This window comes from Algoriphagus aquatilis (genome assembly GCF_042657405.1).
In the GTDB taxonomy this organism is placed as follows: domain Bacteria; phylum Bacteroidota; class Bacteroidia; order Cytophagales; family Cyclobacteriaceae; genus Algoriphagus; species Algoriphagus aquatilis.
Genome location: NZ_JBHSKS010000015.1, coordinates 1 through 81,407, shown reverse-complemented (window position 1 = coordinate 81,407; position 81,407 = coordinate 1). Strand labels below are relative to the sequence as shown.

At 43.5% G+C, this 81,407-nt stretch carries 74 protein-coding genes and 1 other RNA gene; 40 read left to right on the top strand and 35 right to left on the bottom strand.

Annotation, left to right across the window (positions count from 1 at the left end):
- The first annotated feature begins 228 nt into the window (after positions 1-228).
- Positions 229-1,830 carry a DUF7133 domain-containing protein gene (locus ACFPIK_RS15845; protein ID WP_377917009.1) on the top strand — a complete coding sequence of 534 codons (1,602 nt, stop codon included), beginning with the start codon at positions 229-231 and terminating at the stop codon, positions 1,828-1,830.
- Between the two features lie 210 nt (positions 1,831-2,040).
- On the opposite strand, the gene ACFPIK_RS15840 is transcribed toward ACFPIK_RS15845, so the two are convergent.
- Together ACFPIK_RS15840 and ACFPIK_RS15835 are read right to left on the bottom strand one after the other, a co-directional pair.
- A complete protein-coding gene (locus ACFPIK_RS15840) occupies positions 2,041-2,763 on the bottom strand; it encodes a nitroreductase family protein (protein ID WP_377917007.1) in 723 nt (240 codons plus the stop codon).
- Between the two features lie 105 nt (positions 2,764-2,868).
- The gene (locus ACFPIK_RS15835; protein WP_377917005.1) at positions 2,869-6,675 is read right to left on the bottom strand and encodes a PAS domain S-box protein; all 3,807 of its coding nucleotides are present in this window, start codon (positions 6,673-6,675) and stop codon (positions 2,869-2,871) included.
- A gap of 284 nt (positions 6,676-6,959) precedes the next feature.
- Between ACFPIK_RS15835 and ACFPIK_RS15830 the strand changes: the two genes are divergently transcribed.
- The 6 genes from ACFPIK_RS15830 to ACFPIK_RS15805 all read left to right on the top strand — a co-directional run bounded on the left by ACFPIK_RS15830 (position 6,960) and on the right by ACFPIK_RS15805 (position 14,338).
- Positions 6,960-8,051 carry a hypothetical protein gene (locus tag ACFPIK_RS15830; RefSeq protein ID WP_377917003.1) on the top strand — a complete coding sequence of 364 codons (1,092 nt, stop codon included), beginning with the start codon at positions 6,960-6,962 and terminating at the stop codon, positions 8,049-8,051.
- Between the two features lie 12 nt (positions 8,052-8,063).
- Positions 8,064-8,495 (top strand): hypothetical protein, encoded by a 432-nt coding sequence (locus ACFPIK_RS15825; protein ID WP_377917001.1) that lies wholly within the window; start codon positions 8,064-8,066, stop codon positions 8,493-8,495.
- Between the two features lie 6 nt (positions 8,496-8,501).
- Complete coding sequence (locus ACFPIK_RS15820) at positions 8,502-11,627, top strand: PAS domain S-box protein (RefSeq protein ID WP_377916999.1); 3,126 nt, start codon at positions 8,502-8,504, stop codon at positions 11,625-11,627.
- The gene (locus ACFPIK_RS15815; RefSeq protein WP_377916997.1) at positions 11,624-12,016 is read left to right on the top strand and encodes a response regulator; all 393 of its coding nucleotides are present in this window, start codon (positions 11,624-11,626) and stop codon (positions 12,014-12,016) included. Before ACFPIK_RS15820 ends, ACFPIK_RS15815 begins: the two co-directional genes overlap by 4 nt.
- 142 nt (positions 12,017-12,158) lie before the next feature.
- Entirely contained in the window at positions 12,159-13,646 is a 1,488-nt protein-coding gene (locus ACFPIK_RS15810; protein ID WP_377916995.1) for a DUF5687 family protein, read from the top strand.
- The gene (locus tag ACFPIK_RS15805) at positions 13,643-14,338 is read left to right on the top strand and encodes an ABC transporter ATP-binding protein (RefSeq protein ID WP_377916993.1); all 696 of its coding nucleotides are present in this window, start codon (positions 13,643-13,645) and stop codon (positions 14,336-14,338) included. The genes ACFPIK_RS15810 and ACFPIK_RS15805 overlap by 4 nt, the downstream gene beginning before the upstream one ends.
- An 83-nt stretch (positions 14,339-14,421) precedes the next feature.
- Here the strand turns inward: ACFPIK_RS15805 and ssrA are convergent.
- Positions 14,422-14,823, bottom strand: a transfer-messenger RNA (tmRNA) gene (gene ssrA / locus ACFPIK_RS15800).
- A gap of 282 nt (positions 14,824-15,105) precedes the next feature.
- On the opposite strand from ssrA, the gene ACFPIK_RS15795 reads away from it, so the two are divergent.
- Both ACFPIK_RS15795 and ACFPIK_RS15790 read left to right on the top strand, forming a co-directional pair.
- On the top strand, positions 15,106-16,251 hold the full coding sequence (locus tag ACFPIK_RS15795) for a DNA polymerase III subunit gamma/tau (RefSeq protein ID WP_377916991.1): 1,146 nt from the start codon (positions 15,106-15,108) through the stop codon (positions 16,249-16,251).
- A 35-nt stretch (positions 16,252-16,286) separates the two neighbouring features.
- On the top strand, positions 16,287-16,841 hold the full coding sequence (locus tag ACFPIK_RS15790; RefSeq protein ID WP_377916989.1) for a hypothetical protein: 555 nt from the start codon (positions 16,287-16,289) through the stop codon (positions 16,839-16,841).
- Here ACFPIK_RS15790 and ACFPIK_RS15785 read toward each other — a convergent pair.
- From ACFPIK_RS15785 to ACFPIK_RS15770, 4 genes are all read right to left on the bottom strand, one after another.
- On the bottom strand, positions 16,838-17,830 hold the full coding sequence (locus ACFPIK_RS15785; protein ID WP_377916987.1) for a DUF3078 domain-containing protein: 993 nt from the start codon (positions 17,828-17,830) through the stop codon (positions 16,838-16,840). The two genes, ACFPIK_RS15790 and ACFPIK_RS15785, sit on opposite strands and share 4 nt — an antisense overlap.
- 19 nt (positions 17,831-17,849) lie before the next feature.
- Positions 17,850-19,424: a lytic transglycosylase domain-containing protein gene (locus ACFPIK_RS15780; RefSeq protein ID WP_377916985.1), complete on the bottom strand. Its 1,575-nt coding sequence runs from the start codon at positions 19,422-19,424 to the stop codon at positions 17,850-17,852.
- A 61-nt stretch (positions 19,425-19,485) separates the two neighbouring features.
- A complete protein-coding gene (locus ACFPIK_RS15775; RefSeq protein ID WP_377916983.1) occupies positions 19,486-20,130 on the bottom strand; it encodes an O-methyltransferase in 645 nt (214 codons plus the stop codon).
- Between the two features lies 1 nt (position 20,131).
- Positions 20,132-21,361, bottom strand: a complete 1,230-nt coding sequence (locus tag ACFPIK_RS15770; RefSeq protein WP_377917011.1) for a M16 family metallopeptidase — start codon at positions 21,359-21,361, stop codon at positions 20,132-20,134.
- Positions 21,362-21,472: 111 nt separating this feature from the next.
- On the opposite strand from ACFPIK_RS15770, the gene ACFPIK_RS15765 reads away from it, so the two are divergent.
- On the top strand, positions 21,473-22,762 hold the full coding sequence (locus tag ACFPIK_RS15765; RefSeq protein WP_377916981.1) for an aminopeptidase P family protein: 1,290 nt from the start codon (positions 21,473-21,475) through the stop codon (positions 22,760-22,762).
- A gap of 152 nt (positions 22,763-22,914) precedes the next feature.
- On the opposite strand, the gene tsf is transcribed toward ACFPIK_RS15765, so the two are convergent.
- The 6 genes from tsf to ACFPIK_RS15735 form a co-directional block, all read right to left on the bottom strand.
- Entirely contained in the window at positions 22,915-23,745 is an 831-nt protein-coding gene (gene tsf, locus ACFPIK_RS15760; protein ID WP_287936260.1) for a translation elongation factor Ts, read from the bottom strand.
- A gap of 196 nt (positions 23,746-23,941) precedes the next feature.
- Entirely contained in the window at positions 23,942-24,703 is a 762-nt protein-coding gene (rpsB, locus tag ACFPIK_RS15755) for a 30S ribosomal protein S2 (protein ID WP_377916979.1), read from the bottom strand.
- A 38-nt stretch (positions 24,704-24,741) separates the two neighbouring features.
- A complete protein-coding gene (gene rpsI, locus ACFPIK_RS15750; protein WP_187176960.1) occupies positions 24,742-25,128 on the bottom strand; it encodes a 30S ribosomal protein S9 in 387 nt (128 codons plus the stop codon).
- Positions 25,129-25,138: 10 nt separating this feature from the next.
- On the bottom strand, positions 25,139-25,582 hold the full coding sequence (rplM, locus tag ACFPIK_RS15745) for a 50S ribosomal protein L13 (RefSeq protein WP_111393130.1): 444 nt from the start codon (positions 25,580-25,582) through the stop codon (positions 25,139-25,141).
- A 263-nt stretch (positions 25,583-25,845) separates the two neighbouring features.
- Positions 25,846-26,556 carry an RluA family pseudouridine synthase gene (locus ACFPIK_RS15740; protein WP_377916976.1) on the bottom strand — a complete coding sequence of 237 codons (711 nt, stop codon included), beginning with the start codon at positions 26,554-26,556 and terminating at the stop codon, positions 25,846-25,848.
- An 89-nt stretch (positions 26,557-26,645) separates the two neighbouring features.
- Entirely contained in the window at positions 26,646-27,785 is a 1,140-nt protein-coding gene (locus tag ACFPIK_RS15735; RefSeq protein ID WP_377916974.1) for a 6-bladed beta-propeller, read from the bottom strand.
- 320 nt (positions 27,786-28,105) lie between these two features.
- Here ACFPIK_RS15735 and ACFPIK_RS15730 point away from each other — a divergent pair, with 320 nt between their 5' ends.
- The gene (locus tag ACFPIK_RS15730) at positions 28,106-28,903 is read left to right on the top strand and encodes a HipA family kinase (RefSeq protein ID WP_377916972.1); all 798 of its coding nucleotides are present in this window, start codon (positions 28,106-28,108) and stop codon (positions 28,901-28,903) included.
- Positions 28,881-29,264, top strand: coding sequence for a DUF3037 domain-containing protein (locus ACFPIK_RS15725; protein WP_377916971.1), 384 nt, complete (start codon positions 28,881-28,883; stop codon positions 29,262-29,264). The genes ACFPIK_RS15730 and ACFPIK_RS15725 overlap by 23 nt, the downstream gene beginning before the upstream one ends.
- 211 nt (positions 29,265-29,475) lie before the next feature.
- Here the strand turns inward: ACFPIK_RS15725 and ACFPIK_RS15720 are convergent, their stop codons facing one another.
- The 3 genes from ACFPIK_RS15720 to ACFPIK_RS15710 form a co-directional block, all read right to left on the bottom strand.
- Positions 29,476-30,558 (bottom strand): sensor histidine kinase, encoded by a 1,083-nt coding sequence (locus tag ACFPIK_RS15720; protein WP_377916969.1) that lies wholly within the window; start codon positions 30,556-30,558, stop codon positions 29,476-29,478.
- Positions 30,559-30,560: 2 nt separating this feature from the next.
- The gene (locus tag ACFPIK_RS15715) at positions 30,561-31,250 is read right to left on the bottom strand and encodes a response regulator transcription factor (protein ID WP_377916967.1); all 690 of its coding nucleotides are present in this window, start codon (positions 31,248-31,250) and stop codon (positions 30,561-30,563) included.
- A 151-nt stretch (positions 31,251-31,401) separates the two neighbouring features.
- The gene (locus ACFPIK_RS15710) at positions 31,402-32,214 is read right to left on the bottom strand and encodes a DUF3108 domain-containing protein (RefSeq protein ID WP_377916965.1); all 813 of its coding nucleotides are present in this window, start codon (positions 32,212-32,214) and stop codon (positions 31,402-31,404) included.
- Positions 32,215-32,369: 155 nt separating this feature from the next.
- Between ACFPIK_RS15710 and recA the strand changes: the two genes are divergently transcribed.
- Positions 32,370-33,398 (top strand): recombinase RecA, encoded by a 1,029-nt coding sequence (gene recA / locus ACFPIK_RS15705; RefSeq protein WP_377916963.1) that lies wholly within the window; start codon positions 32,370-32,372, stop codon positions 33,396-33,398.
- A gap of 61 nt (positions 33,399-33,459) precedes the next feature.
- Here the strand turns inward: recA and ACFPIK_RS15700 are convergent, their stop codons facing one another.
- On the bottom strand, positions 33,460-34,707 hold the full coding sequence (locus tag ACFPIK_RS15700) for an ABC transporter permease (protein ID WP_377916961.1): 1,248 nt from the start codon (positions 34,705-34,707) through the stop codon (positions 33,460-33,462).
- Between the two features lie 132 nt (positions 34,708-34,839).
- On the opposite strand from ACFPIK_RS15700, the gene queA reads away from it, so the two are divergent.
- The 5 genes from queA (at position 34,840) to ACFPIK_RS15675 (ending at position 39,457) form a co-directional block, all read left to right on the top strand.
- Positions 34,840-35,889 carry a tRNA preQ1(34) S-adenosylmethionine ribosyltransferase-isomerase QueA gene (queA, locus tag ACFPIK_RS15695; protein WP_377916959.1) on the top strand — a complete coding sequence of 350 codons (1,050 nt, stop codon included), beginning with the start codon at positions 34,840-34,842 and terminating at the stop codon, positions 35,887-35,889.
- Positions 35,890-35,993: 104 nt separating this feature from the next.
- Complete coding sequence (locus tag ACFPIK_RS15690; RefSeq protein ID WP_377916957.1) at positions 35,994-36,674, top strand: 2-C-methyl-D-erythritol 4-phosphate cytidylyltransferase; 681 nt, start codon at positions 35,994-35,996, stop codon at positions 36,672-36,674.
- A 135-nt stretch (positions 36,675-36,809) separates the two neighbouring features.
- Positions 36,810-37,649, top strand: a complete 840-nt coding sequence (locus ACFPIK_RS15685; protein WP_377916955.1) for a LiaF transmembrane domain-containing protein — start codon at positions 36,810-36,812, stop codon at positions 37,647-37,649.
- 33 nt (positions 37,650-37,682) lie between these two features.
- On the top strand, positions 37,683-38,723 hold the full coding sequence (locus ACFPIK_RS15680; protein WP_377916953.1) for a sensor histidine kinase: 1,041 nt from the start codon (positions 37,683-37,685) through the stop codon (positions 38,721-38,723).
- On the top strand, positions 38,720-39,457 hold the full coding sequence (locus ACFPIK_RS15675) for a LytR/AlgR family response regulator transcription factor (protein ID WP_377916951.1): 738 nt from the start codon (positions 38,720-38,722) through the stop codon (positions 39,455-39,457). Before ACFPIK_RS15680 ends, ACFPIK_RS15675 begins: the two co-directional genes overlap by 4 nt.
- A 63-nt stretch (positions 39,458-39,520) precedes the next feature.
- Here ACFPIK_RS15675 and ACFPIK_RS15670 read toward each other — a convergent pair whose 3' ends face one another.
- Positions 39,521-39,742 (bottom strand): DUF2795 domain-containing protein, encoded by a 222-nt coding sequence (locus ACFPIK_RS15670; protein WP_026952747.1) that lies wholly within the window; start codon positions 39,740-39,742, stop codon positions 39,521-39,523.
- Between the two features lie 75 nt (positions 39,743-39,817).
- The gene (locus ACFPIK_RS15665) at positions 39,818-41,068 is read right to left on the bottom strand and encodes a DUF349 domain-containing protein (RefSeq protein WP_377916949.1); all 1,251 of its coding nucleotides are present in this window, start codon (positions 41,066-41,068) and stop codon (positions 39,818-39,820) included.
- 132 nt (positions 41,069-41,200) lie between these two features.
- Between ACFPIK_RS15665 and ettA the strand changes: the two genes are divergently transcribed.
- Together ettA and ACFPIK_RS15655 are read left to right on the top strand one after the other, a co-directional pair.
- Entirely contained in the window at positions 41,201-42,880 is a 1,680-nt protein-coding gene (gene ettA, locus ACFPIK_RS15660) for an energy-dependent translational throttle protein EttA (protein WP_377916947.1), read from the top strand.
- 217 nt (positions 42,881-43,097) lie between these two features.
- Positions 43,098-43,295, top strand: coding sequence for a hypothetical protein (locus ACFPIK_RS15655; protein WP_377916945.1), 198 nt, complete (start codon positions 43,098-43,100; stop codon positions 43,293-43,295).
- 277 nt (positions 43,296-43,572) lie between these two features.
- Here the strand turns inward: ACFPIK_RS15655 and ACFPIK_RS15650 are convergent, their stop codons facing one another.
- Positions 43,573-44,643: a metallophosphoesterase gene (locus ACFPIK_RS15650; protein WP_377916943.1), complete on the bottom strand. Its 1,071-nt coding sequence runs from the start codon at positions 44,641-44,643 to the stop codon at positions 43,573-43,575.
- Positions 44,644-45,037: 394 nt separating this feature from the next.
- Here ACFPIK_RS15650 and ACFPIK_RS15645 point away from each other — a divergent pair, with 394 nt between their 5' ends.
- Complete coding sequence (locus tag ACFPIK_RS15645) at positions 45,038-46,348, top strand: pyridoxal phosphate-dependent aminotransferase (RefSeq protein WP_377916941.1); 1,311 nt, start codon at positions 45,038-45,040, stop codon at positions 46,346-46,348.
- Between the two features lie 71 nt (positions 46,349-46,419).
- Here the strand turns inward: ACFPIK_RS15645 and ACFPIK_RS15640 are convergent, their stop codons facing one another.
- Both ACFPIK_RS15640 and ACFPIK_RS15635 read right to left on the bottom strand, forming a co-directional pair.
- Positions 46,420-46,770, bottom strand: a complete 351-nt coding sequence (locus ACFPIK_RS15640) for a four helix bundle protein (RefSeq protein ID WP_377916939.1) — start codon at positions 46,768-46,770, stop codon at positions 46,420-46,422.
- Positions 46,771-46,922: 152 nt separating this feature from the next.
- Entirely contained in the window at positions 46,923-47,861 is a 939-nt protein-coding gene (locus ACFPIK_RS15635; RefSeq protein WP_377916937.1) for a zinc dependent phospholipase C family protein, read from the bottom strand.
- A 205-nt stretch (positions 47,862-48,066) separates the two neighbouring features.
- On the opposite strand from ACFPIK_RS15635, the gene rpsT reads away from it, so the two are divergent.
- The 9 genes from rpsT to ACFPIK_RS15590 all read left to right on the top strand — a co-directional run bounded on the left by rpsT (position 48,067) and on the right by ACFPIK_RS15590 (position 56,373).
- Complete coding sequence (gene rpsT / locus ACFPIK_RS15630; protein WP_111393113.1) at positions 48,067-48,321, top strand: 30S ribosomal protein S20; 255 nt, start codon at positions 48,067-48,069, stop codon at positions 48,319-48,321.
- A gap of 94 nt (positions 48,322-48,415) precedes the next feature.
- On the top strand, positions 48,416-49,111 hold the full coding sequence (gene radC, locus ACFPIK_RS15625) for a RadC family protein (RefSeq protein WP_377916935.1): 696 nt from the start codon (positions 48,416-48,418) through the stop codon (positions 49,109-49,111).
- A gap of 77 nt (positions 49,112-49,188) precedes the next feature.
- Positions 49,189-49,806: a DUF1684 domain-containing protein gene (locus ACFPIK_RS15620; protein ID WP_377916933.1), complete on the top strand. Its 618-nt coding sequence runs from the start codon at positions 49,189-49,191 to the stop codon at positions 49,804-49,806.
- 100 nt (positions 49,807-49,906) lie between these two features.
- On the top strand, positions 49,907-52,321 hold the full coding sequence (pheT, locus tag ACFPIK_RS15615) for a phenylalanine--tRNA ligase subunit beta (RefSeq protein WP_377916931.1): 2,415 nt from the start codon (positions 49,907-49,909) through the stop codon (positions 52,319-52,321).
- Positions 52,322-52,324: 3 nt separating this feature from the next.
- A complete protein-coding gene (locus ACFPIK_RS15610; protein WP_377916929.1) occupies positions 52,325-52,609 on the top strand; it encodes a hypothetical protein in 285 nt (94 codons plus the stop codon).
- A gap of 1 nt (position 52,610) precedes the next feature.
- The gene (locus ACFPIK_RS15605; protein WP_377916927.1) at positions 52,611-52,895 is read left to right on the top strand and encodes a cell division protein ZapA; all 285 of its coding nucleotides are present in this window, start codon (positions 52,611-52,613) and stop codon (positions 52,893-52,895) included.
- A 63-nt stretch (positions 52,896-52,958) separates the two neighbouring features.
- Complete coding sequence (gene rny / locus ACFPIK_RS15600) at positions 52,959-54,524, top strand: ribonuclease Y (protein ID WP_377916925.1); 1,566 nt, start codon at positions 52,959-52,961, stop codon at positions 54,522-54,524.
- Positions 54,525-54,547: 23 nt separating this feature from the next.
- A complete protein-coding gene (locus ACFPIK_RS15595; RefSeq protein ID WP_377916923.1) occupies positions 54,548-55,333 on the top strand; it encodes a zinc-dependent peptidase in 786 nt (261 codons plus the stop codon).
- Between the two features lie 2 nt (positions 55,334-55,335).
- Complete coding sequence (locus ACFPIK_RS15590; RefSeq protein WP_377916921.1) at positions 55,336-56,373, top strand: Gfo/Idh/MocA family protein; 1,038 nt, start codon at positions 55,336-55,338, stop codon at positions 56,371-56,373.
- 140 nt (positions 56,374-56,513) lie between these two features.
- Here the strand turns inward: ACFPIK_RS15590 and ACFPIK_RS15585 are convergent, their stop codons facing one another.
- On the bottom strand, positions 56,514-58,151 hold the full coding sequence (locus tag ACFPIK_RS15585) for an ABC-F family ATP-binding cassette domain-containing protein (RefSeq protein WP_377916919.1): 1,638 nt from the start codon (positions 58,149-58,151) through the stop codon (positions 56,514-56,516).
- 205 nt (positions 58,152-58,356) lie between these two features.
- On the opposite strand from ACFPIK_RS15585, the gene gndA reads away from it, so the two are divergent.
- The 3 genes from gndA (at position 58,357) to ACFPIK_RS15570 (ending at position 63,088) form a co-directional block, all read left to right on the top strand.
- Positions 58,357-60,252, top strand: coding sequence for an NADP-dependent phosphogluconate dehydrogenase (gene gndA / locus ACFPIK_RS15580; RefSeq protein ID WP_377916917.1), 1,896 nt, complete (start codon positions 58,357-58,359; stop codon positions 60,250-60,252).
- 235 nt (positions 60,253-60,487) lie between these two features.
- Positions 60,488-61,855 carry an amidohydrolase family protein gene (locus ACFPIK_RS15575; RefSeq protein ID WP_377916915.1) on the top strand — a complete coding sequence of 456 codons (1,368 nt, stop codon included), beginning with the start codon at positions 60,488-60,490 and terminating at the stop codon, positions 61,853-61,855.
- 96 nt (positions 61,856-61,951) lie between these two features.
- On the top strand, positions 61,952-63,088 hold the full coding sequence (locus tag ACFPIK_RS15570) for an aldose epimerase family protein (RefSeq protein WP_377916913.1): 1,137 nt from the start codon (positions 61,952-61,954) through the stop codon (positions 63,086-63,088).
- Positions 63,089-63,155: 67 nt separating this feature from the next.
- Here the strand turns inward: ACFPIK_RS15570 and ACFPIK_RS15565 are convergent, their stop codons facing one another.
- The 12 genes from ACFPIK_RS15565 to ACFPIK_RS15510 all read right to left on the bottom strand — a co-directional run bounded on the left by ACFPIK_RS15565 (position 63,156) and on the right by ACFPIK_RS15510 (position 73,937).
- Positions 63,156-64,295: a sterol desaturase family protein gene (locus ACFPIK_RS15565; protein WP_377916911.1), complete on the bottom strand. Its 1,140-nt coding sequence runs from the start codon at positions 64,293-64,295 to the stop codon at positions 63,156-63,158.
- 190 nt (positions 64,296-64,485) lie between these two features.
- Positions 64,486-66,000, bottom strand: coding sequence for a glycoside hydrolase family 3 protein (locus ACFPIK_RS15560; RefSeq protein ID WP_377916909.1), 1,515 nt, complete (start codon positions 65,998-66,000; stop codon positions 64,486-64,488).
- 116 nt (positions 66,001-66,116) lie between these two features.
- Positions 66,117-67,379: an MFS transporter gene (locus ACFPIK_RS15555; RefSeq protein ID WP_377916907.1), complete on the bottom strand. Its 1,263-nt coding sequence runs from the start codon at positions 67,377-67,379 to the stop codon at positions 66,117-66,119.
- Positions 67,376-67,855 (bottom strand): GNAT family N-acetyltransferase, encoded by a 480-nt coding sequence (locus ACFPIK_RS15550; protein ID WP_377916905.1) that lies wholly within the window; start codon positions 67,853-67,855, stop codon positions 67,376-67,378. Before ACFPIK_RS15550 ends, ACFPIK_RS15555 begins: the two co-directional genes overlap by 4 nt.
- Positions 67,852-69,492, bottom strand: coding sequence for a glycoside hydrolase family 10-like protein (locus tag ACFPIK_RS15545; RefSeq protein WP_377916903.1), 1,641 nt, complete (start codon positions 69,490-69,492; stop codon positions 67,852-67,854). The genes ACFPIK_RS15550 and ACFPIK_RS15545 overlap by 4 nt, the downstream gene beginning before the upstream one ends.
- A 130-nt stretch (positions 69,493-69,622) precedes the next feature.
- Positions 69,623-70,291: an N-acetylmuramoyl-L-alanine amidase gene (locus tag ACFPIK_RS15540; protein ID WP_377916901.1), complete on the bottom strand. Its 669-nt coding sequence runs from the start codon at positions 70,289-70,291 to the stop codon at positions 69,623-69,625.
- Between the two features lie 76 nt (positions 70,292-70,367).
- Positions 70,368-70,826: a nucleotidyltransferase gene (locus ACFPIK_RS15535; RefSeq protein WP_377916899.1), complete on the bottom strand. Its 459-nt coding sequence runs from the start codon at positions 70,824-70,826 to the stop codon at positions 70,368-70,370.
- A complete protein-coding gene (locus ACFPIK_RS15530) occupies positions 70,826-71,041 on the bottom strand; it encodes a hypothetical protein (RefSeq protein WP_377916897.1) in 216 nt (71 codons plus the stop codon). Before ACFPIK_RS15530 ends, ACFPIK_RS15535 begins: the two co-directional genes overlap by 1 nt.
- A gap of 13 nt (positions 71,042-71,054) precedes the next feature.
- On the bottom strand, positions 71,055-71,405 hold the full coding sequence (locus ACFPIK_RS15525) for a DUF5615 family PIN-like protein (protein WP_377916895.1): 351 nt from the start codon (positions 71,403-71,405) through the stop codon (positions 71,055-71,057).
- Positions 71,405-71,644, bottom strand: coding sequence for a DUF433 domain-containing protein (locus ACFPIK_RS15520; protein ID WP_377916893.1), 240 nt, complete (start codon positions 71,642-71,644; stop codon positions 71,405-71,407). The genes ACFPIK_RS15525 and ACFPIK_RS15520 overlap by 1 nt, the downstream gene beginning before the upstream one ends.
- 118 nt (positions 71,645-71,762) lie before the next feature.
- Positions 71,763-72,836 carry an Ldh family oxidoreductase gene (locus ACFPIK_RS15515; protein WP_377916891.1) on the bottom strand — a complete coding sequence of 358 codons (1,074 nt, stop codon included), beginning with the start codon at positions 72,834-72,836 and terminating at the stop codon, positions 71,763-71,765.
- A gap of 159 nt (positions 72,837-72,995) precedes the next feature.
- Positions 72,996-73,937 carry a Ppx/GppA phosphatase family protein gene (locus ACFPIK_RS15510; RefSeq protein ID WP_377916889.1) on the bottom strand — a complete coding sequence of 314 codons (942 nt, stop codon included), beginning with the start codon at positions 73,935-73,937 and terminating at the stop codon, positions 72,996-72,998.
- Between the two features lie 196 nt (positions 73,938-74,133).
- On the opposite strand from ACFPIK_RS15510, the gene ACFPIK_RS15505 reads away from it, so the two are divergent.
- The 7 genes from ACFPIK_RS15505 to ACFPIK_RS15475 all read left to right on the top strand — a co-directional run bounded on the left by ACFPIK_RS15505 (position 74,134) and on the right by ACFPIK_RS15475 (position 80,946).
- Complete coding sequence (locus tag ACFPIK_RS15505; RefSeq protein WP_377916887.1) at positions 74,134-75,717, top strand: acyl-CoA carboxylase subunit beta; 1,584 nt, start codon at positions 74,134-74,136, stop codon at positions 75,715-75,717.
- 57 nt (positions 75,718-75,774) lie between these two features.
- Entirely contained in the window at positions 75,775-76,083 is a 309-nt protein-coding gene (locus ACFPIK_RS15500; protein WP_377916885.1) for a four helix bundle protein, read from the top strand.
- 119 nt (positions 76,084-76,202) lie between these two features.
- Positions 76,203-77,279, top strand: a complete 1,077-nt coding sequence (locus tag ACFPIK_RS15495; protein ID WP_377916883.1) for a M42 family metallopeptidase — start codon at positions 76,203-76,205, stop codon at positions 77,277-77,279.
- Positions 77,280-77,358: 79 nt separating this feature from the next.
- Entirely contained in the window at positions 77,359-78,117 is a 759-nt protein-coding gene (locus ACFPIK_RS15490) for an ABC transporter substrate-binding protein (RefSeq protein WP_377916881.1), read from the top strand.
- Between the two features lie 114 nt (positions 78,118-78,231).
- Positions 78,232-79,584: a Gfo/Idh/MocA family protein gene (locus tag ACFPIK_RS15485; protein WP_377916879.1), complete on the top strand. Its 1,353-nt coding sequence runs from the start codon at positions 78,232-78,234 to the stop codon at positions 79,582-79,584.
- 4 nt (positions 79,585-79,588) lie between these two features.
- Positions 79,589-80,353 (top strand): 3-keto-disaccharide hydrolase, encoded by a 765-nt coding sequence (locus ACFPIK_RS15480; RefSeq protein WP_377916877.1) that lies wholly within the window; start codon positions 79,589-79,591, stop codon positions 80,351-80,353.
- On the top strand, positions 80,350-80,946 hold the full coding sequence (locus tag ACFPIK_RS15475) for a 3-keto-disaccharide hydrolase (protein ID WP_377916875.1): 597 nt from the start codon (positions 80,350-80,352) through the stop codon (positions 80,944-80,946). The genes ACFPIK_RS15480 and ACFPIK_RS15475 overlap by 4 nt, the downstream gene beginning before the upstream one ends.
- Positions 80,947-81,407: the final 461 nt, after the last annotated feature.

The window sequence follows — 81,407 nt, the reverse complement described above, 5'->3', positions numbered from 1 at the left end:
GCAACCATGAACGCTCAGACAAAATGGAACGGAACCATCTTCGCATGGCCATCAATTAGAAAAGACCTAATCGCTTACTTTGAAGATCGATTTAACCAAACTGACACAGTTTAGTGAACACTCCCCTTTACTATGCCTGCCAATCCTGTCTAACCATCAAACCAACAGCTAGATAGGTGAATTTTCAATTGATTTTTTTAAATTCATCAAACCACTTTTCCTTTTTCTATGCGACTTGCTCCTTTCTATTCTACGAGAAGCCTGTTTCTTCTTTTCACGATTGCTGTTCACAGCTTTTCTTGCCAATCTCCGGTAACAGATCCATACGCTGCTTTTGAGGATACCACAGCTGTTGTATATGGTCCCTATCGCGTGATCAGATTACCTATTAACAAAGGAGTAACTATCCTAAACCCGGTGCAGATCTCTCTTGGCCCGGGTGATTTGCTTTTTGCGGCCAATCAAAGTGGTGAAATCTATACGCTTAAGGACTCTGATGGGGATGGGGTAGAGGATGAGGCAAAGCTTTATGCTGACCTAAACCCGCTGGGACTTTTCTCACCTGTAGGTTTTACCCACAGAGGTGACACCGTCTATGTCGGTACTCGTACTGAAATCAGGGCTTTTCTTGACCGTGATCGGGACGGTAAGGCGGATTCTTCTTGGACGTTTTTTGATCAAATCCCGGTGAGTGATCATCCTTATGAGTGGACCAGTGCCCTGAATGTAGGGCCAGACGGTTGGATTTATTGTGTCCTGACGACCGACTCATGGAACCCAGGAGCCTCACCTGACCCAAAAGGAATGAGAGGTTCTATTTTGAAAATAGCCCCGGATGGTACTCGATGGGAACAGGTGGCCACTGGGATTCGGTCGATTCATGGGATGGCTTTTAATGAATCAGGTGATTTGTTTTTTGCAGACAATAAGGGAGGAGGCAACCCGACGGAAGAGCTCAATCTCCTGCAAGTCGGTAAATTTTATGGACATAATGCCAAAAAATATACAGGCACTTATGATTCGATAATCGATCCTGTTTATTCTCTAGAAACGGAAATTGCTCCAGGTGGCGTAGTTTTTAATTCTACTGCCAATTCTTTTGGGGGTACAGCAGGGAATCTTTTTGTGGCTTTTTACGGTCCAGGTGAGCGGTGGACTAGAGGAGGAATTGGTCGTGTAGAAATTACCAAAGGGCAAGCGGGCTATTCATTTAAAGAATATCCCGTGGCAGATATTCCCAAGCTGTCCGATTTGGCTTTTGGTCCAGATGGTTCACTTTATGTGGCTCATCACGGAGTATCAGATTACTGGTATAATTCGATTGAGAAAAAGACTGGAGGTTTTTTCAAACTCGTTTATGATCCTTCTTTAGAAGGAAAAAATCCCAGCCAAAGGACCCTTGTCGAACAGACTTTTTCGGAAGCCTCTCTCGAAAATGGCAAGCAACTTTTTGCGATTCGAGCCTGCTCTGCCTGCCATGCGGTGGATGGAGTGACGGACTTGATTGGTCCAAACCTGAAAGGAATCGGAAAAGAGTTTTCTAAAGAAGAATTGGTCGAAGAAATCTCCAAACCTTCCGAACGTATCGAACCTAGCATGATTGCTACCCGTGTCACCAAAAAAGACGGAAAGGTACTCTTAGGCCGGGTAGTTTATACGGATGAAACCAGTATTACCCTTATGCTAGTAGGTAATCACCAAGTTAATATCCCCAAAAGTGATATTTTAAAATCGGAAGAAGAGCTCAAATCACTGATGTATGAAAATCTCTTGGTAGGACTCGCTCAAGAGGAATTGGACAACTTGCTGAATTATCTGATCAGTCTTTAACCTGGATTATGCATTAGAATTCGTAGCGAGAACTCAAAATGCAAGAAAATCAGGCACTTTGGAGATCGAGGCGTAGCACCGCTACGGTGAGATCGAAAAGTGAAGTAAAACGACTGATTTTGAGGCATTTTGAGGTCATAGTAGATTTTCTAATGCATATTTCAGGTTTAAAATCCCCAAGATCTGAACAAGAAAATCTATTGGTTAATACTACTTACTCAAAATCAATTCGGAAGAATCCACCCGAAAACGCTCTCCGTAGATCCCTTCAGGAAGGCCTTTGCCACATCCAATGATCATGCAGATTTCTGCAGAAGGATCAAGATTTAGTAGCTTTTTGACTCGGTTGGAATCAAATCCTTCCATGGGACATGTATCATAGCCGGAGGCTTTCATCGCCAGCATAAAGGTCATTGAGGCAAGGGCTGCACTTTTATGTACAGAAATCCTGACCTCAGTTTCTCCGACCTCTCTGACCATAGGCCGCTTTAGGCCCACACTGAAAGCGATCAATTTTTTGAGCAAAGACCATCCTGGATACTTTCCATAAAGTTTTGGGATCAGCTTGCCGTAGTATCCGAGTGCTTGCTTGAGTTTTTTATCGGGTTTACCCTTATACGTAGAGGCAATGTATTCGTAGTTTGCTTTGGCACGGGACTTCCAAAGGTCTCTCCGAGTCACAACCACCACCAGCTCTCGTGCAGTGGTAGCTGCTTTTTGTCCCATGCAGAGATGTGCCAGTTTGTTTTTATTTGGAGAGCTTTCCGGTACTCTGACAAACTGATAAAGCTGAAGGTTTGAACTGTTGGGAGAAAGAATAGCAGCTTCTAAACATCGCTGAACCACATTCCCATCAAATGGCTCTTTTTGATCAAAAATCCTGACTGATCTACGCTGATTTACAGCATCGAAAAAGTTCAACTCTTCGCTCATGGCACTTTATTTTAGGATAACTTATGGTAGTATGTAAGGATCCATTCTAAGAAAGGAATGGATTTTCCGAAGTTTTAGGAGATAGAGATGACAGACAAAGTAATGTTAATCCAATAGGTGCTTGGCACTGTTGGATTTTTCACTGATATCCAAAATTACTTTGTCAAGTTCATTTGCCGCGTTGAGGATAGCACCAAGCACAAAATCGAAGGTATATTCATCTTCTTCGTCTTTACTATCCTGAAGTAGTTGCACCAGTCCCATGATTTTGGCCAAAGGGGCTCTTACGATATGCGACTGAATCCAGGCAATTTCACGAAGGGTCTCGTTTTGTTTGACTACCGCATTGTAGAAGTTATTTCGATCGGTGACGTCTTGGATGATTTCATGGACAAGCTCCCGGTTATCTACCCTAATTTTACTACAGAATACTTCTACACTTCTCAATTCGCCGGATTTCAATTTATGATTGAAGAGGAATTTACCTTTTCCAGACCCCAATACTTGATGGGTGGCAGTTTCCATTTCTTCAGGATTGGATACAAAGGTATAATTGACGTCCAGGAGATTTTTTGATTTGAGATCATTGATCTCATAGCCGTAATATTCCGATGCCGAAGGATTGGCATCTACGATGCTTCCCGTATGAGGATCTATCAGAAGCATGGGAGTTACGTTTTCTTGGAATATCTGACTAAATCTCAATTCACTTTCCTGAAGGGCAAGCTGGCTGCGTTTTCGCTCCGTGATATCTGTGACAAAAGCGGAAAGGTAATCTTCCCCTTCGTAGTGGAATAGTTGCAACAGCACTTCGCAAGGGTAGGTGGTGCCGTCTTTTCTTAAGCAATTGAGTTCGAGAAATGCGGAAACCAACTTTTTGGAGGTGATTCCTCCTATTTTTTCCAATAGGTATTCTTGATCTTTTTCTTGAATAAGCTCAAGAATAGAGAGATCCGTTAACTCTTTTTTGGTGTATCCGGTATTCTTTTGTCCGGCTTGATTAGACTGCTGTATGGTCAGAGATTTGGCTGAAATCAGGTAGATTTCGTTGGTAGCACTTTCAAAGAGGTTTAGGTACAGTTTTGAAGATTCTTCCAAGGCGACTTTTTCAGTTACATCTTTACTAAAGCCGGAGATTCCTTCTACTTTACCATTTACAATGATTGGGTATAGGACCACATCCAGGTGATAGGTTTTTTCGGGGGATTGTACCTGATCCAAAAATTGTAGAGGCTCTCCCGAATTAAGTACTTTATGATACCGCTTGATCCATTTTTCTCGTTCTTGAGCGATCGTGATTGACTTGATGATGTTGATGCCTTTCATCAATTCTACACCGAAAGCCTGGAAAAATTCATTAAAGAACGTCTGATTGGTGAATAGAATATTCAAGTCTTTGTCCAGAGACCAGATGCTTTCGTTGACACTTTCCAAGATGCCCTGAAGGTTAGCTTCCCGCTCCTGGACCATCATGGATGCTTCTTTTACCGCAGTGATATCGGTAGAAATTCCACACATACCGATGATTTCGCCACTGTTATTGCGATATGGAAATTTTACGGAAAGGAAATATTGGGTATTTGTAATTCCAAGAGTGGTTTCGTGCTGTTCCAGTTTCTCTTCACTGAAGGACGATTTTCCCTCGATGAGGACTTTTTTATCGTCCTCTAGGTATTTGGTAGAAAAGTCACCTATGGCAAACTCTTCTAGTCTCTTCCCAAGCACTTCTTCCCGGCTGTGACCTGTGACCATTTCCCAGCGGCGATTGACCATGATGTACCGGTAATTGATATCCTTGACAAAAATCGCCGAGTGACTGTTTTCCACAATTGCTTCGAGCAGCTTGAGGTTTCTTTCCAAGGTTTGCTCTGCCTCAATCCGCTCTGTAATGTCATGCCAGAAACCGATGATGAAACTCTGTCCCTCTTCCAACATGACCACTTCACCCATGTCTTCCACCCAACGAATTTCTCTGTTGCGTGTATTGATGCGGTAAGTCACCTGAAAAGTCCCATGGCCCTGAATGGCCTGGTTTACTTGCTCACTGACTCTCGAAATATCACCAGGATGGATAAGATCGAAAATTTGAATCCGTTTGGAAAGGAAATCCTCTCCTGTGTAGCCGGTTATTTTTTCCACCTTATCTGTCATGTGGATGGTGGTCAGGCTTTCATCAAGCTTGCAGGAATAGACAGCCCCAGGGAGATTTTCGATCAGAGATCGGTAGCGCTTTTCAGCTTTCATCACCGCAGTGAGATAGTTTTTCTGTTCGGTGATGTCTTTGAGCGTACTGAATACCCTAAATGGCTTCTGCTCACCGGGTTGAAATTCCGGTAGGGCATCCACACTGATCCAGACTCTGTCTTTTTGAGTGGGTCTGAAAATGGAAATAACACGGTCAGTGATCGGAGTTCCGCTTTCCAGGCATTCTTTGGCTGGCAGATTAAATTCACGCAGCGCTGTTCCGCTATCTGAGAAGGCTTTCCAGTCAGGATTCAGTACCTCCCATCCGGAGACTTCTTCATCCTTTAAGCCCATCAACTGAAGTGCGGCATGATTGGCTTTTAGTACTCGTCCATCCACATCCTGATATAAAAGCCCTACGGGTGAGGTTTCAAAAAGCTTTTGATTTTCCCGTTCGCTTTCGATCAGCAGGTTTTCTGTCTTTTGGCGGAGCAGGGTGTTTGAGATAATCTCTGAGGCCATTTGGACAGGAACCAATTCCGATTCTGAAAAACTCTTTTTGGTTTTAACCTTACCAAAACCTACTACTCCATAAAATTCTGTCCCCTCCATAATGGGTAATAAAACCAGGGACTGGATTTTCAACAGGTTGAGAATGTTTTTGAGTGGATTGGCATTGTCCAACTGGTCGATGTCCTCGTATTCGAGGATTCCATCTGATTTGAGCACTTCCCATACGTGAGAAAGCAATCCAATGGGAAGCACACTGAGCTTATCTTTGAAGGAAGGGAGATTTTCTCCAAGCCAAGTGTAATCGGTATGCGCCAATCCTGCCTCCCGATCAAACCGAAGTGCGAAAGCACGATCTGAATTACTCAGTTTTGCTGCAGTACCTAGTGCCTCTTCGACGGCTACAGTGAGTTTTTCGGAAGGAATATTGATAAACTTGATCGCAAGCTGACCTAGAATTTCACGATACTTTTCCCATTCGGCATGGATTCTAGCAGATTCTTCTTTTTCTCTGACGTCTATGAAAAATGCGCAATGGCAAGGGCGATTATTCCATTCGACCTGCACCACGGTCATTTCCACGGGAATCCTGTTTTTCCGTTTGGTAAGCACATGAACACCCGAGATCATATTTTTCTTGACCGGATTGATTCTCGAAAATACTTTGGATACAAATTCAAGATCCTCTTTCGGGTAAAGATTCATGGTAGTCAAATTCCCCATTTCTTCCGAACGGTATTCCATCCATTCCTGGATTACCCGATTGGAATAGACGACTTTGCTGGAGTGGGCATCCACCACTACAATTCCTCCAGGGAGTTCGTCAAGCAGTTCCTTAAATCTAGATTCCTTTTTTTCTGCCGAAGGTGCATATCGGAAGACTTCCTTTTCCAATAGGACAGTAATCCCATCGTGATGGGGGAAAATCTTATGGGTGATCAGCGAAGAAAAGTCCTCCTGATAGTGTGAATTGGAATAGCTGGAGGAGATGAAGCTGAGGTTTTTATACAAAAATTCAATTTTGACACGCTCAAACTCAGGAATCAGCTCAAAAAACACCCTACCCAAAGCAGTCTCTGGAGATTTGCCTAATACTCCAAAAATGGCCGAATTGCAATAAACTACCCGATAGCTTCTGTCTAGTTTGATTACTGCTATAGGCAGTTCTTCTAGTATAGAGGATGGAAGCGATCTAGGATCATTGATGAGACTTGACATAAAAGGGGATAACCTTTCTTATAGGAAATTTGGCAAATTTAAGCTGATCAAATTTGCTATAATATTTTCAATAATCAGATTAAATGATAATTGTTTTCGGGTGGCTCAAGTAATCTGAATTATTGCAAAATAAATACAATAAAATGTCAATAATTTACTGAAATTATGACTTTGATAAATTTTGGACATCTTTGTCTGTTTATTGTAATAAACTGAAAATCAATTTAATAAAATTCAATACAGTTTATTCTTAACGATAATACAGGTGAAAATTAAATGTAAAAATGAGTAATAAAAGACATTTCTTGATTTGTATTGCTCTGTGGGGATGGCTCATAGTATTATCTATTTATGAAGCTCAGGCTCAAGTCCGCCAGACACAGTTTAATGGCTTTGGTCATTTAGAATTTTATTGGGATAAAGATGAGGAAGGAAGGCATGCCTCCTTTGCTATGGGTGAACATGACTTTTTTGTCAATTCATCTTTATCTGATAAAATAACATTTATAGGAGAGTATGTGATCAGATTTAATGGCAAGTCAGCGACCAATTATCTTCCAAGTATAGAGCGCTCTCTAGTCAAGTTTAATTATGTAAACAACCACTCTATCATCGCTGGGAAGGTGCATACACCGGTCAACTATTGGAATGATGTCTATCATCACGGCAGGGTGTTTTTCCCGGTGATTGACCGGCCGATGTCATTTTCCTATTTCGTGCCACTTCATACGTTGGGCTTACAGTTTCAGGGTCAAAATCTGGGAAGGCTTAATTTTGGCTATGACTTTATGGTGGGAAATGGAATCAGTTCCACGGATGTCTACCATGATTCAGTGGTGCCATCTTTGACAGGATCGGTTCATATCAGACCAAAAGAAGGCATGCGAATTGGCCTTTCCTACTATTGGGATGATCTTCACGACAATGTCCCTGGAGTTCATTCAGGACACAACACATCCATTGTCATCCCTGATGCTCAAAAATTCCAAGGACCGGTTAAGTTTCGATTAGCAAGTTTTTCCTTTGCGAGCTTTAGGGACAAGTTTGAATTTCTGAATGAAACAGGCTTCAATACCTCTATCACGGACAGCACAGGCACTGCAAGAAATTTCTCTCAATACGTTTATGCAGGTCTTAATGTGACTGAAAAAAGCACCCCATACTTTGTCTTCGATTACATAGATGTGGCAGACAATGATATCCATGTGTATCCTTTGGAGAAGTTGAAGGTGGCTTTGGGCTACAGGTATTCTTTTAATTATCTGCTGAACTTGAAGGTACAGCTGGAGAAGACCTGGGAGTTTGAGCATTTTGGGCATGAACATAAGGCTTCTTATGGGCCATTTTTGCGGGTTCAGTTAGCGTATGGTTTTTAATTGGGAAGAGCAATGAGAACTATAGGCTTACTAGTTATTCTCTTAGCCTGGAGCTGGGAGGGACTTGCTCAGCAGACTGATTTGGGTCAGCTGGAGTTTGCAGCGAATGTAAAGGGGGTAAAATCCCTCACTTCCAAAGAAGTAGTACAAATATTTCGGAATGGTCGAAGTCTTTGGGCAAGTGGAGAAAAAGTGATCATCGTCTTGCCATCCAACAAGTCGGACATGGCTGAATCAGTGGCTAAAAACCTTTACGGAGGCAGTATCACAGCGATGCAGAAGTTTTGGCTTGCCTTGGTGTTTCAGGGACGTGCCAATCCTCCGGTGTTTCTGCAATCTGCTGAGGAGATTATGGTTTACATTTCTAAAAACCCCGGTGCAATCGGCGTAATTCCAAAAGATACCGCTATGATTCCCGAATCCATTCAACTTACGATCAGGTAATAGGGCATGAAATCACTTTTTAAAAGTCTCTCTTTTCGGATATGGCTGCCCTTTGCTGCCTCTATTTCCATTCTTTTAGTGTCCCTGCTGATTCTTTATCCGAATCGTCAAGAGGATCTTTTTAGGAAAAACTTTCAGTCAGAGCTTAATCAATTGGCTAGAACTACTGCCTTGGGGGTCGAGGTAGCTTTGGATAACAGTGACTTTGAAAACCTTGGCCAAATTGTAGAATTGGTGACCAATAGTGCCAATCTGGAGTTTGTTGCGATTACGGAGCTTGATTCTTTGGGAAAGGAGCGGGTATTCGTCAGCAATCCCCAAAACTATGATCCAGTGAAAATCCTAAACCTTGACTCTGCCAATTTGCTGGTTCAATCACAAGATTTTTCTTCTGAGTTGGCCCAAGGAAGAGTGATATTAGCCATTACAAGGGAGGCAATTGATAATGCGATTTTTGAAATCAACTATCCGATTTATGTCTTTTTGGGCATTTTGATGATTTTGTCATTGGGGCTTTTTTATGGGTTGGCAAGGAGAATATCTGCCCCTATTTCTTATCTGACCGAAGTGTCCAATCAAATGAAGACGGGCAACTACGAATTGGATATCAACTTAGTGTCTCAAGTCAATGAGATTTCAGACCTGAATTATTCTCTGATACAGCTGAAGGAATTCCTACTCAAAGCAAAGATTCAAAACGAAAAATTCAATCAGCAGCTTGAGGAACAGATCCTGATTCGGACTGAAGACCTTGAACGAACTAAAAACAGACTTTTTGAAGCACAGCGGGTTGCAATCTTGGGAAACTTTGAAGTGGACTTATTGACCGGGGCTTGGAGTAATTCCCCGATCATTGATCAGATTTTTGAAATTCCAGATGACTTTGCCAAGGATATTAATTCTTGGCAAAACCTCCTCTCTCCCGAAAATGCTCAGGTCGTGGTGGACGAATTTTACAAGTGCAAAGTGTTCAACCGATCGTTTAAGACTGACCTCAAAATCACTTCCTATCGGGATCGAAGCCTGGAAAAATGGATCTCTATTAGTGGTGCCCCGGTCAAAGCGGCTACGGGTGACATACGGTTTATACGCGGGACCATTCAGGATATCTCAGATCGAAAGGCATTTGAAAAGGAAATCGAAAAGCTGTCGTTGGTAGCGAAGCGAACCTCCAACTGTGTGGTGATCACAGATCCTGAGTTGAGAATTACCTGGGTGAATGATTCATTTCTAAGACTCACTGGTTATTCATGGGAGGAAATCATTGGTCAGACTCCTAAGATGTTCCAATTTGAAAAGACAGACCGGCATACCGCCAGATACATAAGAGAACAGGTCATGTCGGGTAAGAGTGTCAATGCAGAGATCCTAAATCGGGGGAAACATGGCCGTGAGTATTGGTTGCAGCTAAATATCGTTCCACTTAGAGAAGACTCTGGGGAGATCACTGGCTATATGGCCGTAGAAGTGGATATCACTGAATTGAAAAAAACAGAGGAACAAATTCAAAAGCAAGTGGACTTGCAGAATATCCTCATCGATATTTCAGCTACTTACATCAATTTGAATATTGATGATCTGGAGTCTACTATACACATTTCGTTGGAAAAACTTGGCAAGTTTGTGGATGCGGACCGTGCTTATATTTTTGATTATAACTTAAAAGAGCAAACCGCTTCCAATACCTATGAGTGGTGCGCTTCGGGTATCCTGCCTGAACTGGAAAACCTGCAAAATCTCCCCATGGAGGTGATTCCGGACTGGGTAAATACCCATTTGGAAAATATGCCCATGGTCATTCCGGATGTACAGCAATTACCAATAGGGGAAGAAGGGGAGATGAACTTGAGGGCAATTCTGGAACCACAGGGAATAAAAAGCCTAATCACCATTCCATTTTTCGAAGGAGATGTATTAAGTGGTTTTGTTGGATTTGATAGCGTACACCAAGAGCGCTCCTATGCCCAAGAGGAAATCAAACTCCTCACCCTATTTGGGCAGATGTTGGTCAACGTCAAGCAAAAGCAAAAGGCCCAAAGGCAGTTGGCTATCCAGGAGGAAAAATACCGAAACATCATTGCCAATATGAACCTCGGATTCCTTGAGGTAGATGTGGATGATGTGATCCTGAATGCCAATCCGAGCTTTATAGAAATGTCCGGATTCTCATTGGAAGAATTGGTTGGGAAAAGAGGAATGGATTTGTTTTTTGATGACGATTTGGCAAGAAAAGTTATCCAGCAGAAAAATATCCTCAGGAAGACCGGTCAGTCTGATGTCTATGAAGTAGAAGTGATCGATAAGTACGGAAATCGCCGTTGGTGGCTGATCAGTGGAGGACCTAATTACAACGACGCCGGGGAATTGATCGGTTCGGTAGGGATTCACTTGGATATCACAGATCAGAAAAAGCTCCAAAATGAGCAGCGCCATCTCTTAGGTCTTACTCAAAATCAAAACGAGCGTCTTCGAAACTTTGCCCACATTGTGTCGCACAACCTCCGCTCTCATGCTGCCAACTTGCTCGGCATGATCACCTATATGGAAGTAGAGGATCCGAGTTTTTCAGGCAATCCGTTGTTCCAGAATTTCAAAAATGTCATTGACAACTTGATGGAATCCGTGCAAAACCTTTCAGAGGTAGCAGATATTCAAATCAACGATTCTACGCTGATGGAATCCATCAATCTGGTAGAAGTCGTAAATTCATCAATTCTCAATGTTTCAGCCTTGGCCAGATCTTCCGAAGTTGCAATTCTGTTTGATCAGGAAAAGTCTAAAAGCTTGGTTTTTGGTAATTTATCTTACTTGGAAAGTATCACGCTCAATCTGCTGACTAATGCGATCAAATACAGTGATCCCAAAAAGGAGAAAAAGGTGGAAATCAGAATCAAAAAAACGACCGAATGGACCATTATAGAAGTAGAAGATAATGGCCTGGGCATCGATCTGAAGAGACAGGGAAGGAAGATGTTTGGCATGTACAAAACCTTTCATGATCATCCGGATTCCAGAGGAATCGGCCTCTTCATTACCAAAAATCAGATTGAGGCTATTGGTGGTAAAATTGAGGTGGAAAGCGAAGAGGGAGTAGGTACGACATTTAAAGTTTATTTAAAAAGTAATTCATGAACCGCAACAAAACGATCTGTATCATAGAGGATGATCAAAACTACCTCATGCTCACCAAAAAAATGATTGAGTTCACCTCGCTCTTTAAAGAGATTTTGACTTATAGAAACGGAAAGCAGGCATTTGAGGGGTTGATGGATTGGAAGAGCAAAAACAATTCGTTACCGGATATTATTCTCTTGGATATCAATATGCCGATTTGGGACGCATGGGATTTTTTGGATGAGTTTTGCAAAGAAGTGCAAGGGTGGGAAGGATTGATCTACATCATTACCAGCTCGATCGATAAAGTAGACGAAGCAAAGGCGGCAGAATACTCATTGGTCAAAGGATACCTCAAAAAACCAGTGAGCTTCGAAAAGATCATCGAAATTTTCAATCTCAATTGAGCAGACCAAGAAGCTAGAGGAGTACCCAGTCAATTCTGCCTTCCTGTATTTTTTTCTTCATTCAGCCTTTTTTTCATTGGTAAGATGAGAAGAGAGCGGCATGTTTGGATATCTTTGAAATCCACCATTACGCCAGACAGGTATGTTTTTTACGTTACTCAGACTGCAATTTCTTAAGAGCTTCCGCTCGACCAGTTTTGCCAAAAGTGCTTTGGCCACTGGTTTTATGATTTTCATTGCGCTGTTGCTATTGAGCTATGTGTTTTTTGCAGGGCTCTTTCTCGGCAGAATCATTGAACTCATAGCTGAAGGCCGAGACCCCATTGAATTCTTAAATGCAGGATTGATCTTCTTTTTCCTGTTTGAATTCATGTACCGGTACTTTATCCAGAAGCTACCTGTAGTGGAGCTTGAGAGTCTCCTCCATCTTCCGATAGGCAAAAGACGCATCATCCAGATGCTGATGCTCCGATCGTTTATTTCACCACTCAATGTGATCGCACTTTTGCTTTTCCTTCCCTTTGGAGCACAGGTAATTGCGGAGAAGGTGGGTACGCTCGGGTTTATTTCTTGGTTGGGGACATTGCTGTTATTCAGCTGGTCCATTCACTGGTTCATGCTGTGGTTTAAGCAGCGCTTTGAGGACACTTGGATTGGTCTTGCAGTAGTGATGGGCACCTTATTGTTGGGAGGAGGATCTACCTATATGGGTTGGTTTAATGTAGGTGAAATTTTAGAGCCGATTTTTGCTTTGGCCATGAACACGGTCATTCCTGTGCTGGTGATGCTCGTCGTATGTATAGGCATTTATCTTTTGGCTGTGAATTACTATGTGAAAAATGCCTATCTGGAGGATCTCAGTGAGGAGGAAGATATCCGATTTGTCAATCAGAGTGTGGGATTCTTTTCCCGATTTGGAGTAGCCGGAGAGCTCGCTAACCTAGAATGGAAGCTGATCATCCGACACAAAAAAAGCCGTACCTATCTGATGCTATCTGCATTCTTTCTCCTGTATGGCTTGTTCTTCTATACCAATCCTCAATACCAAAGTGAGGAGGGGTTGAGCCCGATCTTCATTTTCGTAGGTGTATTTATCACCGGGATTTTTATGATTCAATATGGACAGCAGTTTTTAAGTTGGAACTCGGGGAATTTTGATTTCTTTTTAAGCCGAAAGACCGGAGTGGAATCTTTGGTTCGTGGCAAATACCTGCTCTTCATGAGCATCTCCATGGTGTGTTTTCTAGCATCGGTGCCCTACGTGTATTTCGGTATTGACATTTTACTGATTCACTTGGCTACCTTCCTTTTCAATGTGGGGATTATGGTACATGTGATTATCTATTTTGCGCTATGGAAGCCTAAACCGATGGACCTTAACAAAGGCGCCATGTTTAATTATGAAGGAGTAGGAGCCGCTCAGTTTTTGGTGATAATTCCGCTCATGGGTGGTCCGTATTTGATTTATCTTCCTTTTTCTCTTTTGATCAGTGATTATGCTGGCTTGTTGGCCTTGGGCATTACTGGCCTGATTGGTTTGATTGCCTTTAAGCCGCTTTCCCAACTAAATATCAACCGAGTACTTTCTAACCGTTACGAAATTTCATCTTCCTTCCGTCAAGAACTATGATTCAGATATCTCAACTCAAGAAACAATACAAGGACGCCGTCGTGTTGGATGTGCCCTCTCTGGAAATTGCAAAAGGCGAATGCTTTGGTCTCGTAGGAAATAATGGTGCCGGCAAGACAACTCTTTTTAGAATTATTCTTGATCTGGTAAGAGCGACTCAAGGCCAAGTCACCATCGAGGGGGAAGATGTAAGTAAATCCGAAAGCTGGAAATCTACCGTAGGTGCTTACCTAGACGAGCACATGCTCTTGGCTTACCTGACTCCGGATGAGTATTTTGAAACACTCCGAAAAATCTACGGCATGTCTGAGGCAGATCTCAAAAGTCATTTGGAGAAATTTACAGAACTGTTCAATGAGGAAGTGCTGGGCAAAAAGAAATACATCCGCGACCTGTCTAAAGGTAATTTAAAGAAAGTCGGTATTGCTGCGGCGATGATGGGACATCCTCAGGTAGTAATGCTGGATGAGCCTTTCGAAAACCTCGACCCAAGTTCCCAAATCCGATTGAAAAAGTTGATCCTCCGTGAGACAGAGCAGGCCAAAATTACCTTTCTGATCTCCAGCCACGACCTGAACCACGTGACTGAAATCTGTAACCGAATCGTTCTCCTCGAAAAAGGGAAGGTCATCCGTGACCTCCGTGAAAAGTCAGAAATGATGAGTGAATTGGAGGCCTATTTTACGGGGTGATTAATGATCAATTAGTAAGAGCCAATTCTTAATTTTCAAAATAGCACCAAAAAAGCCTCCCCGATCACTCAGGGAGGCTTTTTTGGTGGAGCTGGTGGGATTCGAACCCACGTCCAGATAAGGAAGCACCGTACCGTCTACATGCTTAGTCACCTGTTGGGTTTTCGACCACGCTATGCTGGGTGACACACCTGAGCGGGGCTTATCGATTGGTCTTAAGCTTGCTTAATCGCATCACAAGCAGCAGTCCGGTCAAGTCGACACCTCGGATCCACCCCGATCAGACGGAGGGTGGGGAGATGTGGCCGGGGAATCACTCTCGTGACTCAACCCTTTAAGCGATCTGTCCTAGATAGGAAAGATTAGGCAGCCATGGCGTAAGAAGTTTCGCCATTTATCGTTCGTATGAATGGTTTAAGGCCGTACATACTCCAGCCTGCATGCGAGCCCGATGATTACACCTACTGTCAAAACCGGTCAGCCCCATTTTGTTGGGATGACAAAAGTAGGGGGAAATTCGTTCATTTTCGATTTACGATTTTGGCTTTATCAACATTTAACTGATCTGTAATCACTTTTTCCTGAGCCACCTTTTCCTTCGGGATCTTTCTTTTTTCCAAATTCAACTTTGACAACCCGACAACAGGACAACTCAACAACCTGATCTCCCTTTTCAATTTCCCTTAATCCCAATTCATTAGCGAAAATCTTTCCCAAAGCCCCAAATTCACCCTTCCTGAATATCCACTTTTTTATATCTTGCAGCGATGGAAAATTTCGTCGTTTCGGCAAGGAAATACAGACCGGCAGACTTCAAAAGTGTCGTGGGGCAGCAGCATATCACCACCACACTTCAGAATGCGATCAAAAACAATCACCTCGCTCAGGCATTCCTTTTTTGTGGACCACGTGGAGTAGGTAAGACTACCTGCGCCCGTATTCTAGCCAAGACGATCAACTGTGAAAGTATCACCAAGGACTTCGAAGCCTGTGGAAAATGCGAATCCTGCGTTTCTTTCCAAAACAACGCTTCCTTCAATGTCTACGAGCTCGATGCTGCTTCCAACAACTCGGTAGACGATATCCGAAATCTGGTAGATCAAGTCCGATACGCTCCTCAAAAAGGTCAATATAAGGTCTACATCATCGATGAAGTTCACATGCTTTCGACAGCGGCCTTCAACGCTTTTTTGAAGACGCTGGAAGAGCCGCCTAAGTATGCCATCTTTATCCTGGCGACTACGGAAAAGCATAAAATCATCCCTACGATCCTCTCTCGATGTCAGATTTTTGACTTCAACCGAATTCAAATCAAACATATCTCCGAGCATCTCAAATACATTGCTGAGAAGGAGAGCGTGGATTATGAGGAAGAAGCATTGAGATTGATTGCTACCAAAGCAGATGGAGCATTACGTGATGCCTTGTCGATTTTCGACTTGATTGTGACGTATTCTGCAGGTAAAAAGGTCACCTATCAGGAGACCATCTCCAATCTGAATATCCTCGATTACGACTACTATTTCAAAGTCGTGGATGCGCTTTTGGCAGAGAATATATCAGCCACCCTATTGATCTTTGACGAAATCCTCAAGAAGGGTTTTGATGGTCATAATTTTATAGTTGGACTTAGCGAGCATTTCCGAGATTTATTGGTGGTCAAAGATGAGGCTACGGTAGAGTTGCTTCAGGTTTCAGAATCTGCCAAAGACCGCTATTTGCAACAGACTAGTCAGGCCTCAGTTTCATTTTTGCTTTCTGCTCTCAATCTGGCTAATCAGTGTGATATCCATTACAAGACAAGTAAAAACCAGCGTTTGCATGTCGAGTTGGCACTGATGAAAATGTCCAAGCTCCCGCAGGCTTTCCGCTTGGCAGCTCTTGCTAGCCTAGAGGCAAAAAAAAAAGTCTGAGTGAGGAGCCTGTTCAGGTTGCCTTACCATCCGAAGTGGTTGCTGCGCCTGATCTGACTAAGGCAACTGAAGCCGCAAAAACTCCTCTAAAATCTACCATTGCCATTCCAACCAGTCTTTTTCAGACTAAAAAACTGGTAGAGGAAAAATTGAAAGCTCCGGAGGTCACTATACCCGAGGGAAAAAAGGAGGAACCGGCCAACCTTCCCGTTCAGGAAACGGTAGTTTTAACTCAGGAAATGCTTGATCAGGTAATTCATTTGGTAAAGGACCATTATCGGCAAGCCAACAAGAATTTTGAGCTTACAATTTTAGATCATCCGATCAAGGTGATCAATGGGGAGGTTTTTTTGCAGGTAATGGGTTCTGTGCAAGAGGAAATTGCCAATAAAATGCGTCCCGATCTTCTTGGATTGATCCGTAACCTGACTGGAGCAACACAACTTTTTGTCTCTCTAGAGCACAAAGAAGAGATTCAGGATGATCGTCCTAAACTCTACACCAATACGGATAAATTACGCTACCTCAGAGATAAGCACCCAGCTTTGGCCGAATTTCAGCGAAAATTTGGCTTGGATGTAGATTTTTAAAAATCGAGAGAGATACCAAAATTGACCAGATTTTGCAGCTGAATGGCGCGTTTGGTACTGCCATCATCCTGTTTGATCAATACTTTCTCATCATAGATCAACACGGTTTCGATGCGGGTAGAAATGTATTTATTTACTTTCATACGCACCAAGGAATTAAAATTGACCACCATATTTCCAAATCGCTCATAGTTGGAAAACAGGTTGAGATCCGATTTCCAGGTGACATTTTCCATAAGCATAAAATCCACTAGCCCAACAGCCAGAGACATACCTGCCTCAGCTCTCACATTTTCTCCTGGAATAACGCCAAATGCTCCCGCGCGGCTTAAGGAATCATCCAAGACCATGGTGAATCGACCGGAGAAAGGGGAAAGAATAACAGAGATTCGGCTTTTATCTGGGTAGGTATTTCTGTAATTGAGACCCGTTGAAGATTGGAGGTAACCCGGGCTCAGCAAATCTGAAATTCTGGTTTGAATTTCAGATTCAGATCCTGCCGGTCTTGAATATTTGAATCCCGGAAGAAGTTGGGTTCTGGCATCAAGTTGGGTCGTGAGATAGAGTTTTTCTGAGAGTTGACGGCCATAATTACTCACGAAAATGAAATTATCATTCGTCTTTCGTGTTTTGAAATCGCGCTCATTTTGCCGGTTAAATCCAAGATTGATCGTGAGTTGGGTGTCCCACACCTTGGAGTCTTTTTTATAATTGGCAAAAAGTGTGGCTCCTGTGTTCAATGCAAACGATCCTGCACCGCCGGCAGCCCAATTGCTCAGGGTCACTTGCTGGATATTGAGGTTGTAATTGCCTCCAGTTTTCCAGAAAATTTCTTTTTTAGGCTCTTCAATAAGGATGGAATCACCCAACATCAACAGGGTGTCACCATTAATCAAGACCGTGTCGGGAATGATCTTCCTGTCCTGCGCGAGGGCAGAAAGACTAAGGAGAGTAAGGAAGAAGCCAAAAATCAGGGTAAACCGATGCATAAATATACGAGCGCGCTGATTACTGTTTTAAAATAACCAACTTCTGACCAATGGTAATGATATTTTGACTTCCTATGTTGTTCCATCGCTTCAGTTCATCTACGGTTATCCCATATTTTCTGGAGATAGCAAATAGCGTCTCACCCTGACTGACCGTATGGTAAATAGTGCTGGGTTGGGTTGGTTGAACTTTGGGCTCTTCTTTCACAGGTATCACCACAGGCTCGGAAATGACTGGTTTGACCGTGGGTTCTGGAGCTGCTAATTGGACTACGGGAATTTCTTCACCTCGTTTCCTTGGTTCACGGAGGTTTAGCACCATTCCGGGTTTCAGTTCAGAATCCTTTCTGATTCTGTTTTTGGATTTAAGTGATGCGAGTCGGATTCCATATTTTTGAGAAATGCTCCATAAGTCCTCACCGGGTTGGACTACGTGTGTTTCTACATCGGCACTGGATTTTTTCTTTTCGGTGTAATAGTACTTACCGGTTTCTACCTTTTCTCCTTCGGGGAAGTCATTCACTTTGATGAATTTTTTCTCCTTCATTCCGATCTCATCCGCAAATTTGCTGGGTGACATGGAATTGGAAGCTTGCACGCCACTCAGGTCATTCACAGTGATCTGATTTGGTTGGCTCGCTTTGGTAGTATTACCCGAGATTCTTGGATAGGAATTTGCCTGCTTGTATGCGGGAGAAGCCTTGGTGTTGGTTGCTTGGGTAGGTCTTGTTTGACTTGGCTTCTCTTCTGTTTTTTGGACAGCGGGTTCAATAGGGAGATTTCCTTCCTTAATGTAAAAAAGCGTAAAAGTGCCAGCAGGAACTTTACCATGATGTGCCCACTTGTTGTATTCGATCAAATGCGCTTCACTGACACCAAACCTTTTGGCTAAGGTCGCCATGGATACTGGGCCTTGGATCTGCACTTCAGCCAATCTTTGTGGGGATGAGGCAAAGACTCCAATTTGAGTTTGATAAGCTACTTTGTGAGCGAGGAATTTCTTGAAATACCAATGAGTGTTTCTGTCTACTTCAATTGTCTTTTTACCGGTGAGTTGGTTGCCGAAATAGGCTTTAGCTCCTCCTAATCCCATCTGGTAGGAAACTAATGCCGCCATCCAATTATCCAGGACATTATTGTGTTTTTTTAAATAAAGTGCAGCCCCTTGAGTCGAAGTGATGATGTTTTTTCGCTCATCCACCTGATTATCTACTCTCAGTCCTACCTCTTCGGCTGTTCCTTGTTTGAATTGCCAAAAGCCCACAGCATTGGAAGTGGAAACCGCATCGGAGATCAACCCGCTTTCTTGAATGACTAGGTATTTTAAATCATCCGGAACTCCCTGTTTGCGAAGTTCTCTTTCCACAATGGGCATAAATAGATTTACCCGATCCTGCTTGACTTTGAAATAGGTGGGATTTCGGTAAAGGGCGTCTACATCAAGTTGAATTTCCCGTTGGGCTTGAGGATTGATTCGGACGGTGAGGTCTGCAAATTCAAGCTGGCTGGGAACTTGGGGGATTTGAGCCTCAGCCCAAAGAGCCACAAAAAGGAAGGACAAAAAGAACAGGAAGGAAATAAGTCGGGATTTCATCGAAAGTTGCTTTCGTTTTACTCAGCCCACGAAAAGCAAAAATGATTCCCTTTTTCTAAAATCAGAGTTTTCTGGCCATTAAAACTCCATCCCTGATAGGTAAAAGTATATTTTCTACTCTTGGATCTTCTTGGACAAGTCGGTTAAAGTCCAAAATTTTCCGGGTGTCTTTGTCGATTTTTTGACCTTCTTCGAGAAGGATTTTGCCAGACCAAAGTACATTATCTGCCAGAATGATTCCTCCCGGTCTTACTTTATCTATTACTAATTCAAAATAATCTATGTAGTAAAACTTATCCGCGTCAATAAATACAATATCAAAAGGTCCATCCAGAGTGGGAATGATTTCCCTTGCATTTCCCAATCGGTAATCGATTTGATTAGCCAGTCCGCTTTCTTCGAAAAAACCTCTGACCATGGTTTCCAGTTCGTCGTTGATGTCCAATGTGGTCAGTTTGCCTCCGGGTTTGAGTCCTCTTGCCAGGCAGATTCCTGAATATCCTGTGTAGGTCCCGATCTCCAAAATCGATTCGGCATCCATCATTTTTGCAAAAAACTCCAGCATTTTTCCCTGTAGGTGTCCGGAGATCATTCTCGGCATCAAGACTTTGGCTTGGGTCTCGCGCGTAATTTTCTTCAAAAGAGCATCTTCACCGCTGGTATGCGCTTCGCAATAGGCCAATAAAGCCGGATCGATAAATTCCATGTCAATTTGGGGTGTAGATCAGGTAGCTCAGTTGATCGGGATGAAAGATGTCTTGAGCAATTTCTAAGAGTTCTTCAGCCGTAGTCGTCCTGATTTGCTCAAAGATACTATCCAATGAGTCGATTTTATTGTGATCGATCAAGCTTTTCCCATAGACGAGCATTAAGGCAGCATAATTTTCCTCTGCCATGGCCATCTGTCCAATGGCTTGCTCTTTGGCAGAATGCAGCTGATTGCTGCCCAATTTTTTGCTTCTGAGTTTTTCCATCTCCCGCTGCACGATGGCCTGAGATTTTTTTAGGGTCTTTTCTTCTGTGCCAAAATAAATTCCAAAGAACCCGGTGTCTGAAAACGGTTGATAGCTCGACTCGATGCTGTATACATACCCGTAATTTTCCCTTAACGAAAGGTTGAGGTGGCTGTTCATGCTTGGGCCACCAAGGATATTATTCAGTAGGTAAAGTTTGAACCGGTTGGGGTCGTGCAAGGAATAAGCGGGTCTACCCATGGCACAAAGCGATTGGGTGACATCTCGCTGGACCGTTTTGAATTTGGGTTGGTAGTCATGAAAACCACTTCTTACATAAAGCGTCCGCTTACTTGGAATTTCGCGTAGTGGGCCCTCGATGATTTTTAGAGCTTTTTCGAAGGAAATATTCCCCACTACAGAAAATATGAGTTGAGAAGTGTCCAGTCGGGTAGAAATAAAATCAAAGAAATCCTGCTGCTGGAATCTTCCCACCGTTTCCTCTGTACCCAAAATATTTCTGCCCAGGGCGTGATGTTCAAAGACCAAGGCATCTAAATCGTCCTGGATGGAATCATCCGGAGAATCCCGATACATGGCCATTTCCTCTAGAATGACCTGTCGCTCTTTTTCGATTTGCTTTTCAGGGAAAGTGGAATTGAAGGTGATGTCGTAGAGGAGTTCGGCTGCTTTGGGATAATGATCTTTTAGCACAGATGCATAAAAGCAGACTTTCTCTTTGGTGGTGTAGGCATTGAGTTCTCCTCCCAAAGATTCCAATCTATTGATGATGTGAAAGGTTTTTCGCTTGTGAGTTCCTTTGAAAGCCATGTGTTCCCAAAAATGGGCCAAACCTTCCTGCTCCTTGTCCTCGTCACGGCTACCGATATTTAATATGAATCCGCAATGCACGAGTCGGGTATAAGTGACTTCCTGATGTACGATTCGGATTCCGTTGGGTAGCTCTTTAATATTTAAATGCATGCTGCGCTGTTCCTTTTTGGAAAGTACAAATTTAAGTTGAAACCCTCTATCCCGGAATTTGATTCCTAGGAATGGCATGATTTATTAACTTGCCCGGATATTAATCTTATCATGAAATACCAAGCCTTACCCAAAGAACTATATATCCGCAATCGAGCCAAACTGGCGGCTAAGCTCGCCAAGAACTCTGTGGCCATCTTTAATGCCAACGATATCCTGCCGACGAATGCGGACGGGACGATGAAGTTTCGCCAAAACAACGATCTTTTTTACCTCACTGGAATCGATCAGGAAGAGACCATTTTGTTGATCGCGCCGGATTGTCCGAATCCTGCCTGGAGAGAAGTGCTTTTCCTTAGAGAAACCAACGAGCATATTGCCGTGTGGGAAGGCCACAAATACACCAAAGAAGAAGCAAAGGCAGCTTCAGGGATTGAAAATATTCAGTGGCTTTCGGCTTTCGAGAATATTTTCAGTTGGGTGGCCAATCTCTCAGAAAAGATCTATTTGAATACCAATGAGCACTTGAGAGCTGGAATAATCGTAGAGACTCGCGATGCAAGATTTATCAAAAGCTGCAAAGAGCGCTACCCGCTTCATAGGTACGAACGTCTAGCGCCAATTATGCATGAGTTGCGAGGGGTGAAAGAACAGGAAGAAATCAATCAGATGCAAATTGCCTGCGACATTACCGAAAAGGGGTTTCGTCGAATCCTTTCTTTCGTAAAGCCTGGAGTAACCGAATTCGAAATCGAAGCTGAGTTCATTCATGAATTTATCCGTAACCGAAGTAAGGGATTTGCCTACGAACCCATCATTGCCTCCGGTGCCTCTGCTTGTGTGTTGCATTATATAGAAAACAACAAAGCCTGTAAGGACGGGGAATTACTTTTGCTTGACGTAGGAGCAGAATACGGCAATTACAATGCAGACATGACCCGGACCATTCCGGTAAATGGAAGATTTACAGCGAGACAGCGCGCGGTCTATGATGCTGTTTTGAGAGTGCATCGGGAAGCCGCTTCTATCTTGAGACCGGGTATCAATATCCAAGACTATCACAAAGAAGTGGGCCTGATTATGCAGTCGGAACTATTGGGTCTTGGATTGATCGATCAAACCGATATCAAAAATCAGGATCCTAATTGGCCTGCTTTTAAAAAGTATTTCATGCACGGCACCTCCCACCATTTGGGATTGGATGTACATGATGTGGGCACCATGCACTATCCAATTACTACAGGAATGGTCTTCACCGTGGAGCCTGGGATTTATATTCCTGCGGAGGGGATAGGGGTCCGATTGGAAAACAATATTGTGATAGAGGAAAATGGCTATTTCGACTTGATGCGAAATATTCCGATCGAGGCCGAGGAGATTGAGAGCTTGATGAATTCCTAAATGAGAAAAGAAGGTCTAGGGTAAACAGGTCTTGGGGCAAGTGAAATATGCATTCCAAAGTTCCAGACTTTGGAAAAGTACCTGAGCTATAAAAACGAAAAACCCTCTCGGAGCGATCCGAGAGGGTTTTTTATGAATAGTGCATCGGAAAATTAACCGATAGAAATTCTCTTAAATGCGTTTACAGTCAAGCCTTTGCTTACGTTGTTCAGGTATTGTGCAATAGACAAGGAGTTGTCTTTCACAAACTGCTGGCTCAACAAGGTGCTTTCTTTGTAGAACTTCTGAAGCTTGCCCATAGCTATTTTTTCAAGCATTTCTTCTGGCTTACCTTCAGCTCTTGCCTGCTCCTTACCGATTTCGATTTCACGCTCGATCATAGAAGCATCTACACCATCTTTGTCCACAGCAACTGGGTTCATCGCTGCAATTTGCATTGCTACGTCTTTTCCTGCCTCTTCTACGTCAGCACCGGAAGTGTTCACCATTCCTACCAATACACCCAATTTACCATTGGAGTGGATGTAGGTAACTACCTTCTCAGCGTTGATGACTTCATAGTGAGAGATTTCGATTTTCTCACCGATTTTACCAGTCATTTCGATGATTTTCTCAGCTACAGTAATGTTGTCGAAAGGCAAAGCAAGGATCTGCTCCGTAGCAGTACATCCGTTGTTTACAGCCAAATCGATCAAAGTATTTGCGAAAGCACCAAACTCTTCGTTTTTAGCCACGAAGTCAGTCTCGCAAGTTAATGATAGAAGGATGCCTTTTGCTCCGCCATCCGCTACGCGGGTTACCACCACGCCTTCTTTGGTTTCGCGGTCAGCTCTGGAAGCAGATACTTTTTGACCTTTTTTTCTGAGGATGTCCACTGCTTTTTCGAAGTCGCCTTCCGCTTCTGTCAAAGCTTTTTTGCAGTCCATCATACCGGCACCGGTCATTTGTCTCAGTTTGTTTACGTCTTGTGCAGTAATTGCCATTGTGTGATCAGTTTATTTATCAACAGATTATAGAATTCATTTTGGTGTGTCGGAGGCCAAAATTAGAAGTAAAAAAGTCCTCGCAACGTGATGTTTTTGTTAACTGAAGCAGGTAGGCTCAAGTCAGGCAAAAACAAAAAATTGAACATCGACCTAAGCCAGATGTTCAATTTTGTGTATTCAAATCGATTGTGGATTATTCTTGTGTTTCAGCGTCCACAGCTCTTTTTGCTTCTTCCTCTTCAGAAAGTTTAGCATCGTCCTTGTCTCTCTTACGCTCAGAAAGACCTTCTTCGATAGCTGCGCCGAATGCTTTTACCAATAGAGACACTGACTTGAATGCGTCATCGTTTGCTGGGATTGGGAAATCCACCTCATTTGGGTTAGAGTTGGTATCTACCAAAGCAAACACTGGAATGCCCAATTTCTGAGCTTCTGCGATCGCGATGTGTTCTCTCTTGATGTCCACTACGAAAAGAGCGGCAGGAAGTCTGCTTAGGTCGGAGATACCGCCCAATACGCTTTCCATTTTGTCTTTCTGACGGCTTACCATCAGACGCTCTTTCTTAGCCAAGTTCTTGTAAGCGTCCTCTTTCATCAGTTTTTCAAGACCTGACATTTTCTTGAGGGACTTACGGATCGTAGCGAAGTTGGTCAACATACCACCCAACCATCTTTCGGTCACGTAAGGCATGTTCAGACGCTGAGCTTCTGCAGCTACTAGATCTTTGGCTTGTTTTTTCGTAGCGACAAACATTACTTTTTTGCCGGAACGTACGATTTGCTTGATTGCGTTGGATGCTTCGTCGAGGCAAGCAAGCGTTTTGTTGAGGTCGATAATATGGATACCGTTCTTCTCCATAAAGATATATGGAGCCATTCTTGGATCCCACTTTCTCGTCAAGTGTCCGAAGTGAACACCAGCATCCAGTAAGTCTTTGTATTCGATTTTTGACATGAATGAAATTGTTTTCTATTGAATGAAGATCGTTCCGATTAACGCTTAGAGAACTGGAATCTTCTTCTTGCTTTTCTACGTCCTGGCTTCTTACGCTCGACCATTCTAGGGTCACGGGTAAGGAAACCTTCTTTTTTCAAAGGACCTCTGTGCTCAGCATCGAATTCGCATAGCGCTCTGGAGATTGCCATACGAGCTGCTTCAGCCTGTCCTTTGATACCACCACCGTCTACATTGATGTTGACGTCGTAGTTACCTTCTACACCTACTAGGGCAAGAGGTTGCTTTACGACAATCTGATGTAGGTCAAATGGGAAGTACACTTCAATTGCCTTGTTGTTTACGGTGATTTTACCATTTCCCGGAGTCATGTAGATACGGGCTACGGAGGTCTTTCTTCTACCGATTGTGTTGATCATTTCCATGATTTAGCGATTAAAGGGTGATGGCTTTTGGCTGCTGTGCGGCATGTGGATGCTCAGATCCTTCATACACGTACAGGTTACCGTACAACTTGCTTCCCAATCTGTTTTTAGGCAACATGCCTCTTACAGCCTTCTCAATCAAAATGGTTGAAGACTTCTGCTTCAACAATTTGGGAGTTGAGATTCGCTGTCCACCTGGGTAACCGGTGTGGCGCACATATACTTTTGCGTCCCACTTGTCTCCCGTCAGTCTTACCTTGTCAGCGTTGATTACGATCACATTGTCGCCGCAATCTACGTTAGGAGTGAAGCTAGGCTTCGTCTTTCCTCTCAGGATTTTCGCAACCTCACTCGCCAAGCGTCCAAGAATAGCAGACTGGGCATCCACAATCACCCATTGCTTTTCTACGGTGGAGCTGTTGGCTGAGATGGTTTTATAGCTCAGAGTATCCACTTTGTAACTGTTTAATTTTTAGCTTATTAATTAATTATCGACCCCAAAAAGGGACACAAAGATAGAAGCATTTATTTTTCTATGCAAACTATTTACAATCCTAAGCGCTAATTTTCATGTGGTTATAATTGTTTTATTGGTCACATGGAATCTCGCAAGGCTGTGCGTCTCTCATTTTGAGTCTTTTTGCGCTGCTCGATTTCATAGGCTTAGGTGTTTGTCTCCAATGAAGATTTGGTTTTGCAGGGCTTAATCCGGCTTGATCAGGCGTTTTTTTCCAATTGCTGTACCAAAACCTGGAAATCTTTTGGATAGGGTGCGTTGACTGAAATGTCTTTGCCATCCAAACCCGCAAACCGAATCGAATAAGCATGCAGGGAAACCCGCTGCATGATTGGAAGCTCTTCGGTGTCTTTTTTGAGATTGAAGCGGCGCTTGAGTGAAGAAAGGTATAAGGGATTGCCTCCATATAAAGTGTCTCCACAAATCGGAGACTTGAGGTAAGCCAAATGAACCCGAATCTGATGCAGGCGACCGGTGATGGGCTTGCACTCAACTAAGGTATGCGCATAATAGGTCTTCAAGGTGTTGAAGATGGTCTGCGCGGGCTTTCCCTCTTTACTTACTTTGGCGATTCCTTTATTGTTTGCCAAAAGGTTACGGTCTACCAGCTCTTCGCTGAATTCCTTAATTCCTTCCACTACGGCATGGTAGACTTTCTCCACCTCTCTGTTTTCAAACTGAATGGCCAAGTGCCTGTAGGCCTCTGGATGCTTGGCAATCACCAGACATCCTGAGGTTTCCTTGTCCAGTCGGTGACACAGCTGGGCATCTGCTGTGTGCGCCTTGGCAAGGTCAAGGATGTTTTGCGCCTCGTGCCTGTCGTCTAAGCTCGAAAGGTAAGGTGGCTTGTTGATCACCAGGTAATCCTCGTTTTCAAACAGTATAAGGTTCTGAAAATCTACTTTCTTCATGGATCTCCTGCCTCTTCAAAGAGGGTGCAAAAGTAGTATAAAATGCTGCTTCAAAAAATTTAAAGGAAGATATCGATTCAATTCAGCAATTAGTCATTGTCCAACTCCTTCAATTTATACTTCGCAATAAAATACAGATTATCAGTGATGTTTTCTGGGAAATTATATTTTGATGGGTTTTCAAGAATATAAGGTGGAAGTTCTTCGATTCGGTGTACACTGTAGAGCGTTTTCTCCTTCAGTGCCCTAAGCTGCAAATATGACATTACGCCATCCAAGTCATTTTCAAAATTCCCAATACTCCAGGTGTCCTGTTTTTTCAGATTTGAAATGAAGAAAAAGGTATTTCCGTCCTGAAGTATTCTACCGCCCAGATACTCCCCGTCATATAATAACTGATTTTGATTTAGGGCTTTATTCCCAAGGTCATTGAGGGCGTCTATTTCACTGTCATAGCCTTCAAAGTGCCTATTGTCTAATTTATACTCGCCAAGATCGACGAGAATTTTTCTTGTAGTCCTTAACTCCCTGTCAAGGATGTAGATAGTATCGTTAAAATAATGTGAGAACGCAATTTCGCCTGAAATCCCGGTTTGGAATACATCTCTTTCCATCATGTAAGGCGTTTTTGTTTCTTTATTAAAAGTGTGATGTAGAATTCTTTTTGAATTTTTTACCTCGGGATTTTCAAGAAATAGAATGCCGTTTTCATAGCCTGATCCAATGAACTCTTGTGCTGAGACTTGAGGCAAGTAAAACAAGATTTGATTGTCATCTATTGAAATGAATTTGTAATAAAGTGTCTCTGTTCTAGATTCTTTCACAAAGTTTCCTTCCAAATCATAGTAAATAATTTTACCCACCATGGAAAGAATAATCAGCTTTTTGATAGGATCGTAGCTGAAATCATTGATGTGAGTAAACTCACCGGGACCTTCACCAAAGTGGTTGATAGATCCTTTTACATTTCCATTTAGGTCATATATAATTATTCCAGGTTTGATGGAAATATCGCCGGCAATTATTAAGTCTTCTGCTAGTATGATTTTATCAATGTTGCCCAAGAAATAGGAAGGAATATCATGGAGCGTGGTGTAATCAATTTCTTCTACGACAGCGCTGATTTTTAGGATTGGCTTTTCGATAGGGATTACTACACGGTCCAAAGGAGATTCATTCGGTGATGTACACCCGATTAGAATCAAAAAACAAAGAGATGATCTAAACATTTGAGGAATAGGGCAAATTTCCGAACAAGGGATTTGGTCGGCAATGATGCAATAAGAGTTCCCTGAATACCTGCATTTTTCTACAATCGCTCGGCAACCAGACTGATATCGCCCATAAAAGTTAGGTTATTTGTAGATTTGAGCACAAAAATGACTTGGAATAAATCCAAAACTGAGAAGTATAATTTTTAGTAAAGTGAATTTTTCATATTGGTCGTTAAAAAAAACATACTAATAATCAATTAGATAGCGTAATTTTTTTCGTGAAAATCTTTCTGTCAAGAAAAATATCTAGAATTAGCCATCCTTTCATATCGCAAATGACTGAAATCTCGAATAACCTTCGTTCTGTCAATGTCACCCGATACGTGATGCCCTTAAGAGAAGGCGGTTCCTTGCCGGCATTGGCTGAGGCGGATGATGGCTTTAATTATGTGCTCAAATTCCGAGGTGCAGGCCAACGGGAAAAAGCGCTGATCGCGGAACTGATCGGAGGAGAGTTAGCTCGAAGATTGGGCTTTAAAGTGCCGGAGATCGTGTTTGCCGAGCTCGATGCCGCTTTTGGCAATTCAGAGGGAGATGAGGAGATTCAGGATTTGCTCAAAGGTTCTCAGGGGCAAAATCTCGCGCTGCATTTTTTGTCCAAAGCAATGACCTTTGATCCTGGGGCAAGTCAGGTGGATGAAGAATTGGCATCGAAGATTGTCTGGTTTGACAGCTGGATTACCAATGTGGACAGGACGTTCCGAAATACGAATTTGCTTATTTGGAATCGTGAGCTGTGGCTGATCGACCACGGGGCTTCTTTTCTTTTTCATCATACTTGGGAAAATTGGGAAAGTCAGGCACTCAGCCCATTTGCCATGATTAAGGATCATGTACTGTTGCCTAAGGCAAGCCTTTTAGCGAAGGTGGATCAGGAAATGAAGTCATTGATCACGATGTCCATGATTCAGGAAGTTGTCTCAGAGGTTCCCGATGAGTGGCTTCTGGCATCGCGAGATGTGGAGACCGCCGATGAAGCGCGGGCTGTGTATGTAGACTTTTTGGCCAAGAGGCTGGAAAATTCTCAGGTATTCTTAAACCAGGCGGAAGATGCAAGGAAGGCACTTGTTTGAATATGCGGTGATTCGGCTGGTTCCTCGGGTAGAGCGTGAGGAATTTGTCAATGTGGGTGTGGTGATTTGCTGTAAGCGGCAAAATTTCATCGCCTGCAAAATCCATCTTCCAAAGGAGAAATTATTGGCTTTGGATCCACTATCAGATTTTTCTGTTTTTGAATGCTACCTTGAATCCTTTGAAAAAATCTGCCAAGGCGATCCCAACGGGAATCCTATAGGCAAGCAGGATGCGGCTTCCAGATTTCGATGGCTGACTGCAATGAGGAGCTCAATGCTTCAGACCTCCCGTCCGCACTCGGGATTTACGGAGGATTTACAGGAGACTTTGGAAAAGCTTTTTGAGGAATATGTTTCCTAAGGGTCTCATTACTTAGAGGTTAGTATGTATGCTGCTTTTCCGAAAGCAGGACTAAGCATGTCTCGCAAAGTCGCGGAAGACGCCAAGGTTTTGGTTTCCTGTAAGCTGTCACCCAGCTTTTCCGAAAGCAGGATTTTCCCTCAAATCCATTAATTATAAGATAATTAGGTCCAGCTTCAGGTGAAACAGGACAGCTAGAGCTTGTCAAAAATCAGGCTTTGGCCTCTGTAGGTTCTTTTTCCTGAACTTTCTTTTCTTTTTCGAGAGGGAGTTGGAAGCTGAAAATGGACCCCTTTCCTACGGTAGAACTCACGGAGATTTTGCTTTTGTGGCCTTCCAGAATATGTTTGACAATCGCGAGTCCAAGTCCAGTTCCGCCTTTTTCTTTAGACCTGCTTTTTTCCACCCGATAGAATCTCTCAAAAATCCGCTTTAAATCTTCAGGGGGAATACCGAGCCCATTGTCTTTGACATCTACCTGAATCTGGTTTTTACTGGTTTTTATACCCACGATGACTTCTCCGCCGTTGTGGTTGTATTTGACTGCGTTGAAAATCAGATTTTGACAGACACGGTATATTTTTTGTCTATCAGCTATTGTGGAATAGGTTTTCGAATGCTCCACATCCAGTTTGATCCTCACTTCACGTTTGGATGCTTTGTGTTCCAATTCCTCAATTACTTCCTGAATAAGATCCTTTAGGTCAAATTCGGTAAAAGTAAACTTGATTACCCCACTTTCCATTTGATTGAGCGTGAGCAGATCTTGGACGAGGTGGTCTAGCGAATCCAGACTTTTTGCTGCTTTCTTCAAAAACTTCATCCGCACCTGCTTGTCGTCAATTGCCCCATCGAGTAGGGTATGGATGTACCCCTGTGTGGCAAAAATGGGAGTCTTCAGCTCGTGCGAGATATCTGCGATGAATTCTCTTCGAAATTCTGCATTTTTCTGGAGTGTTTCAATTTCTCTTTGCCTTGCAAGGGCATAAGAATTAATGACGGAGTTGATTTTTCGAAGGGGAGAAAGAGAAGAAGACCGGATTGATTTGTCCTGAATTTCAGAAAGGTCCTTCTTTTGAATTTTGTCTAGGAGATTATAAATGTTGCCGATCTCGCGGTAGACCAAGAATTCCAAGGTGATATTGATCAGCAGGTAAGAAATGGAAAAAGCCAAAATCAGGGCTCCCCAAAGGACGGTCATGGATGTGGAAGGGATCAAAGACAAAAATGCCATTACCAAACTGGCGATGGCAATGGCAAGTATGAAAGATATCCCTCTGGAACCTGTCAGCATTGTTATCCTAAGTCGAACTTGTATCCTACTCCCTTGACCGTAGTGATGTAGTCTTCCCCGATTTTTTCTCGGACTTTTCGGATGTGTACATCCACGGTGCGGGCGAGTACAAATACATCAGATCCCCAAATATTGTGGAGAAGTTCATCACGGCTGAAAACCATATTAGGGTTTTTGGCCAGGAAATACAACAGTTCGAATTCTTTTTTGGGTAGGGTGATGGTCTTGCCGGATTTGTCGATGGTATAGCTGCCCCGATCGATGACTAAATCACGGATTTTGATCTGGGCCTGTTCCTGTTCTTTTTTGGATTCCCTGCGGAAAAGTGCGGCAATTCTGCTCATCAGTGCCCGAGGTTTGATGGGCTTGGTGATGTAGTCATCTGCCCCTACGTCGAATGCAGCTACCTCGGAATATTCTTCCATGCGTGCAGTGAGGAAGATAATAAAGGCATGCTTCAGTTCGGGAATCTGGCGAATTTGCAGGCAAGTCTCGACACCGTCCTGATTGGGCATCATGATGTCGAGTAGGATTACATCCGGCTGAAACTTCGTGGCAGTTTTTACTGCTTTGATCCCGTCCTCAGCTGTAGCGACTTCGTAGCCTTCTTTCTGGAGATTGTATTTGAGGATTTCGACGATGTCTGGCTCGTCATCTACCACCAAAACCTTAATTTTTTGTTTGTCTGCCATGAAAGGATTTCTTAATAGTCAGGTTAAAATTAAGGAATATTCAAAGACTAGAACCAAACAATCATTGGTCGTAGTGTAGATTTTCAAGACCAAAAGGTAGAAAAGTTTGAATTTTACTCCTCTTGTTAATTTTATGTTAACTCAATATGAATCAATTGTTTCTCAATCCATTAGCGGATGCAATATCGATATTCAATGATCCGATAAATAGATTCGCCTTGATTTTGACAGGGATTTTGTTCTGATCCTTAGTGACCCAGACTTTCACAGGAAAATCTCCCCGGAATAGTTTGTTTTTGGGAAGCTGAGGAGAGAAGACGTAGGTTTCCTTTGTGCCTAGACTTGTTTCCAGCTTTTCAGTTCCCTCGAATATTAATTTTAGGTTATATATTTCTTTGTCAAAAAATCCGGTGATCAAAATTTGTTGTCCTTTTCTCAAGTTGGTCAAATCCATCGCACGCAAGAGGTAAAATCCGCTGACGAGATCCTGCACTTGATCGGGTAGTTTGTATTCTTTCACTTCTTTCAGAGCTTTGTTTTCTCTATCGTAGAGTTCCACTTTAGCTTTTTTGTTAATTTGATCAAAATAGACCTTCTCATTCTTTCGATATTTTCCTTCCTCGATATATCTGTAGGACAAACTAGGTAGTAGGGAATTAGTATCTAGATGCGTGCCCCAATTGTCATTTACTCTTCCAAACAAAGTTGCTGCACCTTTGGTATTTCCAAAAGCGTCAATTTTGTAGTGGGCTTTGTTTCCTTCCAAAACTGCTTTTCTATCCACTTTCAATTTGGCTTCTGCCAGATCTAGCCAGCCATAAGTCACTTCAAAGCGCAATTCCTCACCAAAAGTGAATGCGGTATTTTTGGCAGTGGATTGACCTTTCGCCCAAGTGGCCGAAAGGCCAATCACCAAGATAATTTTAAGGAAGAGATTCACTGGATATCTGACAATACGTGACAAAACCTGGATGCTTTGTGGATAAATACGCGAAAAAAGAGTGTAAGGATGATTAAAAGTACGAATTTGGTGTCCGAAAACAATAGATGCTACCGCCTTGGTTATGCCTCCGTGTTTGCTTAACTTGAACAATTTAAATTTCATTTTATAAACTTCTTATGAGTAATAACGCAGAAAAGCTCAAAGCTTTACAGCTCACCATCGACAAGCTTGAAAAAACATACGGTAAAGGAACCGTCATGAAGCTAAGTGACAATAAAATTCAGGATGTTCCGGCTATTTCCACAGGTTCTTTAGGACTTGACATGGCATTGGGAGTAGGGGGAATACCAAGAGGAAGGGTCATTGAAATCTACGGACCTGAATCTTCAGGTAAAACAACCTTGACCATGCACTGTATCGCCGAGGCTCAGAAGGCAGGTGGTCTGGCAGCATTTATCGATGCGGAGCATGCATTTGATAAAAATTACGCTGAAAAACTAGGTATCGATACTGAAAACCTATTGATTTCTCAGCCTGACAATGGTGAACAGGCCTTGGAAATTGCGGAACATCTGATCCGGTCTGGCGCCATTGACATCATCGTCATTGACTCGGTGGCAGCTTTGGTTCCGAAAGGAGAATTAGAAGGCGAAATGGGAGAGAGCAAGATGGGGCTCCAGGCAAGATTGATGTCTCAGGCATTAAGAAAGCTCACCGGTGCAATTAATAAGACAGGATGTGCCTGTATTTTTATCAATCAGCTCCGTGACAAAATCGGCGTGATGTTTGGAAATCCTGAAACCACGACGGGTGGTAATGCCTTGAAATTTTATGCATCGGTTCGTTTAGATATCCGTCGAGTAGGCCAGATCAAGGAAGGTGCAGACAATGTGCTTGGTAATAGAACTCGAGTGAAGGTGGTAAAAAACAAAGTAGCGCCTCCTTTCAAAGTAGTTGAATTTGACATCATGTACGGCCAGGGAATCTCCAAAGTAGGTGAAGTGATTGACTTGGGTGTAGAGTTGGAAATCATCAAGAAAGCTGGTTCTTGGTTCTCTTACAATGGAGAAAAATTGGGACAAGGACGCGACGCGGTCAAGAATTTACTTTTGGATAATCCTGAATTGATGGAAGAATTGGAAGGAAAAATTAAGGCCGCCTCTGGCCTTCTTCCTACCGAACCAACCGTAGATTTGGAAGATTAATAAGATAAAGTAAAACAAAAAAGGAGGCAATCGCCTCCTTTTTTGTTTTATTGGGGTTGAATTAAGCAGTTCGGATTGCTTCTACAGGGTCCATTCTTGCAGCCAAGGTGGCAGGTACTATTCCTGCTACCACACCAATAATAGAAGAAACACCCAATCCCAGGATGATATTTTCAAAGGAGAGAATCAAGTCCAGACTTCCCAGCTGCACAAAGCTGAGAAGGTAAACTAATATAATTCCTGTGCCTCCTCCAATCAAACTCAGGCAGACTGCCTCAAAAAGGAATTGGAATAAGATAAAGTAGTTTTTGGCACCTAATGATTTTTGAATACCGATGATATTGGTACGTTCACGCACCGATACAAACATAATGTTGGCAATTCCAAAACCTCCGACCAAGATCGAAAATCCTCCAATTACCCATCCTGCCACAGAAATCACATCAAAGATTGAACCGATCGCGTTCTGGATAAATTCAGTTTTATTCAATGCGAAATTGTCCTCTTGAGTAGGTTTTAATCCTCTTTTTGCCCGCATCAAGCCTGTCATTTCATTTTCTAGGGCTACCAAACCAATGTCTGTATCGCGACCTTTGGCAGCAATGGTAGGTTCAAGTCCATTTTTTCCTGTGTAGTACATTTTGCTAAATGCCCCAAAAGGGATCAGGCAGGCTTCATCTTTGGAAGGAAGTTCCAGAAAGCCTTCACCTTCTTCTTCAAAAATCCCAATAACCGTAAACTTCATTCCCTTGATTTTTACTTCTTTGCCGAGTGCCGGCTGATTGGGAAAAAGGGTCGTGGCTATTTTTTTTCCGATGATGATCAGGTTTCTGGCAGCATTGATTTCGGATTCCGAAAAATATCTGCCTTCCTCCAAAGCGACTTCAAAAACATCCTGATAGGTGTAAGCAATTCCAGTCAAAGCTGAGCCTTCAAATGAATTGCTGCCTGCTTGAATGGTAGCATTTGAGGAGGCAGAAATAGTCACTCCATCCGCGTTTTTGAGCCTCTCTTCCAGAAATTTGTATTCTGCAAAGGTGCCTGGAGGTCGTTGAAAATATTTCCACCATGGATAATCCTGCGGTCCATTGGCAAATGGAAACCGATCTACCCGCATTACATTGGTTCCAAGGAAAGCAAAGGAAGATTTTATTTTTCCTTCTAAGGAATCCACGAGGGTAAACACTGCAATGATGGCGAAAATACCCACGGTAACCCCCAAAAGGGATAAGATGGTGCGGGTGAGATTTGATTTGAGGGCGGTGACGGCAAACCTGAAACTTTCCCAAGTGAGTTGGAAAAACAGCATACGATCAATAGTTGGTTAAAACAATTTGTCAAGTTAGCTGAAATTGGGCATTATTGTTATTAACTTTGCATTTTTTAAAGCAAATCAAAATCACCGAGTTAGAATATCGAGTCAGACTCCTAAAGATTATCTATGAAATTATCAGATTTCAAATTTGACGTTCCCAAAAAACTTATCGCCCTCTATCCAACAGACAATCGAGATGAATCCAGATTGATGGTCGTTCACCGGAAAACAGGTGAAATTGAGCATCGGACATTCAAGGATATCCTTGAATATTTCGGTGAAGGGGACGTATTTGTAACAAACGACACCAAAGTATTTCCTGCTCGTCTTTATGGCAACAAGGAAAAAACCGGAGCTAAAATAGAGGTCTTCCTATTGAGAGAATTGAATCCCGACTTGCGTCTTTGGGATGTGCTCGTAGATCCTGCAAGAAAAATCAGAGTTGGAAACAAGCTGTACTTTGGTGACAGTGATCTGGTGGCTGAGGTTATTGACAATACTACCTCCAGAGGCCGTACGATTCGATTCCTTTTTGACGGAAATCAGGAAGAATTCGAAAAAACCATTGATACCTTAGGTGAAACACCTCTTTTGAAAGAAATCATCGAAAGAAAGATTGAACCGGAAGACCGTGAGCGATATCAGACCGTTTTTGCTAAAAACGTGGGTGCCGTAGCTGCACCTACTGCAGGTCTACACTTTACTCCACAGCTACTCAAGAGACTGGAGCTGAAAGGTGTCGAAGTAACTCCCATAACGCTTCACGTAGGTTTGGGTACGTTCCGTCAAGTGGATGTTGAGGATCTGACCAAACACAAGATGGATTCGGAGAATTATTTTATTCCTGAAAAAACTGTAGACCTGGTCAATGAGGCATTGGACAATAAAAAAAGAGTAGTAGCGGTGGGAACTACCTCTCTGAAGACAGTCGAATCTTCGGTAACTGCAGGCGGAAGGCTAAAGGCCAGCAGCGGATGGACGGATAAATTTATTATTCCTCCTTATGACTTTAAAATTGCCAACTCTCTGATCACTAACTTTCATCTCCCTGAGTCTACTTTGCTGATGACGGCTGCAGCTTTTGGAGGTTACGATTTGATTATGAAAGCGTACAAAGAGGCCGTAAAAGAAAAGTACCGCTTCTTCTCCTATGGCGACGCCATGTTGATATTGTAATTGAAATGCCCCGAAAGGGGCTTTTTTTATGATGTTTTCTTTTTCGGATCCATAAATTATTGGCCGTTTCGACCATCAGGTTACTTTTGCAGTAAATCAAAGACATGGATAAAGTTGCAATTTTGGTCGCAGGAGGACGGGGAACCCGAATGGGGACTTCCATTTCCAAGCAGTACATTCCCATTGGTGGCAAACCTGTCTTGATGCATACTTTGGAAGCTTTTTACCATGCTGACTCTCAAATCCGGTTGATCCTTGTCTTGCCCAAAGATGATTTTGAATTTTGGAAGGATCTCTGCTTTCAATATGATTTTACGCTTGCTCATCAAGTGGTATCGGGAGGAGCTACACGATTTCAATCCGTGAAAAATGGGCTGGATGCTATCTCGACTTCCTCAGGATTGGTGGCAATTCATGATGCAGTCAGGCCTTTTGTGAGTGGGGGTGTGATTAAGGAAAGTTTTGAAAAGGCTGAAAAATCCGGAAGTGCCATCGCTGTTGTTCCTTTAAAGGATTCGCTCCGAGAAGTAAGTATTCATGATGGTTGGAGTCAGTTTAGAGAAAGGCACAAATACCGACTGGTGCAGACCCCGCAGACTTTCCAACTGGATAAAATAAAAAAGGCATTTGAGACTCCCGAGCGAGGGGAATTTACCGATGATGCCACCGTATATGAATTTCAAGGATGGCAGGTCACTCTGATTGACGGCAATATGGAAAACATCAAATTGACCACACCAGAGGACTTGGAGTACGCAGAGTTTCTGCTTTCCAGAAAAAAGTGAATCGGTAAAAAATCAGCTTGCATTTTCACCGACTGTTTAGCCGCCTTAACCGACTTTTCAAACACCTTGGCCTAAGAGGGATTCCAGACCAGATCACAGCAGTATATTTTTGGTCATCATTTAATTCTTACAGCTATGAACAACTACACCAAACCTCGAAATGACGGAAGTATCGCTTTCGGATTTATTATTCTCGGTATAGGAGTGATCCTATTGCTTCGCAAAATCGGATTTTTCATCCCCGATTGGATTCTTACCTGGCCGATGATCCTAATTGTAATTGGTACCTTTTCGATCATCAAGCATGAGTTCAAGAGTTTCTTTGGTTTTGTCATTCTTTTCATAGGAGCTTATTTCCTCTTAAAAAGAGAGTTTGACCTGGATTTTGGATTGGGACAATATGTATGGCCACTGGGCTTGATCATCTTGGGGATTTACCTGATCACTCAGAAGACTCGAGAAAACAAAGTGCTCGAAGATATCCGTCGCAATTGGGAGTCTGAGCGAAAAAGCAAGACTTCCTTTTCGAGTACTTCTACCGTAGAAGAGGCCAAAGTAGTAGACGAAACTGGATCAACTGGCAGTTTCCAATCCAGTACTGAATCTGGATTTACCCGAACCACGGGGACTTCCTTTGCTGATCGATTAAATATCGATGCAATCTTCAGTGGGGTCAATCGAAAGTTGATGTCCAAAAACTTCCAGGGAGGAAAAGTGACTGCTGCATTCGGTGGAGCAGACTTGGATTTGACCCAAGTGGATTTCAATGGTGTAGTGACTATCCAAGTAGATATCATTTTTGGTGGTGTCAAGATGATGGTGCCTCCACATTGGGATATCCGTACTGAGGTGACCAACATTGCAGCTGGATTGGAAGACAAGCGATTCTTCCGAGAAGGAGGGGTTGATCCCAACAAAGTGGTGGTATTGAAAGGCACCATTTTGTTTGGAGGCTTGGAAATCAAATCCTTTTGACGAGATTAAACCAACTATTTTACCACCATCACCTTGTTTTTAAACGCATTTTCAAATCCAAGACTTGGAAAATGGATCATCCCCGGAGCCGGCATCATCTGGCTCTTGGGATGTTTCTTTTTACTGACCAATGAGGGATTATCGACAGAAGTCGCCTTTACGGATTCGTTCTTTTTTGCATTATTCTTTTTGGGCGGGGTGGCTGTATTGGATCGTGTTTTCAGCCTTTATTCACCCAAGGAAAAAAATCTTTTGTTGGTCTTTTTGGTTCCTGTCGCACTAAGTGGACTTTCAGTATATGGACACCGATTTTTGCTTTCGTGGTGGTATCTCGAAGATGACATATATCTGGAGCTTCTTGAAAAGTCAGTTTACTTGCGCTGGATGGTACTGGGACTGGCGGAGCAATTGATTGGGGTTTTGGCCTTGGTGGTGTCCAAGCTTGAAAGGCAGGAAGAACTGCGCAACCGTGAATCACAAATGCTCGAACTCTCCAAAGAAGCAGAGTTGGCTCAACTTCGACAGCAGCTTCAGCCTCATTTTCTGTTTAACAGTCTCAATTCGATCAACGCCTTGGTCGTGTCACAACCTCACAAAGCAAGAGAAATGGTCCTTCTTCTTTCGGATTTTCTGCGAGGTACAATCCGAAAGGATGTGCAGACTTGGGTTACGCTCGAGGAGGAAGTCAACTATCTAAAGATGTATCTGGATATTGAGAGAGTGAGATTTGGGCATCGGTTGAAGGTGGAATTTTCAATGGAAAAAGAGGTTGAGCATGCCAAATTACCTCCGTTATTGATTCAGCCCTTGGTCGAAAACGCCATCAAACACGGCCTATATGGCGTCACAGGGGAGGTCAAGATCGAGATGAAATGTAAAAAGGAAGGCAACTATCTTGTGTTAGGGATCCAAAATCCTTTTGACCCTGATTATGTCGGGGCCGAGGGAACAGGTTTTGGCCTAAGTTCGGTAGAGCGTAGGTTATACCTTCTTTTTGGGCGTAAGGATTTACTCCACAAGAGTGCCCACGAAGGCCTATTCACTATTCAATTACAAATCCCTCAGTTTGTATGATCAGGACAATAATTATCGATGATGAGCCTCTAGCCGCAGGTATCGTTCAAGAATACTTGGGGACATTTTCTCAGTTTCAGATCTTGGAAATTTGTCATGATGGATTTCAAGGGCTCAAAGCGATTCAGCAACATAAGCCCGATCTAATTTTTTTGGATGTGCAAATGCCGAAAATTACCGGGTTTGAGTTGTTGGAACTTTTGGAAGAACCTCCAGCGGTGATTTTTACCACGGCCTTTGATCAATATGCGCTCAAAGCTTTTGACGCCAAAGCAATGGATTATTTACTTAAGCCTTTTTCACCGGCAAGGTTTAAGCAGGCGGTTGAACGGTTTTTGATTCAATTTTCCCAAAAGGAATCCTCCCTTCTTGAAGATGAAGCTGGAAATAGATTATTGGCTGAGAAAAGTAATCGATTGGTGGTCCGGGTGAAAAATGATATAAAGATCATTCCCGTCACTGAGGTGAGTTATTTCGAAGCAGAGGATGATTACATAAGTATTCATACAGCTGATGGAAAGTTTTTGAAAAAAATGACCATGAAGCAACTCGAGGAAAGTATGGATCCTGGAAAGTTTGCCAGAGTCCACAGGTCTTTTATGATCAATCTGAATGAAATTGCTGGTATAGAACCATATGAGCGAGATTCCTACTTAGTCAAGCTTAGAAGAGGAGAAAAAATTCCTGTCAGTAAAACAGGATACACACGGCTGAGACAAGTTTTGGGAATGTAAAAGGAAGGGTAGGTTTACTGTCTATAAAAAGAAAAAAGCCCTGGAAATTCAGGGCTTCTCATTTTAGTATTCGTCCTCGTTAAAGAAGAAATCATCTTTGGTCGGATAATCAGGCCAAATCTCTTCGATAGTTTCATAGGGCTCTCCGTCGTCTTCGAGTTCTTGGAGGTTTTCCACTACTTCCAGTGGTGCGCCGGAGCGGATGGCGTAGTCGATAAGCTCATCCTTGGTCGCTGGCCAGGGAGCGTCCTCTAGGTAGGATGCTAGTTCAAGTGTCCAGTACATAGTGTTTATTTTAAAAGGTGTTCCGGATTTTTTAAGGTTGCAAGAATAGTGATTTTTTCAATAAGTAGTTTCTACTCAATATCGAGGAGAAAGTTGCTTCAAAATATAGTTTTTTACGTCCACTTTGCGCTTCAGGCTGGATAACTTTTTTTTCATCATCATCTCAAAGTCCGGAGTCTCTACTCGGAAGTTATCCGAATTGTTTTGCATGGTCTCCAACTCACTCTGATCTCTATGAAGTAAGTCCTTGAGAATGGATGATTTAATCTGATTTTGCTCCTGCGGGTTTTTCTGGTCAAAGTCTTCGTATTTTCCATGAGCCAGTTTTTCCAGGAAGGCCTTTTCGAAAATGATATCCATGAAAAACTGATAAGATCTAGCCGGTAAGTTGGCTTCTTTCGGTTTTCTCATGGGAAGCTTTTTCCAATCTTCTTGGATAGCCTTCGCACGCGTGGTGATGGAATAGCTGCTTGGCTGATGAGCCATTTTTTTCAGCTCTTCTACCATTCCCTCAATTTTGCGGAGCACTTCCCTTGGATGCATTTGCGGTCCTGGATTGAGACCTCGCTTGTATCTGGAAAAGATCCTATTATTCAATTTGGAAAATTCATCCCAAAGTGGCTGACGTTTTTCGGCAGGTACTTTGCCGGCCTCTTTCCATTCTCTTTGGATCCGTTTGCTGATCTCGAAGGCCATTTTGGCATCTGGTAAGTCGTGTGCTTCTCTCGCCTGTATGACTAATGCCTCATAGACCTTGATGTTTTCCTCAGCCTGAAGGGCGAGGCCTTCAAAGAAATGTCTTCGATTTTCAAAAAAGGTTTGTATAGCCTCTTTGAATTGCTGTTCGATTTCTTCGTTAATCTCTTTTTCTACAGGTCCAGTTTTGATCCATCTGAGCTTCAATTCTTTGAATTTCTCTGCGGTTTCTTTCCAGTCCGTATCGTTCTTTAGGGATTCTGCTTCGAGGATCAGTCCTTTTTTGACCTCCAGGTTTTTGGAGCGATTGGCCTGAATTATTTCATTAAGGATAATTTCCTGCTGGTTCAGTTCCTCAATTAAAGGTTCGAAATCACCCAAAGCATCACTTTCAAAAAGTGAGTCTCTTAGGTGGATGAGTTTCATGAGGAAAGAACCCTTATTCTGGTTTTCCTCAATGTCTGATTTCAGTTTGGCTACCTTCTCTTTGATTTGTTCAAAACGAGTCTCAAAGTACTGAATAGTAGAGCTTTCGCTTTCTTTAACCTCGCCGATTTCGCGATCATTCCGCCCTAAAAAACCCCTCAAAAAGACTTTACCGTCTTTGATATATCCAAATGGATGTTCCATTATACTACAATAGGTTATAGGTGGTCGTTTTCGATTTTTTGCAAAATAATCATTTAGCCCTCACTTATCCTAAGAAAGGTATATTTTTGCCGACTTGATCTATTCACAATCGACAGTAACTAACATACAGGCATGAGCGCAGAAAAAATCATATTTTCCATGGCTGGGGTGTCCAAGATTTACCCCCCACAAAAGAAAGTTTTAAAGGATATTTACCTTTCATTTTTTTACGGAGCCAAGATCGGCGTACTCGGTCTCAACGGTTCTGGTAAATCTTCCCTGCTTAGAATCATTGCAGGGATGGATAAAGAATTTCTAGGCGAGGTAGTTTGGTCACCGGGATATACGGTGGGTATGCTGGAGCAGGAACCTAAGCTTGACCCAACTAAAACCGTCAAAGAAGTGGTGGAAGAGGCCGTAGCAGGAACAGTGGCTTTGCTCAAAGAATTTGAAGAAATCAACGAGAAATTCATGGATCCTGCGCTTATGGAAGATCCTGATGCGATGGATAAGCTCATTACACGCCAAGGGGAAGTGCAGGAAAAACTGGACGCAGCAAATGCCTGGGAACTGGATGTGATGCTTGACAAAGCCATGGACGCCCTTCGCCTCCCACCTGCGGATGCCAATGTGGCGAATCTTTCAGGTGGCGAGAAAAGACGTGTCGCCCTTTGCCGGTTGCTTCTTCAGGAGCCGGATGTGCTTTTGCTTGACGAACCTACCAACCACCTTGATGCAGAATCAGTCCATTGGTTGGAGCAGCACTTGCAGAATTACAAAGGAACCGTCATTGCCGTAACACACGACCGTTACTTCTTGGATAACGTGGCTGGTTGGATCCTCGAATTGGACCGTGGGGAAGGCATACCGTGGAAAGGCAACTACTCCTCTTGGCTGGATCAAAAGCAAAACCGACTGAAGCAGGAAGAGAAAACAGAATCCAAGCGTCAAAAGACCCTCGAGCGGGAATTGGAATGGATTCGCATGTCTCCCAAGGCGCGTCAATCCAAAGGAAAAGCGCGTTTGAATGCCTATGATAAATTGATCGGGGAGGAGGCAAAAGAGAAAGAAGCTAAACTGGAGCTTTTCATTCCTCCTGGACCAAGATTGGGAGCGAAGGTGATTGAAGTGAATAATGTGTCCAAAGCTTATGGAGACAAGCTGCTTTTTGAAAATTTAAGCTTCTCTTTGCCTCAAGGTGGAATCGTCGGAATTATCGGACCGAATGGTGCAGGTAAAACCACGCTTTTCAAACTGATAACAGGACAGGAAAAACCCGATTCCGGAAATTTTGAAGTAGGTGAAACTGTTAAACTATCTTATGTCGATCAGGAGCATGATCAGCTTGACCCTAACAAGACGGTTTACCAATTGATCTCAGGAGGAAATGAGTTGATGAAGCTGGGAAACAAGGAAGTCAATTCGCGCGCCTATGTGTCCAAGTTCAACTTTGCCGGTTCTGATCAGGAGAAAAAGGTAGGCGTGCTCTCAGGTGGTGAGCGAAACCGAGTTCACTTGGCGATCACGCTAAAAGAAGGCGGAAACTTGCTCCTTCTTGACGAACCGACCAATGACCTTGATGTAAATACGCTTCGTGCTTTGGAAGAGGCTTTGGAAAACTTCGGAGGTTGTGCGGTGATTATTTCTCACGACCGTTGGTTCCTGGATCGTATCTGTACCCACATTTTAGCCTTTGAGGGCGACTCTCAGGTCTATTGGTTTGAAGGGAACTTCTCCGACTATGAGGAAAATAAGAAGAAGCGATTGGGTGATTTGACTCCCAAAAGGATTCGGTATAAGAACCTTAAGTAGTAGGCAGTTTCAGTTTGCAGTGTTCAGATTGTCAGCCTGACAACTCGTACTGCCCAACTCCAGTTGGTCAGGTGCTAAGTGAGACATGAGTCGAAGGCTTCAATGCAGAAAGCTAAAATCAGAAAGCTGAAACTAAGCCCCTCGAGGAGAAATCGTCGAGGGGTTTTGTATTTCTATGAATATTTTAGGTTATTACTTTTCAATTAGTTTTTATATCATGAGCAAGCGTAGATTCTATTTTCATGTGGTATTGCTTATTTCCGCGCTTTTGGTTGGTGGAGTGTCTTTGTGGTACAGCGGATGGTGGATGGAAGGGAGATATAACGTGCCGAATTTTACAGCGATTGCGATGGCTATAATGGTGGTTGCACAGGTGATTGCTTTAAGGACTGGGCTGAAAAAAGGGAGTAAATGAGCAGAAAACCAATTGACTGGCTTCACGGCTTGCCCTTAATATTAATTGGATTGATAGTTACCGTGAAGTCCTTGGATCTTTTTTTATTCCAAACTGGGTTCTTGGAGTCATATTAGTTTGGGGAGCGATAGCATTTGTGGTGGAGGGGATGCGCAATAGAAAGAAAATCGTCTAGGTAGTATATTGATTTTCAATTAGTTAAAAAAAGTTTTTATTGACAATACAAGATATCGTGTATTATCAATCAAGCTTTAAATGCAATTGTGAAAACTAATGATTAGGAACTTTTCCTCCTCAATTCCAACACCGTAATCTCCGGCCAAATCCCAACCCTTCCCGGAAAAGCTAAGAACCCAAATCCACGGTTGACATGCAGATACCTGCCCATTTCCTCGTATAGTCCCGCCCATTTGGGATAGCGGAGGGAAGAAGGGCTCCATTTGATCCAGCCGGGAATCTCGATACCAAACTGCATCCCATGGGTATGTCCGCTGAGGGTGAGGTGGATATGTTGCGCAAATTTTTTGACCTCCTCGTCAAAGTGAGAAGGGTCGTGACTCATCAGGATTTTAAAACTTTCTGCCGAAAGGTTGCTCGCTGCTTTGGCCAAGTCCCCGTATTGAGCGAAACCTTTTCCCCAGTTTTCTACACCTATCAGATCGATGCTTGCCCCAGCCCCTTCGACTCCGCTCAGGGCAGGCTTTTCGATTTTGACGTTTTCATTTCGTAAAAGCTTAAATCCAAGCTCTTCCTGAACTTCAAACAGACGCTTTAGATTTTCTGCCTTAGCCTCCTGGCTGGACCAATACATGTAGTCTCCATAGTCGTGATTCCCCAAAATCGAATATTTGCCCATCGGAGCATGGAGTTTTTTAAACGTATCTACCCAGGGTTCCATCTCTCCGGCATGATTATTTACCAAATCTCCGGTGAATAAAATGATGTCTGACTTTTGCTGATTGATCAAGTCAATGCCGTATTCCAGCTTCTTTTTGTCATCAAAACTTCCCGAGTGGATATCCGAAATCTGGGTGATCCTGAAACCGTCAAACTCTTCCGGCAAGTCATCAAATTCCAGTGTATGCTTCATCACCCGATAGCGATACTTTCCAATCAGGACGCCATGAAGGATTCCCACAAAAGGAATGGCAGATAGGACGAGAGCAGTTTGGCTGATGAATTTTCTCCGATCGGGTAAAAAGTCTCCCTGTCGGCTGCCTGAAAAAGACTGAAAGCTTCCTGTAAAAAACCGTAAAACATCCTCACCAAAGAGGAATGTCAGAATAATCAGTTTGGGAACCAATGACAAAATCATCAATGAAACCATCGTTCCAAAATTCGGATTCATAGCTTCCCTACTGAAGGTTAAAAAACCATAGAGGACGTAGGTATAAACTAATATTGAAAAAAGCCAATAGCCAATTTTTACCCATGTCTGACTTGGGAAAGTTGTTTTAAACGCTTGAAACGTATACCAATCAATGAAAAAAAGGAAAATAAGGAAGAGCAATATTCGAAGAAGAACCACTTGGTGAGCTATTTTGAAATGGAAGTTTATGGAGCTTTTGGTAGTAATCTGAATGGGTAATAAGCTTTCCAGAAACGATAAGAGCCAACAAAAGTTTACGAGTGATCACTTTTTAGGATCAGGATATGTTTTGGTTTTTAGTCTATTCCTGAAATTTCAACTTGCTTTTCTCTTACTTTGTGGCGGAATTTTTTCCAAACCAGCCTATTGACCTATGAGACAGCTACTCCTCAGACCCGGAGCAGAAGAATTGAATTACGAAATCCGGGGCATCGTAAAAAAAGCCCGACAGATTGAAGCCCTTGGCTATCCCATGACATGGGAAAACATCGGCGACCCTATCCAAAAGCATAACCACGTGCCCGATTGGATGAAGGCGATTATTGCAGACTTGCTCAAGGAGGATAAAACCTACGGCTATGCTGACTCCAAGGGCGTGTTGGAAACCCGAAAGTTTTTGGCCAATCTCAACAATGAAAAAGGCGGATCCCAAATCACTGCAGAGGACATTTTGTTTTTCAATGGCTTGGGAGATGCAATTGCCAAGTTGTATCAATTTTTGATTCCAACAGCCAGAATAATCGGTCCTTCTCCAGCATACTCCACGCACAGTTCAGCAGAAGCAGCTCATGCCAATACCGCTCCGATTACTTACAAGCTTGATCCGGATAATCAGTGGCTGCCTGACATGGAGGACCTTTACATGAAGGTTAAATACAATCCTTCCATTGTCGGTATCCTGATCATCAATCCGGATAATCCCACGGGGATGGTGTATCCAAAAGAGGTGTTGGAAGGATTTGTAAAAATCGCAGAGGAATTTAGCCTGCTTTTGATCGCCGATGAGATCTACCAGAATATCACCTACAACGGGATCAAAGCGGTGGCCTTGGCAGAAGTGATCGGAAGCCGTCCGGCAATTTCATTGAAGGGAATTTCCAAGGAATTCCCTTGGCCGGGATCACGCTGTGGCTGGATGGAATTTTACAATCGGGAGTCTTCAAAGGAGTTTGCCAAACTTTGCCAAACCCTCGAAAATGCCAAAATGATCGAGGTTTGTTCGACGATTTTGCCACAGTTGGCGATCCCCAGAATCATGAGTCATCCCGAATACCACGCCTATCGGGAGCAGGCCAATGCGCAAATCGGTCAACGTAGCGACTGGATGAGGGAGATTTTGGGAGATATCGAGGGAATTAAATTTAACCCGACGCAAGGTGCATTTTATAATACCATAGTATTCGATGAGAAATTATTGAATCCTCATCAAACGCTACCCATCGAGGATGCGCGATTACAGCAGTTGTTAGATACTTGGCTCAGTGATTCTGATATGCCTTTGGATAAGCGTTTTGTCTACTACTTATTAGCCTCTGAGCGAATCTGTGTAGTACCGATTTCTTCCTTTTGCTCTGACCTGAGAGGTTTTAGAGTGACCTTATTGGAAGAAAATGAGACGGTTTTCAAAAATACATTTGAAAGGTTGGGGAGAGCTATTCTACAGTATTTGAATTCAGAAGTCTGAAATCAGAAAAGGTTAATCAAAGGTTAATTTCTTAAGTCTTTGAAAATAAGGTGAAAAGTACGAAAGTGCTTTTAAGAATTGCCTTTAGCCTTTATAACCATTTTAGTAAAAATTGCCGTGAGTTCATTGGCTTCTTTAAGAGCAGGTTTCACTCTTTCGTTAGGCAAAAGATGAGACTCTGAGATCAATTCCAACCAAAATCCAGACTCATCAGCTTCCTCTTGGACTATTGATAATTTTGAAATAAACTCTGCTCGAGAGCGACCACGCTGTGATGATCTATAATTCGCCCCCACTGAAGTGCCTGACCTAATTAATTGCTTACCAAGTTCAAAGCCTGCTGTGTTTTTCGGAAGTTCTGATACAAGTTGTATGATTTCCAACGCTAACCTCTTTGTTCTAGCTTTTAAATCTCTGTCCATATGTAGTGTTTAATTTTATAACTTATTCCGTACAGAAGTTTTTTGCGATAGCAAAAAGTGCCAAACCTCGAATCCCATTTCACTTAATTCAACATTAAGTTTTAATCTGGTGGCTACTCGTTTCAGCTTTCATACTTTAGCTTTCATACTTCCTAATGATCTCTGACTTTGATTTTTGGGTCGGGAGTCATTTTTTCATCCTCTGCTTTTTCTGATGATGAAAAGTCCTTTAGATCCGGTTGACCGGCATTAATCCAAGCCGTATACCAAAAATCAGCGATCATTTTGATGGATTTTTTCATTTGACGCTCTACCTGATTATCCAAAGCCTGCGCGTAGGCAAGGGTGAAATCTCTCGAATAAACCCGAACAGTCAATCCATTTCGCTCCTCGTAGCTGTATTTCTGGTCTTCAGGAAATTGCGCAGTGAGTTCTTTTTCAATTCGTAAAACACTATCCACCATGGTGTGCGCTACCGCCACGGCATCCCAAATCGCCAATTGGGGCTTCTCGACATATTCCGCTTTTCCTACCCAAAACGAATAATCTTTAGCTAAAAGCTCAGGAACTCTGCTTTCCCAAAACCCATGAATCCCATCCTGACCGGTAAGTTGTCCATTGTAATTTTTGGTCGTGTGAAGGGGGACATTGAGGTCGCCAAGGTAGTGCCCCAAATCTGCGGACAGCTTCAGAATGGCAGCTTTGTTCTTTTGCTCAAAGGCTTTGGTCAGGCTCAAAAAAGTCAAATAGGTCGACCAAGGTCCAATTCCGTGGGCCCTCAGCGAATCTTCCGGGAAAAGTTTAATAGCTTCAGGCCAATAGGTAGGAAGGATAGAAAGGGCGCTGTCGCCATAATGATCGAGGTCGATGTAGTGCTTTTCAGCTTCCCCAGCCACGGCATATCTTCTTCGATCGGGATTGACCGCCTTTTCTGTGATAAATTCAATTTCAGATTTATACAAAGGCATCATCTCTGGTGGAAGGGAAAAGACCGCCTGTCTGTTAATAAGAGAATGGGCAAAAAATCCCCAAAATGGCGGATTTCCATTGCTAACAGAGAAAATAAAAAGCCACACTAAAAAAAAATTCATCTTTGAAATTAATCAAAACTTTAATTTCCTGACTTTCATAAACCTTATTATTCAGGTTCATTTTGGACAATAATCCAATTATTTTAGTTCCGTAGATGCGGATCTTGAAAGGAATGTTCGAAATTCCTTTGGCAGAATTAATTATTTACAATAACTTTGCAGTCCGATTCAGAATAGGGAAAGAACAGAAATTATTTAAAACAATATGGCAAATCACAAATCAGCTCTGAAAAGAATTCGTGCCAACGAAGCGAAGCGTTTGAGAAACAGATATCAGGCCAAGACCACCAGAACTTTCATCAAAAGGCTGAAGGCTGCTACCGATAAGATCGAGGCTACTGAGCTTTTCCAGAAGGTTTCTTCCATGTTGGACAAACTGGCGAAGAAAAATGTGATCCACAAAAACAACGCTAGCAATAAGAAATCAAAATTGGCCAAGTTCGTCAATGCACTTGCTTAATTAAGAAAGACTTTCTTACTATAAACCCTGTCACAAGCAGGGTTTTTTTATTTTATTTTTATCGCTAGTTTTAGTTTAAGACTTTTACTTAGATATGGATTCTACTTTTTCTACCAAGATTTCGGAATTGGCCGAGGAAGATCGGCCGCGAGAAAAACTTCTCCTCAGAGGAAAATCAGCCCTCACTGATGCCGAACTGATTGCAATATTGATTGGCTCAGGCACTCCCTCGATGAGTGCTGTGGACCTTTCCAGGATGATCCTCCGTCATATCAATTATGACCTCTCGGCCTTAGCCAGGCTTTCTGTAAAAGATTTGATGAAATTCAAGGGGATCGGCGAGGCAAAAGCAATATCAATTGTAAGCGCCTTGGAGCTCGGGAGGCGACGGAAAGACCAGGATGCGCCTGTAAAACAAAAAATTACTTCGTCTCGAGATGCCTATGAGCTGATGCGTCCAGAGCTTTACGATGAGGTCATTGAGCATTTTTATCTCATCCTGATGAGCAGATCAAATTACGTCATCAAGAAGCAGCACATTAGTCAAGGCGGTACATCTGGTACGGTGGTAGATCCTAAGTTGGTGTTTAAAACTGCCTTGGAGCACATGGCGCACTCCATTATTTTGGTCCATAACCATCCAAGTGGATCGGCAAGCCCTTCCGAACAGGATAAAAAACTTACCCAACGCTTGGTCCGAATCGGGCGTGATATGGATTTGAGCATATTGGACCATATGATTTTCACAGATCATGGCTATTTTAGCTTCGCCGACGAGGGGATTCTTTGATCCTCTCGCATAGAAATTTATCCAAAGCAAAAACTCCTGAAGAAAGTGGGAGTTTTGAAGAGAAAATCTGATCCCCTGTGAAATCAAGTCATATTTTAATCGTAGTTGTCTCCTTCGTTGTATTAGCAGCTGTAGCCTACATGTTTACCGCGGCGGAAAGCCCCGAAGCATACAATGAGAAAGTGGAGAAAGAACGTGAGCGCCAATTCAAATTCATCAAGTTTAATGTTGAATCGCCACTCAATGAAGAGCAAAGGCGCAGTTTTCAGCTGTTGACTTTTTATGACATCAATCCACTTTACCGTGTTAAAGCACGGTTGATTCCGATTGAGAATAAAAAAGTGCGAGAAGTGCCATTGACCGACGGCTCCAAAGAAAAGTACATCGAGCACTCATACGCTGAGTTTGAACTCGGCGGGCAGACCAATAAGCTGCTTTTGCTTCAGTCTGTAAAAGAAACCGACATGCGAAATTTCTTTTTGGCTTTTGCCGATGAGACTAGCGGAAAAGAAACTTACGGAGGTGGTCGATTTCTCAATGTACGTCAAGACGGTAAAAACAGTATCACGATTGATTTCAATTTGGCCTACAACCCCTATTGCGCTTACAATCCTGATTATGCCTGTCCGCTTCCACCCAAGGAAAATCTGATGACAATTGCTATTGAGGCAGGGGAGAAAAATTATGACAAATAATCCCGCCCTCCCGCAATTCTTTTAAATTTGCCAACTGCTTCAGAAGGTGCCTTTGCACCTTTTTTCTTAACCTGTAGAAGCATCCCGAACTCGAATTCATATGAAAATCTCTATCAATAGACTCAAGCAATACATTTCTCTCACTGAAACCCCTGAAGAAATCGCGTCCCTCCTCACCCGTTCCGGCTTGGAAGTGGAAGCGGTGGAAGAGTTTGTTTCTGTACCAGGTGGACTGGAAGGAATTGTGATCGGGGAAGTATTGACTTGTGAAAAGCATCCTGATGCGGACAAGCTCAGCATCACTACGGTAGATATTGGTTTGGAGACTCCTTCCCAAATAGTCTGTGGTGCTTCCAATGTCGCAGCCGGTCAAAAAGTGGTCGTGGCTACCGTCGGAGCTAAGCTTTTTCCTACTAACGGAGAGCCATTTGAAATCAAAAAAGCCAAAATCCGCGGCCAAGCCTCCGAAGGAATGATTTGCGCCGAGGATGAAATCGGGCTTGGGACATCTCATGCGGGCATCATGGTATTGGATACTGATTTGCCAAATGGGACTCCGGCGAAGGAATACTTTGAAGTCAGCCAAGACCATGTTTTGGAGATTGGATTGACTCCCAACCGAGCAGATGCGGCTTCACATTTAGGCGTAGCCCGAGATCTGAAAGCTTTGCTTCAGCGTTCGATTTGCCTTCCTGACGGGAAAGAATTGACCAAAGAAGTTTCAGGTCCCTCGATTTCCGTTGAAGTTCAAAGTACTGAAGACTGTCCACGCTATGCCGGAGTAGTAGTGAGTGATTTGAAGGTAGGACCTTCACCCCAATGGCTTCAGAATTTTCTCAGGTCACTTGGACTTGAGCCGATCAACAACGTGGTCGATATCACCAATTTTATCCTTCACGACCTCGGTCAGCCTCTACATGCTTTTGATGCAGATAAAGTTACAAATGGTAAAATCATCGTAGGTAAGCTGCCTAAAGGCTCATCCTTTGTGACCTTGGATGAAAAGGAGCGAAAGCTTTCCGGTGAGGAACTGATGATTTGTGATCCTAATGGAGGGATGTGTATTGCAGGTATTTTCGGGGGAAAAGGATCGGGTGTCAGTGATCAAACCACCTCTATTTTCTTAGAATCCGCTTATTTCTCTCCAGATGTGATCCGAAAAGGATCTCAGTATCATGGATTAAAGACAGATGCTTCGTTCCGTTTTGAGCGAGGCACCGATCCCAATATGCCAGTTTATGCGTTGAAGCGTGCCGTGGCATTGCTTCAGGAGATAGCAGGAGGAAAAGTGGCTTCAGATCTAATTGACCTTTATCCGCAACCTGTGGAGGATTTTGTGGTGGAAGTCGAATACGCCCATGTCAACCGTCTGATCGGAAAGAAAATTGACCCAAGCGAAGTAAAATCCATTTTGGAAAGTCTGGATATACGGGTAAAAAATGAATCAGAAGCGGGATTCACGGCGATCGTAAAGCCGTACCGGGTGGATGTCACCCGTGAGGCGGATATCATCGAAGAAATTCTCAGAATCCATGGCTTCCATCAGGTTGAGCTTTCTGAGAAACTTAGTACCGATTTCTTGGCGGATCATCCAGTGAAGGATGTGAACAAACTTCAATATCGACTGACCGAAATGTTGGCAGGTTTGGGATATTTCGAGCTCATCACCAATAGCTTGACCAAGCCAGTTTATGCAGAGAAATCTGGCTTCCTAGATCCTTCCTACAATGTTGAGATTTTCAACAAGTTGAGTGAAGACTTGGGCGTGATGCGTCAGACCTTACTTTTCTCCGGTTTGGAGGTGATGTCACACAATATCAACCGAAAGCAAACCGACCTTCGTGCGTTCGAGTTCGGTACAGTTTATCACAAAGCAGAGTCGGGATACAAGGAGGGAAGACGATTGGCGATTTTCCATTCGGGAAACAGAAGCGCGGAGAGCTGGATAGAGCTTGCAAAACCTTTTGCTTTCGCTGATTTGTTCTCGGCAGTAGAGAGAATCCTCGAGCGATTGAATATTGAAGTAGGTTCTATGGAAGTGGTAGAATCCGTGCCTTTTGCCTATGGATTAGTCCTCAAACTTGGAGAAAAAGAAATCGGTCGTCTCGGTTTGGTGGATGAGAAAATGCTGAAACTCGCGGAAGTCCGTCAGGATGTTTGGTTTGCTGAGTTGGATTGGGATTTACTTACCAAGAAAGCTTCAGGATTGAAGAAATATCAGGAGATCTCCAAGTTTCCGGAGGTTCGTCGTGACCTTTCCTTGGTGATTGACAAAACCGTGACATATGACCAAGTTAAGTCAGTTGCAGAAAAGGCTGGTGGCAAATTGCTCAGAAGAATCGGTGTATTCGATGTGTATCAAGGTGATAAGATTGAAGCTGGCAAAAAGGCTTATGCTTTGAGCTTTATCCTGCAAGATCAGGAAAATACCTTGACCGATAAGGTAATTGAGAAAACAAAGAGTAAATTGATTGAGGCCTTTCAGCAACAAGTAGGGGCTGTCATCAGAAGTTAAAAAATGATTCACGAGGAACTGCAAAAACTGGAAAGACTTGCCGTGCAGGTAAGTAAAAAATCAGAGGCTTTGACCGCTGAAAATGAGCAATTAAGGGCTAGGTTGTCAGCTCTTGAGCAGGAAATTCAGGAAAAAGAGCAGGAAATCCATCATTTTAAAAATAAGATTAAAATTAGTAACATTGTGGACAACCGACCGGTGAATTCTGAAGATGCCGCCGAAATGAGTGACTTAATCAATAACTATATACAAGAAATCGATCATTTGATCACCTACCTTTCCGAATGATATGGAGACGCTTGCCATCAGAGTGAAAATCGGAGATAGGGAATACCCCATGCGTGTCAAGCTGGAAGATGAAGGCAAAATCCGTCACGCAGGGAAGTTGATAAATGAAAAATTGAGAAAGTATAAGGCCGAATTTGGCCTTGACGATACCACCGATCTTTTAGCAATGGTTGCTTTTGATTGTATGGTGGAGTCATTGGAGACCAATGAAGGCAATGCAGAAGACAGCGAGCACATTCGCCGCAGTCTCTCCCATATTTCAGCTCTGCTCAGTAAGGCAGTCTGAAGATTGATACCCGCTCATTTTGCTGATTCTCGGATCCGGTAGGTAAAATTTATATACATACCTATGGCAGACGTACTATTTATCGTCCTCGCAGCCCTGGCGGGGCTTGGCGGGGGAGCCGCACTTGCAGGCTTTTTCATTAAAAATAAACATGCACAGCAGGAAGAGGAAACTAAAGAACGGATCAAATCCATGCTGAGAGAGGCTGAAATCACAGCCGAAACCATCAAGAAAGACCGAATTCTTGAAGCAAAAGAAAAATACCTCAAGATGAAGGCTGAGTTTGATGAGGAGATGAACAATAAGAAAAACATCATCATCACCAACGAAAACAAAGTCAAGCAGCTGCAAAGTCAAGTATCTAAAGACCAAGAGGCACTCAAGCGCAAAGAAGCTGAACTAGACTCCAAAAAGGAAAATCTTCAAGCCCAATTACAATCTGTTCAGGCTAAGAAAGAAGAGTTGGACCGTGTGACCAATCAACGTATCGCAGACCTTGAGAAAATCGCGGGACTGACCCGTGAAGAGGCTAGGGAGCAATTGATCAATATGCTGACTGAAGAGGCACAATCCAAAGCGTCTTCCCAAATCAAGGATATCCTCGATGAGGCAAAATTGACTGCTACCAAGCAAGCCAAAAAGATTGTTCTCGATACCATTCAGCGTACAGCTACTGAGCATGCGGTAGAAAACTGTGTGTCTGTATTCAATATCGAAAGCGACGACATCAAAGGCAAAATCATCGGTCGCGAAGGTCGAAACATCCGTGCACTGGAAGCTGCCACGGGTGTGGAAATCGTTGTGGACGATACCCCTGAAGCAATCATCATTTCAGGCTTTGATCCGGTAAGGAGAGAAATCGCGCGATTGTCCCTGCATCGTCTGGTTCAGGATGGTCGAATCCACCCTGCCCGTATCGAGGAAGTGGTGGCTAAAACCGAGAAGAATATTGAGGAAGAAATCGTCGAAATCGGAGAAAGAACTTGTATTGATTTGGGTATCCACGGACTTCATCCTGAATTGATCAAGATGGTGGGTCGAATGAGATTCCGTTCTTCTTACGGACAAAATCTACTTCAGCACTCCAGAGAAGTAGCCAAACTTGCTGCTACCATGGCTGCTGAAATGGGACTCAATGCCAAGCTGGCTAAGCGTGCCGGACTTCTGCATGATATCGGAAAGGTGTGGCCTGAGGAGCAGGAATTACCTCACGCAATCCTCGGTATGGAACTGGCCAAGCGCTACAAAGAGCATCCTGAAATCTGCAATGCGATCGGTGCTCACCACGACGAGATCGAGATGACTTCCATGATCTCTCCGATCGTGCAGGCATCCGATGCAATCTCCGGTTCTAGACCTGGTGCACGTCGTGAAATCATGGACAGCTACGTGAAGCGTCTGAAGGAATTGGAAGAGTTGGCTTTGAATTTTGATGGAGTAAATAAGTGCTTTGCGATGCAGGCAGGTCGTGAGCTCCGAATCCTGGTCGATGCAGACAGTGTCGATGATCAAAAGGCAGGGAAGCTTTCGTTTGACATCTCCCAAAAGATCGAAAAAGAGATGCAATATCCTGGGCAGATCAAAGTAACTGTGATCAGGGAAATGCGAGCAGTCAACTACGCGAGATAAATTGAAAATTGATTTTCTGACAAATGGCAACTACTTTAGGTGGTTGCCATTTTTATTTTCTGATGTTTGCCACCTACCTGTTTATTCAATTTATTAATGAGACCCGTTGGAAGCTCTTTCCTAGGAAAGTTACTCCAGAGGAGATCCGGTTTTTAGATATTCATTTCCCCTATTTCGCAAGGCTCAAACCCATCCATAGAAAAGAGTTTCTTGTCAAATTAGAAACTATACTTTCTACCAAGCGATTTGCACCGAGGGGAGGGTTGGAAGAGGTGACCTCCGAAATGGAGGTTTTGATTGGAGCTACGATTACGATGGTCATTTTCGGTTGGAAAAGACTTCGCTTAGCACACTTCCATACTATCTTGGTTTATCCAAATGCCTACTACAGCACGGTCAATAAAGTGTACCACCGCGGAGAAGTGAATCCAAAACATGGGTTGATTGTAGTCTCTTGGAAGTGCTTCGTAGAAGGTATGGCAGATCCATCAGATGGAGTAAATGTGGGTATCCATGAAATTGCCCATGCATTGAAACTAGCCAATCTGATCGAAACCGACGGAGAACATGAGTTTAATCCTAAAGCTTGGACTGAGTATACCCAATGGGTTCCGGCTGAAATGGAAAGGCTCAGAAAAGGTTTACCCAGCCTGTTTCGTGAAAGTGCCGGGTTAAATGAACACGAATTTTTTGCAGTCGCCTTGGAAAGCTTTTTTGAGCGAAGTCAGGATTTGAAAAACTATCATCCCAACATGTATAAAGCCTTGGTCCACTTACTGAGACAGGATCCCTTGGTATTAATGAAGTAGGCATGGAAAAGCTATACAAAATCGGAATCATCGGTACAGGTGCCATTGCCCTCAAGCATGCGCAAGCCATCGCTAGTTTGGTCAATGCCGAATTGATTGGTCTTTTCAATCCAAATCCTCCCAGTGCGGCAAAAGCCAGGGAGAAATTTTCGGTGCCGGTATTCAGTAATTGGGAGGAATTTATCTCATCTCCTGACCTTGAGGTAGTTTGCATTTGTACTCCTAGTGGGATGCACCTAGAGCCTGCGCTCAAAGCCATTGAAGCAGGAAAACATGTCTTTATTGAAAAACCGATAGAGGTTACTTTGGATCGGGCAGATCAATTGATCCAAGCTGCCGAGGCTCAACATGTAAAGTTGGGAGTAGTTTTTCAAAATCGCTTTTCTCCGGATTTTACTAAGTTAAAGGATGCGATATCGAATGGGGTTTTTGGTCGACTGCTGATGGGAAATGCAGCGATCAATTGGTTTCGTGATGCCAATTATTATTCTTCCAGCCAGTGTAAAGGAACCTTAACCTATGACGGAGGAGGCGCCCTGATCAATCAGGCCATTCATACGTTGGATCTTCTTTTAGAAGTGATGGGAGAAGTTGATTCTGTTTTTGGAAAAGTGAAGACCACGCTCTATCCCATCGAAGGGGAGGATTTAGGAGCAGCTTTGGTCAATTTCAAATCAGGAGCGATGGGAACGATCACAGCAGGCACTTCCCTTTATCCCGGATATCTAGAGCGTTTGGAGATTTATGGAACAGAAGGAAGTGCGATTTTGGAAGCAGGGAAGTTGACTGCTTGGAATGTTCGGGGAATGGAAAGTCCAATAGCAAAAACTGAACATAACGCAGCATCAGGTTCCTCCGATCCCAATGCAATTGGCTTCGAGCTTCATGCCAAACAGTGGATGGATTTTCTCCAAGCGATCGAAACTGGAAATCAACCCGAAGTCGATGGACCCAAATCCCGAAAATCCTTGGAACTCATTCGGGCTATTTACCAATCAAGCAAGGAGGAACAGCTGATCCGATTTCCGTTCTCGGAATAAGGTTTTGCCACAGATGCACAGATTTCCTTTTTTCTGTGGATCTGCTGCAATAAAAAACCCGAAGCTTTCACTCCGGATTTTCAGCCTTCTGACTTTATACTTCTGACATCGATGTACTGATTACTGCAAACCGAGACTGACTACTGTTTGCGCTCCACTTCCCTCAAATTCTCCATCTTCTTATTTCTCAGGAAGCCGTTAATGTCTTCGAAGTGCTCACGCACTCGTTTATTGCCAAATTCAAAAACTTTGGTCACCAAGCCATCTAAGAAATCCCGGTCGTGAGACACCACAATCAAAGTGCCGTCAAAAGCTTTCAACGCATCCTTGATGATATCCTTGGTCTTCATGTCCAAATGGTTCGTTGGTTCGTCAAGAATGAGCAAGTTTACCGGCTCCAAGAGCAATTTAATCATCGCCAATCGGGTTTTTTCTCCACCGGAAAGCACTTTGACTTTCTTGTTGATATCATCGCCCTTAAACATGAAGGCTCCGAGAATATCTTTGATTTTGGTTCGGATCTCTCCCACAGCGATGTTATCAATCGTTTCAAAAATCGTAATGGACTCGTCTAAAAGTGAGGCTTGATTCTGCGCAAAGTACCCGATCATTGCATTGTGACCGAGTTCACATTTTCCCTGGAAGTCGATCTCGCCCATAATCGCCTTGATCATGGTGGATTTACCTTCCCCGTTTTTCCCGACAAAAGCTACTTTTTGTCCTTGCTCGATGGTCATGGAGGCGTTTTTGAACACCACATGATCTCCATAGGTTTTTCCCATTTCCTCGACAATCACTGGATATTTTCCTGATCTGGGAGAAGGTGGAAACCGGAGTTTCAAGGCAGAAGTATCCACCTCATCCACTTCTACTAGCTCTAGTTTTTCGAGCATTTTCACACGGGATTGCACCTGAAGTGTTTTGGAATAGGTGCCCTTGAAGCGCTCGATGAACTGGGTCGTTTCGGCAATGAACTTCTGTTGCTCTTCGTAGTGCTTTTGCTGCTGCTCGCGACGCTCTTTGCGCAGCTCCAGGTAATGGCTGTATTTCGCTTTGTAGTCGTAAATACGGCCCATCGTCACCTCAATGGTTCGGGTGGTGATGTTATCGACAAAGGCCCGGTCGTGGGAAATCACCACCACAGCTTTGGCTTTGGTCATCAGAAATTCTTCCAGCCATTGGATGGATTCGATGTCAAGGTGGTTGGTCGGTTCGTCGAGTAGGATCAGGTCAGGCTTTTGCAAAAGGATTTTTGCCAGCTCGATCCGCATTCTCCACCCTCCGGAAAATTCAGATGTGGATCGCTGAAAATCTTCGCGAACGAAACCTAAACCCAACAACACTTTTTCTACTTCTGCCTCGTAGTTGATCTCTTCGATGGCGTAGAATTTCTCACTGAGTTCGGAGACTTTTTCGATCAGTTTGTAATAATCTTCCGATTCATAGTCTGTTCGCACAGTCAGTTCCTCGTTTATTCGGTCGATTTCCTCCTTCATGCCGAGGTAAGAGGCAAAGGCTTTGGCCGTCTCCTCCATCACACTGCAATCATCCGCAGTGAGCAAATGCTGAGGCAAATAAGCTACGACATAGCCTTTTGGGGCAGAAACTGTACCGGAGGTTGGCTTGCTTTGTCCGGCAATGATCTTGAGGAGGGTAGATTTTCCCGCCCCGTTTTTACCCATGAGGGCGATCTTGTCGCTCTCGTTGATGTTGAAGGTGATATTGCTGAAAAGCGGAGTGCCGCCGTGCATGACGGTCACGTTATCGACTGAAATCATGAATCTTGGAATTGAAGGGGCAAAGGTAGGGATTTTGGAGTTGTAAGGTGGAAAGGATTTAAAAGTTGTAAAGTTGTCGACTGTCTACGGTCGACAGTCCACCGATCGATGTGATTTCCGAACTTCGGTGGACTGTGGTCGGTTGACCGTTGACAATATCATTTTAATTATGTGCTGTTGACTCCAAATAAATTAACTTCGCCCCATGCTTGTAATCGTCACCGGTGTATCGGGAACGGGGAAAACTACCCTTGGAACGCTCTTGGCCGAAAGGCTCCGTCTTCCTTTTTTCGATGCGGATCATTTTCATCCTGCGGAAAATATTGCCAAAATGAGTGCCGGACATCCGCTGAATGATGAAGACCGGCAGCCTTGGCTTCAGGCTTTGGCGGATCAGCTCTTGACTTCTGAGCAAAAAGGCGGTGCGGTTTTGGCCTGTTCGGCTTTGAAAAATTGGTATCGGGAAAAGCTGTCAGTTTCCGATAATCTCCGCTGGATTCATCTCACCGGAAGTCGGGATTTGATTTGGGAACGAATGCTTGCCCGAAAAAACCATTACATGAAAGCCGGAATGCTGGATTCCCAAATTGCCGTTTGGGAAAAGCCACAAACCGGATTCTTATTGGATATCACGGGGGCTCCTGAGCAACTGCTGGAAGCTTCCCTTCACTATTTAACTTCTCAACCTATGAACATGAAAATGGGAGTCATCGGGATGGGCGTCATGGGCAAAAGCTTAGCGCTCAATCTGGCCGAAAAAGGCGTTCCCGTCTCACTTTACAATCGATTTGTCGCCGGAAAAGAAGAAGGCATCGCTAAAAAAGTGCTCGATGAAAATCCGGAATTTTCCAATATGCTGGCGTTCGAGGACTTGCAACAGTTTGTGAATTCCTTGGAAAAGCCACGCAGGATTTTGATGATGATTCCTGCCGGGGCAGCGATCGATGCCCAATTGGATGCGCTGATTCCGATTTTGGAAAAGGACGATTTGGTCATCGATGGTGGCAATTCATTCTATCTTGATTCGGATCGAAGAGTCAATCGGCTTAAAGAGGTCGGGATGCACTTTTTACCCATGGGTGTGTCCGGTGGGGAAGAAGGAGCGAGAAAAGGACCATCCATCATGCCCGGCGGAAATGCCGAAGGCTATGCGATGGTGGAGGATTTCTTGGGAAGAATTTCTGCCAAAGACAAAGACGGAAAGCCCTGCATGACTTATGTGGGTCCGGGAGGCTCGGGCCACTTTATCAAAATGGTGCATAACTCCATCGAGTACGGTGAGATGCAGGTCTTGGCGGAGTTGGTTCACCTGCTCCGGTTTGGATTTGGGTGCTCTGCTGAGCAGGTTTCTGGAATTTTTTCAGATTGGGGAAAAGGAGAATTGAAGTCCTTCTTATCGGAAATCACTGCGGATTTGTTGCTTTTCAAGGAAAACGGTGAATTGCTCTTAGATAAAATCCTTGATCAGGCTGGCCAAAAAGGTACCGGTGCTTGGTCTCTGACGACCGCATTAGAATTCGGAATTCCGTACAGTCCATTGGCCGAGGCTGTGAATGCCCGGGGAGTTTCAGGAGAAAAAGCGATGCGCGTGGCGTTTTCTAAGACCTTCCAACATGAATTCCAACAAGTCGAAGGTTCACTCGAAGCGTGGCTGCCCAAAATCAAAGAAGCCTATGGGTTGGCCCGAATAATCAATCATGAGGTAGGTTTCCGCTTGATGAAAACTGTCTCAGACACCAAAGGCTGGAATCTCAATTTCAACGAAATTGCCCGAATCTGGACCAATGGCTGTATCATTCGTTCCGGTTTGATGGAGACCATTTCCGCTAATTATTCGGATCAGGTATCCTTCTTTGAAATGGCTGGTGTGAAAGAACAAGTGATTTCAGGAAGAAAAGCCTTAGCGGAATTGGTTGGTTTGGGTTTGACGCATGGTTTTGCCTTGCCGGTGATGAGTGCGGGGATCAATTATTTGTTGGGTAGAATTACTGCAGAGTCTTCTGCTTCAGTCATTCAGGCGCAGCGGGATTACTTCGGTGCGCATACCTATCAGCGCAAAGACGATCCAAGTGGGAAGTTTTACCACTCCCAATGGATTTGAGATTTACGAATTACGATTTACGAAGGGCTGGAGCGATTCAGCCTTTCTTTTTTGGCCACAGAACTGCCCATCGCAGGCAGGTGCACAGATATTTTTTTCTGCTCCTTTCCTTTTCCTTTCAAACAAATCCTTTTGCGCCTTTCTGTCTTTGTGGCAAATACAAAAAATCCACCACCGGATTGGTTTACAAAAGGGAAAGGCCGAACTTAAGTTTCCCAACCTAACCCATCTGGCTATGAGACCAATTAAAATCCTGTTTTCACTCCTTTTTCTGAGCTGTTCTTTTGTTTCGGTTTTTGCACAGGAACTCGTTATCAATCACTTGAATGTGATCACCATGCTGGATGACAAAGTTTTGGAAGATCACTCGATCTATGTCAAAGACGGGGTGATTATAGAGATTGCGCCTGAGCAGGAGATTTCGGCAGTTGGTGTGAGGACTTTAGATGGTCGAGGGATGTATGTTTTTCCGGGTTTGGCAGAGTTTCATGGTCACTTACCCAATCCCGAGCAGTACGGCCCAGAGTTTCAAGAAGAAGTGATGATGCTTTACTTGGCAAATGGGGTATTGAGGATTAGAAGTATGCTCGGTCACGAATCCCATTTGGCACTTCGGGATCGGGTGATGAAAGGGGAATTGTTGGGACCTCGAACTTTTGTCTCTGGCCCGTCTTTCAATGGAAATACAGTCGCTGATCCGGAAGCGGGTCGAGCTATGGTAAGAGCACAAAAAGCAGCAGGATACGATCACCTCAAGTTGCATCCTGGATTGGATACGCCAAAGTTTTTGGCTATTGCCGATGAGGCCAAAAAGCAAGGGATTTTCTATGGAGGACACGTTTCCCTGGATGTGGGCTTGGTGACTTCGGTGACTCGTGGCTATCGATCAGTAGAGCACATAGACGGATTTTTGGAGGCCATGCTTCCTGACGGAACAGTGATTGATCCGACCGTCTCCGGTCCTTTTAACATGAACTTGGTTGCACAGGTGGATAAAAGCAAACTGGCAGGTTTGATCCAACTTTGTCTGGAAAACAAAACTTGGATGGCGCCGACCATGACTTTGTTTGAGCGTTATTTCGGCTATCAACCCGCTTACGAATTGCGTCAGCAACCCGAGATGCTCTATTTACCAGGCTTATTGGTCACTCAGTGGTTCAATACCAAATCTAAAATGGAAGCAGATGGGGTGTTGGCCGAGGCCAAAGTGAAACCGTATTTGGAATTCCGTCAGTGGCTTTTCCTCGAACTTCACAAAGCCGGAGTGCCGATGATCATGAGTTCGGATTCTCCTCAGGTTTTTAATGTTCCCGGTTTTTCTATCCATCGAGAGATTGAATCCATGTCCAAAGCCGGCATGTCCAATTATGAAATTCTAAAAACCGGTACTGTCAATCCTGCCAAGTACATGGAAGAGGAAGGGCAATGGGGAGTCTTGAAACCCGGTGCCGCGGCAGAATTTGTATTGGTACAAAAAAATCCATTGGAAGACTTGACCACCATGCAAAAGCCTCAAGCGATCATGATTCAGGGGAAATTTATCCAGCGGGATGAGTTGCAGCTGGAGTTGAATCTAATTCGGCAGAAATATCTTCGGCAGTAGATTTACGAGTTACGAAGTACGATTTACGAGATTTTGAGGAAAGTTTACACTGCTTTCCACCTCTACTACCTAACCACTTTCGAACCAAAAAAAAATATGAAATACACGTCAATCCTAGGCATAGCAGCTATCCTTTCGATGGCTTTTGCCTGCTCTCAAAACAACACCCAAGAACCGATTAAAGAAGAAATCAACCTTATGATCAAAGCAGAACAAGTGGCCGAACACAAGGGCCAACCCGTTTTTCATTACCTCCTTGACAACGGCACCATGCAAGTCGAACTCTCCAACTATGGAGGCTTGGTGCATAAAATCATTGCTCCGGACAAAAACGGGAACAAAGAGAATATCACCCTCACCTTTGATACCGTGGAGGAATACCTAACCAAGCCCAATCCTTTTTTCGGGGCTACAGCCGGTCGTGTGGCCAACCGGATCGCCAATGCCGAATTCTCGTTGGATGGAACAAAATATACCTTGGCCAAAACCAATGGAGACAACCACCTGCATGGTGGGGTAGAAGGCTTCAACAAAAAAGTCTGGACTCCTGAAACCTATTCCAATGATTCGGTAGTCGGAGTCAAAATGACTTACCTCAGTGTGGATGGAGAAGAAGGTTATCCCGGCAATCTGGAAACTACCCTATGGATGGAATTGACCGCAGATAATACCCTTCGAATCCGATTTGAATCTGCTACCGACAAAAAGACCATCCTCAATCTGACTAACCATACCTACTTTAACCTGGGCGGAATGAAGCGGGATGCGCAGGATCATGAGTTTCAGTTTTGGGCGGATGCCTACACGCCGGTGGATGAGGAATTGATCCCAACAGGTGAGGTAAAAGACGTGACTGGAACTCCATTTGACTTCCGTACACCAAAAATTCTTGGTGATCAAATCGCTGCCAATGGCGCTGGGTTTGATCATAACATGGTGATGAAGCGGGAAAAATCAGCTGATATGAAGCACTTCGTCCGTGTGCGCCATGCCGAAAGCGGCCGGGTGATGGACATGTATTCGGACAACATGGGGGTGCAGTTTTACACTGGAAACTTCCTATCCAATTTTGCCGGGGCCGATGGCAAAACCTACGAAAAGCATTGGGGCTTTTGTTTGGAATCCCAAAACTGGCCAGATGCAATCAATCATGACAATTTCCCCAGCCCGATCCTAAATCCGGGAGAAAAGTACACCCACAACATCGAGTATCGATTCTCGGTGGAGAAGTAAAAAAAGAAACCCTCCAAAGGATTTAAATCCTTTGGAGGGTTTCTTTTTGATATTATACAATCACCAATTAGTCGTCTTGAGATTTAGACGAAGTTCTAATTTTTTCCTTGGATTTAAATGGATGAATCGTTTGTCCCAGAAAGGTTGTGGGCATTTCTTCATTCAATCCAGTTCTTTCAGGCCATTCGTTTCCTTTTTCCAGATAGGTGCCAAAAATCATATCAATGAACGGAAAATGAATAGCGAAATTTTTGTCATAGTACTTGGGATCAGCCGCATGATGCCAATGATGGTATTGAGGTGTGACCAATAGGTATCTCAAAAAACCAAAATTTAGTTTGGTATTGGAATGAGCCAATACTGCTTGAATAGAAACCCACACGAGATAAGTCAAAAATACGGGCGTGCTAAATCCAAGAACATAAAGTGGGATAAAAGTAAAAGATCGAACCAAGATTAGATCCACAAAATGGATCCTTGACCCGGCTAACCAATCGATGTTTTTGATTGAATGATGAATCGCATGGAATTTCCAAAGGAAGGGGACTTTATGAAATAGAAAGTGAATGGTCCACTGGAAAAGATCAGAGACTACTAATGCAATCAATAGCTGCAAAGGAAATGCGATGGAGGAAACAGCCGCATGAATCTCAGCAATAGGAAGTCCTGAAAATGAAATGATTGCTGGGGTTCTGATGATGATTCCAAGTGCTTGAACCAACAGGTGGCTGTAAATAAAATATGCCAAATCAGTCCTCCATTCTGGGTGGAATTTGGATTGATCCAGGTGTTTTGGAAGAAATAACTCAATCGGGATAAAAATTGCTGCGGTAAAAAAAATGTCCAATACCAGCCAGTCCAAACCTATGGAGAATGTAGAATAAAATCCCGGAGTCCTTTCAGGCATGAGGTAGTTTAAAATCAGCGAGCCAACCAAAAAAACTAAACCTAAAATAGCTATGTCCGCCTTTTTTCTGAGAATAAAGCTGGTCAAGGCAAATCCCAATCCAAGAAAAAACAGCGACAAGAAGAAGATTTGCAAAAAGCCTTCCGTATAGAACTCTCGGAATTCTGAGGTGGTAAGGATTTCAGGAAAAAAAAGACTTACCGAAAATAAAAATGAACAGACTCCAATGAAAATAGAGAGATATCCGCTGATTTTACCTTCTCCAATTTCTAATCGCTTATGGTTGGTCTTAAAGTCCATAGCTGCTTTCGTTAGTTGATGAAAAACACTTGTTTTTGACTGTAGGCTATCACCAAAATAATACTTTCAAAAGAGCATTGAATGGTTCATGCGCATTTTTCTTCCTCCAAACACGTATATCGTTTTTCGGTAAAGAAGTAAAAAAGGAACCCTCCAAGTCGAGAACTTGGAGGGTTTTGAATCCTCGTGTTTAACTTCCATAGGCTTCAATTCCTTGAAGGGTTTGGGTTACCACTCCCTGCACCTCCTCAAATCCCTGATACGCACAAATAACCGCTTCAAAATCTTCCAGTTTTCCCAAATGTTTAAGCGCCAGTGGATTTCCAAAATGGATTAGAATGCAAGTTTTGCTTTTGGCCAATTTTTGGAGTTCATCCATTACTCCTTGGTCCATTCCAAATTGATTCAGGGGCTTGTGGCTTGGGACAAAAACTGCCAAAATCACTTTTTCTGCCTGTTCGATTGGGGCAATAGGTAAATCCAGTTGCTGGGAAAAGATACTTGGGTTTTGGGTAAAAAATTCGCGGTAACCCAGCTTTCCGGCTTTTGCCATAGCTTGGAGTTCTTTAGTATTGATCTCTCCGGAAATCACTGAAACGTAGTTTTCTGCCAGGTCTTTCTGGAGTTGGGAATGACTTTCCCAATCGAAGGCCGGAACTTCAATAGTCTTAAATTCCATTACTCCCAAGCGGTTTTTCAGGTCCATGACTTTTCCAAAAACCGCATCGACTTCCTTATCTGAGGCATTTTCTGCGATTTTTCCAATTCCTTCTTTCACATGATCCGAAAAGCATAGGATGTCATTGCCGGCATGGAAAGCCTGCCATTCGAGTTCCCCTGGCTCGGGATGAAGATTGGCAACCGCTTTCATATTGAGCGCATCGGAGATCACGAGTCCTTTGAAACCCATTTCTCCCTTGAGCAAGTCAGTGATCAGTTCCCGACTAATGCTGGCCGGAATGTCTTTTCCTCCGGTGAGTGCCGGCACTGCCAAGTGGCCCACCATGACGAGTTCCACGCCCCGGTCGATGCCGTATTGAAAGGGAAGAAGCTCCTCTGCTTTCAATTCTGCTTTGGTTTTGTGTAGAATTGGCAACCCCAAGTGTGAGTCTGTTGCCGTGTCCCCATGCCCGGGAAAATGCTTCAGACAGGCTCCTATTCCTGCTTTTTTCATCCCCGAATAGGCAGCAAAAGCGAGTGGAGCTACTTTTTCAGGATCATTTCCAAAAGAGCGATAGCCAATCACCGGGTTATTTGGATTGGTGTTGACATCGGCACAGGGAGCAAGATTCAGGTGAATCCCGGAGCTCTTCATGTCCTTGCCCATTCGGAAACCAACTTCTTCTACCCATCTTTCCGCATCTTCTTTTAAAGCGCCAAGGGTAATGGCAAAGGGATATTGGGGCGTTTTTTCCACCCGCATCGCCAAGCCGTATTCTCCGTCGATGCTGATCAACAATGGGATTTTGGAGATGGCCTGATAGCGGTTGATCAGACCGATGAGTTTTTCAAAAGTGCCCGAAACATCCAGTACTTCCGCCCGCTTTTCAAAGTTGGCTGCAGCGGAATGACGGCTGTGGAAAAAAGTCAGCCCACCAATTTCCTGCTCCTTGATTAGCTTTTCAATGGCTTGGTAATTTTCCTCCGTATCGTGAATAAACGCCGCAGGAGAGAAGCATTGGGCGATTTTTTGGTATTTGTTCATTTGCTGATTGGAAAATTACAAAATTGAAAGATTGCAAAATTTGGTAGAGTCTTGTTAGCCTTTTGAGGGGTTGGGGTGCTATTTCATCTCGTAAATCGTATTTCGTAATTCGTAAATCAATTAGCTTTCTTCCCAAATTCCCTCGGATACTTCACCGCATACGCCATCACAAATCCGGGAATCGTGGCGATCACCACCCACACAAAGAATCCCGGATAGCCCAGCCACTGCTGCATGTATCCGCTCAGCATCCCGGGAAGCATCATGCCCATGGCCATAAATCCTGTTGCCAAGGCATAATGGGCGGTTTTGAAGATTCCTTCTGCCAAGAAAATCAGGAAAACCATAAAGGCAGCAAAGCCAAATCCATAGCCCAGCTGCTCGATTACAACGACAGTTGTAGCGAAGGCGATGCTTTCCGGTTGGAGCCAAGCAAGGAAAATGTATCCGATATTCGGCGCATTGATGGCAAAAGCCATGGGCATCATCCACTTGCCCAAACCGTCACGCGATATCAAAATTCCTCCCAAAATTCCCCCAGCCAGCAAAGCAATTACACCCAAGGAGCCATAAATAAAACCCACCTCGGTCGTACTCAAGCCCAATCCTCCCGTCTCTCTGGAATCCAGGAAAAACGGGGAAGCCATTTTGACCAATTGGGATTCACCCAATCGATAAAGCAGGACAAAGCCTACGGAAAGTCCGATATTCTTCTTGGTAAAAAAGGTGGAAAAGACCTTGCCAAAACTGGGTTGCTCTTCTTTGGCCACGCGTGCCTCGATGACTTTTGGGGTGGAAAGGTAATTCACGCCCGTCAAGGTCAGCATCAAGGCTCCCACACCGATCATGGTCCATGACCAAGCCTGAGCCGGATCGCTAAACTTTTGTTCCAAATTTCCGGCAATGACCACAATCAAACCCTGCCCTGTAATCATACCCACTCGGTAGAAGGTGCTTCGCATTCCTACAAAAAAGCTCTGCTGATCGGGCTTTAAAGCAATCAAATATAAACCGTCAGAAGCGATGTCATTGGTCGCAGAAGCAAATGCCCCCATCCAGAAGAAAGCCAAGGTAATCGTGAAAAACTGATCTGTCCCTGTAGTTAACCCCACACCCAAAAAGACCAGTGAAAGGATCAGCTGCATGCTGAGAAACCACTGTTTCTTATTTCCAAAAAGCTCCAAAATCGGACTCCAGATTGGTTTGATCACCCAAGGCAGGTAAAGAAAGGACGTATACAACCCGATGTCTGCATTGGAGATGCCGAGGTTTTTGTACATGATCACCGATACCGTGATGATGACCACATAGGGGAGTGACTCGGTGAGGTAGAGCGTAGGCACCCAAATCCATGGGTTTTTGGAGGGATTTTGGGTCATGATTTTCTTAGTAAATGCTGATAAATACTGACTTCGGAGCTTTCTATGATTTTCGCACCCACGGCTTTTTCATAAAATTCTGCCGGGCCTACTCCTCCGATGATGGCATAGGCATAGCCCATTTCCCGAAGGGATTCCAGTGATTTGATCAAGAGAACTTTGCCAATACCTTTTCCCCGTTCGGATTCTTTGGTGCCAGTGGGTCCGAAAAAATTGCGAGCGGTGCATTCATAGCAAGCAAAGCCCAACAACTCATTGCCTCTTTGGGCGATCCAACAGGAAACCGGCTGTCTCGAAAAAGCTACCTCAACTTCTGATTTCCAATAAGCACCAAATTGCTCCATCACCCATTCGCTGACGAGGTGTTTTTCAGGAGCAATAGTCCTTCGAAACACGATTTTTTCCTTTTCCGACAGTCTCTTTTCCAATTCGGAGGCGTTGGGGAGTTCTATCAGGCGAACGAGCATATCTTTCATGGGCGGGTGGATTTTGGGGTTTGGAAGACCTGAGTTTGTACGATTCGGCCATAATGATCAATCCAGCGGATCGCCAAATACTCGGTATTCAAGCTTGGTACTTCTAGGTATCGGACTCTCGATCCACCTACCCAAGCCGTATGAATAATCGCCTCGTGTAGCGTATTCAAATCATTTCCGCCTTGGACCATCGCATATCGGATGGCGGGATCAAGTGGTTTTTCGAGATTGATTTGGGTTTTTTCGGGGGTGGTTTTCACATCAAAAACCACCGGAATTTCAATGATGGTCTGTGTCTTTGGTTCAAAGGATGGAGGCAAAGTGGGACGATTAAATACCTCCGCTTTCAGCTTTTGAGCGATGTCCTGATTTTTGATGTAGATGGATTTGGCGGAGAAAAAGGCATTACCCTGTATCTGAGGCAAAGTCCTGGCATAATTGACTTGGGTGTTGAGTTCGGCTGGATTTTTCCAAGCCTCATCGGAGTCTTCCCGGATTTTATAAGGCCCGTTTCCGATGTAAATGTTGGTTCCGTAGCTGTTATTCGACCACCAGTCGGCCAGTTTGCGGTGGGAAGCCAGTCGATGCTCCATGCTCCAATACAATTGTGGGATCAGGTAGTCGATCCATTTGTTTTTCATCCAAAGCAAGACATCCGCGTAGAGGTCATCGTAATTGGTCTGACCGGCCTGGGTGGGTGATCCCTTGGGGTCTTTGCTTTGATTTCTCCAAACTCCAAAAGGGGAAATCCCAAACTGCACCCAAGGCTTTTGCGCCTTGATGGTCTGGCTGAGTGCCAAAATCAAATCGTTCACATTCTGCCTTCTCCAGTCGTCCCGAGACTGTCCGGGTTTTTTGTATTTGTCATAGGAAGCTTTATCGGGAAAATCCAGCTTAGGCTCTTTGTAAGGATAGAAATAGTCATCAAAGTGAATGGCATCGATATCATAATTGGTGACCACCTCTTTGATGATAGCCAAAAGGTGATTTTTCACCTCAGGCAGTCCTGGGTCATAGTACCACTTGGTACCATATTTCAACATCCAGTTTCGATGTTTGAAAAAGTCGTGTTCAGGACTTAAGTCACTGGTTTCGAGGTTCATGGTGGCCCGATAGGGATTGAGCCAAGCGTGAAATTCCAGTCCGCGGTCGTGCGCTTCTTTGATCATCCAAGTCAGGGGATTTTCCTGGGTGGCAGGAGCTTTCCCTTGCTTTCCTGTCAGGTATTTGGACCAAGGGGCAAAGTTACTGGGGTAAAAGGCATCGCCCGCGGTGCGGATTTGCACGATGACAGCATTGAAGTTTAGGTTTTTGTAATAATCCAAAAGCTTGATGTATTCTCGCTTCTGAACTTCCCAAGGTGAATCGGGAGAAACCGGCCAGTCGATATTGGCGACGGTAGCAATCCACACTCCGCGGAATTCCCGTGGGATATCGGGCATTCGATAGGCCAAAGGTTTTAGAGCAACTGCAGGCAGTGGTTTGGCAGGAAGGGTTTCACTGGTTTTAGGAGAAACCGTGGAGGTAGGAGAGCTGGGTCTTATAGGAGTAGTAGCAACTGGCTTTTTGGATTTGCAAGCTGCAAACAAAAGAATGCTGATCAGGAATAGGTGAAAGAGTCTTAGGGGGAAGTGCATCGGGTAATTTTATTAGGAAAATAGGAAAGGTTTTTTTTTTGAATTGGTGGTCTGCGGGGACACAGACCACGGCAAGGGGGAATTTTAAATGGGTTTGAGAATGGCTTTTTGATCAAAATAGGGCCGGTTATCAAGGCTTTGGTACTGGTTTAAGATTAAGGTCAGCTAATTTTTTTCTGAGCTGGTTCATGAATTTGTCCCCAGGATCGGATTTGACCGTTCTGTAATTGGGATCCTTTTCTTTCCAAAGATCAGTTTTCTGGAAATTCTGGTATTCGTGATGACCGATGACATACTCGATAGGATATTTCCTCTTGAGGAATCTGATCAGTTTTTCATTGGCAGTGAGTTGGGCTTTGGTAAGGGGCATGTCATCGCTTCCGATGTTTTCGATACCGATAGCCAAATAGTTTAAGCCAATCACGTGCCGAGCAAAGGTCGTGTCGGGTAAAAGTCTGAAAACTGTTCCATCCCGGTCAATCAAAAACTGGCTGGAAACATTCAGATTACTCGCTCCTGTCAAATCTGCCCGTCCTCCCAGTGTCGGAGGATTGAAGACATCAAAAGTCACTTCGATGTTATTGATAGCTGTCCAGTGAACGACCACCATTTTGGGTTCGATCGTGGCGGTGGTTTTGTCCAGACCGTGTCGGTCTTTCAGGTATTGGATAGAAAGTTTTTCCCGCTCTGCATTCCAGGTAATGGGTTTATCGATGATGCGGAAGGTAGCTTTTGGACTACAGGAAAACAGGCAAACGCCCAGTAAAAGGGCTAGGATATTCAGGAAACTTCTATTCATTTTCTTCCAGTTTGGGCTTGGAGCAATTTCAAGACTAAACTAGGCAGAAAATGGGAAAATGAGGTTTTAATGCGGGTTATGAATTTTCCAAGTTTTCTAGATCATCAAGATCCTTTGATCTCTTAGAAGCATGTTTTGCATCAATTAAATCGTTTTTGTGTAGGGTTCTTACATTTAGTCCCCCGTCATCATAAATTTTGGATTGATTAAATGCTTGGTCAAAATCCAACCCTTTCACTTCAGTCATGATGTCAATTGCTACAGGGGATTTTCCATAAGAAAAAACATTCCACTCAGGATGATGTAAAAAATTCCACTCGGTCATATCGAAAACGGGCATTCCAAATTGATAGAAAGCCTTTTCTAGCCTGCTGTAGTTTTCCTTTGTTTTTCTTACCCAAATATCCATGTCTCCTGTAGTCCGGGAATACCCATGAATAATGACAGAAAATCCGCCAACCAAAATGTAATCTACGCCCTGCTCGTTAAGGGCATTTAGAAAATCCCTGAAATCATCTTGAAAGATATTCCCCACTACTTTCTGGATTTTATTTGAAAAATTGTCTTATCCATTCGAGGCGGATTATCCAAATCGTATCCGTAGGCAATGCTATTCAAATACTGATGAATCCGAAGTCGCTCCTGCCAAGTTGTGTTTTGATAGGCTTTCCCATAATTAACTTGTTCGGAGGCATTTCTGGCTTCGAAAGCAGTTCTGTCAAGTCGGAATTTTTTAGGGGAATCGCTCATTCAATCTGTGAGTTTAATAGCTTCTTTGTCTTATAGAATTTTTATCAATTACAGTAAGAGATCTTGAAAAACTCAATTTCTTATCGATTAAATCAAGGGAAATCTTTGCAGGGTCTTTTGGCTCAAATTCATGAATTCGAAAAAAAATCACACCTGAGTCAGGTTTAAGTCCATGCCTAAAAATCAATTCGCCATAATCAGAATCATGTGTCAGGATAGTTAGGTTTTGATTAATGGCTATGGACATTACTTCCTGATCTGAAATTTCCTGAAACTTTTCAGCGATTGAGATGACTTCAATATTGTGCTCTCTCAATAAGATTACACTTGGCCAAGGGAAATTTTCATTCGCTAAAAAGGCCATTAGGAAACCCTGCTACGAAGTTCTACCATTAATCCATCTTTAACAAAATCATTTAAATAAGCAAAAACTGCCTGTAAGTCCTCTTTCTTCAAATGCGGATAGGATTCCAAAATTTTAGATTCAGACCAACCATCGGCTAGCCTTTCCAGAATGAATTCCACAGAAATCCGAGTGCCTTTTATTACAGGCTTACCAAGCAATACATTCTTGTCAGATACTATCCTTTCTTTCCATTCCATATTCTAAAGTACAGAAATAATGAGAATTAGGTTCTGTTGATAGTTGGTTTTTGAAGAGCAGATATTTGCTTAAGCAATGGTTTTTTTAAATCCGAAATCTGAAATCCGAAATCCGAAATCAAAACTTCACCCCAAACCGTTCACCCAATTGAGTCAAGTCCTTCACAACGGGATCGAGCAAAGGAATTCCATCCGTTTTTCGAATAGCTTCCAATTCCCGCTCAGGATCTCCGGGAATTAAAACTTTTTCATTTCCTGGTGTTGGTTCAGCGGAACGGAATCGACGAATCCAATTGTCCATATGAGATTTGAACTCATCGGCTGGTCGGAAGGCATCTACGCGCATCGCACCGAAAAAGTGGCCGATTCCTTCTCCTACCAAATTGGGGAGTGGATCTAGGAATGCCACGAACGGAGGAACCCAAGGTCCGTAATTTGCTCCAGAAAGTACAGCTGAAAAAATGTCCACGATTGCCCCGAGTGCATAGCCTTTTTGCGAACCGTGCTCCCTGTCTCCACCGAGGGGCAACAAAGCACCGCCATCTTTCACCCCATTTGCAGAGGTGGTTGGATTTCCTTCTTTGTCCTGTACCCAGCCTGTAGGTGTGTCTAGTCCTTTTCGCTGAAGAATTTCCAGTTTCCCATTTGCGGCAGTAGTTGTGGCCATGTCGGCGACAAAAGCAGGTTCTTCATAGGCAGGAATTGCAACAGAAATCGGATTCGTGCCTAGCAATCGCTCTTTAGAGAAAGTAGGAGATACCAAAGGACTTGCATTGGTCAAGGAAATTCCGATCATATCGTGCTCCAAGGCCATCATGGCATGGTAACCCGCGATGCCGTAGTGGTTGGAGTTTTTCACCGAAACCCAGCCCGTTCCCACATTTTTGGCTTTTTCGATCGCTACTTTCATGGCAAAGGGTGCGACCACCAAGCCTAATCCGCTGTCACCATCGACTACGGCGGTAGAAGGCGTTTCGTAAGTCACGCGGACGTTAGGAGTGGCGTTAATTCTTCCTTTTTCCCACAATCTCACATAGCCGCTCAGCCTTGCTACACCATGACTGTCTACACCACGAAGGTCTGCCGAGAGCAGGACTTCCGTTGCGATTTTGGCATCGGATTCCTGACATCCTATTTTGGTTAGCATGTCATAGGTGAAACGGTACAGGTGATCGTAGGAGAAATTTTGCATTTGATGGTATTTTTCGTGGTTCAAAGATAAGGTGTGAAGCCACAGTTGCACAGATGATTTTTTATTCTTCAAACAGCCTCTGATGCACAGATGGTTTTTTGAGATCTTTCTGCAAATTCCAACTATCCCTTTGTGCCTTTCCGTCTTTGTGGCAAAAAATTATACCGCCACTTTTCCAGCAAGCAATCGGGAAACGGCTCCTTCTTTCAGAGAATAGTGAGAGCAAACAATGGCATCTACAGGTACATAGCGCAGGATAAATTCAATTAGGCAGCTAGCCACGACGATCATATCTACCCGCATGGCGATCATGCCGGGGATTTTCAGCCGCTCTTCTCGGTTTTTGGTTTTGAGCATCTGAAAAATTCGCTCAAATTCAGCTGTAGGCAATTCAAATACATGTTGGCCGGTGAGTTTGCACTGCAGCATGGATTCGAAATAAATATCCGTCAGGGTATCAAAAGTGCCAGAGGCACCTACCAGACCTTCAGGTTTATACTGTTCGATTGCCTCAAGAAGAGGCTGGAGTTTGAGGAAACAATGGTCTTCCAACTTTTCCACATCTTCAGGCAAAATCGGGTCATGGTAATGGAAAGCATCAAGGAGGCGCTGTCCGCCTATTTCAAAGCTTCTTTTCCAAAAAACTTCCTGGGAGGTACCAATGATAAACTCCACCGAACCCCCACCGATGTCCATCATCAAATTGACATGACCATTGAGCGAACCCGAAAGGTTGATGCCTTCGTAGATCAATTGGGCTTCCTCTTCTCCTGAAATGACATGGATTTCGATGCCGATGTCTTCCTTTACCTTTTGAACAAATTCAGCTCCATTTTCAGCATTTCGGACGGCGGAGGTTGCAAAAGCAAAAACCTGATCGATGCCTTCTCCATCAATCAGGTTTTTAAAATGCTTGAGTGTATGAAAGGCCCTTTTTTGGGCATCAGGAGCAAGTTGATTTTGGCTGATACCTCCCTGGCCGAGCTTGACGGGGATTTTTTCCTTGTAAAGTGTTCTAAAACCGACACCATTCAATTCCACCAATAACAAATGAAATGTATTGGTCCCCATGTCGATCACCGCAGCCTTTCTGGTACTCATATTCTGCCAAAATTTTTGGATGGGCGAATATAGAAAGTTTTTGAAAAGTAAAAGGTTGAGCTTCATAATCAGGACAAAAAGATATTGATCAGTGGTTGATTGAAACATGACCTTATGAATTTTTCAATCTTCCAATTTTTCAATTTCCCATTCCATTCAAGGGCCTATATTTGGTGAAAGAACGAAAACCCCGAATATGACTGACCCAAAGAATCCATTGTATACCCTACCCAGCAATGCTGACAAAATCGCGCTTTTGGCCAAGAAAAATGCCGAAGCAGAATTGGGAGGAGGGAAATCACGAATTGAAGCCCAACATAAAAAAGGAAAACTCACCGCCCGAGAGCGAATCGATTTACTCCTTGATGAAGGGACTTTTGAGGAAATAGATAAGTTTGTGATGCACCGTGCCAAGGATTTTGGGCTGGAAAACGAACACTACTTAGGTGATGGAGTAATTACGGGTTATGGTGAAATAAACGGTCGATTGACCTATGTTTTTTCGCAGGATTTCACTGTTTTTGGAGGCTCTCTCTCCGAAACTCACGCGGAAAAAATCTGTAAAATCATGGATTTGGCCATGAAAAACGGGGCACCGGTGATCGGTTTGAATGACTCAGGCGGTGCTCGAATCCAAGAAGGCGTCAATTCACTTGGAGGCTATGCGGATATTTTTTACAGAAATACCTTGGCTTCCGGTGTCATTCCTCAAATATCTGCCATCATGGGACCTTGTGCAGGTGGCGCGGTATATTCTCCTGCGATTACGGATTTTATCCTGATGGTGGAAAATACCTCCTACATGTTCGTGACCGGACCCAATGTGGTAAAAACGGTGACTCAAGAAACCGTCACCGCCGAAGAACTCGGAGGTGCTTCTACCCACAGCACGAAGTCTGGAGTCACCCACTTTGCCTGCGCCAATGAGGTGGAGGCGATACGCCACATCAAACGTTTACTGAGTTACATCCCCCAAAACTGCGAAGACACAGCTCCGGTTTATCCCTACGAGTTGAAGAAAGATGAGTCTAGAGTTGTCTTGGATTCAATCATTCCAGAAAACCCAAATCACCCGTACGATATGCGGGATGTGGTGAGGGGAATCGTGGACGAGGAGTCTTTTCTAGAAGTTCATGAGAACTATGCCGACAATATCGTGGTGGGCTTTGCCCGGATTGCAGGGCGCAGCGTAGGCATTGTAGGCAATCAACCTCAATCCATGGCTGGTGTACTCGATAATCATGCTTCGGTAAAGGCTGCGCGATTTGTCCGTTTTTGCGATAGCTTCAATGTGCCTTTGCTTGTGTTAGTAGATGTGCCAGGGTTTTTACCGGGAACAGATCAGGAGTGGAATGGGATCATTACTAATGGAGCAAAATTGCTTTATGCATTTTCTGAGGCTACCGTTCCAAGAATTACTGTGATCACCCGAAAAGCGTATGGCGGTGCCTACGATGTAATGAACTCCAAGCACATTGGGGCAGACATGAACTATGCTTGGCCGACTGCCGAGATTGCGGTGATGGGAGCAAAAGGCGCTGCAGAGATCATTTTCAAAAAGGAAATCGCCGAAGCCGAAAATCCGGAAGCCAAACTTCAGGAAAAGGTGGATGAATATACCGCCAAATTTGCCAATCCGTATCGTGCGGCACATCGTGGCTTCATTGATGAAGTCATCGTGCCTTCAGATACCCGAATCAAACTGATCAAAGCCTTCAAAATGCTGGAAAACAAAGTGGATAAACTTCCGAGAAAAAAGCATGGGAATATTCCGTTGTAAGGAAAAAGTAATTGGTTATTGAGTTACTGGTTAATTGTCGTTAAACCAAAGTTTGTCGTGAGCATAAAGACTTTTGAAGATTTGGAAGTTTGGAAAAAAGCAAGGGAAGTGCGCCTTTTCGTTCAGAAATTGGTTAGAAAATTTCCTTCTGAAGAGAAATATGCTTTAGCAATTCAGATAAGAAAATCCTCTAGATCGATCACCAATAACATAGCCGAAGGATATGGGAGATTTTTCTATCAGGAAAATATCCAGTTCTGTAGAATTTCCAGAGGATCACTTACTGAAACACTTGATCATATGATCGTTGCGTTTGATGAGGATTATATTTCAGAGTTTGATTTGGCTGCATTTAGGATTCTTTAAGATGATTGCCTAAAACTTTTAAATGGGATATCAATTACCTACAAAAAGCCAAATCGGGTTCACCAGACCAATAACATAATAACTTAATAACGAATAACTCGATCTCAGAATCTTGAACTATGAATAAATTCGAAAGCGAAACCCATTTTCTAAAAACTTATCTCAACAACGCCTCCCCAACCGGCTTTGAAGCTTCAGGTCAGCAGATTTGGCTGGATTACATCAAGCCGTTTGTGGATACCTATTTCACCGACAATTACGGAACAGCTGTCGGAGTGATCAATCCCGAAGCGACTTACAAAGTGGTGATTGAGGCCCATGCGGATGAGATCAGCTGGTTTGTGAACTACATAAAGGACGACGGATACATTTATGTCCGTCGAAATGGTGGCTCGGACCACATGATTGCTCCATCGATGCGGGTGAATATCCATACTGACAAAGGGATCGTTCCAGGAGTTTTCGGTTGGCCAGCCATCCATGTTCGGAAGGAAGGAAAAGAAGATGCGCCAACTTTAGATAATATCTTCATCGATGTCGGAGCTCGCTCCAAAGCCGAAGTGGAGGAAATGGGAATCCATGTCGGCTGTGTGATCACCTTCCAAGATGAATTGATCGAACTCAACGGTAAATTCTGGTCTGGCAGGGCTTTAGATAATCGAATCGGAGGTTACATGATTGCGCAAATGGCCAGAAAGATCAAGGAGTCAGGTAAACAATTGCCTTTTGGACTTTACATCGTTAATGCTGTCCAGGAGGAAATCGGTCTAAGAGGCGCCGAGATGATTGCTCATCGCATTAAACCTAACATGGCCATCATCACTGATGTGTGTCATGACACCACTGCACCTTTATATAATAAGGTGACAAGTGGTGATCAGACTGCAGGAAAAGGTCCGGTACTAACCTATGGTGCTTCTGTTCATAAGAAGCTATTGGATTTGATTATTGCCGCTGCGCGGAAAAATGAGATTCCTTTCCAGCGGGCTGCCGCTTCCAGAAGTACGGGTACGGATACCGATGCCTTTGCCTATTCCAATGAGGGAGTGCCATCTGCCTTGATTTCACTTCCTTTGAAATACATGCACACGACCGTGGAGACAGCGAGCAAACAGGATATCGAGCAAGTCATCGATCTGATGTATGCTTTCTTGGTAGACTTCGATCCAAGTTTTGATTTTAGATACATCAGTTAATCGTGTATTGGTTATTAGTTATTGGGTTAAGCATGGTTTAGCTTTTCCCAATAACTGATATCATTTAACTTTTTCAATCATGCACTTCACTGACCAACTTCATCAAACCATTTTTCTTCCTCAACCTCCTAAGCGGATCATTTCCTTAGTGCCTTCGCAAACAGAGCTTTTGGTTGACTTGGGTTTAGAGGGACAAATTGTCGGGGTGACCAAATTTTGCATACATCCCAACTACTTGAAAAAGAGTAAAGTCATCGTTGGGGGGACTAAGAATTACCGATTTGAGGTGATTGATTCCTTGAAGCCTGATTTGATCATTGGAAATAAGGAAGAAAATGATCGAGAAGGGATTGAGAAATTGGCTGAAAAGTATCCGGTTTGGATGAGTGATATTTTTTCTCTGGAGGATAATTATGAGATGATTCGCCAAGTTGGAAGGATTACTCAAAGAGAAAGTCAGTCTCAGGAAATCATTCGAAAGATCAAATCCACTTTTGAACAGCCTATTCCCCATAAAGGAACCTGTATCTATCTGGTTTGGAACGAACCAATCATGGTAGCAGGTCAGAACACGTTTATTAATGTCATGTTGGAAAAGGCAGGATTTGAAAACCTGATCGATAAGCCAAGATATCCTGTACTGGAAAAGGAAGAACTGCAAATGCTCAATCCAGACTATTTGCTTTTGAGTTCTGAACCTTTTCCTTTTAAGGAAAAGCATTTCGAATTTTTCAGGGAATTATTGACAAATAGTCAAATCGAACTGGTAGATGGGGAGCTTTTCTCATGGTATGGAAGCCGATTGATACATTCTGCCGAATATTTTCGAAGATTATAGCGTAAGCATAGTCCAAGTATTGGGATCCATTGGTAAAAAATTGAAATACCTCTCGGTACTTTTTTAAAAAATTCAATTAACTTTTCGGTTCTAACATTAAACCTGTTTTTTCTAATGAAAGACAATAGAAGAGGCTTTCTCAAAAAATTGGGATTGACCACAGGGGCTGCAGCTCTGGTGCCGGCTCTTATGGCCGAAGCAAATATGATCCGAGAGGAATATCTCCTTCGCATAAAAGAAGATGCTGCCGACAAGCCCATCCGACTTGCACTTATCGGTGCGGGAATTATGGGAACTGAAGATACCAATACCGCGCTACAGCATGCCAATGTTTCTTTGGTGGCAGTTTGCGATTTGTATGATGGTCGTTTGGAATCTGCCAAAAAGAAGTGGGGTGATCACCTTTTTCTGACGAAAGACCACAAAGAGATTCTGAAAAGAGCCGATGTGGATGCGGTGATTATTGGGACTCCCGATTCTTGGCACAAGCAGATTTCTGTGGATGCACTCAATGCAGGCAAGCATGTGTATTGTGAAAAGCCTATGGTCCATTCGGTAAAAGAAGGTCAGGAAGTGATTGATGCATGGAAGAAATCAGGGAAAGTGATGGTGGTGGGTTCTCAGGGGATTTCATCTTTGGGAAATGAAAAAGCAAAAGAGCTGCTAGCTGCAGGAGCAATTGGCGATATAGTCTATGCAGAAGGTTTTTGGGCGAGAATGTCTCCTGAAGGGGCGTGGCAATACAATGTGCCTGCTGATGGAAATGAGAAAACCGTAGACTGGAAACGCTATGTTTCCAATACCACTCAACGGAATTGGGATCCATTGAGATTCTTCCGGTGGAGAAATTATTTGGATTACGGCACAGGCATGTCTGGAGATTTGTTTGTCCACCTATTTACTAGCCTTCACTTTATCACCAATTCTAAAGGACCAAGTAAAATTGCTTCCTTAGGTGGGCTGAGGTATTGGAAAGACGGAAGGGAAGTTCCTGATGTGCTTTTAGGAAGCTTTGACTATCCAGAGTCACCTGAGCATCCTGGATTCAATCTTTCTCTCCGATGCAATTTTGTGGATGGTACTTCGGGTACAACCTATCTTAGAATTGTAGGCACTAAAGGCTCTATGGATGTTAAATGGGAAGAGGTTGTGGTGAAATTGAATAGTAATGCAGAAAGCGATGATCCTTTTATGCAGGAACAAGCTAAATTGAGGGCAGCTTCGGGAGAAGAGGATCGAGCCAAAATCCTTCCACCAAGAGAAATGTCATACAAAGCAGAACGTTCTTGGAAGGGAGCGCATTATGACCATTTTGGGAATTGGTTTAGAGCCATTCGCACAGGTGGTACAGTAGCCGAAGATCCTGTTTTTGGATTCCGAGCTGCCGCACCAGCCTTGCTATGTAATGACAGCTACTTCCAAGACAAGTTTATCAAGTGGGATCCAGTTAATATGAAATTGATATAAAACAATGAAGAAAAAGTATCTCGTATGGGTAGCCTTAGTAGGATTAGGATTTTCCTGTGGACCCAAAGCAACAGAAGAAACTGCCGAGGCGGTGGTAGAAGAAGTGGTAGCTCCTGATAATTCACTTACTGAAGAGGAAAAAGCAGCAGGTTGGATGCTATTGTTTGATGGCACATCGATGGATGGTTGGAGAGCTTTCAATGGAGATTCTACTCCATCTAATTGGATTATTGAAGACGGTGCGATGAAAGGACTCGGTGCCACAGGTGGAGAGGACTTTGGTGGAGATGTGGTTTTTGGACCGATGGAATTTGAAGAGTTTGAAATGGAGTTTACCTGGAAAATCTCTCCTGGAGGTAATTCTGGAGTTTTTTACCACGTGGTAGAAGGGCCTAAGTACAAGGCACCATATTACACTGGTCCCGAATATCAGGTCATCGATCAATTGGGCTTCGCTCAACCATTGGAAAAATGGCAATCTCTTGCTGGCGATTACGCAATGTATGAGCCGGATTATGAAGGTGTGGTAAAACCAGCCGGGGAATGGAATACTTCGAAAATAGTATTCTCCCTTGAAGGAGCCAGCTATTGGCTGAATGGTAAAAAGACAGTGGAATTTGTTCCTTATTCTGAAGATTGGACCGCTCGTAGAAATTCAGGTAAGTGGAATGACTTTCCCGATTATAAAATTGCCAAAAAAGGCCTTATTGCATTACAAGACCATGGAGATCCTGTATGGTTCAAAAACATTAAAATTAGACCCCTATGAAAAAAATCATCCTCCTTGCATTGATGCTAGTCGTAGCACAAGCATCATTCGCTCAAAAGAAAGTAAAGTTATTTAATGGAAAAGACCTTTCAGGCTGGAAGATCTACGGTACAGAGAAATGGTATGTCCAAGATGGACTTTTAGTATCAGAAAGTGGCCCAGACAAAGGTTATGGTTACTTGGGTACTGAAGAAAACTACCAGGATTTTGAAATTGAACTGGAATTTAAGCAAGAAGCCAATGGTAATAGCGGTGTATTCATTCGGTCAACCGTAGATGGTACCAAAGTATCGGGCTGGCAAGTGGAAGTTGCTCCTCCGGGAAATGATACCGGCGGTATTTATGAATCCTATGGTAGAGGTTGGTTGATCAAGCCTGACCCTTCAAAAGACAAAGCCTTGAAGTTTGGCGAATGGAACAAAATGAGAATAGTAGTAAAAGGAGACAATGTGACCTCCTATGTCAATGGTGTGGAAATGGTCAACTTCTCTGATGCCAAAATAGGCCAAGGAAAAGGTGGAGTCCTTCTTCAGATTCATGATGGTGGAGGTATTAAGGTTTATTGGCGAAATATTGTATTGAAAAAGCTTTAATTTTCGAAACATTTAAGTTTTTGAGCCCTGTGATCTAGTATCACAGGGCTTTTTTATTTGGTGAAAAATTTCCTTTTCAATCTCAGAGAGTTAGCGAAAAGATTGACAAATTCTTGAATTAGGTATTGCCAGCCCACAAAATCCTCAGATATTTGCACTCCCAAACGACGCGAACGGCATCGGAGATAAAGATGAGAGGATGGAGATTGGGGATTTATACTGGGTATATATGACCTGGGGTTGATCCGTTCTTGAAGCGGGAAAAAAAGTTTTAAAAAAACTTCTTGCTGAAGAGAAAAAGCTTCTTACCTTTGCAACCCTGTTCGGAAGGAACGGGGATAAAAAACTGGAAATCGAAAGATAAGAAAACGATGACCACAATCTCTGGAAATGACCGGAGACAAGTTCTTTGAAGTGATGTAAGGCGAAAAAGAAATAACCTGAGGAGAGGAGTTTATGAT

What these genes read in the sequence shown, in the direction of transcription:
- ACFPIK_RS15845 (WP_377917009.1), top strand. Translation starts at nt 229, where the DNA reads ATGCGACTTGCTCCTTTCTATTCTACGAGAAGCCTGTTTCTTCTTTTC.
- ACFPIK_RS15840 (WP_377917007.1), bottom strand. Translation starts at nt 2,763, where the DNA reads ATGAGCGAAGAGTTGAACTTTTTCGATGCTGTAAATCAGCGTAGATCA.
- ACFPIK_RS15835 (WP_377917005.1), bottom strand. Translation starts at nt 6,675, where the DNA reads ATGTCAAGTCTCATCAATGATCCTAGATCGCTTCCATCCTCTATACTA.
- ACFPIK_RS15830 (WP_377917003.1), top strand. Translation starts at nt 6,960, where the DNA reads ATGAGTAATAAAAGACATTTCTTGATTTGTATTGCTCTGTGGGGATGG.
- ACFPIK_RS15825 (WP_377917001.1), top strand. Translation starts at nt 8,064, where the DNA reads ATGAGAACTATAGGCTTACTAGTTATTCTCTTAGCCTGGAGCTGGGAG.
- ACFPIK_RS15820 (WP_377916999.1), top strand. Translation starts at nt 8,502, where the DNA reads ATGAAATCACTTTTTAAAAGTCTCTCTTTTCGGATATGGCTGCCCTTT.
- ACFPIK_RS15815 (WP_377916997.1), top strand. Translation starts at nt 11,624, where the DNA reads ATGAACCGCAACAAAACGATCTGTATCATAGAGGATGATCAAAACTAC.
- ACFPIK_RS15810 (WP_377916995.1), top strand. Translation starts at nt 12,159, where the DNA reads ATGTTTTTTACGTTACTCAGACTGCAATTTCTTAAGAGCTTCCGCTCG.
- ACFPIK_RS15805 (WP_377916993.1), top strand. Translation starts at nt 13,643, where the DNA reads ATGATTCAGATATCTCAACTCAAGAAACAATACAAGGACGCCGTCGTG.
- ACFPIK_RS15795 (WP_377916991.1), top strand. Translation starts at nt 15,106, where the DNA reads ATGGAAAATTTCGTCGTTTCGGCAAGGAAATACAGACCGGCAGACTTC.
- ACFPIK_RS15785 (WP_377916987.1), bottom strand. Translation starts at nt 17,830, where the DNA reads ATGCATCGGTTTACCCTGATTTTTGGCTTCTTCCTTACTCTCCTTAGT.
- ACFPIK_RS15780 (WP_377916985.1), bottom strand. Translation starts at nt 19,424, where the DNA reads ATGAAATCCCGACTTATTTCCTTCCTGTTCTTTTTGTCCTTCCTTTTT.
- ACFPIK_RS15775 (WP_377916983.1), bottom strand. Translation starts at nt 20,130, where the DNA reads ATGGAATTTATCGATCCGGCTTTATTGGCCTATTGCGAAGCGCATACC.
- ACFPIK_RS15770 (WP_377917011.1), bottom strand. Translation starts at nt 21,361, where the DNA reads ATGCATTTAAATATTAAAGAGCTACCCAACGGAATCCGAATCGTACAT.
- ACFPIK_RS15765 (WP_377916981.1), top strand. Translation starts at nt 21,473, where the DNA reads ATGAAATACCAAGCCTTACCCAAAGAACTATATATCCGCAATCGAGCC.
- tsf (WP_287936260.1), bottom strand. Translation starts at nt 23,745, where the DNA reads ATGGCAATTACTGCACAAGACGTAAACAAACTGAGACAAATGACCGGT.
- rpsB (WP_377916979.1), bottom strand. Translation starts at nt 24,703, where the DNA reads ATGTCAAAAATCGAATACAAAGACTTACTGGATGCTGGTGTTCACTTC.
- rpsI (WP_187176960.1), bottom strand. Translation starts at nt 25,128, where the DNA reads ATGGAAATGATCAACACAATCGGTAGAAGAAAGACCTCCGTAGCCCGT.
- ACFPIK_RS15740 (WP_377916976.1), bottom strand. Translation starts at nt 26,556, where the DNA reads ATGAAGAAAGTAGATTTTCAGAACCTTATACTGTTTGAAAACGAGGAT.
- ACFPIK_RS15735 (WP_377916974.1), bottom strand. Translation starts at nt 27,785, where the DNA reads ATGTTTAGATCATCTCTTTGTTTTTTGATTCTAATCGGGTGTACATCA.
- ACFPIK_RS15730 (WP_377916972.1), top strand. Translation starts at nt 28,106, where the DNA reads ATGACTGAAATCTCGAATAACCTTCGTTCTGTCAATGTCACCCGATAC.
- ACFPIK_RS15725 (WP_377916971.1), top strand. Translation starts at nt 28,881, where the DNA reads ATGCAAGGAAGGCACTTGTTTGAATATGCGGTGATTCGGCTGGTTCCT.
- ACFPIK_RS15720 (WP_377916969.1), bottom strand. Translation starts at nt 30,558, where the DNA reads ATGCTGACAGGTTCCAGAGGGATATCTTTCATACTTGCCATTGCCATC.
- ACFPIK_RS15715 (WP_377916967.1), bottom strand. Translation starts at nt 31,250, where the DNA reads ATGGCAGACAAACAAAAAATTAAGGTTTTGGTGGTAGATGACGAGCCA.
- recA (WP_377916963.1), top strand. Translation starts at nt 32,370, where the DNA reads ATGAGTAATAACGCAGAAAAGCTCAAAGCTTTACAGCTCACCATCGAC.
- ACFPIK_RS15700 (WP_377916961.1), bottom strand. Translation starts at nt 34,707, where the DNA reads ATGCTGTTTTTCCAACTCACTTGGGAAAGTTTCAGGTTTGCCGTCACC.
- queA (WP_377916959.1), top strand. Translation starts at nt 34,840, where the DNA reads ATGAAATTATCAGATTTCAAATTTGACGTTCCCAAAAAACTTATCGCC.
- ACFPIK_RS15690 (WP_377916957.1), top strand. Translation starts at nt 35,994, where the DNA reads ATGGATAAAGTTGCAATTTTGGTCGCAGGAGGACGGGGAACCCGAATG.
- ACFPIK_RS15685 (WP_377916955.1), top strand. Translation starts at nt 36,810, where the DNA reads ATGAACAACTACACCAAACCTCGAAATGACGGAAGTATCGCTTTCGGA.
- ACFPIK_RS15675 (WP_377916951.1), top strand. Translation starts at nt 38,720, where the DNA reads ATGATCAGGACAATAATTATCGATGATGAGCCTCTAGCCGCAGGTATC.
- ACFPIK_RS15670 (WP_026952747.1), bottom strand. Translation starts at nt 39,742, where the DNA reads ATGTACTGGACACTTGAACTAGCATCCTACCTAGAGGACGCTCCCTGG.
- ACFPIK_RS15665 (WP_377916949.1), bottom strand. Translation starts at nt 41,068, where the DNA reads ATGGAACATCCATTTGGATATATCAAAGACGGTAAAGTCTTTTTGAGG.
- ettA (WP_377916947.1), top strand. Translation starts at nt 41,201, where the DNA reads ATGAGCGCAGAAAAAATCATATTTTCCATGGCTGGGGTGTCCAAGATT.
- ACFPIK_RS15655 (WP_377916945.1), top strand. Translation starts at nt 43,098, where the DNA reads ATGAGCAAGCGTAGATTCTATTTTCATGTGGTATTGCTTATTTCCGCG.
- ACFPIK_RS15650 (WP_377916943.1), bottom strand. Translation starts at nt 44,643, where the DNA reads ATGAATCCGAATTTTGGAACGATGGTTTCATTGATGATTTTGTCATTG.
- ACFPIK_RS15645 (WP_377916941.1), top strand. Translation starts at nt 45,038, where the DNA reads ATGAGACAGCTACTCCTCAGACCCGGAGCAGAAGAATTGAATTACGAA.
- ACFPIK_RS15640 (WP_377916939.1), bottom strand. Translation starts at nt 46,770, where the DNA reads ATGGACAGAGATTTAAAAGCTAGAACAAAGAGGTTAGCGTTGGAAATC.
- ACFPIK_RS15635 (WP_377916937.1), bottom strand. Translation starts at nt 47,861, where the DNA reads ATGAATTTTTTTTTAGTGTGGCTTTTTATTTTCTCTGTTAGCAATGGA.
- rpsT (WP_111393113.1), top strand. Translation starts at nt 48,067, where the DNA reads ATGGCAAATCACAAATCAGCTCTGAAAAGAATTCGTGCCAACGAAGCG.
- radC (WP_377916935.1), top strand. Translation starts at nt 48,416, where the DNA reads ATGGATTCTACTTTTTCTACCAAGATTTCGGAATTGGCCGAGGAAGAT.
- pheT (WP_377916931.1), top strand. Translation starts at nt 49,907, where the DNA reads ATGAAAATCTCTATCAATAGACTCAAGCAATACATTTCTCTCACTGAA.
- ACFPIK_RS15610 (WP_377916929.1), top strand. Translation starts at nt 52,325, where the DNA reads ATGATTCACGAGGAACTGCAAAAACTGGAAAGACTTGCCGTGCAGGTA.
- ACFPIK_RS15605 (WP_377916927.1), top strand. Translation starts at nt 52,611, where the DNA reads ATGGAGACGCTTGCCATCAGAGTGAAAATCGGAGATAGGGAATACCCC.
- rny (WP_377916925.1), top strand. Translation starts at nt 52,959, where the DNA reads ATGGCAGACGTACTATTTATCGTCCTCGCAGCCCTGGCGGGGCTTGGC.
- ACFPIK_RS15595 (WP_377916923.1), top strand. Translation starts at nt 54,548, where the DNA reads ATGGCAACTACTTTAGGTGGTTGCCATTTTTATTTTCTGATGTTTGCC.
- ACFPIK_RS15590 (WP_377916921.1), top strand. Translation starts at nt 55,336, where the DNA reads ATGGAAAAGCTATACAAAATCGGAATCATCGGTACAGGTGCCATTGCC.
- ACFPIK_RS15585 (WP_377916919.1), bottom strand. Translation starts at nt 58,151, where the DNA reads ATGATTTCAGTCGATAACGTGACCGTCATGCACGGCGGCACTCCGCTT.
- gndA (WP_377916917.1), top strand. Translation starts at nt 58,357, where the DNA reads ATGCTTGTAATCGTCACCGGTGTATCGGGAACGGGGAAAACTACCCTT.
- ACFPIK_RS15575 (WP_377916915.1), top strand. Translation starts at nt 60,488, where the DNA reads ATGAGACCAATTAAAATCCTGTTTTCACTCCTTTTTCTGAGCTGTTCT.
- ACFPIK_RS15570 (WP_377916913.1), top strand. Translation starts at nt 61,952, where the DNA reads ATGAAATACACGTCAATCCTAGGCATAGCAGCTATCCTTTCGATGGCT.
- ACFPIK_RS15565 (WP_377916911.1), bottom strand. Translation starts at nt 64,295, where the DNA reads ATGGACTTTAAGACCAACCATAAGCGATTAGAAATTGGAGAAGGTAAA.
- ACFPIK_RS15560 (WP_377916909.1), bottom strand. Translation starts at nt 66,000, where the DNA reads ATGAACAAATACCAAAAAATCGCCCAATGCTTCTCTCCTGCGGCGTTT.
- ACFPIK_RS15555 (WP_377916907.1), bottom strand. Translation starts at nt 67,379, where the DNA reads ATGACCCAAAATCCCTCCAAAAACCCATGGATTTGGGTGCCTACGCTC.
- ACFPIK_RS15550 (WP_377916905.1), bottom strand. Translation starts at nt 67,855, where the DNA reads ATGAAAGATATGCTCGTTCGCCTGATAGAACTCCCCAACGCCTCCGAA.
- ACFPIK_RS15545 (WP_377916903.1), bottom strand. Translation starts at nt 69,492, where the DNA reads ATGCACTTCCCCCTAAGACTCTTTCACCTATTCCTGATCAGCATTCTT.
- ACFPIK_RS15540 (WP_377916901.1), bottom strand. Translation starts at nt 70,291, where the DNA reads ATGAATAGAAGTTTCCTGAATATCCTAGCCCTTTTACTGGGCGTTTGC.
- ACFPIK_RS15530 (WP_377916897.1), bottom strand. Translation starts at nt 71,041, where the DNA reads ATGAGCGATTCCCCTAAAAAATTCCGACTTGACAGAACTGCTTTCGAA.
- ACFPIK_RS15525 (WP_377916895.1), bottom strand. Translation starts at nt 71,405, where the DNA reads ATGGCCTTTTTAGCGAATGAAAATTTCCCTTGGCCAAGTGTAATCTTA.
- ACFPIK_RS15520 (WP_377916893.1), bottom strand. Translation starts at nt 71,644, where the DNA reads ATGGAATGGAAAGAAAGGATAGTATCTGACAAGAATGTATTGCTTGGT.
- ACFPIK_RS15515 (WP_377916891.1), bottom strand. Translation starts at nt 72,836, where the DNA reads ATGCAAAATTTCTCCTACGATCACCTGTACCGTTTCACCTATGACATG.
- ACFPIK_RS15510 (WP_377916889.1), bottom strand. Translation starts at nt 73,937, where the DNA reads ATGAGTACCAGAAAGGCTGCGGTGATCGACATGGGGACCAATACATTT.
- ACFPIK_RS15505 (WP_377916887.1), top strand. Translation starts at nt 74,134, where the DNA reads ATGACTGACCCAAAGAATCCATTGTATACCCTACCCAGCAATGCTGAC.
- ACFPIK_RS15495 (WP_377916883.1), top strand. Translation starts at nt 76,203, where the DNA reads ATGAATAAATTCGAAAGCGAAACCCATTTTCTAAAAACTTATCTCAAC.
- ACFPIK_RS15490 (WP_377916881.1), top strand. Translation starts at nt 77,359, where the DNA reads ATGCACTTCACTGACCAACTTCATCAAACCATTTTTCTTCCTCAACCT.
- ACFPIK_RS15485 (WP_377916879.1), top strand. Translation starts at nt 78,232, where the DNA reads ATGAAAGACAATAGAAGAGGCTTTCTCAAAAAATTGGGATTGACCACA.
- ACFPIK_RS15480 (WP_377916877.1), top strand. Translation starts at nt 79,589, where the DNA reads ATGAAGAAAAAGTATCTCGTATGGGTAGCCTTAGTAGGATTAGGATTT.
- ACFPIK_RS15475 (WP_377916875.1), top strand. Translation starts at nt 80,350, where the DNA reads ATGAAAAAAATCATCCTCCTTGCATTGATGCTAGTCGTAGCACAAGCA.